The sequence below is a fragment of the Clostridium thailandense genome, assembly GCF_019207025.1.
Classification (GTDB): Bacteria; Bacillota; Clostridia; order Clostridiales; family Clostridiaceae; genus Clostridium_AM; species Clostridium_AM thailandense.
In genome coordinates this window covers 1-92125 of the sequence record NZ_JAEEGC010000052.1, presented here as the reverse complement: position 1 = coordinate 92125, position 92125 = coordinate 1, and the positions used below count along the sequence as shown (strand labels likewise).

The window sequence follows — 92125 nt, the reverse complement described above, 5'->3', positions numbered from 1 at the left end:
GACAGTGAAGGTGAGTTTTCCTCCTTCACTGTCCTATGTCAATTGTCCTCTGTCCTCTAAAAGATATTTAACTTGTGTTAACTGCTACCAATAAATATTTTTTATAAGTTAAGTGTCTGGGTGGTTATCTATAAAATTTAAAAAAACTCTTGATTTTTAAGTTCATTTAAGTTAAAATTTTCGTTGTGATAAGAACTTTAATAATAAAACAATTTAAAACGTTCACTTATATAAATCTGACAATATGGGTCAGATGTCTCTACCGAGCTACCCTAAATAGTTGTAGGCTATAAGTGCTGTGTGGCTACAGTTATACAATATCTGTTTTTTATGTAGACTTACCTTGAAAATTTCTATAATTTTAGTATTGAAAAATCAAATTTAAAATAATTGCAGTAAATATGATTGTTCGTAATGGTACGAATAATGCTTTTGCATTTAATAGATGAATGTAATTATAGAGTTTGGCTAACGAATTTTTCAAATGAAGACTTATTTAAGGAACTTTATGTCTACATAAAACATATAGTGTAAATAGCTTGCTAAAGGGAAAAATAATAAAAAGATCGGGGAGATGAACGTTATGTTTTATGATGTAATAATAGTAGGAGCAGGTCCAGCAGGAATTTTTACAGCTTTAGAATTAGTAAGACAAAAATGTGATAAAAAGATTTTAATAATTGAACAAGGAAGAAGTATAGATAAACGATATTGTCCAAAAGAAAAGACTAAAGAATGTGTTTCATGTAAGCCGTATTGCCACATTACAACAGGATTTTCAGGAGCGGGTGCATTCTCAGATGGTAAATTATCTTTGAGTTATGAAGTAGGCGGAGAATTACCTAATTTGATTGGAGGAAGCAAAGCTCAGGAGTATATTGATTATACAGATAAAATTTATCTTGAATTTGGAGCAGATACTAAAATAGAGGGAATAGAGAAGAATGAAGAGGTTAAAGAAATAAGAAGAAAGGCAATAGAAGCAGGACTTAAACTAGTAGATTGCCCTATAAGACATTTAGGAACGGAAAAAGCTCAGGAAATATATTTAAAAATACAAAATTATCTTTTAGATCATAATGTGGATATTAAATTTGATACAGTGGTGAAAGATTTAATTATAGATAATGAAGAGATAAAAGGCATAAAGACAGCAGATTCGAAGACTAAGAATAATGAGGAAATTATAAATAGTAATAAAGTAATTTTAGCTGCAGGAAGAAAAGGAGCAGACTGGCTTAAAGATATGTGCGTAAAGCATAATATTAATCACGCAGCGGGAACCGTAGATATTGGAGTAAGAGTTGAAATTAGAAACGAAGTTATGGAAAAGGTAAATAATGTTCTTTATGAGTCAAAACTTATAGGATATCCGGCACCTTTTAGGGATAAAGTTAGAACTTTTTGCCAGAATCCAGGAGGTTTTGTAAGTCAAGAAAACTATGATAACAATTTAGCAATAGTGAACGGACATTCATATAAAGAAAAGAAATCTAATAATACTAATTTAGCAATATTAAGTTCTCATAATTTTGCAGAGCCATTTAATCAACCGATAGAATATGGAAAGCAGGTTGCAGGATTAGTTAACATGCTTGGAAATGGAAAAATACTAGTTCAACGATATGGAGATATATTAGATGGAAAAAGGACATGGCAAAAAGAATTAGATCAGTCAAATGTAACTCCTACTCTACCAGATGCCATTGCAGGAGATATTACTTCTGCGATTCCATATAGACCAATGATGAATATTTTAAACTTTATTGACGCTATGAATACTGTGGTACCAGGATTTGCAAGTAGAGAAACATTATTATATGGACCAGAAATAAAGTTTTACAGCAACAAAATAAATATAGACCAAAGATTTGAGACAAATATAAAAGGAATTCACTGTCTAGGAGATTCAAGCGGATGGACAAGAGGATTAATGATGGCATCTGTTATGGGAGTGTTTATGGGACAGATTATTACTGAAGAAAAATGATTCTTTTAGAATACATGAATTTATAAAGGATGTAGTTATGAATGAATCTAAACCCAATGTTGAAAAATGTGAAAATTTAATTATTTCAATTACAAATAAATTACATGTTGATTATACTGATAATCCTTTTGATAAAAAAAATTTATTCCATTCGCAACTTCTATTTTAAAAAATGTAGAAGAAAAACATGTTTTAACTGGTGACTTATTCAATAATACAGCTTTAAGATATAAAGATTTAGTATAATGCTATACACAATAGTAACAAAAAATTAAAACCACCAATCAGTTAAATGACACTAATTGGTGGTTAAGTAAATTCTATTTGAATTCAATTCACCTTCTTTCTGTTTAAATTAGATGTAAGCTTGTCTTACTCTTGTATTTATTATAGCATGAGGTTTACCAAAAATCAATTAGAATATTGTGAATATTTTTAAAATAAAAAGTTAACATATTTTAAATGTCGAAAGATAATTATTGAAATAAAGTAAAAAAAGTATATAATAATAAGTATCAAAAGAAAATATTTATTAATTAATAAAAGATAGAGAATAATTATTTCCTTTTGATATAGATTTTAAAGTTATTTTAAATTCTCCAATAATATCCCCTTTGAAAGGTACAATTGATTTTGTACCTATTTTTTTTATCGAACTGTATTTAATTATTTAAGTAAAATTCAAGAAATTAATGTTAATTATATAGTATAATTATGTAAATATATAATACATGGAGGATAATGAGAATGGATCAACAAACAAAACAAGTAAATTTACAAGAAATATTTCTAAATGCAGCTAGAAAGGATAAAGTATCGGTCACAATACATTTAGCAAATGGGTTTCCGCTCAAAGGATATGTTAAAGGGTTTGACAATTTTACAGTAATACTAGATTCTGAAGGTAAGCAAATGGTGGTATATAAACATGCCATTTCTACGATTACAACTGCAAAACCACTAGTAGTTAGTAAACAGTAGAGAGTTATAATAATAATTGTATAAAAGTATTTACAATAATATTTTCTTTCTTTAAAGAATGTCATTACTAGATAAAGAAGCACAAATAAATTCATACTAAGTTTTTTACTTTCCTATACAATTTAATGCCCAATACTTTAAAGAGGTACAATCAATTTTGTATCTCCTTTTTTTATATATTATATAGAGATTTTAGAAGATATAGCTTATTAAAAATTACCTTTACAATCCTAAAGTTTTTTACCTAAAAGACGATATATAACTTAAACTGTTTATTTATGTAAAATGTTTAATGGGTAGTGAAATTTATGGAGAATATTACAGAACATTTAAAGAACATAAAGATTTTGGACAATAATGATATAATAAAGCTTAAAAATTATATAAGGAATAAATATCCAGACAATACAACTGTAAAAAATGCTCAAATACTTTCGGATACAATTCACAAGATTATATATGTTAAATTAGACGGTCTACCAGAAGATTTCAAATCACCAATTAAAATTGCTACTTTAAAGAACACCCTTGGAAATAGTAAAAGTTTAATTACTCTTTATGATATTTTTAGCACTTGCTTAGTTGATGAAAATTTAAGAAAAAATTTTAGAGATCAGCTAACAGGTTGGGTTAACTCGCATATAGAAGTCAATATTAAAGTAGAAGAACTTGATTCATATTTAGAGATCGATAATATTAAAAATAAAGAAGCAGCTGAAGTGTTAGAAGTTAAAAATAGTAATATTAATATAGTTAAAGGATGCCAAGAGAATATAAATGTTAGTATAATTAAAGCTGGTTTCCTTACTTGGTTAGGTAAGTTTAAACTTAGTAGGCATTTGGCAGTGACAGTTATATGTATATTTGCTATACCTTTATATGCATTAAATAGAAATTTTTACATTAATGTAGATAAAGCTAGTATTAAAGAAGAAAGTTATATTTTGCAAGTTGATAAAAGTACTTCAAATTCAATTAAATATACCAATGCTCATCTGCCTGAATATATGAGATATAAACCGGTGAATGAGAAAAAGTTAAAAATTTTTTTGGGCAATCATAAATCCCTTTTATCCAAGGAACCGTATTTTTCCACTATTATTTCTGTAGCAAAAGAATTTAATTTAAATCCTGTTGTGCTCTTTTCAATAACGGGACAAGAACAAAGCTTTGTACCTAGCGATAATGAAAATGCGTTTAAAATAGCCAATAACCCATTTAATGTATATCACAGTTGGAAAGAATATAACACCAACATCAGAGATTCTTCTAGTATAGCAGCTAGAACTGTAATTAATTTATCACAAGATATTTCCAAAGATGAAGACCCATTCTTATGTATAGGTAAAAAATATGCTGAGGACAAAAATTGGGGAGATGGTGTAAAATCCATATTTAAGGAACTAAATGATTGTGTAAATTAATATAGATATTAAAGGAAAGTGAAGAAACAAATGAGTATAAAAAGACTAGATTGTAGAAAGTGTATATACTTTTATGTAACATGGGATGTATCTTTTCCATATGGATGTAAGTTGTTCTCAGTGAAATCAAAACAGCTTCCATCTGTTATTGTTTATCAATCCATAGGTGCTGAGTGTGACAAATATGAAGAAAAACAGCAAAAGAAAGTATAAAAGTGGAGCTGTTACACTTATGCAATCTGTTCTACAGTAACCCGATCAAATCTATTTAAATAAACAAGTTCAGTATTTTGAAAATCTAAGAAATTTTTATAAACTCGTACCTCAAGACGGACTAACTTATCAATTACCATTGGTAAGTTGGTCGTAAAAAGTCTCTAAGATTTTCTAAGATACTTCGCTAAGAATGATAAAAAAGTTTTTATATGTGCTTTCGGATTTGGTAATATATGCCTGATAAGCATCCCAAATTGCATACATTATATTTAAAACCTTTCTAGCATTGCCTAGTAGATGTAAATCTCTAAGTTCAAATTTTAACTCTTCATAAAGTGAATTTTCGGCATTATATCCAACTGAGAGTGCAACTGTATCGGATAAAATTTCTCAATGAATTTTGTAAGTCAAATATATTTGACTATTGGAATTTTCTAACTTATACTATTGAAATAAATTAAAGAATGATTTATAATTTAGATGCACCCCCTGGGAGAGGGGGAGGAGGTGGAATATGAACGAAGAAAAAAGAAAGGCAATACAAGCTTTAAAAACCTCAAAAGGCCAAATAGAAGGTATAATAAAGATGATTGAGGAAGGAAGGTACTGTATTGATATATCCAATCAGATGGTAGCAGCTCAGTCATTATTGAAAAAAGCTAACTTGCTAATATTAAAGCAGCATCTTAATCATTGTGTAAAAGATGCTTTTCTTAGTGATAATGGTGATGAGAAAGTAGACGAGATAATAGGTTTACTCTCAAAATTATTAAAGGATTAATTAGAATTTAATTTTAAAATATAAATGAGTAGGTTATACTCTGTGACCAGGATAAATAAGAAGAAAGTGTCCACCTAGATTGCATTTCTAGGTGGATTTTTATTAGTTTAGACAGCATAAATGTAATCTAACGGGTAAAAGTCAATTTTCGATAAAGGATTTTCTATTATTATGACGAATAAAAATAGATAAGATTAATTATATTTATAATAGATTACTTGGAGGTGGATTACATGTTATCGCCAATAGTTGAAAATACAATATTTGATTCTTTAAATGCTTCACTACAATATATAGATATACTTTTTGATCACGATGTAACTATTTATATTACGGATACAGAAAGAATTTTGAAGATTCTTCATAGTGATAAAACAATTTTAAAATATGAAGAAGGAGATCTTATACCGAAAGTGGGTCCTCCAGCTGAAGTGTTAAAAACTGGAAAACCAGTAATAGATATTGTTCCTAAAGAAATGTTCGGAGTGCCTTTTAAGTCATATTCAATTCCAATTAAAGACGACAATAACAAGGTAATTGGCCTCTTATTAGCAGCGAAGAGTATTGAAAAGATGAATGAAGTATTAACTCTTTCTGAAAATGTGTCAACTTCTCTTAATCAAATATCTTTGGCAAGCAGCAATATTTCTCAAGAGATTAAAAAAATAGTTAATTTAAATTCAGACACTTCTATTGCAATGAATGAAGCTAATAAGAGCACTAAAGATACTAATGAAATCTTAAATTTCATTCAAAGTATTTCAAGTCAGACAAATCTTTTGGGATTAAATGCAGCGATTGAGGCTTCTAGAGCAGGAGATAATGGAAAAGGCTTTAGCGTAGTTGCGCAAGAAATAAGAAAATTGTCTAAATCAAGTAGTGAGTCAGTTAAAAAAATTGATTCTGTAATAAAAGAGATTAGTGGTTCTATGGAACTTGTTACGAACAGCATAAATAAATCAAATTCAAATTTTCAGATAGTAAGTAATGCAATATCGGAAATAACTTCATCTATTGAAGAACTAGATACAACCGCTGAAATATTAAAAGAACTAGCTAAAAAAATTTAGAATTTTAGATTTTAATTAGTAGACAAGTATGAATACTAGATATTGAGAGGAGTGATATTATATGTACGATTTTAATACAATTTTCAGCAGAAGAAACGTGGGGGCAGCTAAATGGGATTCTATAACTCAGGAAATGGGAGTTGCAGGTGAAGACATAATACCTCTTTCTGTTGCAGATATGGAGTTTAAGGTGGCGCCTGAAATTGTAACAGCCATCAAAAAAGTAGCTGACTTTGCGGCCTACGGCTATACTATTCCAACGGAAAGCTATTATGAAGCTGTTATAGGATGGATGGAGAGAAGACATAATTGGAAAATAAAAAAGGAGTGGATATCACTTTCAACAGGTGTAGTTCCTGCGTTTAATACTGCAATAAGAGCATTTACTCATCCAGGCGACAAGGTAATAATACAACAACCTGTTTATTATCCTTTTGGCAAAGCTATAACTAACAATGGTTGTCAAGTTGTTAATAATGCATTGATATATAAAGGCGGTAATTATACTATTGACTTTGATGATCTTGAAGAAAAGGTAAAAGATCCCCTTGTAAAGATTCTTTTATTCTGCAATCCACATAATCCTGTAGGAAGAGTTTGGACTGAAGAAGAGCTTAATAGGGTGGGGGAAATTTGTTTAAAAGCAGGTGTGCTCGTTATTTCTGATGAGATTCACTTTGATTTTGTGTTTAAGCCATATAAACACAAAGTTTTTGCAACATTATCACAGGAATTTCAAGACAATAGTTTAATTTTGACTGCTCCTTCAAAGACTTTTAACCTAGCAGGACTTCAGTGTTCAAATGTCATTATTCCAAATTCTAAACTAAAAGCTCAATTTGATAATGCTAATGAGAGAACAGGATTTTTCTCACTTAACCACTTTGCATATGCTGCCTGTGAAGCTGCATATAATGAAGGAGAGCTTTGGTTAGATGAGTTGTTAGAGTATCTTGAGGGAAACTTAAACTATCTAAAGAGTTTCATGGCAAAGGAATTGCCTCAAGTTAAAGTAATAGAAACAGAAGGTACGTATTTAGTTTGGCTTGACTGCAAGGCGCTTGGTCTTACTAATAGCGAACTTGAAAAGCTTATGAAAGAAAAGGCGAGGATCTTTTTAGATGAAGGCTATATTTTTGGAGCATCTGGTGCGGGATTTGAACGTGTCAATATTGCATGTCCAAGAGCTATGTTGGAAAAAGCTTTAAATAATATGAAGAACGCAATTAAGTCTATAATTTAAAGATAAATATAAATGCCGTTTTAAAACATCAATATATTAAGTTGAAAAGACTGTGGGAGTATTATATAAAGTAAACTTCCTACAGTCTTTATTTATTATTGAATATAGGTTAAATATTTGCTAGAAGACCAGCCTTGAATTCCATTTATACTGATTTTATACCAGCTTCCATCTGGAGTTTGATCAAGCTTTTGTGCATATTGGCCCTGTGAAAGGATTCCAATTATTTGTGCTGTAGAGTATGAATTGATTCTTATATTTAGTTGGTAAGCGCCAGTAACTGTTACATACTGATTAGATGGTATTGATCCAAGGGTATTTTCTCCAATCCAACCTGTTTGTCCATTATAGGCAACTTGATAACATCCATTTGAATAATTATTTAAATTCAGAATGGTTCCCTTTGGAATAGTATTTAAAATAGTATAATTTGTTCCAGAATTTGATCTCAAGTTTGCACAACTTGTTACATTGGAGACTTTAGCATATCCTCCAATCTTAAAATTAGGAGCAGATGATATAGTTGTTGTATCATCAACTATATTTATATATCGTGCAGGTATGTATCCACTGTTAATTGTGTTTATACTTATAAAGTATCTTTTAGTACCCTGAATACCGCCATAGGTTTGATCTGGTGTTGATTCGTAAGTAAAGGCACCATTTATACCATTTAGAGTTCCCCATTTATCGAAGATAACTACATGATTGCCTGGCTTGTCTAAGATATCCATATGTTGTAAGCTATTAAGATCAATTTTAGTAAAATAGTTGTTGAGTAAGGTAGTTGATGACTGTTTATAATCTACAATATTAAAAGCAGCTTGTACAAAGCCTGAACAATCCATTCCAGCAGTTCCGGGTATATATCCTAGTCCTGATTGAGAACTTACATTTCCTGTAAAAGCACCTTTGCTAACTGCGTCAAGGAAGCCTGTCCATGGGGTGTTGTAAGAGTTAGTATCAATTCCATCAATACCACCCCAGTCATAAGGTATGCCTGTAAACTGAGCAGTTGTTACGCCTTGAAACTGCTTTGGAAGAGTGACATTTAATGAATATTTAGAAGATATATTACTATTTTTATCAGAAGAGTATGTCCAAGTTAAATCCATCATGCTTACTGATCTTTTTTCAACCTGGCTTCTAGTGATTGGAGTTTGTACAGCTGCATTAGCTTTGTAGATAGGTATAGTTATTACTGAAGTTATTGCAATTAATGCAGCGAAAATTCCTGTCAAATTTTTTTTCATTTTTCCACCCCTTCAAAAATGTTTTGGATACGTTACACATTGTAATATAATGAAATTATAATAAGATAATCTTATATCAGCAATCATCAAAATGTGGAATAATATGTTATATTATTCCACATTCAGATTGGTCACAAACCCATATGTTTTTTGTAAATTAAAAACTTTTGTGTGTGCCTCTAATTCTGGCAACATATCCCGGAGTGTAAATCAACTTTCGGACGTGATGTCTAAAAATACAATTTATTTATTTTCATTTATTTCAAATTTTAAAATTTCTGGTCGATTATAATGGCCAACAGGATCCCAATCAAACTTTGACTGTATAATTTGATCCAGGTCAATTTCAGCTGTTAAAATACCTGCTTGATCAAATAATGGACCTGCTACATACTCTCCATAAGGGTCGATTATGCAGCTGCCCCCTCTGCACATAACTTCAGGTTGGCTTTCAAGATCCTTATAATATTTCAAATCAGTTGGGTACATTGATTTTTCAACATATTGATTGCTCATTATTACAAAACATCTTCCTTCAAAGGCAATATGCTTCAGTGTAGCTTGATATACTTCTCTTTGATCAGCAGTTGGTACTATATATAGATTTACACCTTTCATATATAACGCCATTCTTGCAAGGGGCATATAATTTTCCCAGCATATTAGTGAGCCCATCTTTCCATAAGGAGTATCCACTACAGTAATTGTTGAGCCGTCATCTTCACCCCATATAACTCTTTCAGCAGCGGTTGGTTTCAATTTTCTATGTCTTCCTAAGTATCCTTCGGGGCCAAAAAATAAATTGCAGCAGTGTAGTGAACCATCAAGGCCATAACCATTTTTCTCGGTAATTCCTATGGATAAATAGACACCTAACTCCTTAGTAAGTTCCGCTAATCTATCTACCTCTGGGCCGGGTACTGCAACTGAATTGTCATAATACCTTTGATAATCTTCTCTTCCTTCCTTAGTTCGGCTTCCTATTAACATACCGAAAGTAAGTCCTCTTGGATAACAAGGTATAAAACTTTCAGGAAAAACAATCAGTTTTGATCCGTTTGCTGCTGCTTTTCTTGTAAGTTCTATAGTTTTATCCATAGTTTTTTCTAAATCAAATAAAACTGGAGCATCTTGAATAACAGAAATTTTTAATTTTTTCTCCATTTTTTCTACATCCTTTCGTTTTTGTATAATTCATATTTCGATTGTATTATAGTATAATTGCAATATCAATGAATAAAAGTTCGATCTGTTATAGTACAAATTTCTAGGGAGGCGTGTTTAATTGCTTAAATATCAATTGATTAGTGAATATATTAAAAAGCAAATTTTAAACGGAAATTTATCTCCAAAAGAAAAACTACCTTCATTAAGAGAAATTTCCGAGAAATTCGAATGCAGCATCGGAACAGCTCTAACAGCTTATAATGAATTGGAAAAGGAACACATTGTATTCTCAAAAACTAAAAGTGGATATTATATTGTAGATAATACAATGTCGAGGAAAAATGATATTGAAAATACTTTGATTGATTTTTCTTCTGGAGTTCCGGACATGGATAGTCTTCCATATAAAGATTTTCAACATTGTTTAAATAACGCTATTCAAATATACAAGGAAACTCTTTTTTCTTATTGTGATCCAAAAGGATTGAATTCTTTGATAAAGGTGCTAGAGAATCAACTTAAAGAGTATCAAATATTCACAAAAGCTGAAAATATTATAATTACCACAGGTTCTCAACAGGCATTAAATTTATTGTCTATTATGCCTTTTCCTAATGGAAATGAAAATGTATTAATAGAGCAGCCCACATATTTTGGAATTATTAAATCGTTAAAATTGAATAACATTCCTGCTATTGGAATAGAGAGAGGATTGAATGGTATAGATTTAAACGAATTGGAAAAGTTGTTTAAGTATAGTAACATCAAGTTTTTTTATACTATACCAAGATTCCACAATCCAACAGGTAACTCCTATAGTAAAAGTGAAAGGGAAGCCATTGTGAAAATGGCAGAAAAATATAATGTTTATATTGTAGAAGATGATATAATGGCTGATTTGGATACGGACAAAAAATATGATCCAATGTACGCTTATGATATTTCTTCAAAAGTCATATATTTGAAGAGTTATTCAAAAATACTGATGCCCGGACTTAGAATAGCTGCTTTAGTTATGCCTAAAATTCTTATAAACACCTTTTTAGATTATAAAAAGTGGTCAGATATGAACAGTCCAATTTTGTCCCAAGGTGCTTTGGAGATTTATTTAAAAAGTGGAATGTTCGACAAGCACAGGAAAAACATAAGCAAACTATATATTGATAGAATGAGCTGCTTAAAGAATACTATTTCGTCATTTAAACATGCTAAAATAAAATGGAATGTCCCTAAGTCTGGATATTTTGCTTGTATTTATGTAGATAACAAGCTTAAATATGACAAGATAATAAGTACATTATCTAGTCAAAATATACAATTGTTAGACACAAGAACTTGTCTTTTAAGAGAATACAAAACTGATAACTATTTTAGAATTAGTATAAGCAAAACAAATGAAGAAAAGATTAAAAAAGGTATTCCTATAGTACTAGATACTATATATAAGTATTTAACTGATGATAATGAGAGCTTTGATATATATCCCCAAATATGAATTTAAGTCATTGGGATATATAGGGAAAATTTTGAGTTTACATACTAAATTATTAACATCCGTATCATAGGATACAGAAATCTAATATTTTCTGTGATATTATGATGATAGAAAATAAAGAAATAAAAGGAGATAATGATTATGAATGTTATAAATTTACAAAGACAACACAATGAAGTAATGGATTTAGCCAATTACATATTGAAGAATATAAAGAGCCGTACTATAGAACAAAATTTGAATGAAATGGTTAAAAGTATAAATATTATCGCTGGTAAACTCAAAATACATTTGCTAAATGAAGATAAATATCTGTATCCTAATCTTTTAAGCAGTTCAGATTTGGCATTAAATGCTTTTGGTAAAAAATATAGCGAAGAAATGAAGGAAGTTTCTAAAACATATGAAGACTATAAGTTTAAATATAATACAGCTAGTAAAATTAAACAGAATATTGAGAAATTTACTAAAGATACAGAAGTGATTTTTAGAGTTTTATCAAATAGAATAAATAGAGAAGAAAAGGAATTATATCCATTGCTAGATAGATAGAAGCATTTATAAACCCGTACCTTAGACATATAATTTATGAAGTGTGATATACATCACGGAATAAAAAAGTATACTGTGATAGACTGTATCTAATAACTAGGAAAAAAGTATTTTTTCTGAAGACTCAAGTTAAATAATTAACTAAGGACAAAATTGGTATTTAAGTCAAGCAATGTGATGAATATCACATTGTTATCTTAAAAATTGTGATATGTTTATCAAGTGATACAAATAAAAAATACATTTAATAAAAATAAATAGGAAATTGTATAAGGAGGTTTAAAATGGGATATAAGTTGAACAAGGAAAACTTTAATAATGTTTTAGACTTAATAAAGAAAGAGTATAAAATTTATGCTCCAGTATTATTAAAAGGAAAGGGCACTTTCTCTGATACGGATGCAGTAAGATACTCGCAGATTAACGATATAGAGGAAATAGTTTTTGATAAAAAATCTAATTTCTCACCAAAGGAGATTATACTTCCAATAACTCAAACATTATTTTATTTTACAGAGGATAGTGTAACGGAACCTAAAGTAGAAGATAAGAAGTCTTTAATATTCCTAAGAAGCTGTGATATACATGCTGTTAAGAGGTTAGATCAAATCTACCTAAATAATGGCCCAGAGGACCCATATTATAAGAAATTAAGAGAGAACGTTAAATTTGTGCTTATGGAATGTGGAAATAGTTTTGAAAATTGTTTCTGTGTAAGCATGGGAAGTAATAGAACAGAAGAATATGATTTATTCGTAAAAGTAAAAGATGGACAGGTTTTTGTTGAATGTAAGGATGAAGGTTTTAGACCATACTTTGAAGCTTGTAATGAGGCTGAAGTAAATCCTAAATTTATAGAAACTAATGATATAGAAGTGAAGGTCCCTGAAAATTTAGACGGAAGAGTATTTAACTGGAGTGGGTGGAAAGAGTACTCACAAAGATGTATAGCCTGTGGAAGATGTAACACTGTCTGTGGAACTTGTGCTTGCTTTACAATGCAGGATATATTCTATAAGGATAATAAGAATGTAGGGGAAAGAAGAAGAGTTTGGGCTTCTTGTCAAGTAGATGGATTTACGGATATGGCTGGTGGACATAGTTTCAGAAAAGATAAAGGCGAGAGAATGAGATTTAAGGTTATGCATAAGATTTATGACTTTAAAAAGAGATTTGGCTATCATATGTGCGTAGGCTGTGGAAGATGTGATGATGCTTGCCCAGAATATATATCGTTTTCAAACTGTGTAAATAAATTGAACAAAGCAATGGAAGAGGTGAAGTAAATGGAAAATATTTATTTGCCAAAGGCTAGTAAGATAATTAGTATTACTTCTCATACAGATATTGATTATACTTTTAGAATGGAGAATACTTCCGAAGTAAAACCTGGACAATTTTTTGAGGTTTCTATACCTAAATATGGAGAAGCTCCAATATCTGTTTGTGAAATAGGAGATGGATATATAGATTTAACTATCAGACGTGTAGGAGTAGTTACAGATGTTATTCATACCTTCTTTCCAGGAGACAAGCTTTTCATGAGAGGACCTTATGGAAATGGTTTTGATGTGGATATATACAAGGGAAAAGAGGTTATTGTGGCTGCAGGTGGTACGGGACTCGCTCCCGTTAAGGGAATTGTAGATTATTTTTCAGCTAATAGAAATGAAGTTAAGAACTTTAAACTTCTAGTTGGATTTAAGTCACCAGAGGATATATTATTTAAAGAAGATATTAAAGAGTGGAGCGAGAATTTAGATATTACATTGACAGTAGATAAAGCTGATGAAGGATATGATGGTAATGTTGGACTAATTACAAATTATGTTAAAGATTTGGCGATTGAAAATATAGAGGAAGCACAGGTAGTTGTTGTTGGGCCTCCAATAATGATGAAGTTTACTGTAGCTGAGTTCATCAAAAGAGGAATTAAGGAAGAAAACATTTGGGTTTCTTATGAAAGAAAAATGTGCTGCGGACTTGGTAAGTGTGGACACTGTAAGATGGATGACACTTATATTTGCCTAGAAGGTCCAGTATTCAATTATACTAAGGCTAAGACCTTAGTAGATTAAAGGGGGGAGAAGTATGTCTATAGATATAAATACAAAGGCTCTGAAAAAGAATGCATATAGAGTAACAAAGGAAAGAGGAAAAACTGCATTAAGGGTAAGAGTTCCAGGCGGTCATATGAAAGCAAAGTATTTTGAAATAATACAAAAAATTGCTGATGAATACGGTAATGGAACTGTTCATATAACTATTAGACAAGGGTTTGAGATACCTGGAATAGATATGAAAAATATTCCTAAGATAAATGAATTAATTCAACCTGTGATAGAAGGTTTAGAAATAAATCAAGTAGATGCAAATACAGGATATCCTGCATCAGGTACAAGAAATGTATCTGCTTGTATAGGAAATAATGTCTGCCCTTTTGCTAACTATAATACTGCCGCTTTTGCTAAAAAGATGGAAAAAGCAATTTTCCCTAATGATCGTCATGTAAAAATTGCTTTTACCGGATGTCCTAATGACTGTATAAAAGCTAGAATGCAGGACTTTGGAGTTATAGGAATGACTGAACCGCAATATGATAGCTACAGATGTATAGGGTGTCAAGCTTGTGTTAAGAACTGTAAAAAGAGAGCTACAGGAGCATTAACCTTTGAAAACTTTAAGATTGTAAGAGATCATGATAAATGTATTGGATGTGGAGAATGTGTAGGTAAATGCCCAACGGGAGCATGGACAAGAAGTGACGAAAAGTATTTTAAGCTAGTTATAATGGGAAGAACAGGAAAGCAGGACCCAAGGCTTGCTCAGGATTTTGCCAAATGGATAGATGAAGAAAGTATAATAAAAATTGTGTTAAACACTTATGATTTTATAGAAGAGTTTATTGATAAAGATGCGCCATTAGGTAAGGAGCATATAGGATATATTATAGATAGAACCGGATATCAGGAATATAAGAAATGGGCATTAAAAGATGTAAAATTAGGAGATAAAGTTGAAATAAAAGATAAAATTAATTGGTAATAGTGGTTTTACGGGCATTAGTGCCCGTTTTTTCACTAACCCTGATATTCTACTGTTAGACGAACCACTTTCGGGACAGGATAATGAATCCCAAAAAAAATTTATTGATATAATACAAAAATTTAAAACAGAAGAAATTTGTATTGTATTAGCATGTCACGAGATGAATTTGGTAAATAAATTGGCAGATGAAGTTGTAAAAATTGAAGATGGTAAGCTTATATACAATATACATAATAAAAACAATGATTATAAAAATATGTTAATACGTTTTAAAGTAACTGAAGAATTTGATGTTAATATAGTAAAAAAATTTAGTGGTTTATTGAATATAGTACAAAATGACCAATTGGTTAGCGTTTTAATAAGTAAACCTTATAGTGATATTGCTATATTTAAATTATTGCAAATGGGTTATAGTATTGTTTCAGTAAATGAAAATGAACTATAATTTAGAAAGGGTAAATTAATTATGAATACTTTTAAATCTAATTATTATTGTTTCAACTGTACAAAAACCTATGGTTCAATTATTTCCATTCTTAAAATGGATAGGCGCAGCATTTCCACCTGTATATCTGGTACTAGATAAAGTTGGCACAATAGATTATGTAAATGTAGAAAGCTTATCAGGGCCTAATTAACTACGGTAAGAAAATTTTAGATGTTCTTGCCACTAAAGAATTTGTAGAAAATATCGCTGCGCATACAGAACTTCCGTATACTAAAACGTTAAAAGTTTTAAAAGTAAACATACTTTTCGGTCCGGAATCTAAAGGAGTAAGCGAATGGAAAAGTATTCCTAGTGAAGAGTTTAATTTAGTTTTATCTCCTTGGGTAGGATTAAAAACTGCAAAGCTTTTAGAAAGTAAATATGGAACTCCATATTTGCACTATCCGGTTATGCCTATAGGAGCAAATGAAACTAGTAAATTTTTATTAAATGAACTAGGAATTTTACCTGGGGATCAATATATTACAGAAGATACGCCAGAAGAATATCAAGAATTAATAATAAATGAATTCAAGCATCTATCTAAAAACATTTCAGCCAAGGTTATCTTTGAAATTGATGGTGGCAAGATATCCCAAATGCTTAGAGAATATTATTATGATGGTCATAAACCGTTATTTCTAGGAAGCTCCTGGGATATAGGTATAGCAAATCAATTAAATGGATTTTGGTTAAACATAGCTTTACCAGTTATGCATAGATTAGTTTTAGATAGAAGCTATATTGGGTATAGTGGAGGCCTTAGATTAGCAGAAGACATATATGCAAACATTTTACAAGCATATAAATAACAGAATAAAAGAGTAAAGCAGCCAATTAAAAATCGTCTGCTTTAAGTTACATATAAAAGCATCGCTGAAAATAGACTTATACATAGAGATGTAATGGGCTATTTTCAGCTATTACTCCATGCTTTCTTTAAGAGTTTAACAGCAGGCTCGATTTTATCTAATGCTATTCCACCAAAGCCCAAAACAACAGTATTTTTTAAACGGTTTTCAGGATATTTCCAATACCTTGAAGTAGGATATACTTTTACACCTTCTGTATATGCTCTTTCGATTAGTTCCTTTTCTGGCATAGCGCCTTTTATTTGTACTAAAAGGTGAAGTCCTGCATTCATTCCATAAATATTAATCTTATCTCCAAATTCTTTTCTTAGCTTTTCAACTAATGTATCATGTTTTTTCTTTTGTATTCTGTTTGTTTTTCTAAGATAGCTTTCCCAATATCCTTCTTTCATAAAAAGCTCCAGGGTTTTTTGAATAATAAAAGGAACAGAGGATGGGTAGCCATCAAACATCTTAGTAAACTTATTTATCAATCCTTTAGGAAGAATCATATAGGATAAACGGAGTGTAGGGAATAAAAATTTTGAAAAACTTCCTATGTATATAACCCTATCACTACAAAGAGATTGGAGTGATAGTATTGGTTTTGTATTATACCTAAGATGACAGCTATAATCATCCTCAATAATTACTGAATCATTTTTAAGTGCCCATTCTATGAGTTCAAGCCTCCTCGATATAGGCATTATAATACCCAAAGGATATTGGTGAGATGGAGTAACATAAACAGCTTTAGCATTTGTAAGACTTAACTCTTTAACATTTAAGCCTGATAAATCTAGGGAAATAGGTTTTACATCAAACCCGTGATTCTCTAATGTAAGACGGGTTATGTGATGACCTGGCTCCTCCATTGCAACTGTACCTGTAGTATTCCTAATAAGTTGACAGATCATGCTTAAGTTATAGTGTACACCAGACCCAATAAAAATCTGTTCTGGTGAGCACTTTACACCACGGTAATATTGAAGATATTTTAATATTTCTTCTCTTAAAGAAGGTTCGCCAAAAGTTGGACTATAAATTGTTAGCTCATCAGTGAAGTCTTTCAAACACTTATTCGTAAGTTTTCGCCATTGTTCTATAGGAAGCTCAGAGGGATTTAGTTTTCCGTATTTAAAATCATATTGAATTAAGGTATCATGAATATCAGCTGATGAAGGTTTCTTGCTGGATATTTCTTTTGTGATATTAATAGAGGAAAAATCTAAATTTTCTACATAGTATCCATTGCGAGGCCTGCTAATTATGTATCCTTCTGAATATAGTTGATTGTAAGCTAGGTCTACTGTATTTCTGCTTATATTTAAATCATTGGATAGTTTTCGACTAGATGGAAGTTTAATGCCAGACTTTAAATCTCCACTTAAAATTTTTTCTCTAAATTGCTGATATAACTGAATATATAATGGAATATTAACTTTATCATTTAAAACAAACATAGTAGATTCACATCCTTTAATATGAACTGATACCAATTTTAAGAACTATTCCTATATTTAGAATATAGCCCATATACTAATAATTTAACGTACTATTTTGCCTTATGTCAAATAAATATTAAAATTTTTGCGCTCTGGCCTCATTACTTTTGTAGAATCTGGCACTTTTATATACATAAGAAATATTTTACAATGGAAATATGTTAAATTTTTAATTATTGATTAAGAGATTCACAGGCAACTGTAAAAAAAGTATAAAAGGTGGGAACAATAATTGGAAATCAAACAATTAAAATATTTTTTAGAGGTATGTAAACATAAAAGTTTTTCAAAGGCTGCTAAAGAGATTTATATCACTCAACAAGGTTTAAGTAAGGCAATTAGTAATTTAGAGGAAGAAATTCAATATCCTTTATTTCATAATACAACTAAGGGAATCAAAGTAACAAAATATGGAGAATATTTGAGAGAGAAATCTGAGCATATTGTTTATGAGTTTGATTCAATAATAGAAGAATTTAATAAAATGTCCCATACTAATGAAGGAACTTTAAAAGTATGTTTTTCCTTTGGAGTTTTTAATGCATTGTCACCAGAGGTTATTTCAGGTTTTCGTGAAACCTACCCTAATGTTGAATTAATTATAAAAACCTATCCTGATTCAATTTGTGAAGAAGTTGTTATGAATGAAAATGTAGACCTAGCTCTTTCTATTGGACCTGTTAATGAAAAAAATTTTTATTCTACTATTGTTAAAAAACAATGGCCTTGCATTCTAGTAAATGAGAAAAATCCGTTGTCGAAAAAGAAATCGGTGGATTTTAGGGATCTAAAAAACGAAAAATTAATTATTCTTAACGAAAAATTTCATTTTCATCATAATTTCATTAATAAATGCAGAGAGTCTGGGTTTGAACCAAATATATTTTTTACTACTTCAGAAGTTATTACTGTACACAAATTAAGCCATCTTAATGAAGGGACAGGAGTTAGTATAGACTTTATTGCTAACGATATTAAATATCCAAATGTATATCCAATTCCTTTTAAAGACCGTTCTTTTGTGTGGGAAGTTTGTTTAATAACCAAGAAAGGCCGATTTGAATCCAATTTAGTAGAGTTATTCAAAAATTATGTATTAAGTTGTTAAGATGTGAATCAAGATATGTCAATAGAAGTGGAGAAATAAAATATGTTGACGTTTTCACATAATTCGAGTATAATGAACTTATATTATAATAGATTTAAATATCAGGCATGTGACTGGTAATGCAGGCAGGACCTAGATAGACTAATATAACTTAGTCTATCTGGGTCTTTTTTTAATTACGGCCGAATTGAAAAATACTGTGACAACTAAATTAATGGGAGGAGAAAGTAAATGAACTATAAAGAATTAGCAGTAAAAATATTAAAAGCAGTAGGCGGAGATGAAAATGTTCAGCATTTAGAACACTGTTCTACAAGATTAAGAATGACACTTGTTGATGATAAAAAAGTAAAGATTAAAGAACTCCAAAACATTCCAGGAGTATTGGGTGTGAATCAAACTGCTCAATGTCAAGTAATAATTGGAAATTCTGTTGTAGAAGTTTACGATGAAATGAAAAAGCTTATTTCTAATAAAGGAAACAATAAAGAAGAAAATAAGAGTGAGAAAAAAGTTAGTGTAGTCCTTTTAGATTTTCTTATTAGTGTATTTCAACCGTTAATTCCTGCAATTGCTGGAGGTGGTGTTTTAAAATCAGTTCTAATGTTATTAAACTTACTTGGTATTCTAAAAAATAATACAGATGTTTATAAAATATTAAATTTTGCAGGGGATGCTCCTTTGTATTTCCTACCTATTTTGGTTGCAATTACTGTAGCTAACAAAATGAAAGTTAATCCTTTAGTTTCTGTAGCAGCTGTAGGAGCATTACTAACACCTAATCTAGCTGCTATGCTAGGTAGTAAAACAGGAGCAGTATTCTTTAATATACATGTACAAAATATAAATTACGCTTATCAGGTGTTTCCAGCAATATTATGTATACTACTTTATTCTCAGTTAGAAAAATTCTTTAATAAAATTAGTCCTAAAGTAATTCGTAGTTTTTTTGTTCCGATGATGTGCTTGCTGATAGTTGTTCCAACAACATTACTAATACTAGGACCTTTAGGCTTTAACTTTGGACAATATTTTGCTAAAGTAGTTATGTTTATTTTTGCTAAATTTGGTTGGGTAGCAGTAGCGCTTTTAGCTTCAGTGCTTCCATTTATGGTAACTACAGGTATGCATAAGGCAATGATACCTTATGTAATTACTGCACTAGGTCAAACAGGAAAAGAATTAATTTACAATGCTGCGTCATTAGCACACAATATATCTGAAGGTGGAGCATGTTTTGCAGTAGCTATCCGTACAAAAGATAAAACACTTAAAACTACTGCAACTTCAGCAGGTATTTCCGCAATGTTTGGTATTACAGAACCAGCATTATATGGTGTTACAATCTTACACAAACGTGTACTCTATGGAGTAATGATTGGTGCTTTTTCAGGAGGAGCATATTTAGGAATAAAAGCAGTCGAAGCATATGTGGCTGTAGGACCAGGAATAGCTAGTTTATCTATGTTTATTTCACAGACCATTCCTAAGAATATTATAAATGCAATAGTGGGATTGATAATTTCATTTATAGTATCATTTATAGCAGTAATGATTTTGTGGAGAGAGGCATCTTTAAGGCAAGTGGAAGAAGATAAAGAAGTTAAAGAACGATTCAATGCACCATTAGAAGGACAACTTATTAGTTTAACTGAAGTAAAGGACCAAGTGTTCTCTAGCAAAGTAATGGGTGATGGTATAGCTATAATTCCTTCTAAAGGTGAATTATATGCACCAGCAGATGGTGTAATTGAATTAGTTTATGAAACAAAGCACTGCTTAGCTATGAAATCTAAGAACGGTTCTGAAATTATGTTTCACATAGGAATAGATACAGTAAATTTAAAAGGTAAATACTTTGATCCAAAAGTTTCAGTAGGAAAAGAAGTAAAAAAAGGCGACTTATTAATGACTTTTGAGTTAGATAATATTATTAATGAAGGATTTGATCCAACTTCAATGATAATTATTACAAATCGTCCAGATGCCAAGATAGACGTTATAGATAACCAAAAAGTAAGCAAGAAAGATTATGTATTTGAGATAAATTAGATAGGAGTTGATATTTAAAATGTCTTTTAAAAAAGATTTTTTATGGGGGGGAGCTGTATCAGCCAATCAGGTTGAAGGAGCCTGGAATGTTGATGGAAAGGGTATATCAGTAGCAGATGTAGCTATTTACAAGCCAAATTTAAATGTAGAAGATTATGCTGGCCATAATAAGATAACTTCCCAAATTGTAAGAGAAGCGGTAGAGGATACTAGCACAAACTTTTATCCAAAACGAAGAGGTATTGATTTCTATAATTATTATAAAGAGGATATTGCATTATTTGCTGAAATGGGATTTAAGGCTCTTAGAATATCTATTGCTTGGACAAGAATTTTTCCTACAGGAGAGGAAAATGAGCCTAATTATGATGGAATCAAGTATTATGATAACATTTTTAAAGAGCTTAAAAAATATAATATTGAGCCAATAGTAACCCTTTCTCATTATGAAATGCCATTAAATTTGAGTCTTAAATATAATGGCTGGGTTGATAGGAAGTTAATAGACTATTTTGTTAGATTTTCAACTGTATGCTTTAAGTCCTTTGGGAAGTATGCTAAGTATTGGTTAACATTTAATGAAATTGACAGCGTAGGCAGACATCCGTTTATTACAGCTGGAATTATACCAGATCAATGCTCTGAAGGAAAGTTAAAGGATGCCGTCTATCAGGCACTACATCACCAATATGTAGCAGCAGCCTTAGCTACAAAAAAATGTCGTGAAATAATCAAAGATAGCAAGATGGGCTGTATGTTAACAAAGCTAACTACATATCCTAATACTTGCAATCCTGAGGATGTACTTCTTTCATTGAATAGCAACCTTGGTAACTATGCACATGCAGATATTCAAATTTTTGGTGAATATCCTAAACTATATAAAAACTACTTGAAAAATTTAGGAGTAGTGATTAATATGGAAGATAATGACGAAGTTATTTTGAAAGAAAATACTTCAGATTACCTTGCTTTTAGCTACTATATGTCGAGAACAGAATCTGCAGATATAACTAAGGAAAAATCTGCAGGAAACACTATAATGGGAGTAAAAAACCCTTATCTACCTTCTACAGAATGGGGTTGGCAGATAGACCCTATTGGTCTTCGTATATCTTTAATTGAATTATACGATAGATACTCTATTCCATTAATGATTGTAGAAAATGGAATGGGAGCAAAAGACGTTGTTTGTGAGGATGGAACTATTCATGATTATTACAGAATAGAGTATTTTAAACAGCATATTCTTGAAATGAAGAGAGCTGTAGACATGGGAGTTGACTTATTAGGTTATACTAGCTGGGCCCCTATTGATTGTATTAGTGTTTCTACATCACAAATGAGTAAGAGATATGGTTTTATCTATGTTGATCAAGATGATGATGGAAATGGTACTTTAAAGCGACTAAAGAAAGATTCATTCTTTTGGTATAAAAATGTTATTTCTACGAATGGAGAAGTTTTGGAATAGATAGATAAGGGGGAAATCGTATGAAGATAAAAAAGGTTCTTAATTCCAGTGTTATTTTAGCTATGGATGAGCAGGGGAAAGAGTTTGTCTGCTTTGGAAAAGGTATTGGATATAATAGAAAGATTGGAGACATTGTTGAGAAAAAAGCCGTGGACCAAATTTTCAGGCCTATTGAAAATAATCAAATAAAAGAATACTTAGAGTTATTGGAATCAATTCCCCCTATATATCTTGAAATAACTCAAAAAATTATTGCACAGGCTGAAAGAGAATTAGATTGCAAACTTAATGTAAACATCTATTTCACTTTAACGGATCATTTGCATTTTGCCGTAGAGAGAGCTAAAAAAAATATTAATATAACTAATCGTGTATACTGGGAAATAAAAAATTACTATCCAATTGAATTTAAAATTGGCATGTATACATTGGAGCTTTTAAATAAATCAGCAGATGTTACACTTCCAGACGAAGAGGCAGCTAATATTGCTTTTCATATAATAAACGCTCAATCGGAAGTTAACGATTCCAGTGATGGTATTAGATATGCAAAACTAATTGGTGAAATTGTCAATTTAGTAAGATACTCTATTGGTACAAACTTGGAGGAAAAAGGAGTTCACTATCAACGTTTTATTACACATGTAAAGTTTTTTGCTGAAAGATTTTTTAAGAATAAAATGCTAAAGGATGAAAACGATCAAATGTTTTACCAGATAGAAACTTTATATCCAGAGTCTATGAAAACTGCCTTTAAAATAAGCGAGTATTTAAAAAAGGTGTATAATGAAGTAATTCCAAAGGATGAATTGACTTATTTAGCTGTCCATATAAATAGATTACAGCGATATAGTGAATCAGATGAGTAATTTATTTAAAAACCCTATGGCCACTGGCATAGGGTTTTTGAATATTCTAATTAACTACTACATTGAAAAATAAGTTACTGTATGGTACCATTTTATATGAAAATTATGAAGATGAAAGGTAATTATTATGGTTTCTGAAAGAAAAAACATAAACTCTGTAGTAAAATCGCTAAAAATACTAGAATGCTTTTCTCGTGAGGTTAAAGAACTAAAGTTAACGGAAATATCAAAAATGTTAGAAATGCCAAAGAGTACAACTTCTAATCTAATATATACATTACTAGACATGGGATATATTGAGCAAAACAATGAAAATGGAAAGTTTAGTCTTGGAGCAAAGCTATTTATACTTGGAAAGGTCTTTGAACATCACCTAAATATGGTTGAAATAGCTAAACCTTATATGGAAACATTAAGAAATAAATTTAATGAAAGTGTACATTTGTCAATATCTTATAATAATGCAGGTATTTGCATCGAGAAAATTGAAGGCTTCAATGCTATAGGCATGAATTCTCAAGTAGGAAAGACGCTGCCATTGCATTGCACTGCTTCAGGAAAATTAATTTTATCAGGAATGTCAGAGGAAAAACTAGAAACAACTTTAAAGAATATAGATTTATTTAAACGAACAGAGGCCACAATTACTGATGTAGATATAATTCGTAGAGAAATAAATTTAATTAAGGAAAAGGGTTATAGCATTGCTGTTGAAGAAGGGGAAATTGGGCTCACTAGTATAGCTGCGCCAATATACAATTATAAAGGCGAACTTATTGCTTGCTTAAGCATAGCTGGGCCATCAGCAAGGATTGATGGTAATGTAAGAGATGAAATTGTCCAAGAATTATTAAAAATATCTAAAGAAGTGTCAGCAAAACTAGGTTATATGTAGAGAGTGAAAATTAATTTTAAAAAAATAATACACATATATAATTTAAATTACTACAGAAAAAAATGTAGTAATTTTTATTTTGGCAAAATTATATACTTATCTTAAAGTTTTGTAGGGCATCGTTATTAAGAGTTATAAACATAGTTCTAAAAAATATTATTTTCTGGTAGACAGAAGTGAAAAAAAAGAGTATATTTATCTTATAAAGAAATGATGTTTAATATAAAGAAATAAAATTTGAAGGAGGAATAAATAATGAAAATTGCAGTAATAGGAGCAGGTGCTATGGGGAGTTTATTTGGAGGCTTGCTTAGCGAAAATGGTAACGATATCACACTTGTTGATGTTTCTAAAGCGCATATTGAGGCTATTAATAGAGATGGACTTCTGCTCACAACGGCAACTGGCTCTAGATACATAAAAGTTGAAGCGAAATATGCAAAAAGCGTAAATGAAATTCCAGATCTTGTGATTATATTTACAAAAACTATTTATTCAGCAGATGCCATGGAGTCAGCTAAACATTTCATAGGAGATAATACATATGTAATGACATTGCAGAATGGACTTGGAAATGTAGAGTTAATTGAAAAATATGTTCCAAAAGAACGAATTATTGTAGGTATGACTAATTTTCCAAGTGACCTTGTGGGTCCAGGAAGAGTAAGTTCTATGGGAAATGGTATAGTAGTAGCTATGAGCGCAAATGGACAAGATCATCCGTTTTTAAGAACTGTTGAAAAAGAATTCAATAAAGCTGGTCTTAATTGTGAAATTTCTGCAGATGTGTTTGTTCATATTTGGGAGAAGGTAGCTTTTAATGCTGCGTTGAATACATTAACAGCAGTTACAAGGCTGCGAATAGGAGATATGTCTTCAACTAAGGAGGGACATTCTCTTGCTTTTGAAATTGCTACAGAAGTTATTTCGGTGGCTAATAAATCTGGAATTGATGCTAAATTAGAAGCTGTAATTAAAAACCTTGAAATGGCTTTTGCTGAACATGAAAGTCACATGCCTTCAATGATGCAAGATATGCTTGCCAAGAGACAAACAGAGGTAAATTTTATCAATGGTGCTGTAGTTAAACAAGCAGAGTCAGTAGGAATGGATGTACCAGTAACCCGAGTTATGTATTCTTTGATCAAACTTATTCAACAAAGATATTTTAGTCAAGTATTAGAATAATTTTATATTTTACTATGATTCATATTTGCTTAAACTTGTGGAAGTTTAGTTTTCTATAGAGATAAGCACGTCCAAAAGTAGACTTATATTGTGATATATGTTTTCAAGACTTGGCGCAATAAAAGCTATTAGTCAATCTAAATCTCAACAAAATCTAAGAATTATTTATAAACTCGTACCCCAGACGTATAAGTTATTCTAAGATTTTCTAAAATATTTTGATAAGATTGAGTAAAAAGTTTTTATATGTGACTTCAGCTTTGGAAACATATAACTGCGTATAAGTCTATTTTATGTTAAAGAAATGTTTCTTTATAATAAACAATAATTAACATAAAGAAATATTTTTTCGAAAATCTATTTACAAAATAATCTGATAAGTTTATAATTAATATAAGAAACGTTGTTTAATATAAAGAAACAAGGGGGGATAATTATGAACGAAAATTTAAGTAATGGGATTCCAAAAGGTAGGTGGCTGCATATAATTCCACCGGCAATGCTAGTGTACATAGTTGCATTTATGGATCGTACGAACATAGGGTTTGCTATAGCAGGAGGAATGGATAAAGCTCTAGGCATGACTGCTACTGCATCTGGTCTTGCGGCAGGAATTTTCTTTATTGGATATTTGACGCTTCAAGTTCCAGGGGCTCGAATGGCAGAACGAGGGAGTGCTAAAAAATTTATAGCGGCAACAATTGTTGCATGGGGAGCACTTGCAGTTCTTTCAGGTTTGGTACAAAATATGACGCAACTACTTATTATCCGTTTCCTGCTAGGTGTTGCAGAAGGAGGCGTTTGGCCAGCAATACTAACAATTCTAAGTCACTGGTTTCCAAATGAAGAGCGTGGTAGAGCAAATGCATTTTTTATTATGAATGTTCCAATTGCTTCAATAATTACTGGACCATTGTCAGGTTTCATTGTATCAACATATGGTTGGAGAAATGTATTTATAATAGAAGGAGCAATAGCAATAATATTATTATTTATTTGGTTCCCACTTATTAGTGATCGTCCTAGCGATGCCAAATGGATTAGCAAAGAAGAAAAGGATTACATTGAGTCTAAACTACATGAAGAACAAGAATCGTTAAAAGGAAAAGAAGTAGGAAAAGTATCCCTTGGCAAGCTTTTAACAAACGTAAATATGTGGAAGCTAATTATAATTTATATGTGTTTTTGTATTGGAACTTATGGATTTGCACTTTGGTTACCAACGCTCTTAAAAACACTAACTCATTCAGGAATGACTGGTGTAGGGTTACTGTCAGCTATTCCATATGTAGGTACAATTTTGGGATTATATGTTTTTGCACAACTTTCAGATAGAACCATGAATAGAAGGCTTTACACAGCTATACCTTTGATAGCATTTGGAATATGTTTAATGCTATCAGTAGTATTTAAGAATAATGTTTGGGTATCATTTGCATTTCTTATAGGTTGTGGTGTATTCTTTCAAGCTCCATCAAGTACATTTTGGACAATGCCACCATTATTATTTGAAAGTGATATGGCAGCAAGTTCTCGTGGGGTCATAAATGGATTAGGAAATTTAGGTGGATTTTTAGGACCATATTTAGTAGGATTCTTAACTACCTTATTTAACTCAGGAGTAGGTATTTATACTTTAGCAGGATTTATGGTAATAGGATTTTTGGTAACAATGACACTGCCAGAAAAAACTGCAGGAACTAATACAAAATCAAGCTTGTCCAAGAGTGAAGCTGCTGAATAAATATTATTGATGAGTTATATCATATTAATTCATAGAAATACTAGGACATGTAGCCATGAAGATAAGGTTTTTTAGGGTAAGTGTTATTATGTTGAAAACGTTTCGTATTGATAATGAGTGATAATTGATGAAGTGCTAGATGAAAACCTTTAAAGCATAAGAGTACAGTAATTAGTATTTTTAGACTACATAAAATTGTATTAACAAGCAATAACTGTATGACTGCAGTTATTGCTTCAAAATATAATAGCTTATATAAGCAGCGCTATATTATATGTTACAAAAAATATAAACTAAGAGGTGATATAATTGTATAAAATATTAGCAATAAATTTAGGTTCAACATCAACAAAAATGGCATATTATGAGGATGATGTTTGTATAAATCGTGTAACAGAAGACCATCCTACAGAGGATATTGTAAAATTTTCTGATATAATGGATCAGCACAAATATCGTAAAGAAATTGTAGAAAAGTTTCTTAAGGAGAATGGAATTGATAAAACTTCATTAGATGCTATTGTTAGCCGTGGTGGACATACAAAGTCTTTAGAAGGTGGAGTATATAAAGTTAACAGTGAAATGCTTCTTCAACAGGCAAGTGGAATGTATGGTCGCCATGCTTGTGATTTGGGAAGTAAAATAGCCTATGAAATGTGTAAGGAAAGTAAAGCTATTCCTTTAGTAGTGGATCCTCCTATTACTGATGAATTTGATCCTATAGCAAGATTATCTGGACATCCACTTATGCCTCGTAAGAGTAGCTTCCATGCTTTAAGTCATAAAGCTACAGCAAAAAGATATGCTCGTGAAAATGGACTTAAATATAATGAACTTAACTTAATTGTAGTCCATCTTGGAGGTGGAATTTCAGTAGCTGCTCATAAAAATGGCCTGATGGTTGATGGTGATAATGCCTTAGATGGAGATGGAACTTTTTCTACAAATCGTACAGGAGCACTTCCAGTGGGAGCATTAGCAAAGCTCTGCTACTCAGGTAAATACACTTATGATGAAGTGAAAAAAATGCTCAATGGAGAGGGCGGACTTGTAGCCTACCTTGGTACCAGCGATGTTAGAACCGTAGAAAAGATGGCGGAAACAGATGAAAAAGCTGCTTTGTGTCTTGATGCAATGATCTATCAAGTATGTAAGGAGATAGGTGCCATGACTACAGTACTTTGTGGTGATGTTAAAGCCATTCTGCTTACCGGAGGTATTGCAAATTCTAAGTATGTTGTGCAGAAAATAAAGGAGAGATGTAATTTTATCGCTCCAATTGTAGTGTTCCCAGGAGAAAATGAAATGGAATCCCTTGCCAGAGGTGCCTTTGAGTCTCTTCGTGGAGAGGAAACTATAAGAGAACTAACAGAGGATTGTATTTAAGGATTTTCATGATATAGAAAATAATAATTCAAAACATGATTCAGATATTGACAAACTGTTTTTTAAATAATAGAATATAAAATATTAACCACGATGATGAACAATGTTCAACAATGATGAACGATATGTAGAAGAAGGAGAGATATAAGTGTCTTACAGAGATTTAAGAGAGTTTCTAGAAGTGTTAGAAAAAGAAAATCAATTAATAAGAGTTAAAGATGAAGTTATGCCTGAACCAGATTTAAGTGCAATAGGAAGATCTGCTCCAGATATGGAAAACGGTCCAGCGGTTATTGTAGAAAAGGTAAAAGGTTATAAGAATAGTGTGGCATTAAACGTACATGGCTCGTGGCAAAACCATGCATTGATGCTAGGGTTACCAAAAGATACTCCAGTTAAGGACCAATTTTTTGAATTAGATAAAAAGTGGTCAGATTATCCAATTAAACCTGTATGGGTAGAGAATGCACCAGTTAAAGAAGTTAAGATTACCACTGATATTAATTTATTTGATGTACTTCCTCTTTTTAGAGTTAATAAGTATGATGGAGGTTTTTACATATCTAAAGCTTTAATAGTAAGTAAAGATCCAGAAGATCCAGATAATTTTGAAAAACAAAATGCTGGTACTTATAGAATACAGGTAAAGGGAAAAGATTTAGTTGGAATTCAACCACTACCTTTTCATGACATAGCAGTTCATTTGAGAAAAGCAGAAGAAAGAAATGAACCATTGCCAATAGCAATATGTCTTGGTAATGATCCAGTACTTAATTTTATGTCAAGTACACCAATTGAATATGTTCAATCAGAATACGATTTTGCAGGAGCCTTGAAAGGTGAGCCTATAGAACTTACAAAAAGCGAACAGGGAAACTTAGATATTCCAGCTAGAAGTGAGGTTATTCTTGAAGGTTATATAATGCCAAGAGAAAGAAGAATAGAAGGTCCTTTTGGAGAATTCCCAGGAAGTTATTCAGGAGCTAGACTTCAACCAGAAGTAAAAATACATACAATTACTCACAGAATAAATCCTATTTTTGAAAATTTATATCTAGGTATGCCTTGGACAGAAATAGACTATTTAATGGCTTTAAACACAAGTCTTCCTTTATTTAGACAACTAAAAAGAGATTTTCCAGAAGTAGTTGCTGTAAATGCTATGTATACTCATGGAATAGGTGTTATTATCTCAACTAAATCAAGATTTGGAGGATATGGTAAGTCAGTAGCAATGAGACTACTATCCACTCCTCATGGAATGCCTTATTCTAAAATAGTTATTGTAGTTGATGAATTTGTAGATCCATTTAATTTAGAACAAGTTATGTGGGCTTTAACTACAAGGGTAAGACCGGATAAGGATGTAGTTCTTATTCCAAATGCACCAGGCATGCCATTAGACCCTTCTTCAGAACCAGCTGGAATGCACACAAAACTTATTATAGATGCTACAACTCCAGTTGCACCAGACAAAGCTAGAGATACAGAGCTACTAGATGTTCCAGACAAAGTGGATTATTGGATGAATTATCTAAGAAATACAATGAGAAAAGAGGGAGATAAGTAATGATTTGCCCAAGATGCGATTCTAAAAATGTAGATTTATTGACAAAAGCTCCTGTTGATGATGCGTGGGAAGTGTATATATGTGAAACCTGCTGCTTTTCATGGAGATCAACTGAAAGCGATGATATAAAAGATCCAGAGAAATACGATAAAAGATTTAAAATAGATAGTAGTAAAATTTCTTCTCTTGATAAAATACCACCAATTCCTGAATTAATTAAGAAAAAAGACTAGAGCTATAATTAATGATACAAATAAATAAAAAGTTAAATAGAATAGAAATACAACTTGTAGCATTTGAGATGGGAAAAGATATATGTGTAATATTAACTGGAGGGAAAGCACACCTTGGTTCTGTAACAATAGGTACACAAGATTATTCAACTGAAACATTTCCAATTGGAACACATAAGGAATATGTAATTACAGAAATGCTAGGAGAAATATTAAAGAAAAGATATTCAGGGAATTTTGCAATATGTTGTGGTATACATTTAGATAATATTACAAAAGAAGAAATATCAGATGTTGCTAGTTTATCTTGTCAAATGGCAGAAGAACTGTGTTTGCAGCTAAAAAAGAAAAAATAAGTAACATAGAAAAAGATCTATTGCATATTTGAAAAATAAAAAAGATTTATGCAATAGGTCTTTTTCAATAATTGGTTTTAGGAGATGAAATAATGGAAATTGTAGTTGGAGTGACAGGTGCAACTGGAACCATCTATGCAGTAAGACTGCTGGAGGTTTTAAAAGAGAATAAAAATATAAACACTCATTTAATTATGAGTGAATGGGCAAAAAAGAATCTAGAAATAGAAACAGATTACTCCTTAGATTATTTAGAGAGTTTAGCAACTTACATATATGATCATAAGAATTTAGGTGCAAAAACTTCTAGTGGGTCATTTATCACAGATGGAATGGTAATTCTGCCTTGTAGTATGAAAACACTTAGTTCAATTGCCAATGGTTATGATGATAATTTGATTTCAAGAACTGCTGGTGTAATGATAAAAGAAGGAAGAAAATTAATATTGAGTCCAAGGGAAACTCCATTAAGTCCGATACATCTAGAAAACATGCTTAAATTATCAAGAATCGGAGTAAGAATGGTTCCACCAATGGCAGCTTTTTATAATAGTCCTCAAAGTGTAGAGGATATAATAAATCATCATGTAATGAAAATACTTGATCAATTTGGAATTATATATAATAAAGCAAAGAGATGGGATGGTTAACCATAGGATCAAAATCTGACTACTTTAATAGTTGTTGCAGTTAACTGTCGCAGATGTTAAGGTGGTTTTTATTTTAATAATTTCTAAAATAAAGTTCAAAGTTAACAGCTTTGTGAAGCCCTGTATTCTGACTATATAGAAGGGAGTGTTATAGAAATGCAAGAAAATATGGAACCTGATTCGATATTAGAAGCATTTAACAAATTGATACCATATTTAAAACACTTTTTTGAACCAAATTCGAATTTTGCGGTGACCAACAGGGAAAAATTTTTAAATTATGTTCAAAGTGAAAATATGAAAGTCCAAGTAAAGCCTGGAGATCCAATTAAAACTGAGGGCATTATTTATAAAGCTATACAAACAGGAAAAATTCAATCAGATGTAGTTCCAAAGGAAAGAAATGGATTTGCCTTTAAAGCTGTGGCAGTTCCTATTAAAGATAATCAAGGAAAGGTATCAGGGGTAATAACAGTAGGGAATAGTTTGGAAAAACAAGAGCAAATGCATAATTTATCTCTAAATTTATCTACAGCCCTTCAACAGATAACAGCAGCAGTTACGGATATCGCCAATATTGCTCAAAATATAGCAGAAATTAATGGGAAAATGCTTATTGATACACAAGAATATACTGAAGAAATAAAAAGGACGAAAGAAATTCTTCAAGTATTAAATAACATAAGCAGTAAAACAAATATTCTTGGTTTAAATGCAGCAATTGAAGCAGCAAGGGCTGGAGATGCTGGAAGAGGGTTTAAAATAGTAGCTGAAGAAATAAGAAAGTTATCCAACTTAAGCACTGAGTCTATTGGAAAAACTAAAGGAATTCTTGAACTAATAAAGGAGGTATTTGATGGTTTTTCTGTTGATATTGGTAAATCCAGTGAAATGACCCAAGAACAAGCAGCCACTCTTCAGGAAATAGCAGCGGCTTTAGAGAAGATTAATTCAACAGCTTCTGTACTTGAGGAAATAGCAGCAAAAGTTTAGAATATGTATGGGTGTAGACCTATGTTTAATTGCCTTATATGAATTAATTGGACAATTAAAGAAGATATAAATAAAATTAAAATCTAATCCTAGGGAGAAGTTAATATGGAAGAATATATTATAGCAGTTGACAAGTATAATAAAGAAATAGGGTCTATTAAAAAAATGGAAGCACATTATAAGGGCGTATTACATAGAGCTTTTTCAATATTTGTCTTTAATTCTAATAATGAATTATTGATACAAAAAAGGCATAAAACAAAATATCATTCTGGAGGATTGTGGACTAATACTTGTTGCAGTCACCCTCGATATAGTGAAAACTTGCAAGATGCTATTTATAGAAGATTAGAGGAAGAGATTTGTATCAAAAAATTTTGATGATAATGAGGGATTTAGTACTGAAAATAAAATTAATTTTAGTACTAAATCCTATTTTTATTTTCAATACTATAAACAAAGTTTTGGGTATCAAATGTTGTTCTTAGCTGGAGCCGCAGTAAGTTCGGTTCAGAATTTGACTCTCGCAGTAGCACCAGAGTTTTATACTATATCTATTCGTGGAACGGCAGTGGTATGGGGATTAGCTATTTCTCGTTTGGGGAGTGCAACAGCATCAATAATTATTTGTGTATTAATTCAGGCGAATTTTTCTATGACAACAGTTTTCGAACCATTCATAGTTCCAGCTATTATTGGATGTATATCAATTTTGCTCACTAAAAAGGAGTCAAATATGTCTAATATAGCTAAAGAAAGTCAACAACAGGCGTAATCAAATTTATATATAAAAAAAGGTAAAGTTATAAAACGTGGAGTAGAATAAATTAGGATACGTTTCTCTATATCACACAATAAGTATTATAAAGAAAAATTTTAAAAATCTATTTACAAAAGAATTAGAAAAGTCTATAATTATATATAAAGAAACGTTGTATACTATAAAGAAACGAGTATGCAATCAAAATGAATACTTTAACCAAGTATATCTTTTACTTTAATCACAAAGATGAAAGGAAGGAAGAATAAAATGATTAAATTAAAATTTTACGGACTAGGAGGACAAGGTATAGTAACAGCAGCAAAAATGCTGTCAGAAGCAGTATCCTTGAACGAAGGAAAATATGCTATTACAGTACCAGCATATGGACATGAAAGAAGAGGTGCGCCTGTTAATACCAGCATTATTGTAGATGATGAGCCAGTATTATTAAATTCATTTGTTTATGATCCTGATATCGTATTAGTGGCAGATAGTTCAATTATAGATAAAGGCATAGACATTTCAGAAGGAATACACGAAAATAGTGTTTTAGTATTAAATACTGAAGACGAAAACGTTTTAGAACGTTACAAGAAATATAACTTTAAAGAAGTATATTATGTAGATGGAACTAGAGTAGCAGTAGAAAACATAGGTATGGCAATTCCAAACGCTTCAATGCTTGGCGCATTGGCAGCAACAGGTTTAGCTAAAATTGAATCAATTGAAGATGCTATTAGAATAACATTTGGTAAAAAGGCGGGTGATAAAAATGCAAAAGCAGCAAGAGACTCTTACGAACAAATCAAAAAAATGTAGTGTATATGGACCAGTAGCTAATGTATATGCCGCTGCAAACACAGGAAGCTGGAGATTAGAAAGACCAAAAGTTGACTTTGAAGCCTGTGTTAAATGTGGAACTTGTGAAAAGTATTGTCCAGCAAATGTAATTGATGTAATAAAAGATAAAGTCGAGTGCATTGAAATCGATTTTAACTATTGCAAAGGCTGTGGAATTTGTGCAAATGAATGTCCTAAGAAATGCATTAGTATGGTACCGGAAAGGAGTGAAGGTTAATGGCTTATAAAATGCTAGATGGAAATGGAGCAGCAGTTGAAGCTATAAAGATGGCAAAAGTCAAAGTAGTATCAGCATATCCAATAACACCTCAAAGCACAATAGCAGAAAAGCTATCAGAAATAGTAGCATCAGGGGAATTGAAAGCAGAATATGTTCGTGTTGAATCAGAACATACAGCTTTATCAGTTGCAACAACAGCCCAGCTAACAGGAGTGAGAACAGCAACTGCTACAGCATCACAAGGATTAGCTTTAATGCATGAAGTAGTAGGAATGACATCAGGAGTAAGAGCTCCAATTGTAATGCCAGTTGTAAATAGAGGACTTGCAGCACCATGGACATTGTGGTGTGAACATGGAGATGCAATGGCAGAAAGAGACATGGGATGGCTACAATTCTATTGTCAAAATGTACAAGAAGTATATGACATTATGCTTATGGCATATAGAGTTGCAGAGGATGAAAAAGTATTAACACCAGCAATGGTATGTTTAGATGGTTTCTTCCTTTCACACTCAATGCAGAAAATAGATGTACCAAGTCAAGAAGAAGTAGATGAATTTGTAGGACCGTATGTGCCTAAAAATACATACTTAGATACATCAGATCCTATGTTTATATGTAACTTAACAGGATCTGATGATTATACAGAAATGAGATATCAACAAAAAGTAGCTATGGACAACTCCTTTGAAGTTATAGAAAAGGTACAAAAAGAATTTGAAGAAAAGTTTGGAAGAAAGTTAAGTATTGTAGAAGGATATAGAACAGAAGATGCAGATGTAGTTTTAGTAGCCTTAGGTTCAATGTGTGGTACTGCAAAATATGTAGTTAACAAATTAAGGGAACAAGGTAAAAAAGTAGGTTTGGTAAAAGTTGTAGTATTTAGACCATTCCCAGTAAAGTATTTAAAAGAAGTTTTAAAAGGAAAAGAAGTAATCGGAGTATTTGATAGAAGTGCTGGATTAGGTGGACAAGGTGGCCCGGTTTGGAGTGAAACTTGTGCAGCTATGAAAGCAGTAGATTGTGATATAAGACATTATGTAGGAGGACTTGGAGGAAGAGACGTTACAGCAGATAATATAGAAAAAATATTCAATGAACTTTTAGAAATAAAAAAAGGAAAGAGAAAAGATCATACACAGTGGATAGATGTAAAAGAAAATGCTATGGATATAAGGCAGGTGGAAAAAAATGCACGAAATTAAACATAATTCAAAAGGATTAATACCACATGGAGTAAGTGCTTGTGCAGGTTGTGGAATGGAATTAATTATAAGAAATGTTTTAGATGTATTAGGCGAAGATACAATAATTATAATACCACCAGGATGTTCAGCATTATTTTCAGGTTATGGAAATGAAACAGCAATAAAAATTCCAGGATATCAAGGAAACCTCGAAAATACTGCAGCAGGTGCAGCAGGAGTAAGAGCAGCGTTAAATGCAATGGGAAATACTCATACAACAGTTGTTGGTTTTGCTGGTGATGGTGGAACTGTAGATATAGGACTTCAAGCATTATCTGGTGTACTAGAAAGAGGAGATAAAGTACTTTATATATGCTATGATAATGAAGCTTATATGAATACAGGAATACAAGGCAGTAGTTCAACACCATTTTTAGCAAGTACAACAACTACACCAGCAGGAAAACCAACTGGAAGAAAAGATTTAATGCAAATAGCAATTGCACATGATATACCTTATGCTGCAACAGCTTCAATTCATAATTTAACAGATTTAAAGAAAAAAGTGCAGAAAGCAAAGGATACAGATGGTCCATCTTTATTGCATATACACACACCATGTCCTACAGGATGGAGATATAATCCTGCTAAAACAATAGAGCTAGCGAGAGCAGCTGTACAAACAGGATGTTGGGTTCTATTTGAATATGAAAATGGAAAGATAACAATAAATAGTAAGCCAAAAGAATTAAAGCCTGTAGAAGAATATATTAAACCTCAAGGAAGATTTAAAGGTTTAAGTGCAGAACAAAGAGAAGAATTGCAAAAATATACTACAGAACATTATGAAAAATATATTAAGAGATTAGAGAGTATGGTTTAATATCAAGTGATTGTTAGGTTTAGATTAAGTTTTCTCATAAAAATAACTTTCCCCAGATAAATATTAATAAGATAAGGAGTATTGTAAAAATGCAATAACTCCTTACTTTTATAATTATAACATTAATTAGAGGTGAAGAAATGATAAAGGATTTAAAGGACTTAATAGAGCAAGTAAAAAGTAGAGAAAAGAGAAAGATTGTTGTAGCAGCAGCAGAGGATTTAGATGTACTAGAAGTGGTTGAAGAGGTTAAAAAGCTTGAATTAGCAGAGTTTATTCTTGTAGGCGACGCAGAAAAAATAGAAAAAATAGCAGCAGATAATAATAAGAAGCTTTTGTGCGAAATAATACATGAACCTGATCATAAGAAAGCAGCAGAAAAGGCAGTTGAACTTGTGGTAAAGGGTGAAGCAGGAGCAATAATGAAGGGTTTGCTTCATACAGGTACTTTTTTAAAGGCAGTTTTAAACAAAGAAAAGGGATTAAATAGAGGAAAATTAGTAAGTCAAATATCTGTCTTTGACAAAGAATCTGGAGAAGGACTTCAGTTACTTACAGACTGTGCAATGGCTATACAACCTTCTTTAGATGAAAAAAAGCAGATTATAGAAAATGCTGTAGCTTTAGCATTAAAATTAGGGTATGATAAGCCAAAAGTTGCATTGATTTCAGCTCTTGAGGTAGTAAATCCAGCAATAAATGATACTTTGGAAGCGGCTATATTAAGCAAAATGGGAGATAGAGGTCAGATAAAAAATGCTATAATAGATGGACCTTTAGCGCTAGATAATGCAATATCCATAGAGTCAGCAAAGCATAAAGGTATAGAAGGTGTAGTAGCAGGACAAGCTGATATCTTAGTAGCACCTAATTTACAAGTAGGAAATGTATTAACAAAAGCACTTACTTATTATGCACATAAAGATGTAGCTGCAGCGGTAATAGGAGCAGGAGCACCTGTTATTATGACATCAAGAGCTGATTCAGTAAAAAATAAAGTGTTTTCAGTAGCACTTGCAAGTTATATATCATAATAGAATATTAAAAAAATAAAAAAATTAAGATTAGGCCATTGTATTACGTAATTTACAACACCATATATTGATTTACAAATAAAAGATTAATATGTGGTATAATTTTACATTATACAACAGGCCTATTTCAATTTCTTATCTTGAAAAAAGCACTTACCATATTAATACAGTTATCTATATTGCACCATTGTCCGCATTATGTTAATATCATATTTAGGCATTGTTGTTGAGAGATAATGAGAAGAGTTTTAAAATTTTATAGAATATTACATATGCAGAAAAGGGTGATTAACAATGGATAACGATAAATATCTTTTAAGTTCAGTTTATAATACATTAGAAGTAGTGGATTTACTAAGTAAGGGTGAAGAAATGAGTCTTGCGGAAATCAGCAAAGAGTTAAATATGGGAAAAGCAAGTATTTTTAGAATGCTTTATACTTTGGAGAAGAAAGGATTTGTTTATAAGACATCTGATGCTAAGTATAAACTTGGAATAAAATTTGCTCATTATGGCTCAATCGTATTGGAAAGACAAAATAAATATTCTACTGCTAAGCCTTTCTTGCAAAAGCTTAGAGATAAACATAACGAGACTACTCATTTAGCTATTCTTGATGAAGACTATAATATTATTTTTATGGATAAGGAATCCAGTAATTCTACTATCCAAATGACATCAAAAATAGGTGCTAAATTGCCAGCATATTGTACTGGAACGGGTAAGGTACTGTTAGCAAGTATTTTAGATGAAGAATTAGAAAAAAAAATACGAGAGTTTAAGTTTGAGAAAAAAACGGAGTGTACTATTACAGATTCAAATGAGTTAATTGAAGAATTAAGAAAGACAAGAGCACAGGGATATGGAGAAGATGTAGAAGAGTGCGAGATTGGCTTAGTATGTTATGCAGCTCCAATAAAAGATATTAACGGAAAAACAGTTGCAGCAATAAGCATTTCGGGACCAACAGCACGGATGAAGCAGAACAAAGAATCTTTAATATGTTCAATTAAAGAAATTTCTGAGGAATTATCAAAAACAATGGGGTATAGCATTTAAATACCTATATTAAAGAACACGTAAAATCTCTTAACATTTTTACTAAGAGATTTTATGTGTTTTTTAATATAAATAATAATTTGGAAAATTTTAATGAAAATTTCAATGTACAAAAGTTCGGCTACAGCTTCATATTTTTTTTAATAGTACTAAGAACTACGGGAATGCCTCTTTTAATTTTATTCTCATTTACTTTACTAATGCTTATTCTAAAGTAATGGTCATTTTTATATTCTTTTAGAAAGCAGGTATTGGTATTTAACAATTCTATACTATCATTTTGCAGTGAACTTATTACTTTATCATATTGAAGATTACCATCTACATATATACAGGAAAAATATCCGGATTTAGGAACATTCCATTTTATATTAGGATGCTGAAATGAAGATATAGTATTTTTTAAACATAACATTCTACTTCAATTCTGTAGTAGCACAGATGGGGATTTTATTTCTTGATATCTAAATTATACTATAATAACATTAAGTTGTAATTAAATAACTAAAAATGGAGATGATTATTGTGAAGATTGCATTAGCACAAATGGAAATTAGTGAAAATACAAATAAAAATTTAGAAAAAACTTTACATTTAATTGAAGTGGCAGCAAAAAACGGAGCGCAGCTTATTTGTTTTCCAGAATTACAATTGAGTCCATTCTTTCCACAATATGAAGGAGCGGATACATCAGATTATATATTGTCAATTAATAATGAGAAAGTAAAAAAAATTCAAGAAAAGTGCAAAGAGTTCAATATAATAGCAGTTCCTAATATATACTTAAAAGAAAATGAAAAACATTTTGATGCTTCTATATTAATTGACAATGTGTTAACACATAAAGCTATTAAGGACAAAAAGAATTTAAAACACTTATAACTTAGGAAGGAATACATAAAATGACAAAAGAACAAATTTTAGATAAAGTTCAATATAATGCAGAGGAGCTTTTTAGAAGTGGCACATTTTTCTGTAGTGAATCGGTGGTACAAACAGTTAACGATTTATTAGGACAACCATTTGATAAAAATGTTGTTAAATTAGCAAGTGGATTTCCTATAGGTATGGGAAAAGCCGGATGCTTATGTGGTGCAGTTTCAGGTGGACAAATGGCTCTTGGTATGGTATTCAGAGCAAGCTAAAATTTATACTAGATTAGCAGAGAAAATAGCTAAGAATACTGAGTCAAAGGTACCTTCTCCTCTTGATATTCAAGACCTAAGAAACTGGGGAAAACAATGTGCTGATTCTTTGCTTAAACAAGAGATATAGTTGACAAGGAGAAAATATTATGGAGTTTTCAAAGATTTCTAAGCTTCACCCCTGTCTAGGAGGAGAAGCTCATTTAAATTATGGGAGAATTCATCTTCCAGTAAGTCCTAGCTGCAATATACAATGTAGATTTTGCAAAAGGGATTGTAATGATAACGAGGAGAGACCTGGCGTTGTAAAGGGAATACTAAAGCCCAAAGATGCTGTAGATATAGTAAAAAAAGCTTTAGAATTTTGTGCTAAGATAACCGTAGTAGGTATTGCTGGACCAGGAGATACACTAGCTACTACAGATACCATTGAAACCTTTAAACTTATTGATAAAGCTTATAGAATTTTAATCCTTGTTGGAAGGTGTTAATGAAAATCTGGATTTGTACTCAGATTTCTAGTAATATTAAGAAAGAAAAATTATTTTATTTATAGACGACTGTAGGCTGTAGGGATCTATAAAGACGGGGAGAGATTAAGTTATGAATAAACCAGAACTTTTGGCACCAGCAGGGAACCTAGAAAAACTTAAAACAGCTATAAATTTTGGTGCTGATGCTGTATATCTTGGAGGCAGTAAATTAAATTTAAGAGCCTTTGCAGATAACTTTACTACTGAAGAATTAAAAGAAGGAATTGAATTTGCACATTCCAGAGGGAAAAAAGTTCATGTAACAGTAAATATATTCCCTCATAATGAGGATTTAATAGGATTAGAAGAGTATCTTATAGAACTTAAAAATATTGGTGCTGATGCAATATTGGTGGCAGATCCAGGCATTATTTTAGCAGCAAGAGAAGTAGTACCAGAGTTTGAAATACACCTAAGTACCCAGGCAAATTGTTTAAATTATAAGTCTGCTCTATTTTGGCATAAGATTGGTGTTAAAAGAGTGGTTATGGCAAGAGAATTGAGTCTTAAGGATTTTAAGGAGCTAAGAGAAAAGCTTCCTGAAACTTGTGACATAGAAGCTTTTGTTCATGGCTCAATGTGCATGGCATACTCTGGACGGTGTATGCTTTCAAATTATTTAACAGGTAGAGATGCTAATAGAGGGGCTTGTGCTCAACCTTGTAGATATAAATGTCATCTGGTAGAAGAAAAAGCACCAGGAGAATATCAGCAAATTACCGAAGATATAGATGGAAGCTATATTATGAATTCTAAGGACTTATGTATGATAGAACATATACCTAAGCTTATTCAAGCTGGTATAAACTCCTTCAAAATTGAAGGAAGAATGAAGAGTTCCTATTATGTTGCATCTGTAGTAAAAGCTTATAGAGAAGCAATTGATAAGTATATAGAAGATCCGGAGAATTATAAATTTAATTCTAAGTGGATGGAATATCTTGTAAAGCCTAGTCATAGAACATATACTACTGGTTTCTATTTTGATGAAGAAATAAAACAGCATTATGAAAGTTCGGCATATATTAGAAACTACGATATTGTAGGAATTGTAAGAAATTATGATAAGAGAACTCATATTGCAACCATAGAGCAAAGAAACAAAGTTTATAATGGAGATATTGTTGAAGTTTTAATTCCTAAGGGAGATAACAAAACTATAAAGCTTCAAGATATGAGAAAGACAAATGGTAAACCTATAGATAGTGCACCTTCCGCACAGATGATTTTTACAATTAAATGTGATGAGGTATTAAATCCTGATGATATGCTTATTAAAAGCAAGGTACAGTAATTAATTAAAGAAGGTATTAAAAATACAAATACGTATGTGTAAAGGACACTCTAAATCACTGCAGAAATTGTATAAATGGTAAAACAAGGCTTATAGAAAGAATGATCTCTGAATCTAATAGTTCTAGAATTATATTATGAGTTTGAATTAGTTTGAAATTTTTCACAGCAATATAGAGTATAGATGAGTTTTTGAGAGTTTAGCTTATCTATGCTCTTTTTATATTGCGTATTTTAAATTTTATTAATCTGTGATATAGTTTCAATAATTATTTCTTTCATTTTGTGCTATAATCTTTTATATAGATTTTTCCTGTATTACTTAAAAAAGTTCAATTTAGAGGTAAAAATAAATCTTTAAAGAATTATTTTTTTATTAATCAAATGAGGTGGAGAAAATGTTAGGATGGATAAAAAATAGACATAAATTGGTTCAGGATGATACTAAGCAAATCCTTGTACATAAGGATGTAGATGAAATTAAAAATTGCAGCGAACTGGGTCTTTTAAAACGCAATCAGCAATGTATAGTGAAAAGAATAAGCGAAAAAATACAAGAAACTGGATTTGTAACTGAAAATTTAATATCCTTAACACAAAATATCGTGCAAAATGTTGAAGTGCAAATGGAATCTATAGAAAAAGTTGTAGGTGAAGTAAATAATTATTCAGCCTTAGCAGAAGAAGTTTTTGCAGGCACAGAAAATTCAAAGCAGATAGCTGAAAGAACAATGGGAATAGCTAAAGAAGGAAGCAATGCAGTAGATAGATCTATTAAAGCAATGAATGATATTGAAATGTCCGTAGAAGATGCTAAAAAAGTAGTAAATGATTTGAGTTCAAAAGCAGCACATATAAATGAGATGCTTGTAATTATAAAAGATATAGCAGATAACACAAATTTATTATCACTTAATGCATCTATAGAGGCTGCAAGGGCTGGAGAAGCAGGCAGGGGTTTTGCAGTAGTTGCTCAGGAGGTAAAGGACTTAGCTCAAAGGAGTGCTGAATCTGCTGAACAAATCTCAAAGACTATCAATGAAATAAATGATAGCGTAGACAAAACCATAAATGCTATGAATAGAAGCATGGATAGGGTGTTAGAAGGAAACAATATTGCCAATAATACAAAGGAGGTATTTAATGACATAATAGGAGCAGTTAGCACTACCAGCGATGTTGCCGAAGAAATTAATGAAGCAGTCTCAAGGCAAACTGAAAGCCTTGAAGCTATTATAGCTTCAACGGAGGATATGAGTAAGACTTCGAGAAAAGTTATGGAGATGGTAGAAACTACATCATTAAATACTCAGTATACTAAAACTGCATTAAATATTCTCTCAGACGTTTCAGAAGATCTTAAAATTATATCTAGTGAACTTCTTGATAAGATTGAGAATGCAAGTGAAATTGAATCAGTAATTACAACATTTTTGATCGAAGCTCCTTTATGTTATGATCCTCAAATGGCTTTTGATGCACAAAGTGGTCAGATTTTGTATAATGTCCATGGTGGATTACTTCTCATTAGTTCGGTAGGAGAAATTGCTCCAGGTATTGCTAAAAGTTGGTATGTTGAAGAAGATAATTTGACCTGGGTATTTAATTTAAGGAAAGGCGCTAAATTTCATAATGGAAGGGAGATAACCTCTGAGGATGTGAAATATTCCTATGAAAGGTTATTAAGTCCTAAATTAAATTCTCCTAATGCCTGGCTTTTGGAGCAAGTTGAAGGTGCAAAGGAATATTCAAAAGGACAAGCAAAAGAGGTAAAAGGAATAAAGATACTTGATAGGTACAGAATTTCTATAAAATTAACAGGACCTTATAGTGGATTTTTACTTAATTTAGGTCAGTATATTTGTTCTATACTAGCAAAAGAAGATGTTGAAAAAGGACAACTTACAGGCTGTGGACCATACATTATAGAGAGTATAGAAAAGGATAAGTGTACATTAGCTGCATTTAAAGATTATTTTGGTGGCGCTGCTTATGTAGATAAAGTCATTGTAAAGTTTGATGGTGGACAAGCTTCTAGCAGCTTTGTTAACAAAGAGTGTGATTTTATAACAATAGATAATAATAGACAAATAGAAGAGCTCAAAAATAACAAAATTCAAAATATAGAATGTAAGAGTGTAATGGCAACTTATTATGCAGGTTTCAACTTGAATTCCAATTCGGTATTAGTTAGAGACAAAGAAATTAGGGCAGCTCTTAATGCAGCAGTAAATAGGAAAAAAATTATTGATGAGGTTTTAGGTGGACTTGGGGAAGAAGCAAAGGGACCTATGCCTCCAAACATGATTGATAATGGTTATTTATCAGGTTTCGGATATAATCCAAGATTAGCAAAAGAAATTTTAAATAGGAAAAATATATCCTCAGGAAACAATAAGCTTAGAATCTTAATTAGAGATGAAAGTAGTGAAACTACTTTTAACAAAATAACACAACTTATTATAAATGATTTAAAAGATATAGGAATTGAATGTATTTTAGAAAAAATAAGCTCAGATAAGTATTTAAACCCTGAATCAATTAGTAGAGGAGATTTGTTTTTAAGTAGGTGGATTTCAGACACTGGAGATATGGATAACTTTCTTCAACCAATGTTTAATCCAGCTAATGTTACTGATTTCACTGGATACAATAACAAAGTAGTAACAGAAATGATGAATAAGGCCAAGGAGGTAATAAATCCTCAAAAGAGAATTGAAATGTATAAAGATATACAGAAAAAAATAGTAGAAGATGCTCCATGGATATTTTTATATCATCCACAGGTGGGATGCGTTTCAAGGAAAGGAATAATAGGAGTAAGAGTTAGTCCTCTTGGAATAGTTAGATATGAAGATATAATTATGGAAAGTAATTAAATATATAAGCACGAAATATACTTAACTTATACTGTGCAAGAATTATCAGTAATGTTTGGAAGATACAAAAGCATTTTTAGAGGACAATGAAGGTAACTTTTCTTCCTTACGTCAGAGAACTAATTTATTTTTTATGCTTATTTTGATGATGCAAAACGTCGCATGATTAGGGAGAACTCCTGTAAAAGAAGAGAGCAGGAGTTTCTTTTAATTAAAGATTTTTCTTAGTGTAGCGGATAAAAAGCCTCCTTCAATGTACTTAATGATGATTCGGAAACCATAAGGCTGCTTACAGATATAATTATATAAAAGTATAAATATAATTTAAGGTAAGAATTTATTATCTGGAGGCCATTTTGAAAAAACGTAAAGCACTTTTTAAAGGAAGATTCAACCTTCGAGGCAATAAATATATAGTGAGCCAGTCCATTATTTAAGTAATGGAAGGTGGAAGAATATTGATAACTCCATGGTATAAGCTTCAGATGAAACTAGTAATAAGGTACTGGAGAATAAAGATAATGATTTTAAGATAAGAATAGCAAAAAATATAAAGAATAAAAGGCTTGTAGTTATAAGAAAGGATAAGTATGAAATATCCTGGGACATTAATAAGGAAGCTGCTTCTATGGCTGTGATTAAGGATTCAGCAGCACTACAAAATAAAAAAAGACAAGATAAAGTTATAGATATAAGAGCTCAAAATTTACAGAAATAGACTGTAAAAAATCTTTCCTCAGCAGTGGAATTTTCTAATGTGTATCCTAATATAGATTTGCAGTACAATATTGCATCAGAGCTGCTTAAAGAAAACTTTATAATTAAAAATAAAGTAAACAACCCAATTCTTACTTTTAACTTAGAAGTTAAAAATTTAATTACTGTAATTCAACAAGATAATTCTATAATATTTTATGATGATCAAAATACATCTGAAGTTATTTTCAAAATTGACTCGCCTAATATGTATGATTCTACTATGTCATCCAGTAAAAATATTAAAATGACTTTAACTCAGCAAAATAAAAATCATATCAGTTTTACCAATATAATTATCGGTGAATATATATCGTGAACAGAAATGTATGTAAAGAAAATAGCAGAGCCTTTGATTAAATTATGACTCTATTCATATGAAGCATCTTTATAAAACAAAACACCCGCAAGAACTGTCATCAATCTTAACATTCTTGCGGGTGTAAGAGCCTTTACCTTTTTTATTTTTATGGATTCCAGTACCTCTGCCAATTTCACTTGAGTCAAACTTTCTTCTGTTTAAGTTAAGCTTATTCATGTCAATCGTAAAGCTAATGTTCTCAGTTAATTTCTTTTTTGATTTTTTCATTTAAATCATCCTTTCAGCTATATTTACTATATATTATGACAGGTTGTATAAAAAATGCAATAGTTATCTATAAATTCTGATTTTTATTAAGATATCTACATAACTGTTGTTTATAAAGAAAATATTTTGGATTTGAGGGAAAAGTGAATTTTCATATATTAAGGCACAGATAATATATATGGTAGAATACTTACAAATCTCTTATAATAGTATTATGAAAAACCGAAAGATATTACTAGGAGGTAAAAACAATAGGTTAGGAGAGATAAAATATGAATATTGTAGATTATGTAGAGTCACAAATGGAGGACTTTAAAACTACCAAGTTCAATCTGGTAGATAGCTTGGTTCTATCTCAATTTGTCTATATTCATTTTGATAAAGTTTTACCGGGGATTGCAGATAACAGGGAACCTGTGAGAATTGGAGACTTGCTCAAAGCAGAGCATATCCCGCACATGCTTTATAATGTGAGAGATCCAAAAAGTAACCATAGACTTTTGATTGCTCTTGGAATGAGTCCAAGATTTCGAAATATTCGTATGTGCTGCTATTCAGATAGCTTAGATATAACTTTACAAAAGCAATTTGCGGCGGTGACCTACCTACTTGATGATAAAACAGCTTATGTTGCCTATCGAGGTACAGATGCTACTATTGTAGGCTGGAAAGAGGACTTCAATATGGCATTTATTTCTCCAGTACCTGCACAGCAGGAGGGAGTTTCTTATTTGAATGCTGTTGCTGAACGGTTTCCACATGCATTAATTGTGGGCGGACATTCTAAGGGAGGAAATATTGCGGTTTATTCTGCCATGGAGTGTCATCAGGCTGTTCAAGATCGTATTGTGGGCATTTACAGTCATGACGGTCCTGGTTTTAGAGATGAAATATTTACGAGGGAAAAGTATGTAAGCATTAAAACAAGGATACAAAAAACTTTGCCTCAATCCTCTTTAGTAGGAATGCTTTTGCAGCATCAGGAAGATTATATTGTGGTAGAAAGCAACAAGTTCGGAATTATGCAACATGACCCTTTTTCATGGGTGGTTAATAAAGGTGACTTTCAATATACACAAAGTATTACTGGAGGTGCAGAACATATCAATAATGTCATTAATCAGTGGCTCTCATCTTTAGAAGATGAAAAACGAGAGTTATTCGTAACAACACTCTATAGCGTATTTAAATCCATGGGGGTTGTGAATTTCAGTGATTTGACTGAGGATTGGCGTAAAAAAGTAGTTATAGCCATGGAAACTGTAAAGGGTATTGACGTAGAAACCAAGCGCTTTGTTTTTGATACAATAATATCACTTTTGTCATTGTATGTGAAAAATTTACGTTTCTCTTTATTTAATGTTGATGAATGATAAAGAGAGAATAGTATTAAGAAAAATCTTCATCCACTTGAGAAGTCAAGGATACTGTGATATATTATGGTAAGTATATAATACAGCAAAATATAGCTCCTGTATCAAGGTATTTATATTATAATTGTGCTATATAAAAATTAAGAAAGAAGAGTAATACTTATGGATGGAACAAGACGAAAAGATGTAAAAATTGGAGCAAGAGTCCTAGTTGTTCAAAAACAAGATCAGCGCTCTGGAAAGTTAACTGAGGGTATAGTAAAAAGGCTCCTTACAAACTCAGAAGTTCATCATCGTGGTATCAAAGTTATGCTAGAGGATGGAATTGTTGGAAGAGTTCAAGAAATAAAATGAGAAAAATTGATGAATTTTTGTTCTTTGGTGATTTACGATATTTATTTGAAGCAGAGTTAACAATTAATGAATTATGTTAACTGAAGTAAAAAGTAAACCCCTTCGCAACTTTTTTCTATTAAAAGATGATTGTACTTAATTCCCATATGTTCAAGCTTACCTTTTAAAAACAAGCTGCAGAGATATGGAATTAAAGTAGAAGTTATGGATAGGGCATTAAAATCAAAAAGTGACGGTGCTATTTTTTCTAGCTCCTCTTTTTGCTTTTTTGTTACACCTTTATTAAGCCAATCTGAAATACTCATGTTTTTATTGAGATCAGGCATCTCTATAATTCCTATGCTTTTACAGCAATTTTTAAAAGTATTATATACAGCTTTAGAATAATCTTTGCTGCGATTACTATTATTGGGGAAGATTGTAAGATTAGCTCTTTTTATTTGTTCATTATATTTTTTACTTAAACTGTTAAAGCTTCTAAGACCGCCAAAATTTGTAGTTGCAATGAAACCCATGTCCATTAGGGAATCATCGGATTTCTCATCTTCCACATAAATAATAGTTTCATTATTTTTTATACCCATTATTACAGATGGGAGCGCATAAAGCACTGGTTCAATGTTTTTATCTTTATAGTAGCATCGAAAGCGTCTTTTTAGGATTCCATTTTGAAACCACTCACTGCTTTCAACCTTGTAAAGTACAATGCCATCCTCATTTCTATAATAATGCCAAGTTGTATTCTTATTTTTTACCATGGTAATTCATTCTCCAAGTAGCTTTAATTTAGCTTACAACTAATATATATACAAATATCAAAAAATCAGGAAGAAAAAGATTGTTAACAAGTTGTAAACGTTACGGCATTACAACTTTTATAAAATAGCCAGAGTGGTAATTTTTGTTCTTGGAAATTTGCATTCTCTATTATAAAATATATATTTTTGTTTTTATGTAATAATTATATTTTATTAAGGCGAAGGTTTTATTTTCAAGGGGTTGGGGAGTTACAAGTGGTGTAAGTTAGTGGTAATTCAATGTGAATTTATGTAAAGCATAAAGGAATATTTTCTAAACGAGAGAGAAGAGGAATTAGGGGATTTAGCTTCAAATTTGATGCTGAACTTTATACATAGAAGAATTAGCTCCAAAATTTTATAATCAGGGAGTTTATGATTCTTATTTTCGTTGTATATAAATAATAAAAATTAGATCAAACATTAATCATATAATGTAGTTGAAAATTCAACTATTATATGCTATTATAAAAATAATAAAGTTGAACTTTCAACTAAATTTATAGGAGGTGAAGTCCTATTAAAGCTTTAGATAGCCATATATTAAGAGAGATAGGAACTTTGTCACGGTGTATTCATTCTATGAGCGACATTAAATTTAAAGAGATAAATCTGCAAAAAGGTCAGTTTATATTCCTAACAAGGATATGTGAAAATCAAGGAATTAATCAAATTGATTTATCAAATCTTTTAAAAGTAGATAAGACTACCACAACAAAAGCTACACAGAAACTTATTGAAGCAGGGTATATAGATAAAAAAAGAGACCATATTGATAAAAGAATTTGGAGGCTTTATCCCAAGGAAAAGGCACTAAAGGTATACTCCTTTATTATTGAAGAAGAAAATAGAAATATCGAGATCTGCTTTAATAATTTCAGTGCTGAGGAAAAAGAATTAGTTAATAAATTAGTTAAGAAAATGAGAGAAAATATTGAAAATGATTGGAAAGAAACAAAAAATTTTTAAGGGGGTAGTGTGATGAGAAAAGCGTCTATTGAAGATACAAAAGAAATTATGGAGATTATAAAGGAAACTATTGCAGAAATGAGAACCTACAATAATACTCAATGGGATGAAAGTTATCCTCAGGAAAAAGATTTTATAAATGATATCAAAAGAGAGGAATTATATGTCACAGAAAGGGATGGAAAAATAGTTGGTTTTGTATGCATTAATAAAGTGGAACCAGATGAGTATGATGAATTAAATTGGTCATTGAAAGAAGTTTGTATGGTTGTTCACAGAATGGCTGTTAATCCAAACTACAGAAGAAGTGGCATTGGTACTGAATTAATGAAATTTGCAGATGAATTAGCTTTAGCTAATAATATAAAATATTTAAAAACAGATACTTATTCCATAAATACTAAAATGAATGCATTGTTTAAAAAGTGTGGTTATGACCTAGTTGGTGAAATGAGATTTTTAAGTAGGGAAAAACCATTCTACTGTTATGAAAAAATATTAAATAATGATAAATAGAGCATAGTTCAATTAGGAAGAGTCAGCCTTACCAATAGATAAGTCTACTTCCAGTCCCGCTTATAGGTGCGACATACCCTTCATTTTTATTTTATAATTTAAAATGAAAGTTATCATAGGAATTGTTTTCCTATGATAACTTTTTTATTTTTAATGACTACATGAAAAATAAAATATTTATTGACCGAATCGGTTTATAGTATTATAATTGCATTAACCGATTCGGTTGATAAAGTTAAAGAGGTGAGATTTTTGGAGAAATTTTTTAGTTTACCTGTAGAGAAACAAAACGTGATTATAGATGCTGCTCTTAGAACTTTTGGGACTAATGGCTATAAAAAGGCCTCTATAAGCGATATTGCTGTAGCTGCAGGAATTTCAAAGGCAATGGTTTTTCACTACTTTGGCACAAAAAAAGCATTATACCTTTATCTAATTAATCTGTGCGGCAACATCATGATGAATGAGGTTAACGAAAAGTTTGATAATAGCATTACAGATTTTTTTGACAGAATAAAAATGTCATCAGATATTGAAATTTCCGTAATGAAAAGACATGCTGCAATACCTTCCTTTTTGGCAAATGTGTATTTTGAAAATGATGAAGAGGTAAAAGCGGATATACAAAATATTTTTGATAGTGGAGATGATTTTAGAAATAAAATAGCTTTTGAGGGTGTGGATACATCAAAGTTTAAAGAGGGGGTGGACCTAAAGCTCCTTATGAAAATGCTTATGTGGATGGCGGAGGGGTATACAAAACAAATGTCAAATAAAACGGAAATTAATTTTGATGCCATGATGAAAGAATTTAATGAATGCATGGATATGCTTAGAAACAACTTTTATAAGGAAGAATATTTGTAGGTTGTATAGGTAATGAATTATTAAGTATATGTAACGCAACTTCTAATAAGCAAGTAATGATAAGATTACTAAGTATTCTAGGTGAGAGGAGAATAGCTATGAATTCATATTTATTAAGCTTTAAGGACATTGATAAATCACAACTTCCTGTAGTAGGAGGCAAAGGTGCGAACTTAGGAGAACTTTCAAGAATTCAGGGAATACAGGTTCCAGATGGTTTTTGTGTCACTACTGAAGCTTATAAGAAGGTAATAGAGGATAACAAGGAGTTTAACAGGCTGGTAGAAGAATTATCTCAGGTGAAGATAGACGATAGAGAAAGAATAGGTAAAATCAGTAGAGAAATTCGCAGCGTGATCGAAGGAATCACTATTCCAAAGGATATAGATGAAGGAATAACTGAATTTATTAAAAAGTTTGGTGAAGAAAATGCCTATGCAGTTCGTTCAAGTGCCACTGCTGAGGATTTGCCTTTAGCTTCCTTTGCAGGACAGCAGGACACTTATTTAAATATAATAGGAAAAAGCGATATTCTTCACCATGTAAGCAAGTGCTGGGCATCACTTTTTACAGACAGAGCAGTAATATACCGTATGCAGAATAACTTTGACCACTGCAAGGTATATCTTTCTGTGGTTATCCAAAAGATGGTTTTCCCAGTGGCTTCAGGAATAATGTTTACGGCAGATCCTATAAATGGAAATAGGAAGGTTGTCTCTATAGATGCAAGCTTTGGTCTTGGAGAAGCACTAGTGTCAGGACTTGTAAATGCAGATATCTATAAAGTAAAGGAAGGTAAGATTATAGATAAAAAGGTACCTACTAAGAAACTAGCTATTTATGGTTTGAAACAAGGTGGAACCGAGCAGAGGAGAATTGAGGCTAATAAACAGAATTCTCAAACTCTCACTGACCAGCAGATTTTACAGCTTGAACAAATAGGCAGAAAAATCGAGAAGTACTTTGGACGTCCACAGGATATAGAATGGTGTATTTGCGAAGATAAGATATATATTGTTCAAAGTCGTCCTATTACTACTTTATATCCTGTACCTGAAGTGAAGGATAATAAGATTCATGTATTCTTATCCTTTGGTCATCGCCAGATGATGACTGAGGCAATGTCTCCCTTAAGCATGACTTTTTTTGAGATTTTAATGAAGCAGATGGTAGATACGCAAATGTATGAGGCTGGTGGAAGATTGTATATAGATTCATCAAATGAATTAAGATCACCTATTATGAGAAAGTCTTTTGTTAAAGGACTTGCAGCGATAGATGTTCTTATACAGAATTCATTTTACAATGTTTTAAAACGAGAAGATATTATGAAAAATCTTTATAAATCAAGGAAAACAATGGTTCCTGTCAAGCTTGCTGCTAGGTGGCTTGCTAAGACTATAGAATGCTATAGGAAAAATGATCCTGCCATTGCAGAATTCTATATGGATCGCAGCAGATCAATGATGTCAGAATTAGAGCAGCAGGCACAGAAGATTTCAGGTATGGAGCTTTTTAATTTTATTGATAAAAGCATGATTCGGATAAAAGACAATATGATGGACACTTATGGAGTTGTTTTTGCCGGAGCATATGCTTCCAGTTGGCTTAATAAGAATTTGGGGAAGTGGCTCGGAGAAAAAAATCCAGCAGATACTCTTGCTCAATCGGTATCCAATAATGTTACCTCAGAAATGGGGCTTGAACTTTTGGATGTATCAGATGTAGTAAGAAAGTATCCAGAAGTAATTAAATATCTGGAGAATCCTAAGGATGACAGCTTTTTTGAGGATCTTATAAAACTTCCGGGGGGAGTTGAAGTAAGTGAGGTAATAAGAGAATTCTTGAAGAAATATGGCATGCGCTGCTCTGCAGAAATAGATATAAGCAGGACTAGATGGAATGAAAAACCAACAATATTAGTTCCACTAATTCTAGGTAATATAAAGGTTTATCCTCCTAATGCTCACGAAGCTAAATTCCAGCAGGGACTTAAAGAAGCTAAACAAAAGGAGCGGGATATCTTAAGAAAACTTGAAAAGCTGCCAGGAGGTAGAGGAAAGGCTAAAAAGGCAAAGAAGGGCATAAGTGTTCTACGTAATTATGCTGGTTACCATGAGTTCAATAAATATACTTTAGTATGGTATGAATGGATTGTGAAACAGGTTATTGTGAAAGAAGCAGAAGAACTAGCTAATCAAGGGCTCATAAAAGAAAAAGAGGATATCTACTATCTTAAATATGAAGAATTGAGAGAGGTTATTAAAACAAATAAGTTGGATTATAGCATCATACAAAAAAGAAAAGAAGACTATGAGATATACGAGAAGCTCACACCTCCTCGAGTAATTACCTCTGATGGAGAAATTATATCCAGTAAATACGACACAAGCAAGATCCCTGAAGGTGCTTTGGCAGGGGTAGCTGTATCAGCAGGTGACATTGAGGGAAGGGCAAGAGTAATACTCAGAATAGAGGATGCTAACATCGAGGAAGGTGATATACTGGTTACTACTTTCACTGATCCTAGCTGGACACCAGTATTTGTATCTATAAAGGGACTTGTAACGGAGGTTGGGGGAATGATGACCCACGGAGCAGTTGTAGCGCGAGAATACGGACTTCCGGCAGTAGCAAGTGTAGAGAATGCTACAAAGCTTATAAAGGACGGACAGAGAATTAGAGTAAACGGAACAGAGGGATATGTAGAAATACTTGAGTAGAGACAGAAGATACTCCTACAAAGTAGTTTAACTTACTTTGAAAGATAAGAAAAATCCTTGAAAGTTATAAAAAAGGTTTATACTAGCAAAGCTACAAAAGTGGAAGCTTTAAAAGAAGTTAATATTCATATTAAAGCAGGTGAAATCTATAGAATTATTGGATATAGCGGAGCTGGAAAAAGTACTTTGATTGTTGTATAAACTTACTTGAAAAGCCTACTTCTGGAGAAGTAATAGTAAATAACAAGAACTTAACTAAGTTAGCTGCAAAGGAACTTAGAAAAAGTAGAGAAAAAATTGGAATCAAACATATAAAAGCCTCTAAGATTTTCTAAAATACTTCGCTAAGAATGGTAAAAAAGTTTTTATATGTGCTTTCAGATTTGGTAACATCTACCTGCGTATAAGTTTACTTTCTGGTATGGGTATCTATATATATGTTTTGAAAATACTGCTATTTGTAATAGATATGAAAGTATAAATGACTTAGACGGTGTAATACAACTCTTTAATGGAATAAATGCTTTAAGGCAACACGTAACTAGCGATGTTAGAATACATGGAATCATAACAGATGCAGGAAATGTATAGAGTTATTTCAATATTTATAAGGTTGCATTTTGCGTTTCAATGGAATTATAGCATACTTTCCATATATAAAATAAAGTTCAAAAATATTAATAATTCTTAATATTTTTTGAGGTAAAAGATTAATATTTCTATTTTATACTAACCTCATATTGACATGGGGGGAAGTATAAAATGGAAATCGTAAATTTTATAAAACAATATATAAAGAATCCTAAAACAGTAGGTGCTGTAGCACCAAGTTCAGAAAAATTAGCAGATAGAATGGTTGAAGACATTAATTTTTTAAACGCGACCTGTATTATTGAATATGGGCCAGGGACAGGTATCTTTACTGAAAAAATATTAAATAAAAAGAAAGATAGCACTATATTTATAGCTATAGAATGTAATTTAGACTTTTATAAAATTTTAAAGGATAAGTTTAAAGATGAGACAAATTTCATACTTATAAATGACTCAGCAGAAAATATAAAAGAATATTTAGATAAATATAATATTGATAAGGTCGACTATATAATATCAGGTCTTCCCTTTGCAAGTCTACCTGATACCATGAGCCAAACAATATTGTCAGTTACAAAAGAAATACTAAAAGCCAAAGGTGAATTTATAACATTTCAATATACTTTATTTAAAATGAATCTTTTTAGAAAATATTTTGATAAAATTAAAAGGAAGAAAGTACTTTTAAATTTGCCGCCAGCTTATATTTTGAGGTGTAAAAATGTAAAATTTATTAATTATTTTAATAAGGACAATTGGTCCTAGAAAAGGTAGGTTTGTATGAATACAAACATTTTAGTTGTAGATGATGATAAAAGTATTAGAAATTTAATCAAGGTTTATCTTGAGAATGAGGGATATAACATTATGGAAGCTTCTAATGGAGCTGAAGCTTTAGTTATGATTAATGAAAATAATTTTGATTTAGTTATTTTAGATATTATGATGCCAATATTAGATGGCATAAGTGCTTGTATAAAAATTAGAGAAAGTTATACTATGCCTATAATATTTTTGTCAGCAAAAGATGAGGAAATTGATAAGATAAAAGGATTAACGGTAGGTGCTGATGATTATGTTGCTAAACCTTTTGGTTCTATGGAGCTTATAGCTAGAGTGAAGGCTCAACTTAGAAGATATAAAAAGTTCAATGCAGAACCTCAAAACAGCAGCATACTTACCATTGAAGATTTAACCATTAATTTTGATACTCATGAAGTTATAGTAAATGGTGACAAAGTTAAACTTACACCAAAGGAATTTGATATATTAGAATGTTTAGCTAAAAACAGAGGTATGGTGTTTTCGGTTGAGAAATTATATGAAATTATTTGGAAAGAAAAATTTGCAGTATCAGATACTTCTATTGTAGTTCATATAACAAATCTCAGACAGAAAATTGAAGAAGATCCTAAGAATCCCAAGTATGTGAAGACAGTTTGGGGGGTCGGATATAAAATATGAAGAAAATAATAATGAATAAGGTAGGAATCAAATTACTAATCTTGATTCCTATTGACATGATACTTACTTTTTTTTCTTTTGTGTTTTTGGTAAATATATTAAAAAAAATAGTTGGTGCGGATAATATAAACACTGACATTATAGTTAAATATGGATCTTTCTTAGCAATTGCAGGTTTTATCTTAGCATTGATAATTTTTACAATTATTTTTTTAATTGCAATTAATGGAAGAATTAAATATTTAAAATATATTAGCAAAAGCGTTACTAATATAAAAACCCAGAAATATCTAAAGCCTATAGATATAAAAGGCAGCGATGAAATTGCTCAATTAGCTAAGGATATAAATACCATGTCTGAACGGCTTAAAGAAAATTATGAAAAAGAAAAAAAGCAGGAAGAAGCTAAAAATGAATTAATTGTTGCTGTTTCCCATGATTTAAAGACTCCGTTAACATCTATAATTGGATATTTAGAACTTCTTAATAATGGCAAGGAAGTTTTACAAAAAGATCAGCAGGAGTTTTTAGAAATAGCTTATAAAAAAAGTACAGATTTAAAAAAATTAATTGAAGAGCTTTTTGAGTATACAAAGCTTTCAAATAACTATATTAAATTAGATAAGGTTCCATTTAATATAGCTGTTTTAGTAAATCAGATAGTAGGAGAGCATATTTTATTTCTATCTGAAAAGAATATATCAGTTAAAATTGAATGCGCTAAAAATGAGCTGATGTGTGAAATTGATATGCAAAAATTTATTAGAGTTATTGAAAACTTAGTAAAAAATGCAGAAAAATATAGTTATAGAAACTCGACTTTTATAATTAGAATGTGGGAAGAGGATATGAATATTAAACTTTCTTTTATTAATGAAAGTGACAATATTAGTAAAGGTGATTTGACAAAAATATTTGATGAAATGTATAGAATAGATAAATCGAGAAATGCTGAAATAGAAGGTTCTGGACTGGGACTTCCTATTGCAAAGAAAATAATAGAACTTCATAATGGAAGAATTTGGGCGGAATGTAAGAGCAGTATAATTAGTTTTAATATTGAATTGCCTAAGAAAAAATCTTAATAAATCTTAATGTTTTTCTCCACTTTTATTTAATAAATAATATTTATAATAAATTTCATAGTTAGAAAAGCTATGAAATTTTAAGTATAAAAATAGAGGTGGAATAATGAATAAGTTATTTAAAAGTATGATCTTTTTATGTTGGATAGCAATCCTAGGTGTATTTTTAAAATATCAATTGTATATTGATGGAGCAAGCAAAATCACTAGTTTTTTACAAGCATATCCTAAGTACAGTACGTTATTATTTTTAACAATTGCTTCATTTAGAATTTTTACTCTAATCCCTTGTACCGTTTTTATTATAAGTGCAGGAATATTATTTAATCCAGTAGAAGCATTTATTTTAGTTACCATAGCAAATTTATTAAGTGAGATTTTCTTGTTTTTATTTGTTAAGGCAACAATTGGTATGGGGTACCAAGAAAAGATAATTAATAAATATCCAAAAATATACTCATTAATTCAAGATAATAATGTTAAAATCCTAGCTTTAGGAGTTTCTTCTCCTATAGTACCATCAGATGTAGTATGTTTCTTTTCTGTGTTAACTGGGATGTCTTTTATCAAGTATGTTGTAACTATATTTATAGCCGATACTCCAGTTATTCTTTTATATACTTTTTTAGGGATAAGCATGAAGTATTCTCTGTATGTATTTATCATTACATTAATTATTATAATTTCAATGAGTTATGTGAATTACATAAAGTGGAATAGTCAAGCTGATTTATAAAATGTAAACATGTAAATAAAATAAGTTCACATCAACTTGTTTTTTAACAAACAAATTGATGTGAAATCAGCAAGATTATAAAAAATGGGGAAATATCAAGCTGACTATGATATTAAATATATTCTTTAACTGAAGGCTCATATAAAAAAATTTTGTAGTGCTGAAGTTTGGTAACATACCCAGAGTGTAAGTCACCTTTCGGTGGGGGAGTCTATAAAGATTCCCGAGGAATTTCTGATTTATTTGCTTAAATACTCATGTATAGCTTTAGCTGCATTCTTACCTGCACCCATAGCAAGTATTACTGTAGCTGCTCCTGTTACAGCATCGCCGCCAGCGTATACGGCATCTTTTGAAGTTTTTCCACTTTCTTCTTCTGCTACTATACATTTATGTTTGTTGATTTCTAAGCCTTTTGTAGTAGAAGAAATTAATGGATTTGGTGATGTCCCAAGAGACATTATTACAGTGTCTACATCTAGTATAAACTCAGAACCTTCAACTACTACAGGTCTTCTTCTTCCTGATGCATCTGGTTCTCCAAGTTCCATTTTTATACACTTCATTCCTTTAACCCATCCATTTTCATCACCAATGATTTCTGTTGGGTTTGTAAGAATATCAAGTATTACCCCTTCTTCTTTTGCATGATGTACTTCTTCTACTCTTGCTGGAAGTTCTGCCTCTGATCTTCTATACACTATGTGAACTTCAGCTCCAAGTCTTAAGGCAGTTCTAGCAGCATCCATAGCAACATTTCCTCCGCCTACTACAGCTACCTTGCTGCCTACTTTTATAGGAGTATCATACTCTTCTTTAAAGGCTTTCATTAAATTATTTCTTGTTAAAAATTCATTTGCTGAGAATACACCATTTAAATTTTCACCAGGTATTCCCATAAACTTAGGAAGTCCTGCACCAGAACCTATAAATACAGCATCAAAACCCTCTTCTTCCAAGAGAGAATCTATAGTAATAGTTCTGCCAACTATAACGTTAGTTTCTATTTTAACACCTAATTTTTTAACATTTTCTACTTCGTGTTTAACAACAGTTTCCTTTGGAAGTCTGAATTCTGGAATTCCGTAAACCAAAACTCCACCTGCTTCATGTAATGCTTCAAATATTGTTACATCATAGCCTTGCTTTGCTAAATCTCCAGCACAAGTAAGTCCGGCTGGTCCACTTCCTATAACAGCTACTTTTTTACCATTGCTAGGACTTTTATCAGATAAATCTATGTTATTTTCTCTTGACCAGTCTGCTACAAATCTTTCAAGCTTACCTATAGCTACTGCTTCTCCTTTTATTCCAAGTACACATTTTCCTTCACATTGGCTTTCCTGTGGACATACTCTTCCACAAACTGCTGGAAGTGCACTGGATTTTGCTATAATCTTTGCTGCCTCTTCAAAATTTCCTTCTTTAACTTTTTCAATAAACTCTGGTATATTTATACTTACAGGGCAGTCGCCTACACACATAGGTTTTTTACAATCTAAACATCTAGCTGATTCTAGTACAGCTTCATCTTTGCTATATCCTAAACAAACCTCTTCAAAGTTTTTAGCTCTTACTTTTGGATCTTGTTCTTTTACTGGTATTCTTTTCATTCTATCCATTATTTATCTCCCCCCATACAGCTGCAAGTATGACCGTCCTTCTTTTGCTCAGCCACAAGTTTTCGACCTTCTTCGCTTTTGTAAAGAGTCTGTCTCCTCATAGCTTCATCAAAGTCTACTAAGTGTCCATCAAATTCTGGGCCATCAACACAGGCAAATTTAGTTTCGTTACCTACACTAACTCTACATGCTCCACACATTCCTGTTGCATCTACCATTAAGGTATTTAAACTTACTATAGTTTTTAGATTATATTCTTTTGTAAGCTTGCATACAAATTTCATCATAATCATAGGGCCTATAGCTATTACAACATCATATTTGTTTCCAGCATCAATAAGTTCTTTTAATTGATTTGTTACTAATCCCTTAAATCCAGCGGAACCATCATCTGTACAAGGATATACAGTAGCTCCTAATTCCCTCATCTCATCAATGAGAAGTAAATAATCCTTTGTCTTTCCGCCAACAATAACATTTACATCTACGCCGTTTTGTCTTAACCATTTTACCTGTGGATATACTGGAGCAGCTCCAACACCACCTGCCACAAACATTATTTTCTTTTTTCTTAACTCTTCTAAGTCTTCATGGATGAATTCTGAAGGCTGACCTAAAGGACCTGCAAAGTCAGCAAGATATTCACCTGCATTTAATGCTATCATTTTATTTGTAGAACATCCTATAGCTTGAATTACTATAGTAACAGTTCCTTTTTTTACATCATAATCACAAATTGTAAGAGGTACTCTTTCACCCTTATCATCTATTTTTACTATTACAAACTGTCCTGGTTTTGCTGATTTAGCAACTCTTGGTGCTTCTATATCCAAAAGTACTATATTTGGTGCTAATTCTCTTTTTTCAACTATCTTATACATTTGTTTCCTCCTCGATTGAACTTAAATTTATTCAAAATTTTATAAAGCAAGAATTATGCCAATTATAGATACCTGCGGCCGACACTTAACTTATACTCCGGCATATATTGCCAAACTTCAGCACGATAAAAACTTTTAGTCATTCTAAAGCTCAGCATTTTTAAAATCTAAGAATCTCTGATAAACTCGTACCTCAAACATATCAGAGCCTCTAAGATTTTCTAAAATGCTTCACTAAGAATGACAAAAAAGTTTTTATATGTGCCTTCAGTTTTGTCAACATATGCCTGCGTATAAGTTAAGTGTCTGGCGTTGATATCTATATGAAATTGTTTTTTTTAAATATGTTTATAAAACAAAATCTCAAAAATGATACAAAGATTTGTCTCATCTTTGAGATTTTATATTGTTTTTTGCAAATTGATACGAAATTAGAATTCTACTTTTTCACCAGTGAAAGTACATTTAAATAATTCCTTCATTTCTTCATCTGTTATAGGTCTTGGATTTGACCCAGTACATGCATCTAGTACAGCATTATGAGCTATAAAGTCCAGATTCGAATTAAAGTCTTCTTCTGTTACTCCATATTCTTTAAGTGTTAAAGGAATATCCATCTTCTTATTCATATCTTGTATCATAGCTATCAATGAATCTATTAATTCATCTTCAGTGCTTCCAGCTAGTTCTAAAGTTTTAGCGATAGCAGCATATCTGTCTGAACAAGCTTTTTTGTTAAATTGAATTACATATGGTAAGAAAATCGCATTAGCACATCCGTGTGGAATATGGAATACTGCACCAGTTTTGTGTGCCATACTGTGAGTTATTCCTAGTAATGCATTTGAAAATGCCATTCCTGCTAAACATTGAGCTATGTGCATTTCGTCTCTAGCTTCTTTATCGCCTTCATAGGACTTTAATAAGCTTTCTTTTATCATAACGATTGCTTGCATTGCAAGAGGATCTGAGAAATATGATCTTAGGCCTGCAACATAAGCTTCTATTGCGTGAGTTAAAGCGTCCATACCAGTGTGAGCTGTTAGTTTTGCTGGCATTGTTTGAGCAAGAGCTGGATCGATTATAGCTATATCTGGTGTTAAGTTAAAATCAGCTAAAGGATATTTGATTTTAGCTTTATAGTCAGTTATTACTGAAAAAGCAGTAACTTCTGTAGCTGTTCCGCTTGTAGATGGTATAGCAACGAATCTAGCTTTTTGTCTTAGTTCTGGTATTCCAAATGGAATTACAGCTTTTTCAAAAGTGAACTCTGGGTATTCGTAGAATATCCACATAGCTTTAGCAGCATCTATTGGTGATCCTCCGCCTATTGATACTATCCAGTCTGGTTCAAATTCTCTCATTGTTTGTGCGCCTGCCATAACTGTTTCAACAGATGGATCTGGTTCTACACCTTCTATTAATTTTATTTCCATACCTGCTTCTTTTAAATATTCTTCAACTTTGTCAAGGAAGCCAAATCTTTTCATTGAGCCTCCACCAACTACGATTATAGCTTTTTTACCTTTTAATGTTTTTAGTGTTTCTAAAGAGTTTTCTCCAAAATAAATATCTCTTGGTAGTGTGAATCTTGACATGTTATATTCCTCCTAATAATTACGTTTTATTTTACATATATATATAATTAAGCAAAAGACATGCCAATAAAGAAAACACCACTTTTCATGTTTTTTAACAATTAAGTCTCAATATTGATACAAAAAACGTCTCAATTTGAGAAAAGAAGTTATATTTTTAACAAATTGAGAGGAATAAATTGTTAAAAATATTGAGCTTAAATTCTGTATTATATTTTGTTATTATTTATATCATTAAAATCTTATATCTATACCATATTTTTTAATTCTTCTGTATATAGTCGCTCTACTAATATTTAAAATGTTTGCAGCTTTTAAAATATCTCCGTTACATTTTTCTAGAGCAGCTGTAATATTTTCTTTTTCTAATTGTTCTATAGTTAAAATTTTATTTGTATTAGTCTTCTCTTGAGGATTAAATGATGTTTTGTCTTTAACAATATAATCATATAATAGATCTTCGGTTATGTTATTACTTTCACATAAATAATAGGAACGATCAACTACATTTCTTAATTCTCTTACGTTTCCAGGCCACTCATATCTTCTGATAATATCTAAATATTTATCAGTTAAATATTTAAAAGTATCAGGAGATTTTAGGTTTAATCTTTGAACAAAGTGATTTGCTAAAGTTTCAATGTCTATTGGTCTATCTTTTAAAGGTATAGTTTTTATATTCATTACATTTAGTCTATAATATAAATCTTCTCTAAAGTTTTTTTTGTGTATTTCTTCAACTAAATTTCTGTTAGTTGCAGCTATTACTCTTACATTTAAAGTTTTTTCATAGGTTCCGCCTAATCTGGTTATTTTATTATTATCTAAAACTCTTAAAAGCTTGGATTGCATATCGAGTGGCATTTCACCTATTTCATCTAAAAATATGGTTCCACCATTAGCTAATTCAAACTTACCAGGATGGCCATCCTTAGTTGCTCCGGTAAAAGCACCTTTTTCATAACCAAAAAGTTCACTCTCTATAAGTTCCTTTGGAAGGGAAGCACAATTAACTGCTACAAAGGGGCCGCCGCTTCTGTTACTGTAGTTATGAATTGACTGTGCGAAAAGCTCTTTTCCGGTTCCACTTGGGCCTTCTATTAATATGTTGCAACTAGTTAAAGCTGCTTTTTTTCCAAGTTCTATGGTTCTTTTCATAGATTCGTCCTTAGTTATAATGTCTTCAAATCTATAAGAGGCTGTAAAGCCTGCCATAGTATTTACGATTTTATGCACAGATCCTTCATCTTTAAAGGTTATTACTGTTCCATTTAGTTCACCGCTGATAACTAAAGGAAAGGCGTTCATACTGCATTTTAACCTTCTGTTTTTAATATAGAAATTGCAATCCATATTATAGTAGCTTTTTTCCGTGTTCAGTTTATTTTCAATTATATCCATATTTTTTAAAACTGAATTTATATTCAAAGCCAGTATGTCAGAAATAGGGATTTGAAGTATTTTAGCAGCAGCATTATTAGCCCTGGCTATTTTAAAGTTTTTATCTAAAATTAACATGCCATCTGACATAGAATCAAAAATTACATTTAATAGTTTATTAGAATTTATAAGAGCAAATTGTTTTTCTATAGAATAAGCTCCTGAAACAACTATGCCTGTAGTATGAGAACTTGCCTTTGAATAGCTTCCGGACATATTTATGCAGCCGATAATTTCACCAGCATCATTATGAATAGGCGCAGCAGAACAAGTTAAACAATGATTATTTACATTATAGTGCTCTGCACCTATCATTTGAAGAGGACTATCTAAATACAAGGACGTTCCTATAGCATTTGAACCTATAGATTCTTCACTCCATAATGCACCTAATACAAGATTTAATTCTTTAGATTTTGGCCATTCGGAATCCCCTATAATTTTTATTATGCAGCCTTCTTTATCTGTAAGTACTATTACAAATCCAGAGCCTTCTACTATGTTATATAATCTTTCCATAATAGGCTCTGCTACAGCTATTAATTCTTTATTTTGCTTTAATTTTACATATAATTCTTCTTTTGAGATTTTCATAATAGAATCTGTTAAAGGATCTACGTCTATATTTTTACATCTTATCCATGATTCCTTAATATCTTTCATAAGGTTATCATTTATTTTATTATTATTTATAAAACTATACCAATATTGCTTTATATTTTGAATATCTTTTTCCACAAAATCACCTCGAAAATCTAGTAGGAAAGTTTTTACATAAACTTTAATATTTTATACAATGAAGATATATAGAATTCCTATTTATCTATTATGTAGTATTTCTAAGTAATTTTCAATAAGTTAAGACTACCTTAAAGTTAACTTTATTGTTATAATCTAATCAAATAGCCAATTAGAAAATATTATAGAGGGAGGTAGGCTTTATGAATAAAAACTTAATGGAACTTCAAAGTATACTTAGAGATAGTAATATATTAATAAGCTTTTCAGGATGGTTCTCACAAGGAATAATTGAAGAATTAGGAGATGCTATCAAGAAACATATGCAGGCGGAAAAAAGTACTAAAAGTAATATAGGTAAGGTTTTTGGAATATTTATTGAACAAACTCAAAATATAAGAAACTATACTGTAAAGAAAGAAAACTCATGCAACTATGAAAGCATTGCTAACTCTGGAATTGTAACAATAGGCAAAATAGGCACAGAATATTTTATATGCTCAGGCAATCTTGTTGAGGAAGAAGATGTGTTGAAGCTTAAAGAAAAGTTAGAATTATTAAAAAACCTAAACAATGATGGATTGAAGAAGCTTTATAAGGATGAAATAAGAAAAGAGCCTCAAGAAGGAAGTGTGAGTGCTGGAATAGGGCTTATTGATATAGCACGTAAATCCAGTAAGCCCATAGAGTATTCTTTGAAGCCAATTGATGATAAATTTTATTTTTTTCAACTAAGTGTTGTAGTATAAGGAGGGTAATATAATGGATAGATTACTTATTGAAGAAACAAAAGCAACACCTTATATTGATTTTAATCCAGATGGAAACTCTCTGAAGATCAAAGGACAATCATATCCAGAGAATGCCTTCAAGTTTTATGAACCTGTTTTGAAATGGATAGATGAATATATTGAAGAGGCAAAGGGTGAAATTACCATAGAAATAAACTTTGAAATGCCCTATATAAATTCTAGTAGTTCTAAATGCATTCTAATGCTTTTAGACAAGCTTGAAAATGCTTTTCAAGAAGGAAAGGATATAGTGATTAATTGGTATTATGATGAAGAAAATGAAAGCAGCCTAGAGTGTGCAGAGGAATTTAAAGAGGATATTTCATTACCATTTAACATAATAAAATCATAGGGGGCAATAAAATGCTTGGTTTTAATAAGAAATTAAGCGAAAAAAATGTAGAGTATGATAAAACTATTATAGATAATAGTACAATTAATGTAATAGTATTAGCCAGCTTAACTATTGTTGTATCTGTATTTCTAATGGGAGGGATAGGCTACTATATAGCTAAATCTGCAGTTGTGCAAAAGCTTAAGTCTAAAGATTTAATATATATAGCCCAGTCCATAACTTCAAAGATAGATGCGCGAATTAGTAGAGCAAAAGAAACATCAATTATTTTATCAAGAGATCCTGTTATCATAAAGTGGCTAGAAGGTAGAGAAAAAGATGAAAATTTAGGAAAGTACTCAAAACAGAAAATAATGGATTTGGCTAAAGAGTATGATTATAGCAATTCTTTTATAGTTAGTTCTTTAACTAATAATTATTATACAGAGAGTGGACAGCTTGCTGATACCTTATCGCGTAATAATTCTTATGATCTTTGGTTTTTTAAAACAATAGAGTCTAAAAAAGATGTAAATATAGTAATTGATTATAATAAGGAACGTAAAGATACTTTTGTTTTTATAAATGTGCTTATTGGTGATATCAATAAACCTCTTGGTGTAACTGGAATTGGGTTAAGCTTAAAAGACATTTCTGAAGAATTTAAAAGTTATAAATTTGGACAGCATAGTAATTTATGGCTTGTAGACAGTAAAGGTAATATATATTTATCAGATAATATAGATCAAATTGGAAAAAATGTATCAGAGTTTACTACTAATTTTGCAACTAAGGAAATAGTGGACAGTAATATTTTAAAGCAGGACATATTTGAGTATAAAAATTCAAAAGGGGAAATAGAGGATGTTATATGTGAACCGATAAAATCTACAGAGTGGAAGCTTGTGTTTCAAATGCCAAGAGCTGAGAGTATATCTGTATTAGATTCTGTAAAGATTAACACAATAACTGCTTGTATTATAACTCTTGTACTTATTATATTTATATTTTTTTTAATATCAAGAAAAATTGCAGATCCTTATAAAAGAGCTCTAGTTTTAACTAGACAGTTAGAAGAAAAAGTTAATGAGAGAACCAGAGAATTAAAGGAAAAAAATACGAAAATTATGGATAGTATTCAATATGCTAAATTTATTCAAAAATCTATACTTCCTCCTTTGGAAGAGCTTGATTCTGTTTTAACAGGTCATTTTATAATTTGGAAACCTAAAGACATTGTAGGTGGAGATTTCTATTTTTTTAAAAGACTTAGCCACGGTTATATTTTAGCTATTGGAGATTGCACTGGACATGGAGTACCGGGAGCACTTATGACAATGACAGCTAATTCTGTATTAAGTAATATTGTCGAAAGCATTTGTAATAATGATCCTGCAAGAATTCTTAAGGAAATGAATTTGCGCCTTAAGCAGGCTCTGCATGGAAGAGATGTTGAAAATTCAATCGATGATGGTTTAGATGCAGGGGTTATATATGTTTCAAATGAAAGAAATTTGATTTATGCGGGTGCTAAAATATCTCTTTATAAAAAAAATAATGAGGGACTTGAATGTTTTAAAGGCGATAGAAAAGGTGTAGGTTATAAAAATACAAGTAATGATTATGAATTTACTAATTATAAAATTGATTTAAAAGATGACGAAACATTTTATATAACAACAGATGGATATACAGATCAAGGTGGAGGAGAGAAAAGTTTGCCTTTTGGCAAAAAAAGATTAAAAGAAGTAATATTAAAATATTCAGAAAAACCTTTAGATGAACAATTAGATTTGTTTCAACAGGAACTTCAACTTTATATGAAAGATGAGGAACAAAGAGATGATATAACTGTTGTGGCCTTTAAAGCTTAGTTTTAAATTAACTTTAAGAAAGGAGTTGAGGATGTGGCTGTTTACGAAGCACGAAATGATCTATTTGGAGATGAATTGAATATTCTCGAGGAAGTCATGGATGATTTGGAAAATGAACGGTACTTTGAAAATGAACTTTTTAATAAGTATAAAAGCTTAGCTGAGAATTATAAAAAACTTCTAAAGCTTACTCGTAAATCAATTAAAATTAGTGATTCTCAGTGGAAAGAGTTAAAGAGAAGAGAATATGAAATTAGAAATCTACTTGATAATTTTAATCAAGGATTTCTTACTTTTGGAAAGGATTTGCTGGTAAATAAAGAATACAGTTCTGAATGTATTAGGTTATTTGAAGATAAAATTTCAAACAAGAATATTATTGAACTTTTATGTAATGAAAATAAAGAACAAAAAGAACTGTTTAGTTCCGTTTTAAAGGAGTTTTTTAATGAGAAGGATATATGTTCTGAATTAGAATGTCTGAAGAAGCTTCCAAACATGTTGAAGATTAAAGGTAAGTATATTAACGTTAGTTATAAAGCTATTAATATTGAAGAATCGAGTGAAGATAGTAGTATAATGTTAATTCTTACAGATATTACAGAAAAAAAAAGAACGGAAGATCAGATTTTATATCTTAGTTATCATGATAAACTTACCACCCTTTTTAATAGAACGTATATTGATAATATAATACCTCAACTGCAGAGTGAATCTAGTATGCCATTAAGTGTTATAATGGCTGATATGAATGGATTAAAACTCACTAATGATGTATTTGGTCATGAAAATGGAGATAAATTGTTGGTGAATGCAGCAAAAGCTTTTATGAAATCCTGCAGGAAAACTGATATAGTTGCTAGATGGGGTGGTGATGAGTTCTTAATTATTTTGCCTAATACAGACGATGAACGATCTAAAGAAATTTGTAAAAAGATAAAAATAATATGTACAACTTTTGAGCCTAATCCTATTAAATTAAGTATTTCTCTTGGGAGTGCTACAATGGAAAGTCCAACAACCAGTTTATCGGAACTTTTTAATATAGCTGAAAATGAAATGTATAGAAATAAACTTGTAGAAAGCAAAGATGTCAGAAGAAAAATTATATTAGGCCTTGAAAAAACTCTTTATGAAAAATGTTTTGAGGATTATGGTCATAACGAGAGAGTTAAAGATATGGCCTTAAATTTTGCAAAGTTATTAAATATTAAAAATGATTCCAGAGAAATTTTAAATTTGAGTCTTTTTGCATCTTTACACGATATTGGAAAGGTATCTATACCTAAGGAAATACTGGGTAAAAAGATTTCCTTAACTCAAGCTGAGCTGGATATTGTAAAAAGATATACAGAGATAGGATTTAGAATGGCACAGTCTATAGAAGAACCTGTTCTTGCTCAATGTATTTTATGCCTTAGGGAAAGATGGGATGGAAAAGGATATCCTTATGGTTTAAAAGCTAAAAATATACCTCTTAATTCAAGAATAGTATCTATTCTTGAATCCTATGACATTATGACACATAATAGACCATATAAGGATGCTATATGTAAAGAAGAAGCTTTAGAAGAACTAAAGAGATGCAGTGGTGAGCAGTTTGACCCTGATTTAGTAAAAATATTCGTGGAAAATTACCAAAGTTTTTTATAGAATGATGAGATATAGACACTCACAGCCGTGGGTGTCTATATCTGTTTACAATTTGGCAATAACTTTGTTTATAATAGTATATGTATAGAAAAAGGGGGATGGAAATGGGTAAGACTATACTTGTTATTGAAGATGAGGAAGATATACGGGATATACTATCCTATTATATAAAAAAGGAAGGCTTCAGCGTAAAGGAAGCTGAAAATGGTAAAGGTGGCATTGATATAATTAAGAAAGAAGAGATAGACCTTATAATTTTAGATTTAATGCTGCCAGATATAAGTGGTTATGATGTTTGTAAAGAGATATCTAAAGATTATAGAATTCCTATTATTATGCTTACAGCTAAAAATGATATAGTGGATAAGATACTTGGACTTGAATTAGGGGCAGATGATTATGTTACTAAGCCTTTTGATGTAAGGGAGATTATTGCTAGAATAAAAGTGTGCCTTAGAAGAATAGAGAGTTTAACAGAAGAAAAAAGTGAAGAAGTTATACAGCTTTCTAATAACATAAGAATTTATGAAAAAAGAATGGAAGTTTTTAAAGGGGATGAGCTTATAAAGTTTAAACCTAAGGAATATGAACTTCTTATAACTTTAGCTAAAAACACAAAGATTGTTCTATCTAGAGATAAGCTTCTTCAAAAGGTTTGGGGATATGATTTTGAAGGTGACAGCAGAACGGTGGATGTACATATTCAGAGGATTAGAAAAAAGTTAGATTCAAACGATGGACAATCTGTAATAGAGACTGTATTTGGGGTAGGCTATAAAATGCTGTAAGCTAGGAGAAAGGAAAAATGAGATATTCAATAAGATATAAGTTTGCAATAGGTTTGTTTTTTATTTTTTGTGTAAGTTTTAATGTTATGACTTTTGTTATGAATAAAATAGTTGTGGAAAATAACAAAAAGATTATAAGTGATGAACTTTTAAACTCTCAAAGAGATTTGAATATATATTTTAGGCAGTTTCTATTGATAAACAAGATAGAATTTAATGAAAAAGATTTTGAAAAGCAGGCAGAAAAGATAGCTGGTGGAATAGCTGAAAAGATTAATAATAGAGTAATTTTGTATAAAAATGATGGTAATTTACTTTTTGACACTGATTATAGCGATGGATATATATATTCTAGTGAAAATGAGCCTTTAAAGGATAACCATGAAGATTTAAAACTTTCTACTAGAGATAAGTCATCATACAAAATAGTAAAACTAGATAAAAGGTATGTGGTTATTTTTTCTCAGCCTCTATATACAGATAATAAAGTATTTGGGATTTTAAGATATGTTAAAGACTATACTGAATTATTTGAAGCAGGAAACAGCTTATTAATGAAACTAAAAGTATTTATGTTCTCTGTATTTTTAATGATATTTGTTTTTGCTATACTTCTTGCAACTCAAATTACTATCCCAATTATAAAATTAGGCAAACTTACAAAGGAAATAAGCAGCGGTAATTTTGATATTAATTTAAAAGTAAAATCCAGAGATGAAGTAGGACAACTGGGAAAAAGCTTTAGTAAAATGAAGGATAAAATAAAAGAGCAAATATGGACGATTGAAAAGGACAGAGATGATTTAATAAAGCTTGAAGGGCACAAAAAAGCTTTCTTTGATAATGTAACCCACGAAATGAAAACACCTTTGACCATAATATCAGGCTATTCACAAATGATCTTAGATGAAGTGAGTGAAGATGAAGAAATTTTAATAAAGGCTGCATCAAAAATAAAAAGGGAATCAGAGCACTTGCATAGTATGGTAACAGATCTTTTAGACATGTCTAAAATAGAAACCAGAGTAGATATTGATTTTTCGGAGAAACTTGATATGAAAGAGGTTATAGAAGCAGTTTGTGATGATATGATCGTTAAGGCTAAAAGATATGAAATTAGCATTGAAAAAAACCTTCAGGATAATATTATTATCTTTGCAAGTAAGGATGAAATACGTAGAATGCTTATAAATGTAATAGATAATTCAATAAAATACGGCAAGGTGAAATCTCTAATAAGGCTGACAGCTTATAGAGAAAATTCTAATTGTATACTAATTGTAGAAGATCAAGGTAAAGGGATAGCTGAAGAAAACTTAAATAGAATATTTGAGCCCTTCTATAGAGTAGATAAAGCCTACTCTAAGGAAAGAGGAGGGAGTGGCCTTGGGCTTGCTATAGTTAAATCCATATTAGATAAATATAAAGGCAAAATAAATATACAAAGTAAAGTAAATGAAGGTACAAAAGTTTGTATAAAAATCCCACTATTTTTACAACTTGGCAACAACTTGGATAATTAATGGAGATAATTGAGCTTTATTATTTCATCATAAACTAAAAATGGAGGGAATAAATAATGAATGAAAAGAACAAATTTTTAGTACTAAAAATTTCAATTCCACTAGTTATTATAGGAGGATGTATTGGTATTAATAGGTTTTTTAATGCAAAGGCAGAGGGGTTTTCAAAAAGTCCTGTAGTTGTATGTGAGGATAGTTCATCGCTATCTCAAACTGACAATAAACCTTTAGAAATAGTGAGCAAAAAATCTTACGGTAATGTGGTTGGAGTGTCAGAAAACCTTGGATTTATAGGAGAGGATGAAGCTATAGTTGGAATTGGACTTGGAAGTGATGAATTTCATAAAAAGTATGTAAAGGAAATTACTAAAGTAAGTGATGAGGAATTTAAAGCACAAAATGATATTTATGGAAGCCTGTATAAGTTGAAACTTTCTACTTTAGAAAAAAAACCGTTGAATATAGAAACAAAGAATAAACTTTCAGATATACTACCTAGTGTTTGTAAATTAAACTATGCTAAAGGTAATAGTCTATATATATATGACTTAAAAAATGATTCAAGCTCTGCAGCTTATAGAACAATCAAAGACAAAGCCGTGGGGTCGGAGGAAACAGCAAACTGGTCTCAGGATGGAAATTGTTTGATCAGCTATACCGATAACGGAGACTTAAGAGTGTATAATATTAAGAAAAATTCCACAAAGGAGGTCAAAGTAAAAAGAGAGGATTTGTCGATTAGTATAATTCCAAGCTTCTATAGTGAGGATGGAGAGAATATTTATTTTATAGGAGTGAGATATCAAAGACAGGGATTATTTAAAGTAAATAGCAGCAGCGGGAAAATAGATGTGGTATTTGTGCTACCCTATCGTGATACACAAGGAAACGACAATAGCACTTATAGTGATATTTTTTCGGGAAAATACGATCTATTAGAAGGTGGAAAAAAAGTTCTTTTCAAGGGTATGTTAGAAGGAAAAGATGGGTCTTATATATATGATACTGATAGTAAGAAGTTCTATAATGTTGTTTCACATACCGTTAAATCAAAGGAAGGTCCATATGGTTCACCAATGTGGATTTCGCCAGATAAGACAAAGGTAGTGTATATAAATTTAGTCCTTGAGAATAAGAAAGAACAGTGGAATTTGTATGCTGCTAAAATTAATGGGAATAGCTTTACAAGTAGAATATGCCTGGCTAGTAATATTGATCTAGCTGGATCTTTTGATGATTGTATTCAATGGAGCAGTGATAGTAAGAAGATATTGTTTTTTAATGGAAAAAAATCGTTAGATAAAAATAGATTTGTACTACGAGATAATAATGAAGTTAATGTTATTACTTTTAAATAAATTAAAAACCTCGAAGGAATTCGGGGTTTTTAATTTATAATCAATATTCTATAATTATAGATGAGAAGGAACACGAATTGTTTCAGAGACAGTGTCTATTATAACTCAAATATGGTCCATAATCTTAGAAACTATATAAGTAGAAGTTAAGCTGTTAACAGTAAATACTTTTAAAATATTTAATAAGGGAGGTGGAACATGAAGCATGCAACTGTAATAAATATTCAAAAATATTCTGTTCATGATGGTCCGGGCATACGAACTACAGTATTTTTTAAAGGATGTCCCTTAAAATGCTGGTGGTGCCACAATCCGGAAAGTCAGAACCCTGGGCATGAAATTATGTTTTTTGAAGAAAGATGTACAAATTGTGGGGTCTGTATAAAGAGGTGTCCACAAAAAGCTGTTGAAGTTCAGGAGAAATATCCAAAGACGGATGAGAGTAAATGCACCTTGTGTGGAAAATGTACAGATTTTTGCCCTAATAGTGCTAAGGAATATGTAGGAAAAGATATAACAGCACAAGAGCTTATGAAGGAAATTATAAAGGATGAGGTATTTTATGATGAATCTGGTGGAGGTGTTACCTTTTCAGGTGGAGAACCACTAGTTCATATAGATTTTTTAAATGAAATACTAAAACTTTGTAGGGAGAGAGGAATACATACAACACTAGATACTAGTGGTTTTGTGAAGTGGGAAAAGCTAGAGGAAATAGCAGATAAAATAGACTTATTTTTGTATGATATAAAACTTATGAATAACGAAAGGCATCTTAAATATACAGGGGTAGAAAATGTTAATATATTAAGAAATCTGAAAAAACTTTCAGATAAGGGATGTAATATTTATATAAGAATGCCTATAATATCAGGTATTAATGATGATGATGAGAATATAAATGAAGCTATAAAGTTTGTATCCAGTCTAAATATACTGCAGGTGAACTTGCTGCCTTATCATAAAATGGGGATGGATAAATACAGAAGATTAAAAATGCAATACAACTTAACTGGAATGGAAAAACCATCTAATGAGAGAATGGAAGAAATAAAAGGTAAATTTAAGAATTCTGGAATTAAAATTGAGATAGGGGGCTAATTAATTATGATTACTGAAAGGGTAAAAAAATTAAGGGAGCAAAGTGTAAATGCAGTTCCACGTATTTCTATGGAAAGAGCTTTAATTGAAGATGAAGTTTATAAAAAATATGAAGGAACAGTATCAGTTCCTGTATTAAGAGCATTAGTCTTAAAAGAATTAATGTCTAAGAAAAAGTTGTGTATTAATGATGGGGAGCTAATAGTTGGAGAAAGAGGAGAAGAACCTGCAGCAACACCTACCTATCCAGAACTGTGCTGTCATACTCTTGAAGACTTTGACATAATGGATAGGCGCGAAAGAATATTTTTTAAGGTTAGTGGAAGCGATAAAAAACTTCAAGAAGAAATTATAATCCCATATTGGGAAAAGAGATCAATGAGGCATAAAATTTTAGAAAAAATGACTAACGAATGGAAGGAATGTTATGCAGCAGGAATATTTACAGAATTTATGGAACAGAGAGGTCCGGGACATACAAGTGGAGATGATAAGATATTTAAAAAAGGTTTTTTAGATTTTAAAAAAGATATTGAAAAAGCTATCGAAAATCTCGATTTCTTTGAAGATGACGAGGCGCTTGACAAGAAGAATCAACTGGAAGCTATGAGTATAGCTTGTGATGCAGTAATGATTTTAAGCAAACGCTACTCGGTATATGCTAAGGAATTAGCGGCAAAGGAAGAGGATTCAGATAGAAAAGCAGAACTTCTTGAAATAGCTGATATATGTAGTTACATTCCAGCAAATGCTCCAAGAAATTTTAGAGAAGCGCTTCAGTCTTATTGGTTCGTTCATTTATGTGTTATTTCTGAATTAAATCCATGGGATGCCTATAATCCTGGAAGATTAGATCAACATTTATATCCTTTTTATAAAAAAGAAATAGAAGAAGGAAGCCTTACAAGAGAAATGGCTGAAGAAATGTTGCAGTGCTTCTGGGTTAAGTTTAATAATCAGCCAGCACCACCTAAGGTTGGTGTAACCTTAAAGGAAAGTGGAACCTATACAGATTTTGCAAACATAAATGTGGGTGGATTAAAAATAGACGGTTCAAATGGAGTTAACGAAGTAAGCTACCTTTTGCTTGATGTAATAGATGAAATGCAGTTATTACAGCCAAGCTCTAATGTACAAATAAGTAAAAAAAGTCCACAAAAGTTTGTGAAAAGAGCCTGTGAAATATCAAGAAAAGGCTGGGGACAACCATCTATGTTTAATGCAGATTCAGTCGTACAGGAATTAGTAAGGGCAGGAAAATCCATAGAAGATGCTAGATGTGGTGGAACTAGCGGATGCGTTGAGACTGGTGCTTTTGGTAAGGAAGCATATATTCTAACAGGGTATTTCAACTTGCCCAAAATATTAGAGATAACGCTAAATAATGGTATTGACATAATGACAGGTAAAAAGATAGGTATAGAGACAGGAAATCCAGTGGAATTTAAAAGCTACGACGAACTGTTTGAAGCTTATAAAAAACAGCTTAAACACTTTGTAGATATAAAGATAAAGGGAAATAGAGTAATTGAAAGATTATATGCAACTAATATGCCGGTACCATTTCTTTCAGTGGTGACCAATGATTGTATTTCTAAAGGAAAGGATTATAATGGAGGTGGAGCCAGATATAATACTAGTTATATTCAAGGTGTTGGTATAGGAACAATTACTGATAGTTTAAGTGCTATAAAATATCAAGTTTTTGATAAAAATAATATAACAATAGAAGAACTTTTGCAGGCGTTAAAGAATAACTTTGAAGGTAATGAGGATATATTAAACTTAGTTAAGAACAAAACGCCTAAGTATGGCAACGACGATGATTATGCAGATTCTATAATGAGAGAAATATTTGATGCCTACTATAATGAGGTTAATGGAAGAAAGAATGGTAGAGAAGGAGTTTATAGAATAGATATGCTTCCAACTACCTGTCATGTTTATTTTGGTGCTGTTATGGGAGCAAGTGCAAATGGAAGAAAAGCTCATCTTCCAGTTTCAGAAGGTATTTCACCAGAGAAAGGTGCAGATTTAAATGGTCCAACAGCAGTAGTTAAATCAGCAGCTAAAATGGATCATTTGAGAACAGGTGGAACATTATTAAATCAAAAATTTACACCTTCAGTTGTTCAAGGAGAGAAAGGCCTGAATAACATGGCAAGTTTAGTAAGAGCATATTTTACAATGGATGGCCATCATATTCAGTTTAATGTTGTAGATAAAAAGGTTCTTTTAGAAGCACAAAAAAATCCGGATGAGTATAAGGATTTAATAGTCCGTGTTGCTGGATACAGTGATTACTTTAATAATCTTGATAAAGTATTACAGGATGAAATAATAGAAAGAACAGAGCAGTCCTTTGGAGAGACTGGTTGTTGTTAGGGAGGTATATTTATGGAAAAAGTTATAGGATTTATAGGTTGTGGTAATATGGCACAGGCTATGATAGGAGGAATAACCAAAGCAGAGCTTGTTCCAGAAAGCAATATAATGGCATCAGATTTAAATGAAACAGGTTTAAAGCATGTTGCTGAAGATTACGGAATAAAGGTGACTACTGACAATAATGAGGTTGCTAAAAATGCGGATATATTGATTTTATCAGTAAAACCTAATTTATATGAGGCTGTTATTGACGGTATAAAAAATTCTATAAAAGAAAATGTGGTAGTTGTAACGATTGCTGCAGGAAAATCAATTGCAAGTACTGAAACATCCTTTGGAAAAAAACTTAAAGTAGTAAGAGTAATGCCTAATACACCAGCGCTTGTTGGAGAAGGAATGTCTGCAGTATGTCCAAATGAGATGGTAGCAGAAGAAGAAAAAGAAGAGATTATGGAGATATTTGAAAGCTTTGGAAAGGCTGAAATAGTAAATGAAAAACTAATGGATGCTGTGACCTCTGTTAGTGGTTCATCACCAGCTTATGTATACATGTTTATTGAGGCTATGGCAGATGCTGCGGTATTAGATGGCATGCCAAGGAGTCAGGCTTATAAATTTGCAGCACAGGCAGTACTTGGTGCTGCAAAGATGGTATTAGCAACAGGAATGCACCCAGGAGAACTTAAGGATATGGTGTGTTCTCCAGGAGGAACGACTATAGAAGCAGTGGCAACTCTTGAAGAAAAGGGTCTAAGAAGTACAGTTATTTCGGCTATGAGAAGTTGTACTAGAAAATCTATTGAAATGTCTAAATAAAATTTTATTTGTTAGCAGAAGAATTCTGAGTGATGAGTTCTTCTGCTTATTTTTTTGCATAAATTCTAGAATTCAATAAGAGAAAGTCTATGGAAATTCAAATCATATTATATGTCACAGTAAGGATAACAACGAAGTTTTTAATGACATACTTGTATTTGTGAAAAAATTATAATATAGAAAGTATTTTTATGAAAAGTCAAATATAGAGCTAAAGGATTCAAAAGAGAAGAATAAGTTTTTTTCAGTATTTTTTATAGATTTAAATGAATTTAAAAAGGTTAATGATAATTTTGGTCATGACTTTGGTGATTTTTTGCTTTGTGAAGTGGGTAAAAGAATTAAAGAGTGTGTGAGAGAATGTGATGTAGTTGCAAGGATAGGAGGAGACGAATTTACCTTAATTATTAGCGATATTAGTAGTTATGAAAATGCACTTGAGTTAGAAAAAAATATTCATAAAGCTTTGGGTAGGCCGATAATGAGAGAGGATACATGTGTTTCTTTGTATGCAAGTATTGGCATAAGTATGTTTCCAGAAGATGGTGATAACGAGGATAGTCTCATTAATAAAGCAGATAGTAGAATGTACATGATAAAAAATAAAGTAAATATAAGGATTAATTGATTATGCAAATCATTAAGATAATAATGAACTGCATAAAATGAATATAGATAGTTCTAATATAACTAAAATAAGGGATGAAGCAGTCAATGAAATTGTTGCATATGATGATTGAATTTATTTTTCAAACATGAGAAAGCAAAAATTAAGCTAATAAAAAATGGGGATATCACACTATGAAAATGTTACAGAAAGTTGACTTACAAAGGTAGATGTTTATTAGTTTCGAAGCCTAGAAACATCTACCTTTGTATAAGTTAACTTTAAGTCGTGCTTTTCTAATAGTGAGATAGCCCCCATTTATCTTACATAACTCTTCTTGCGGTTAAATAATCACTTCTATTCAATGGGGAAATTTTAATAAAATCTCCCGTATGTGGAGCATGCATATAAGCACCAAAGCCTATATAGATACCTACATGATGAGGATCTATTTTTGTACCGAAGAAAATTAAATCACCAGGTTTTAAATTGCCTATTGGAACTTCAGTGCCATCAGTTATCTGATCATATGTAGTTCGTCCAATATGTACACCAAAGTGATTATATACATATTGAGTGAAACCAGAACAATCAAAACCAGGTGCTGGAGAGGTACCTCCCCATACGTAAGGAGTTCCTAAAAAAGTAGAGGCATAAGCTATAAGATTATCAGCAGTTAAAGAAGTATTTCCAGTAGAATAATTTGTTTTGATGTTTGCTATATATTTAAGTGCATCAGCTATTGCGGCTGGATCATCAGATGATCCGTAGCCTGCTGCCTGAAGTAAGAGTAGCTTTTGATCCTCTTTATTTTTATTTAGCAAAGCCAATTCTTTTTCATTATCTTCTCTTAATGAAGCTAGAGTTTTGCTTTTATTAACTAAATAATCTTTTTTATCACTTATCTCATCTTTTTTGGATTTGTATTTGTCAATAATATTATTATCTAAGGTTATTACTCTTCTAACCTTATCTGAGTTTGAAAGCAATTCATCCATATTTTTAGATTCAAATAGTACATTTAAATAGCCCTCAAGGCCATTTATGTACATGGATCGGACTCTATTACCAAATAAACCTTTCTCTTTATCAAGGTTATTTTCAACGTTCTTTAACTCTTTCTCTGTATCATTGATACCATTTTCTGTATCCAATATTTGCTTATTATTATCATCAATTTTTTTCATAACAGTTTCAATACTACTATCTAATTTTTCAATGTTTATCTGTATGCTCTCAATATTACTTTGGTTTACATTACTGGGATTGTCCAGTGATGGTTCAGCATAAACGGTATTGGTAATCAGAGCTGATGTAATTAAAGCAAAAGAAAGCTTTTTAAATAATGTATTCAATTATATCACTCCTAAAACACATACATTAGTTTAAACATTGTATATTATATCACTAAGATTAAAGAAGATGATGAACAAGTTGTGAATAAAGGGTTAATAAGCTAAAAAAGTGACTTATACAGTATATGGACATCCACGACCGGCACTTAACTTATACAACAGTGTATAATAAAAGTTTATAAATACAATTGTAAAATTATTACATAAGTTTATGAATTATAGGGCTGAAATCTCTGATATGGAACTTAATTCGTTGACAACATAAGGGAAAATATAATATTATAAACGGTGGATAAGAAAAACTTATTATAAAGTTAGGCTTTTTCTAAATTGGAGCATAAAAAAATACTTTGTTATATTTAAGGAGGATTTTATGCAATTTAATTTAATAAAAGAAATTTTAACTGGTTCAATAACCGGGTATATAACAAATGCCATAGCGATTAAAATGATATTTAGAGAGTATGGAATAGGAAAGTTAAAGCTTGGGGGAGTAATAGTAAAAACTAGGGAGGAATTTATTAATAACATAAGTTCTTTGATAGAAAGAGAGATAATAAATCCCCAAACTTTAAGTGACGAGTTGTCAAAGGAATCCTTTAAGAATAGTATCGGAAATTTAACTTATGATTTACTGAATACGGTTATTTATAAAAATGCTTCTGATTTGAAACTGGGAAATTTTGACGGATTTGATTCTACAATAGATAAAACAGAAGTTTATATGAAGCAGTGTGTGGAAGAACAGTTTCCAATAGTTTTCGATAATATTTGTAAAGGTATTTATTTGAAGGACATATTTAATGAGAAACAAGTACAGAGTATAAGTGAGCAAATATTTGACAGTGTTTTGTATTTATTTAATAGTAGTGATTTTGTAGAAAAGACTATAAAAGATTTTTACGAAGAAAACGGAAAAATAAATTTTGGAGAGTTTTTTGAAAATAAGCTTTTAGATGTTATATGTGATAATGTTAAAGCTAGCATGAAAGATTTTCACGTGAAACTAAAAAATAATTATGATGAGGATATAAATAGTGTTTTTGAAAATACTATTGAAGCCTTGGAAATAAACAAAATTTTAACTCTATTGGAAGAAAGAATTTCACAGAAGAAAATTGTAGATTTTATAGGTGATAATGCTAGCCTAAGATTATCAAGTAATTTGATATTGAAAATTAAGGAATTTACTGAAACTGATGATGGAAAGAAGTTAATAGATGACTTTAGCGGAGAACTATATAATTTGTTAAAAAATATTGATAAGCCTATCTTTGAGATTTTTTCTGATAATTTAAAAAGTAATGCTGAGAGCTTTTTAAAGGACAAATTACAATATGCAGTAAAAGAAATGATACTATGGATAGAAAAGAATAAGGAAGATATAGATCTGCTAATAGAAGGAGCGATAGACGATACTATAAGTTCTATAGACGATGGAATGAAAAAAAACATCTTAGATTTGGTCAAAGATAAATTTTTAAATGATGTATCTAAAAAATTTGATATAGTAGCTAAGATTACTGAATATTTGGAACAAAATACTGATATAGATTACATTAGTAAAGATATAACACTCTCAATAGTTAACTATTTAAAAGAAGAAAAAATATCTGATATAATTTATAAATTAGAAAAAAACGAAATATTTACAGTGGAGAGTCTTAAAAGTGCTATAAATTATAGTATTTCTAGTTATATAAGCTATATACCAGAGGATTATTTTTGTAGTTTTTTGGATAGAAAGATTGAAGATATTTTTAATATAGACTTAGTGAGTGTATTTAAAAATTATATTAAAGAACCAATAATATATTCATTAAAACATAGCTATATATACACGGAAAAAGTCACAGAAATATTTATAGAAATAGTCACAAGAAACATAAAAAATATTAGTAATTTAGATTTAAATGATATTATAAGTGAAAAAGATTTGTCTTCAAATTGTGATACAATAAAAAAATTTATAGTAGAAAAACTACAAGATAATAAAATCAATTTTAAGGATGTAGTTTCTGCTGAGATAAAAAAATCATTAGATTCATTTAATTTATATAATGGTTTAAATAGTGAAATAAGAGATGTTTTGTTAGACAAATACATAGAACAAATATCAAATAAAGCATCAAGCCTTTTGAAAAGTAGTGAAGAGTTAGAGGTAAAGAAACTTTGTGATATAATAAATGGAGTGGACAAGGTTGGAGATGGGATAACAAATTTCATACTTTCAACGATAAAGAAAAATTTACATGGCATATTGCAGGGAAATATAAAAAAAGCTGTTTCAAGTAACTTACGAACTTTAAAGGATGAAGAACTCCAGACTATGGTCGAAGGTTTTATGGGCAAAGAAATGAAACCAATTACCGTATTAGGGGCATTTCTTGGTGCTATAGCTGGAATAGGTATGTATTTCTTTGATAACTCTGTTACACAATACAATTATTTAACAGCTGCATTTATAAGTGTATTAGTATACGCCTTTGTTGGTTGGCTTACAAACGTTCAAGCCTTAGAGATGCTTTTTAAACCTTATTATGAGAAGAGGGTGTTTGGAATTAAAATTCCATTTACTCCAGGGGTCATAGTAAGTAGAAAGCCTAAGTTCGCAAAATCTATGAGTGCTTTTGTAGATGAGGAGCTTTTAAAGAAAAATAGTTTGGAAGCATTGTTCAGCAAGAGCGTAGATAGTATTTGCAATTCAATGAAAAACACAATTGCAAAAGATGATTATAAAATAATATCAGATTTTCTAAAGAAGCACTTAGGAATGATTGAGAATAAAAGCTTTAGTTATCTTGAAAAATTAGCATATAGGAATAAAGATATTATGTCTAAATCTTTGTATGAGAAAGCAGAACATCTTAATCTTAAGGATATTAATTTTTCAAAAATTAAGAAGAGAAGTGAAGAAGAGATATTATTAAAAATTAAAAGCTCAAATAGGTCAATATATGATGTATTGAATAGTGGTTTAAAATGTAATAATGAATTTTCTAGAGTAATGCCAGATAACTTTAAGATATTATTAAAAGATAGCATGAATGATAGAGTTCAAAAAGAAATAAGAAATGTAATAACATTTATTGGAGAAAAAGATAGAAGGACTGAATTCTTATTGAGGTTTTCCAACAAGTACGAAGCTGTGATGGATAATTCAGTTAGAGAAATAGTTAATTATGAAGACGCTTTAAAATGGCAAAAAGTTATGAGTAATATTATGGAAGGTAAAATTACTTCCGAGAAAACTAGATCTAATATCTTGAAATTCATAGAAAATAAAATTGTTAAAGAAACTTCTGATAATAAAAAATTAGGAGAAGTGTTTGGTGGATTTTTTACAAAAATAATAGAAAACAATTTTGACAATATATTAAACAGAGTAGTTAAAGCAATTTTAAGAGAGATGACAAATAATCAACAAGCCATTTCGGAAGTTGCTATTAGTACTACGAAGGAAAGTTTGAATTTCTTTGAATTAATGGGATATAATATGCTTGGTGGAGATGATGTAGTAGCATCTATTGTTGATAAACTAATAAATGATAAATTTCCTGCTTTTATTGAGAAGAAAAGAGGGGAATTTAAACAGGTAGTAGAAGAATTTATAAATAATAAGATTTTTGATAGTACTGTTGAAAATTTAAATCTAACTTTTCAATATGAAGAAATTTGGAATATTATTGATCAATTTATTAATGATAAGGAAAATTTAGAAAAGTTAAATAGCAGAGTAACAAAAGTAAGTAATAGTTTATTTGATTGGTTAACAGATATTAAATTAAGAGAATATCTTAGCATTTTATCCATAGATCAATTTGAAGGTTTATTATCTATATTAGAAGATGAGATGAATTTTACATTAGAAAAACTTAAGATAAGTACTGTTAAAAATGAAGAAGTTCTAGTAAAAGATTATACAAAGTTTATTTTTAAAGTTTTTGAAGAGAAAATTTTATCTAATAAAATTAGTATGTTTACAGAAGGAATAAATGAAGAAGATATTAATGGTTTATCAGATAAATTAAACAAACTAATTTATAATAGTAAATCTATTAAGAATGGTACCACTAGATTAGTACAGTGTTTAGAAGATGAGTTGAAACAAAAAGAATTAAGAGATTTGCTAGATTTATATGAGTTTGAGGAAGCTATAAAATCTATATTAGGAAAAGTATTGGAAGACGAAGAGATAAATGAAAATTTTAGAAATATAATATGTGGTATGATAAATGACATAGCAGATAGTAACTTAAGTTTTATAGATAGTTCTACCAAAGAAGCTGTTTCGAATTTAGTTATTACCTCAATTTTAGATTCAGCATCAAGAAATTTTTCAAACGTAATTAGTATTATTGATTTTAGAAAAATTACAGAAGCTCAAATTAATTCTATGGATCCAAAAGAAATTGAAGAATTGTTTAATTCCTTTGCTAAAAAATACTTTAGTAAGTTAAAACTGTATGGATTAGGTGGAGCTGTATTTGGAATTCACTGGATTATTGGTGTTATTACTGTTATATTATATGTTGGCCATGAAATAAGAGATAATATAGATAAATAGAAAGATGATGAACTGCTGCAAAGATTTATTATAATTAAGTTGTTAAAAAAATGATTTACTTTGTAAGAAAATTTTTAAAGTGTAATAGCATTTATATAAGAATGAACGACTGAAACTTAATTTACATGTCTGAGACATGTAAATTAAGTTTCTGTTCTTTACTGCTATATATTTGCTATTGCGCTTTTCAATTTGTAGAAATTTTTATTGTTTTCACAGCAGAATGTAATTACATAGTTTAATATACTGTATTAAATATTAAATTATATTTTTAAATACGATAAAACAAACTTGACAATAGAGTTTATAATGTGATATTATTTTTTTATGGTACTTTATTACTATATTTTAGGAGGTATATTATGATAATAACAACAACACCACAAATAGAAGGAAAGAAGATAGTAGAATATAAAGGAGTAGTATTTGGAGAAGTTATTTCAGGTGTAAACTTTATTAAGGATTTTATGGCTGGAATAAGAGACTTTGTAGGCGGACGATCACAAACATATGAAGAGGAACTTATTAATGCCAGAAATAATGCCATGGAGGAAATGAGAAAAAGAGCCGAGGCAATGGGAGCTGATGCAGTAGTAGGGGTTGATGTGGATTATGAGGTTCTAGGACAAGGCGGAGGAATGCTTATGGTAACAGTATCAGGAACAGCTGTAGTAACTGAATAATAAAAGGTGTTAGAAAGGGCTGGTGTACTATATATAGAAAACCACGGCCGACATTTAACTTATACTCCGGGATATATTGACATTCTTCCGGCACAATAAATACTTTTGATAAGTCTAAAGCTTAGTATTTAAGCAGAGAACCCAAATCTTCGATTTTGTGTGAATCGCTTACTCATCTGACGTAAGGAAGAGGAGTTTCATTAATCTCTAAGAACCATTGATAAACTCGTACCTCAAACATATCAATAGCTCTAAGACTTTCTAAAATATTTCGCTAAGACTTATAACAAAAGTATTTAATGTGCCTTCCAGAATGTCAATATATCCCTGCGTATAAGTTAAGTGTCTGGTATGAATATCTATATAGCGCAGCAGCCCTTTGGATTAATAAGTTTCCTGAATGCAATTTGTAAATATATAGTAAAATATGTTTTTATTAGTTTATTAGTGATATACTATTATATGTGCTATAGGTTTAGTATTGAATAACATACTAAGCCTATTATGATTACATAAAAATACTTAAAGGAGGAATCTTTAAATGAAAGACCCTAGAATAGTAACACTTGCCAAAAACTTAATTAATTACTCTTGTGGTATTAAAAGTGGCGAAAAGGTTCTAATAGAAACAATAGGTACGCCAAATCCTTTAACACTTGAATTAATTAATCAAACCTATTTAGCGGGAGGAATCCCATTTGTAACAAATAAGCTACCAGAGGTTGACAGGACACTATATATGAATTGTACTGAAGAACAATTGGAATTAATGGCTAAATATGAAGCGGCTAGAATGGCAGATATGGATGCTTATATAGGACTAAGAGCTCCTAGCAATTTAACTGAGACTTCAGATGTCCCTGGAGAGAATATGTCTCTTGTAATGAAAAAGTTTTGGCAGCCTGTCCATGGCGAAATAAGAGTTCCTAAGACTAAATGGGTAGTTTTAAGATATCCAACAGCAGCTATGGCTCAATCGGCAGAAAGCAGCACTGAAGCTTTTGAAGATTTTTATTTTAATGTTTGTAACTTAGATTATGAAAAAATGTCGAAGGCTATGGACTCATTAGTAGAACTTATGAATAAAACGGATAGAGTTTATATAAAAGGAGAGGGAACAGATTTAACCTTCTCTATAAAAGGATTGAATGCTATAAAATGTGATGGAAAGTTAAACGTTCCAGATGGAGAAGTTTACTCTGCACCGGTTAAAGATTCAGTAAATGGATATATTACATATAATACACCAGCTGTGTATAATGGATTTACTTATGAAAATATAAGCTTAGAATTTAAAGATGGAAAAATAATAAATGCAACAGCTAATGATACCGAAAGAATAAATAAAGTGTTTGATACTGATGAAGGTTCAAGATATGTAGGGGAATTTGCAATAGGAGTTAATCCATATATATTAAAGCCAATGAAAGAAACTTTATTTGATGAAAAAATAGCAGGTTCAATTCATTTTACACCAGGAGCATCCTATGATGATTGCTTTAATGGAAACAAATCTTCAGTTCATTGGGATTTAGTATACATACAAAGACCTGAATATGGTGGCGGTGAGATTTATTTTGATGATGTATTAATAAGAAAAGACGGTCAGTTTGTAATTGATGAACTAAAAGGATTAAATCCTGAGAATTTAAAGTAAGTTTACTTTCTGGTGTGGTTATCTATAAGCAAGAAACATATTAACTTAAAGAAAATGAAAGAAAAAGTGGCTTATATTAACAGTTTACTCCTAATTAATATATCTAAGAAATATTTTAAGCTAAATGATGCCTTGATTAATAATTGTAATGATGATAAAATATGGTTATTATAAAATTTAAAAGCAATATTAAATACTGCTTTTAAGGGGGCGTTAAAATGGATGACAATATAAAATTTGAACTAAAAGAGCAGGACGGAGTTCAGATAGTAAAGAATGTAGATAAAGAGAAAGCTAAAAAAGGTAAATGGGCGGGTTTAGGTATAGCTGGTGCACTAGTAGCTAAGTTTTTTGTAAAGCTTAAGTTCTTGCTTGTATTTCTTAAATTAGGTAAGTTAGCATCAACTTTTGGATCTATGTTGGTTATGATTTGGATATATGCTAAGCTTCATGGTTGGGTCTTTGGAGTAGGTTTTGTATTGTTATTGTTTATGCATGAAATGGGCCATTATTTTGCAGCAAAAAGAGTTAAACTACCTGTTTCTACACCAATATTTATACCTTTTGTGGGAGCGCTTATTTCAATGAAGGAAGAACCAGCAGATGCATCTATAGAAGCTTTTGTGGCTATAGGAGGGCCTGTCTTAGGAAGTATAAGCGCCTTAATGTGTTTAGTAATTTATTATGTAACAGGTAAAAGTGTATTTATAGCACTAGCATATACTGGCTTTATACTTAATTTGTTTAATCTTATACCTGTGCATCCATTAGATGGTGGACGTGTTGTTACAGCTATATCACCTATGCTTTGGATTATTGGTATACCATTAATGGCCTTTGCAGCATTAATACATTTCAATCCCATAATAATAATGATTTTAGTTTTAAGCGTAATACAATTATATAAATATTATAAGGATTCGAATAAAAAATACTATGAGGTTGAAAGATCCACAAGGATCATATATGCTGTAACTTACTTTGGACTTATAGCTATATTAGGGGCATGCAGCGGATACATTTACCATGTTATTCCTAATGTAGCAAGATAGGTAGAAACACTAAAACCTTAATGTAGATGAATACGGCCGACACTTAACTTATGCGACCGGATATATTGACATTTTTCCAGCACAATAAATACTTTTGATAAGTCTAAAGCTTATATTTAGGAACTAAAGCAATAGACTCATTAATAATAGGTGCTATATGTTTTATAGGATTAATTATATTTAAATCTCCATATGCACTGCTCATATCTATAATAGTGGGAATAACTAATATGATACCTTACTTTGGGTCATTTATAGGTATGATTCCACCTTTTATAATAAACCTTTTTTATGACCCGAAGAGAGCTGTTTGGGTAGTAATATTTCTAGTGTTACTTCAACAATTTGATGCTTGTTTTTTGGAGCCTAAGCTTGTAGGTGATAAAGTTGGATTAAGTCCATTTTTAATCATTTTAGGTATAACTGTAGGAGGAAGTTTATTTGGAGTATGGGGAATGATTTTAGCATCTCCTATCATGGCAGTATAAAAATATATATTGGTTCATGGTTTGAAAGTAAGGCAAGGAATTTGAAAGAAAAAATATTAAATTATAGAGATTTTGTTAGGAAGGAGAAAACTTTTGGAATTACATGTGTTTTTGAAGAATGAAAAAGAACCAGTTGTTTATAAAGGAGATAGAATAGATGTTTTGGATTTTGAAATGACTGGAGTTAAATACAAGCAGATAAGATATTTTAAAAAAGGGTTTAGTAAAAGTGAACTTATAGAAGAAAAAATTATAAATAAAATAGTTGAAAGATAATTGATTATTTTTCAACTATTTTTGTTATGTTGAGTAAAATTGTTTGATTTAAAAGAAAATATATGCTGTAAAAAGTTGAATGTTATAAAAATATATAATATGATTAAAATGCAATAAAAAATGTATTTATGGAGTGTGTTATTTATAATGATTATAGATGCTCATACACATATAGATCAATATAAAGAAAAAGATTTAGAACAAGCTATAGAAGAAATAAATCAAAATAAAATATTAACTATAGCTAATTCTACAGATGTTCAATCATATTTGAAAAATAAAGAAACAGCTTTGAAGAGCCCTTATGTAGTTCCAACCTTTGGAATACATCCATGGAAAGCTAAGGGACGCAATAAGGACTTGGAAAGGCTTATTCCTTACATAGAGGAGACACCAATGATAGGGGAAATAGGACTGGACTTTTTTTGGGTAGAGGACAAGACAAGCTTTGAAGACCAATTGAATGTATTTGAGTTCTTTTTAAGTAAAGCTGCAAAATTAGATAAAGTAGTAAATATCCATACTAAAGGTGCTGAGGATGAAGTTTTAAAACTTCTAGATAAATATTCCTTAAATAGAGTGATAATTCATTGGTATTCAGGGCCTAAAGATACTTTACTCAAGTTGATAAATAAGGGATATTATTTTACAATAAGTACAGAACTCTTTTATTCCAACATAATAAAAGAAATAGCAAATAGTATACCTCGAGATAAAATTCTTGTAGAGACTGACGGACCAGAAGCAGAGGAATGGTTAAGTGGAAATATAGGAATGCCTATATTGATAAAAAAGGTTGTGGAAGAGCTAGCTAAAATTAAAGGAATCAATATTAGCTGCTTTGAAGAACAACTTGAATATAATTTTAAAAACTTAGTCGGAAAAGAACTTTGGGAAATGATATCGACAAAAACAATATGATTTCAACTGAGCTTAAGGACTTAGTTGAAATGCAATTAGGATGTGCAATAAAATGAAGAGTTATAAAAAATCAATTAATAGATTTATATCTATTATTTTTCAGTTTGTATTAATATTTTCATGGCAGTTAGCCGTAGATAAAGGTGGTATACCTAAGTATATACTTCCTTCTCCAAGTGATATAGTTAGCACACTTTTTAGAATTATGCCGGATTTAAAACCTCACATTTATGCGACTCTATATGAAGCAGTTATAGGATTTTTGTTTTCGATAATTTTAGCAATAGTATTAGCAGTACTTATGGACAGCATAAAATTAATAAAAAGCTGTATTTATCCTATACTTGTAATTTCTCAAACTATACCGACTATAGCCTTAGCACCAATCTTTATAATATGGTTTGGTTTTGGGGTGCTTCCTAAAGTTATAGTAGTCATAATGGTATGTTTTTTTCCTATTGTCATAAGTTTAGTTGATGGATTAGAGGAAGCTGATAACGATATGTTGAGTTTGATGGATATAATGGGAGCTTCCAGAATACAAAAATTTATTTTTGTTAAGTTTCCAGGTTGTTTAGGTTCTTTTTTCTCGGGTCTTAGAATAGCAGCAACATATAGTATAATGGGAGCAGTAATTGGCGAGTGGCTTGGAGGAGATAAAGGTCTTGGTATATTTATGGTAAGGGCTAAGAATGCCTATGCTCTTGATAAAATATTTGCTGCCATAATTGTAATAATAATATTAAGCATGGCTTTATTCGTATTTATGTATATGCTCCAATATATATTTATGCCGTGGCAGAGAAAAATAAGAGAAAGATAGCAGATATACCGTTATGATTTGACATAATTATACATAGAATGATATACTTTAGGTGTTAATTATTTTTAAATAATAAATTGGGGGAGGCAATGTTATTGTCTGAGAGGAAGTTAAAGCTTCGACCCTTACAACCTGAATTGGGTAATGCCAACGGAGGGAAAATAGTTTGATTTTATTGTGCTATTTTAACCCTTTTCGAATTTAGAGAAGGGTTTAATTTTATGCTATTTAGATGTTTCAATTAATAATTAGTTAAATAAATCTAAGGAGGTAACATTTTAATATGAAAGGAAAAAGAATTTTTGCAATCTTAGCTTCTTGTATAATAACTGCTTCTGTTTTTGCAGGATGCGGAGCAACAGGTAAGAAGGCAGAAACTAGCACAGCGGATAAGAATGAGTTAACAAAGGTCAAGGTAATACTTGATTGGACCCCAAATACTAATCATACTGGTTTATATGTAGCTAAGGATAAAGGATACTATAAAGAAGAAGGATTAGATGTAGAAATAATCCAGCCTTCTGAAGGAGCGGTAGGAAATTTAATAGCAGCTGGCAAAGGTGACTTTGGTGTAAGCTATCAGGAAGACTTGACTTATGCGAGAACATCAGATAATCCACTGCCTATAAAAGCTATAGCAGCTATAATTCAGCACAATACTTCTGGGTTTGCAGCACCAAAGAGTAAAAATATAAAAACTGTAAAGGATTTTGAAGGAAAGACTTACGGAGGATGGGGATCGCCATCGGAGAAAGCTGTACTTCAAGCAATAATGCAAAAAGAAGGTGCTGATTTCAATAAACTTAAAATAGTTGATATGGGTAGTCAAGACTTTTTTGCAGCAACTAAGAGTAATGTGGATTTTGCTTGGATATATGAAGGATGGACTGGCATAGATGCGAAACTTAAAAACATACCTTTAGATTATATTGAAGTAAGAAAATTAAATCCAGATTTGGATTACTATACTCCTATTTTAATATCAAATGAGAATACTTTGAAGAATAAACCTGAGTTGGTTAAAAAGTTTATGAAAGCTACCACAAAGGGATATGAATATGCTATGAGCAATCCAGAAGATGCAGCAGGTATACTTGTTAAAAATGCACCAGAAATAGATAAAAATCTTGCTGTTGAAAGCCAAAAGTATTTGAAAAACAAATATAAAGAAGATGCTTCAAGATGGGGAGAAATGAAAGCAACAGTTTGGAACAATTATACAAAGTTCCTTTTGGATAAGAAATTGATAAATAAGAATATGAAGGCAGAAGATGCATTCACAAATGAATTCCTTCCAACTAAATAGTTTAAAGGAGATAGGTTATTTTGGATAATAATAGTGACTGTAAAAAAAAGCTTATATTGAAAAATGTGTCAAGATCCTTCGAAAAAGATTACATACTTAAAGATATAAGTTTAGAGGTAAATGAAGGTGAGTTTGTAAGTCTTCTTGGGCCAAGTGGTAGTGGCAAAAGTACTATATTAAATATAATATCAGGAATATTAAAACCAGACAACGGAGAAGTTACAGTTGAAGGAGAAATAAGCTATATGCATCAAAAGGATTTACTCCTACCGTGGAAAAAAATAATAGATAACGTAGCTTTACCACTTTATATTAAAGGTAGAAGCAGAAAAGAAGGAAGAAAGAAAGTTATAGATTATTTTGACGCCTATGGATTAAAGGGGTATGAATATAAATATCCTTTTCAGTTATCAGGTGGAATGAGACAAAGAGCAGCATTTTTAAGAACTTATATGACTTCTAGCAATATAATGCTTTTAGATGAGCCTTTTGGAGCTTTAGACGCCATTACACGAAGCAAGATGCAAACATGGCTTTTGGATGTAATTAAAGACCTAAATAGTACAATATTGCTTATAACTCACGATATAGAAGAAGCGATTTATCTCTCAAATAAAATATATATATTGTCCGATAAACCTGCTTATATAAAGGAAAAAATATGTGTGGATCTACCTCAAAATAGAACAAAGGATTTAATAACTTCAGATAAGTTTATAGATATAAAAAAGCAGATACTAAATTTAATGTAAAAAGTCTTTGGCTCTTATGACAAAAGTGTAAGAGTCAAGGATTTTTTTCTGTATAAAAATATATAGACGTTATGTAGATGTGCAAACCGTATAATAAGATCAAACAAACTGAAGAGAAAAGAGATATGGAAAAATTATGATAATGTGTACCTAATTTTAGTGAAGGTAGAGATAAAGAAAAAATTGCAAGAAATGCTATATATAAATATATTATAAGGAGTGAATGCTGTGAAGCCATTAATATGGATTATAGATGAAGAGTGGTCAGACTATGTAATTGAAGAAGAAATATTAAAGAATAGCTTTCCAAATTGCATAATAAAACATTCTGGAGATGATTATGAAAAAGACCTTGAGGATTTTGGTAAGGATGCAGATGCTATATTATGTCAGGTATATATTGACATGTCAAAAAAAACTATAGAAAAACTTAATAAATGTAAGATCATTGCAATCTATGGTGGAGGATATGATAGGGTAGATGTGGAAGCTGCTAAAGAAAAGGGTATTAAGGTTACATCTGTTCCAGGATATTGTGTAGAAGATATTTCGGACTATGTAATTGCTGCAATATTTTTCCTAAATAAGAATTTGTACTTTTATATTGAAAATTCAAATAAAGGACTGTGGGGATATCAAGCTTCTAAAAAAATAGGTAAAAGAATTAACTCCTCTACACTTTTTATTATTGGATTTGGAAGAATTGGCAGAAGTATAGCTGAAAAAGCAAAGGCTATAAAAATGAATGTTATGGTATATGATCCTTATGTTAAGGAGGAGGTGCTTAAGGAATATGATGTGAAACAGGTAGACTTGGAAACAGGATTAGGAAATGCTGATTATATAAGCATTAATACAATATATTGTGATGAAACAAAAGCATTAATCTCGAAAAAAGAGTTTAAAATTATGAAAAATACGGCATACATAATAAATGCTTCAAGAGGAAAAGTTATCAATGAAAGAGATATGGTAGAAGCAGTGAAAAATAGAACCATAGCAGGGGCAGTACTTGATGTTATAGAAAATGAGCCTCCTTGCGGAAATGAAGAGATTTTTAACTGTGAGAATATTTTTGTAACACCCCATGTATCATATCTATCTATAGAATCGCTTGAAGAATTAAAAAAGAGAGCCTCAGGTAATGTAGTAAAAATATTAAATGGAGAGGAAACTAGTGACATAGTTCAAATTTAAAGTTATATGAGAAAACTAGATGATAAGGCTTAAAGCATAAAAGTATAAACAGGGCAGTTGCACTATATAAATACCTATACCAGAAAGTAGACTTATACGCAGGAGTGTAAGTCTACTTTCGGCCGTGGAGGGAACATCCATAGATTTGTGTAAATCAAATCTATGGATGTTCTTTTTATGTATGTATAGCTGGTAATTATGGGAACAATAACTATAAAATATTTTTATGAGGAGAGATATTTATGAATTCATTAGAAATACCTCATATT

General features: G+C 30.9%; 82 protein-coding genes, 5 pseudogenes and 2 riboswitches. Of the genes and pseudogenes, 76 read left to right on the top strand and 11 right to left on the bottom strand.

What is annotated here, in order from left to right:
- The first annotated feature begins 206 nt into the window (after window positions 1–206).
- Window positions 207–310: riboswitch (purine riboswitch) on the top strand.
- Window positions 311–583: 273 nt separating this feature from the next.
- The 7 genes from I6U48_RS12395 to I6U48_RS12365 all read left to right on the top strand — a co-directional run bounded on the left by I6U48_RS12395 (window position 584) and on the right by I6U48_RS12365 (window position 7705).
- A complete protein-coding gene (locus I6U48_RS12395; RefSeq protein ID WP_218320775.1) occupies window positions 584–1990 on the top strand; it encodes an NAD(P)/FAD-dependent oxidoreductase in 1407 nt (468 codons plus the stop codon).
- A gap of 747 nt (window positions 1991–2737) precedes the next feature.
- On the top strand, window positions 2738–2971 hold the full coding sequence (hfq, locus tag I6U48_RS12390) for an RNA chaperone Hfq (RefSeq protein WP_218320774.1): 234 nt from the start codon (window positions 2738–2740) through the stop codon (window positions 2969–2971).
- Between the two features lie 308 nt (window positions 2972–3279).
- Window positions 3280–4395: a glucosaminidase domain-containing protein gene (locus I6U48_RS12385; RefSeq protein WP_218320773.1), complete on the top strand. Its 1116-nt coding sequence runs from the start codon at window positions 3280–3282 to the stop codon at window positions 4393–4395.
- Window positions 4396–4425: 30 nt separating this feature from the next.
- The gene (locus tag I6U48_RS12380) at window positions 4426–4608 is read left to right on the top strand and encodes a uracil-DNA glycosylase (protein WP_218320772.1); all 183 of its coding nucleotides are present in this window, start codon (window positions 4426–4428) and stop codon (window positions 4606–4608) included.
- Window positions 4609–5125: 517 nt separating this feature from the next.
- Complete coding sequence (locus I6U48_RS12375) at window positions 5126–5392, top strand: metal-sensing transcriptional repressor (protein WP_218320771.1); 267 nt, start codon at window positions 5126–5128, stop codon at window positions 5390–5392.
- 233 nt (window positions 5393–5625) lie between these two features.
- Window positions 5626–6462: a methyl-accepting chemotaxis protein gene (locus tag I6U48_RS30095; protein WP_218320770.1), complete on the top strand. Its 837-nt coding sequence runs from the start codon at window positions 5626–5628 to the stop codon at window positions 6460–6462.
- Window positions 6463–6523: 61 nt separating this feature from the next.
- On the top strand, window positions 6524–7705 hold the full coding sequence (locus I6U48_RS12365; RefSeq protein ID WP_218320769.1) for a MalY/PatB family protein: 1182 nt from the start codon (window positions 6524–6526) through the stop codon (window positions 7703–7705).
- Between the two features lie 95 nt (window positions 7706–7800).
- Here the strand turns inward: I6U48_RS12365 and I6U48_RS12360 are convergent, their stop codons facing one another.
- On the bottom strand, window positions 7801–8958 hold the full coding sequence (locus I6U48_RS12360) for an SH3 domain-containing protein (protein WP_218320768.1): 1158 nt from the start codon (window positions 8956–8958) through the stop codon (window positions 7801–7803).
- 243 nt (window positions 8959–9201) lie between these two features.
- Window positions 9202–10122, bottom strand: coding sequence for a carbon-nitrogen hydrolase family protein (locus I6U48_RS12355; protein WP_218320767.1), 921 nt, complete (start codon window positions 10120–10122; stop codon window positions 9202–9204).
- A 121-nt stretch (window positions 10123–10243) separates the two neighbouring features.
- On the opposite strand from I6U48_RS12355, the gene I6U48_RS12350 reads away from it, so the two are divergent.
- From I6U48_RS12350 to I6U48_RS12320, 7 genes and pseudogenes are all read left to right on the top strand, one after another.
- Window positions 10244–11620, top strand: coding sequence for an aminotransferase-like domain-containing protein (locus I6U48_RS12350; protein WP_218320766.1), 1377 nt, complete (start codon window positions 10244–10246; stop codon window positions 11618–11620).
- Between the two features lie 141 nt (window positions 11621–11761).
- Window positions 11762–12172: a hemerythrin domain-containing protein gene (locus I6U48_RS12345; RefSeq protein WP_218320765.1), complete on the top strand. Its 411-nt coding sequence runs from the start codon at window positions 11762–11764 to the stop codon at window positions 12170–12172.
- A 284-nt stretch (window positions 12173–12456) separates the two neighbouring features.
- Window positions 12457–13458, top strand: coding sequence for an anaerobic sulfite reductase subunit AsrA (gene asrA / locus I6U48_RS12340; protein WP_218320764.1), 1002 nt, complete (start codon window positions 12457–12459; stop codon window positions 13456–13458).
- The gene (gene asrB / locus I6U48_RS12335) at window positions 13459–14250 is read left to right on the top strand and encodes an anaerobic sulfite reductase subunit AsrB (RefSeq protein WP_218320763.1); all 792 of its coding nucleotides are present in this window, start codon (window positions 13459–13461) and stop codon (window positions 14248–14250) included. It abuts the gene before it with no gap.
- Window positions 14251–14269: 19 nt separating this feature from the next.
- On the top strand, window positions 14270–15217 hold the full coding sequence (asrC, locus tag I6U48_RS12330; protein WP_218320781.1) for a sulfite reductase subunit C: 948 nt from the start codon (window positions 14270–14272) through the stop codon (window positions 15215–15217).
- 163 nt (window positions 15218–15380) lie between these two features.
- Window positions 15381–15668, top strand: coding sequence for a hypothetical protein (locus tag I6U48_RS12325; RefSeq protein ID WP_218320762.1), 288 nt, complete (start codon window positions 15381–15383; stop codon window positions 15666–15668).
- A gap of 290 nt (window positions 15669–15958) precedes the next feature.
- Window positions 15959–16522 (top strand): annotated as a pseudogene (locus tag I6U48_RS12320) (nitrogenase component 1); the annotation flags it as partial.
- Window positions 16523–16626: 104 nt separating this feature from the next.
- Here the strand turns inward: I6U48_RS12320 and pdxR are convergent.
- Window positions 16627–18024, bottom strand: a complete 1398-nt coding sequence (pdxR, locus tag I6U48_RS12315) for a MocR-like pyridoxine biosynthesis transcription factor PdxR (protein ID WP_218320761.1) — start codon at window positions 18022–18024, stop codon at window positions 16627–16629.
- Window positions 18025–18298: 274 nt separating this feature from the next.
- Here pdxR and I6U48_RS12310 point away from each other — a divergent pair, with 274 nt between their 5' ends.
- The 21 genes from I6U48_RS12310 to I6U48_RS12210 all read left to right on the top strand — a co-directional run bounded on the left by I6U48_RS12310 (window position 18299) and on the right by I6U48_RS12210 (window position 38594).
- Entirely contained in the window at window positions 18299–19174 is an 876-nt protein-coding gene (locus I6U48_RS12310; protein ID WP_218320760.1) for a LysR family transcriptional regulator, read from the top strand.
- A gap of 231 nt (window positions 19175–19405) precedes the next feature.
- The gene (locus tag I6U48_RS12305) at window positions 19406–21226 is read left to right on the top strand and encodes a beta-glucoside-specific PTS transporter subunit IIABC (RefSeq protein ID WP_218320759.1); all 1821 of its coding nucleotides are present in this window, start codon (window positions 19406–19408) and stop codon (window positions 21224–21226) included.
- Window positions 21227–21245: 19 nt separating this feature from the next.
- The gene (locus I6U48_RS12300; protein ID WP_218320758.1) at window positions 21246–22700 is read left to right on the top strand and encodes a glycoside hydrolase family 1 protein; all 1455 of its coding nucleotides are present in this window, start codon (window positions 21246–21248) and stop codon (window positions 22698–22700) included.
- 20 nt (window positions 22701–22720) lie between these two features.
- Window positions 22721–23569 (top strand): PRD domain-containing protein, encoded by an 849-nt coding sequence (locus tag I6U48_RS12295; RefSeq protein WP_218320757.1) that lies wholly within the window; start codon window positions 22721–22723, stop codon window positions 23567–23569.
- Between the two features lie 127 nt (window positions 23570–23696).
- Window positions 23697–24464 (top strand): IclR family transcriptional regulator, encoded by a 768-nt coding sequence (locus I6U48_RS12290; protein WP_218320756.1) that lies wholly within the window; start codon window positions 23697–23699, stop codon window positions 24462–24464.
- A 255-nt stretch (window positions 24465–24719) separates the two neighbouring features.
- On the top strand, window positions 24720–25652 hold the full coding sequence (locus I6U48_RS12285) for a ketopantoate reductase family protein (RefSeq protein ID WP_218320755.1): 933 nt from the start codon (window positions 24720–24722) through the stop codon (window positions 25650–25652).
- A 436-nt stretch (window positions 25653–26088) separates the two neighbouring features.
- Window positions 26089–27396 carry an MFS transporter gene (locus I6U48_RS12280; protein ID WP_218320754.1) on the top strand — a complete coding sequence of 436 codons (1308 nt, stop codon included), beginning with the start codon at window positions 26089–26091 and terminating at the stop codon, window positions 27394–27396.
- A gap of 309 nt (window positions 27397–27705) precedes the next feature.
- Window positions 27706–28782: a butyrate kinase gene (gene buk / locus I6U48_RS12275; protein ID WP_218320753.1), complete on the top strand. Its 1077-nt coding sequence runs from the start codon at window positions 27706–27708 to the stop codon at window positions 28780–28782.
- A 148-nt stretch (window positions 28783–28930) separates the two neighbouring features.
- Window positions 28931–30352 carry a non-oxidative hydroxyarylic acid decarboxylases subunit C gene (locus tag I6U48_RS12270; protein ID WP_218320752.1) on the top strand — a complete coding sequence of 474 codons (1422 nt, stop codon included), beginning with the start codon at window positions 28931–28933 and terminating at the stop codon, window positions 30350–30352.
- Complete coding sequence (locus I6U48_RS12265) at window positions 30352–30585, top strand: non-oxidative hydroxyarylic acid decarboxylases subunit D (protein ID WP_218320751.1); 234 nt, start codon at window positions 30352–30354, stop codon at window positions 30583–30585. Before I6U48_RS12270 ends, I6U48_RS12265 begins: the two co-directional genes overlap by 1 nt.
- Before the next feature lie 11 nt (window positions 30586–30596).
- A complete protein-coding gene (gene lpdD / locus I6U48_RS12260; protein WP_218320750.1) occupies window positions 30597–30941 on the top strand; it encodes a prenylated flavin chaperone LpdD in 345 nt (114 codons plus the stop codon).
- Window positions 30942–31033: 92 nt separating this feature from the next.
- Window positions 31034–31591, top strand: a complete 558-nt coding sequence (locus I6U48_RS12255; RefSeq protein ID WP_218320749.1) for a UbiX family flavin prenyltransferase — start codon at window positions 31034–31036, stop codon at window positions 31589–31591.
- Between the two features lie 156 nt (window positions 31592–31747).
- The gene (locus I6U48_RS30090) at window positions 31748–32584 is read left to right on the top strand and encodes a methyl-accepting chemotaxis protein (RefSeq protein ID WP_218320748.1); all 837 of its coding nucleotides are present in this window, start codon (window positions 31748–31750) and stop codon (window positions 32582–32584) included.
- Between the two features lie 105 nt (window positions 32585–32689).
- Window positions 32690–32965, top strand: a complete 276-nt coding sequence (locus I6U48_RS12245) for an NUDIX hydrolase (protein WP_218320747.1) — start codon at window positions 32690–32692, stop codon at window positions 32963–32965.
- A gap of 94 nt (window positions 32966–33059) precedes the next feature.
- Window positions 33060–33359 (top strand): MFS transporter, encoded by a 300-nt coding sequence (locus tag I6U48_RS12240; protein ID WP_218320746.1) that lies wholly within the window; start codon window positions 33060–33062, stop codon window positions 33357–33359.
- A gap of 255 nt (window positions 33360–33614) precedes the next feature.
- Window positions 33615–34166 (top strand): 2-oxoacid:acceptor oxidoreductase family protein, encoded by a 552-nt coding sequence (locus tag I6U48_RS12235; RefSeq protein WP_218320745.1) that lies wholly within the window; start codon window positions 33615–33617, stop codon window positions 34164–34166.
- Window positions 34120–34425 (top strand): 4Fe-4S binding protein, encoded by a 306-nt coding sequence (locus I6U48_RS12230; protein ID WP_218320744.1) that lies wholly within the window; start codon window positions 34120–34122, stop codon window positions 34423–34425. Before I6U48_RS12235 ends, I6U48_RS12230 begins: the two co-directional genes overlap by 47 nt.
- A complete protein-coding gene (locus I6U48_RS12225; RefSeq protein WP_218320743.1) occupies window positions 34425–35636 on the top strand; it encodes a transketolase C-terminal domain-containing protein in 1212 nt (403 codons plus the stop codon). The genes I6U48_RS12230 and I6U48_RS12225 overlap by 1 nt, the downstream gene beginning before the upstream one ends.
- The gene (locus tag I6U48_RS12220) at window positions 35623–36501 is read left to right on the top strand and encodes a thiamine pyrophosphate-dependent enzyme (RefSeq protein WP_218320742.1); all 879 of its coding nucleotides are present in this window, start codon (window positions 35623–35625) and stop codon (window positions 36499–36501) included. Before I6U48_RS12225 ends, I6U48_RS12220 begins: the two co-directional genes overlap by 14 nt.
- A gap of 140 nt (window positions 36502–36641) precedes the next feature.
- The gene (locus I6U48_RS12215) at window positions 36642–37535 is read left to right on the top strand and encodes a bifunctional enoyl-CoA hydratase/phosphate acetyltransferase (protein WP_218320741.1); all 894 of its coding nucleotides are present in this window, start codon (window positions 36642–36644) and stop codon (window positions 37533–37535) included.
- Window positions 37536–37829: 294 nt separating this feature from the next.
- Entirely contained in the window at window positions 37830–38594 is a 765-nt protein-coding gene (locus tag I6U48_RS12210; RefSeq protein WP_218320740.1) for an IclR family transcriptional regulator, read from the top strand.
- 121 nt (window positions 38595–38715) lie between these two features.
- On the opposite strand, the gene I6U48_RS12205 is transcribed toward I6U48_RS12210, so the two are convergent.
- On the bottom strand, window positions 38716–39009 hold the full coding sequence (locus tag I6U48_RS12205) for a hypothetical protein (RefSeq protein WP_218320739.1): 294 nt from the start codon (window positions 39007–39009) through the stop codon (window positions 38716–38718).
- Window positions 39010–39119: 110 nt separating this feature from the next.
- On the opposite strand from I6U48_RS12205, the gene I6U48_RS12200 reads away from it, so the two are divergent.
- From I6U48_RS12200 to I6U48_RS12170, 7 genes and pseudogenes are all read left to right on the top strand, one after another.
- Window positions 39120–39476 carry a carbon-nitrogen hydrolase family protein gene (locus tag I6U48_RS12200; protein WP_218320738.1) on the top strand — a complete coding sequence of 119 codons (357 nt, stop codon included), beginning with the start codon at window positions 39120–39122 and terminating at the stop codon, window positions 39474–39476.
- A gap of 20 nt (window positions 39477–39496) precedes the next feature.
- Window positions 39497–39739 carry a C-GCAxxG-C-C family protein gene (locus I6U48_RS12195; RefSeq protein ID WP_376774550.1) on the top strand — a complete coding sequence of 81 codons (243 nt, stop codon included), beginning with the start codon at window positions 39497–39499 and terminating at the stop codon, window positions 39737–39739.
- Window positions 39714–39869, top strand: coding sequence for a hypothetical protein (locus tag I6U48_RS12190; RefSeq protein WP_218320737.1), 156 nt, complete (start codon window positions 39714–39716; stop codon window positions 39867–39869). Before I6U48_RS12195 ends, I6U48_RS12190 begins: the two co-directional genes overlap by 26 nt.
- 19 nt (window positions 39870–39888) lie before the next feature.
- Window positions 39889–40212, top strand: a pseudogene (locus I6U48_RS12185) (radical SAM protein); the annotation flags it as partial.
- 130 nt (window positions 40213–40342) lie between these two features.
- A complete protein-coding gene (locus I6U48_RS12180; protein WP_218320736.1) occupies window positions 40343–41566 on the top strand; it encodes a peptidase U32 family protein in 1224 nt (407 codons plus the stop codon).
- A gap of 397 nt (window positions 41567–41963) precedes the next feature.
- Window positions 41964–44444 carry an ABC transporter substrate-binding protein gene (locus I6U48_RS12175; RefSeq protein ID WP_218320735.1) on the top strand — a complete coding sequence of 827 codons (2481 nt, stop codon included), beginning with the start codon at window positions 41964–41966 and terminating at the stop codon, window positions 44442–44444.
- 757 nt (window positions 44445–45201) lie between these two features.
- Window positions 45202–45519: a hypothetical protein gene (locus tag I6U48_RS12170; protein WP_218320734.1), complete on the top strand. Its 318-nt coding sequence runs from the start codon at window positions 45202–45204 to the stop codon at window positions 45517–45519.
- A gap of 69 nt (window positions 45520–45588) precedes the next feature.
- Here I6U48_RS12170 and I6U48_RS12165 read toward each other — a convergent pair whose 3' ends face one another.
- Window positions 45589–45789: a hypothetical protein gene (locus I6U48_RS12165; RefSeq protein ID WP_218320733.1), complete on the bottom strand. Its 201-nt coding sequence runs from the start codon at window positions 45787–45789 to the stop codon at window positions 45589–45591.
- Window positions 45790–46061: 272 nt separating this feature from the next.
- Here I6U48_RS12165 and I6U48_RS12160 point away from each other — a divergent pair, with 272 nt between their 5' ends.
- Together I6U48_RS12160 and I6U48_RS12155 are read left to right on the top strand one after the other, a co-directional pair.
- The gene (locus I6U48_RS12160) at window positions 46062–47162 is read left to right on the top strand and encodes a DUF2974 domain-containing protein (protein ID WP_218320732.1); all 1101 of its coding nucleotides are present in this window, start codon (window positions 46062–46064) and stop codon (window positions 47160–47162) included.
- A gap of 162 nt (window positions 47163–47324) precedes the next feature.
- On the top strand, window positions 47325–47516 hold the full coding sequence (locus I6U48_RS12155) for a YwbE family protein (RefSeq protein WP_218320731.1): 192 nt from the start codon (window positions 47325–47327) through the stop codon (window positions 47514–47516).
- A gap of 71 nt (window positions 47517–47587) precedes the next feature.
- Here the strand turns inward: I6U48_RS12155 and I6U48_RS12150 are convergent, their stop codons facing one another.
- Entirely contained in the window at window positions 47588–48274 is a 687-nt protein-coding gene (locus I6U48_RS12150) for a hypothetical protein (RefSeq protein ID WP_218320730.1), read from the bottom strand.
- A 298-nt stretch (window positions 48275–48572) separates the two neighbouring features.
- On the opposite strand from I6U48_RS12150, the pseudogene I6U48_RS12145 reads away from it, so the two are divergent.
- The 10 genes and pseudogenes from I6U48_RS12145 (at window position 48573) to I6U48_RS12100 (ending at window position 57267) form a co-directional block, all read left to right on the top strand.
- Window positions 48573–48714, top strand: a pseudogene (locus I6U48_RS12145) (DUF2164 family protein).
- Window positions 48715–48895: 181 nt separating this feature from the next.
- Entirely contained in the window at window positions 48896–49282 is a 387-nt protein-coding gene (locus I6U48_RS12140) for a MarR family winged helix-turn-helix transcriptional regulator (RefSeq protein WP_218320729.1), read from the top strand.
- Between the two features lie 12 nt (window positions 49283–49294).
- Window positions 49295–49798 (top strand): GNAT family N-acetyltransferase, encoded by a 504-nt coding sequence (locus I6U48_RS12135; RefSeq protein ID WP_246615311.1) that lies wholly within the window; start codon window positions 49295–49297, stop codon window positions 49796–49798.
- Window positions 49799–50050: 252 nt separating this feature from the next.
- Window positions 50051–50665, top strand: a complete 615-nt coding sequence (locus I6U48_RS12130) for a TetR/AcrR family transcriptional regulator (protein WP_218320727.1) — start codon at window positions 50051–50053, stop codon at window positions 50663–50665.
- Between the two features lie 98 nt (window positions 50666–50763).
- Window positions 50764–53388 (top strand): phosphoenolpyruvate synthase, encoded by a 2625-nt coding sequence (gene ppsA, locus I6U48_RS12125; protein ID WP_218320726.1) that lies wholly within the window; start codon window positions 50764–50766, stop codon window positions 53386–53388.
- Window positions 53389–53445: 57 nt separating this feature from the next.
- Window positions 53446–53589, top strand: coding sequence for an ATP-binding cassette domain-containing protein (locus tag I6U48_RS29655; RefSeq protein ID WP_246615310.1), 144 nt, complete (start codon window positions 53446–53448; stop codon window positions 53587–53589).
- Window positions 53590–54150: 561 nt separating this feature from the next.
- Window positions 54151–54747 carry a class I SAM-dependent methyltransferase gene (locus I6U48_RS12115; protein ID WP_218320725.1) on the top strand — a complete coding sequence of 199 codons (597 nt, stop codon included), beginning with the start codon at window positions 54151–54153 and terminating at the stop codon, window positions 54745–54747.
- Window positions 54748–54762: 15 nt separating this feature from the next.
- Window positions 54763–55446, top strand: coding sequence for a response regulator (locus I6U48_RS12110; RefSeq protein WP_218320724.1), 684 nt, complete (start codon window positions 54763–54765; stop codon window positions 55444–55446).
- On the top strand, window positions 55443–56531 hold the full coding sequence (locus I6U48_RS12105) for a HAMP domain-containing sensor histidine kinase (RefSeq protein ID WP_218320723.1): 1089 nt from the start codon (window positions 55443–55445) through the stop codon (window positions 56529–56531). Before I6U48_RS12110 ends, I6U48_RS12105 begins: the two co-directional genes overlap by 4 nt.
- 106 nt (window positions 56532–56637) lie before the next feature.
- Entirely contained in the window at window positions 56638–57267 is a 630-nt protein-coding gene (locus I6U48_RS12100; RefSeq protein ID WP_218320722.1) for a TVP38/TMEM64 family protein, read from the top strand.
- A 239-nt stretch (window positions 57268–57506) separates the two neighbouring features.
- Here the strand turns inward: I6U48_RS12100 and gltA are convergent, their stop codons facing one another.
- The 4 genes from gltA to I6U48_RS12080 form a co-directional block, all read right to left on the bottom strand.
- Window positions 57507–58889: an NADPH-dependent glutamate synthase gene (gene gltA, locus I6U48_RS12095; RefSeq protein WP_218320721.1), complete on the bottom strand. Its 1383-nt coding sequence runs from the start codon at window positions 58887–58889 to the stop codon at window positions 57507–57509.
- Window positions 58889–59770, bottom strand: coding sequence for a sulfide/dihydroorotate dehydrogenase-like FAD/NAD-binding protein (locus I6U48_RS12090; RefSeq protein WP_218320720.1), 882 nt, complete (start codon window positions 59768–59770; stop codon window positions 58889–58891). The genes gltA and I6U48_RS12090 overlap by 1 nt, the downstream gene beginning before the upstream one ends.
- A gap of 431 nt (window positions 59771–60201) precedes the next feature.
- Window positions 60202–61368, bottom strand: coding sequence for an iron-containing alcohol dehydrogenase (locus I6U48_RS12085; RefSeq protein WP_218320719.1), 1167 nt, complete (start codon window positions 61366–61368; stop codon window positions 60202–60204).
- Between the two features lie 234 nt (window positions 61369–61602).
- Window positions 61603–63546, bottom strand: coding sequence for a sigma-54-dependent Fis family transcriptional regulator (locus I6U48_RS12080; RefSeq protein ID WP_312890988.1), 1944 nt, complete (start codon window positions 63544–63546; stop codon window positions 61603–61605).
- Between the two features lie 203 nt (window positions 63547–63749).
- Here I6U48_RS12080 and I6U48_RS12075 point away from each other — a divergent pair, with 203 nt between their 5' ends.
- From I6U48_RS12075 to I6U48_RS12025, 11 genes and pseudogenes are all read left to right on the top strand, one after another.
- Window positions 63750–64295: a SiaB family protein kinase gene (locus I6U48_RS12075; RefSeq protein ID WP_218320718.1), complete on the top strand. Its 546-nt coding sequence runs from the start codon at window positions 63750–63752 to the stop codon at window positions 64293–64295.
- Between the two features lie 13 nt (window positions 64296–64308).
- The gene (locus tag I6U48_RS12070; protein WP_218320717.1) at window positions 64309–64689 is read left to right on the top strand and encodes a DUF1987 domain-containing protein; all 381 of its coding nucleotides are present in this window, start codon (window positions 64309–64311) and stop codon (window positions 64687–64689) included.
- A gap of 11 nt (window positions 64690–64700) precedes the next feature.
- The gene (locus I6U48_RS12065; protein ID WP_218320716.1) at window positions 64701–66545 is read left to right on the top strand and encodes a SpoIIE family protein phosphatase; all 1845 of its coding nucleotides are present in this window, start codon (window positions 64701–64703) and stop codon (window positions 66543–66545) included.
- A 33-nt stretch (window positions 66546–66578) separates the two neighbouring features.
- On the top strand, window positions 66579–68198 hold the full coding sequence (locus I6U48_RS12060; protein ID WP_312890987.1) for a sensor domain-containing diguanylate cyclase/phosphohydrolase: 1620 nt from the start codon (window positions 66579–66581) through the stop codon (window positions 68196–68198).
- A gap of 104 nt (window positions 68199–68302) precedes the next feature.
- Entirely contained in the window at window positions 68303–68986 is a 684-nt protein-coding gene (locus I6U48_RS12055) for a response regulator transcription factor (protein WP_218320715.1), read from the top strand.
- A 17-nt stretch (window positions 68987–69003) separates the two neighbouring features.
- On the top strand, window positions 69004–70509 hold the full coding sequence (locus I6U48_RS12050) for a sensor histidine kinase (RefSeq protein WP_218320714.1): 1506 nt from the start codon (window positions 69004–69006) through the stop codon (window positions 70507–70509).
- Window positions 70510–70565: 56 nt separating this feature from the next.
- A complete protein-coding gene (locus I6U48_RS12045; RefSeq protein ID WP_218320713.1) occupies window positions 70566–71867 on the top strand; it encodes a TolB family protein in 1302 nt (433 codons plus the stop codon).
- Between the two features lie 198 nt (window positions 71868–72065).
- Window positions 72066–72968, top strand: a complete 903-nt coding sequence (locus tag I6U48_RS12040; protein ID WP_218320712.1) for a trans-4-hydroxy-L-proline dehydratase activase — start codon at window positions 72066–72068, stop codon at window positions 72966–72968.
- Between the two features lie 6 nt (window positions 72969–72974).
- Window positions 72975–75353 carry a trans-4-hydroxy-L-proline dehydratase gene (hypD, locus tag I6U48_RS12035; RefSeq protein ID WP_218320711.1) on the top strand — a complete coding sequence of 793 codons (2379 nt, stop codon included), beginning with the start codon at window positions 72975–72977 and terminating at the stop codon, window positions 75351–75353.
- A 12-nt stretch (window positions 75354–75365) separates the two neighbouring features.
- A complete protein-coding gene (gene proC / locus I6U48_RS12030) occupies window positions 75366–76172 on the top strand; it encodes a pyrroline-5-carboxylate reductase (protein WP_218320710.1) in 807 nt (268 codons plus the stop codon).
- A 190-nt stretch (window positions 76173–76362) separates the two neighbouring features.
- A pseudogene (locus tag I6U48_RS12025) lies at window positions 76363–76800 on the top strand (diguanylate cyclase domain-containing protein); the annotation flags it as partial.
- Between the two features lie 302 nt (window positions 76801–77102).
- On the opposite strand, the gene I6U48_RS12020 reads toward I6U48_RS12025, so the two are convergent.
- A complete protein-coding gene (locus tag I6U48_RS12020) occupies window positions 77103–78134 on the bottom strand; it encodes a C40 family peptidase (RefSeq protein WP_218320709.1) in 1032 nt (343 codons plus the stop codon).
- A gap of 373 nt (window positions 78135–78507) precedes the next feature.
- Here I6U48_RS12020 and I6U48_RS12015 point away from each other — a divergent pair, with 373 nt between their 5' ends.
- The 11 genes and pseudogenes from I6U48_RS12015 to I6U48_RS11965 all read left to right on the top strand — a co-directional run bounded on the left by I6U48_RS12015 (window position 78508) and on the right by I6U48_RS11965 (window position 91856).
- Entirely contained in the window at window positions 78508–82701 is a 4194-nt protein-coding gene (locus I6U48_RS12015; RefSeq protein ID WP_218320708.1) for a DUF445 family protein, read from the top strand.
- Window positions 82702–83063: 362 nt separating this feature from the next.
- The gene (locus tag I6U48_RS12010) at window positions 83064–83384 is read left to right on the top strand and encodes a putative heavy metal-binding protein (protein ID WP_218320707.1); all 321 of its coding nucleotides are present in this window, start codon (window positions 83064–83066) and stop codon (window positions 83382–83384) included.
- A 541-nt stretch (window positions 83385–83925) separates the two neighbouring features.
- Complete coding sequence (locus I6U48_RS12005) at window positions 83926–85041, top strand: aminopeptidase (protein WP_218320706.1); 1116 nt, start codon at window positions 83926–83928, stop codon at window positions 85039–85041.
- A 218-nt stretch (window positions 85042–85259) separates the two neighbouring features.
- Window positions 85260–86093: a site-2 protease family protein gene (locus tag I6U48_RS12000; protein ID WP_218320705.1), complete on the top strand. Its 834-nt coding sequence runs from the start codon at window positions 85260–85262 to the stop codon at window positions 86091–86093.
- Between the two features lie 110 nt (window positions 86094–86203).
- A pseudogene (locus I6U48_RS11995) lies at window positions 86204–86703 on the top strand (AI-2E family transporter); the annotation flags it as partial.
- Complete coding sequence (locus I6U48_RS11990; RefSeq protein WP_218320704.1) at window positions 86675–86857, top strand: hypothetical protein; 183 nt, start codon at window positions 86675–86677, stop codon at window positions 86855–86857. The pseudogene I6U48_RS11995 and the gene I6U48_RS11990, both read left to right, overlap by 29 nt.
- Window positions 86858–87004: 147 nt before the next feature.
- Window positions 87005–87778, top strand: coding sequence for a TatD family hydrolase (locus I6U48_RS11985; protein ID WP_218320703.1), 774 nt, complete (start codon window positions 87005–87007; stop codon window positions 87776–87778).
- Window positions 87779–87830: 52 nt separating this feature from the next.
- Window positions 87831–88601: an ABC transporter permease gene (locus tag I6U48_RS11980; RefSeq protein ID WP_218320702.1), complete on the top strand. Its 771-nt coding sequence runs from the start codon at window positions 87831–87833 to the stop codon at window positions 88599–88601.
- A 69-nt stretch (window positions 88602–88670) separates the two neighbouring features.
- Window positions 88671–88777, top strand: a riboswitch (TPP riboswitch).
- A gap of 107 nt (window positions 88778–88884) precedes the next feature.
- A complete protein-coding gene (locus I6U48_RS11975; protein ID WP_218320701.1) occupies window positions 88885–89907 on the top strand; it encodes an ABC transporter substrate-binding protein in 1023 nt (340 codons plus the stop codon).
- Window positions 89908–89927: 20 nt separating this feature from the next.
- Complete coding sequence (locus I6U48_RS11970; RefSeq protein ID WP_218320700.1) at window positions 89928–90659, top strand: ABC transporter ATP-binding protein; 732 nt, start codon at window positions 89928–89930, stop codon at window positions 90657–90659.
- Window positions 90660–90887: 228 nt separating this feature from the next.
- Complete coding sequence (locus tag I6U48_RS11965; protein ID WP_218320699.1) at window positions 90888–91856, top strand: C-terminal binding protein; 969 nt, start codon at window positions 90888–90890, stop codon at window positions 91854–91856.
- Window positions 91857–92125 lie beyond the last annotated feature (269 nt).

Excerpts from the sequence above, each read along its gene's own strand:
- I6U48_RS12395 (WP_218320775.1), top strand. The coding sequence starts at position 584 with ATGTTTTATGATGTAATAATAGTAGGAGCAGGTCCAGCAGGAATTTTT.
- hfq (WP_218320774.1), top strand. The coding sequence starts at position 2,738 with ATGGATCAACAAACAAAACAAGTAAATTTACAAGAAATATTTCTAAAT.
- I6U48_RS12385 (WP_218320773.1), top strand. The coding sequence starts at position 3,280 with ATGGAGAATATTACAGAACATTTAAAGAACATAAAGATTTTGGACAAT.
- I6U48_RS12380 (WP_218320772.1), top strand. The coding sequence starts at position 4,426 with ATGAGTATAAAAAGACTAGATTGTAGAAAGTGTATATACTTTTATGTA.
- I6U48_RS12375 (WP_218320771.1), top strand. The coding sequence starts at position 5,126 with ATGAACGAAGAAAAAAGAAAGGCAATACAAGCTTTAAAAACCTCAAAA.
- I6U48_RS30095 (WP_218320770.1), top strand. The coding sequence starts at position 5,626 with ATGTTATCGCCAATAGTTGAAAATACAATATTTGATTCTTTAAATGCT.
- I6U48_RS12365 (WP_218320769.1), top strand. The coding sequence starts at position 6,524 with ATGTACGATTTTAATACAATTTTCAGCAGAAGAAACGTGGGGGCAGCT.
- I6U48_RS12360 (WP_218320768.1), bottom strand. The coding sequence starts at position 8,958 with ATGAAAAAAAATTTGACAGGAATTTTCGCTGCATTAATTGCAATAACT.
- I6U48_RS12355 (WP_218320767.1), bottom strand. The coding sequence starts at position 10,122 with ATGGAGAAAAAATTAAAAATTTCTGTTATTCAAGATGCTCCAGTTTTA.
- I6U48_RS12345 (WP_218320765.1), top strand. The coding sequence starts at position 11,762 with ATGAATGTTATAAATTTACAAAGACAACACAATGAAGTAATGGATTTA.
- asrA (WP_218320764.1), top strand. The coding sequence starts at position 12,457 with ATGGGATATAAGTTGAACAAGGAAAACTTTAATAATGTTTTAGACTTA.
- asrB (WP_218320763.1), top strand. The coding sequence starts at position 13,459 with ATGGAAAATATTTATTTGCCAAAGGCTAGTAAGATAATTAGTATTACT.
- I6U48_RS12325 (WP_218320762.1), top strand. The coding sequence starts at position 15,381 with ATGAATTTGGTAAATAAATTGGCAGATGAAGTTGTAAAAATTGAAGAT.
- pdxR (WP_218320761.1), bottom strand. The coding sequence starts at position 18,024 with ATGTTTGTTTTAAATGATAAAGTTAATATTCCATTATATATTCAGTTA.
- I6U48_RS12305 (WP_218320759.1), top strand. The coding sequence starts at position 19,406 with ATGAACTATAAAGAATTAGCAGTAAAAATATTAAAAGCAGTAGGCGGA.
- I6U48_RS12300 (WP_218320758.1), top strand. The coding sequence starts at position 21,246 with ATGTCTTTTAAAAAAGATTTTTTATGGGGGGGAGCTGTATCAGCCAAT.
- I6U48_RS12295 (WP_218320757.1), top strand. The coding sequence starts at position 22,721 with ATGAAGATAAAAAAGGTTCTTAATTCCAGTGTTATTTTAGCTATGGAT.
- I6U48_RS12290 (WP_218320756.1), top strand. The coding sequence starts at position 23,697 with ATGGTTTCTGAAAGAAAAAACATAAACTCTGTAGTAAAATCGCTAAAA.
- I6U48_RS12285 (WP_218320755.1), top strand. The coding sequence starts at position 24,720 with ATGAAAATTGCAGTAATAGGAGCAGGTGCTATGGGGAGTTTATTTGGA.
- I6U48_RS12280 (WP_218320754.1), top strand. The coding sequence starts at position 26,089 with ATGAACGAAAATTTAAGTAATGGGATTCCAAAAGGTAGGTGGCTGCAT.
- I6U48_RS12265 (WP_218320751.1), top strand. The coding sequence starts at position 30,352 with ATGATTTGCCCAAGATGCGATTCTAAAAATGTAGATTTATTGACAAAA.
- lpdD (WP_218320750.1), top strand. The coding sequence starts at position 30,597 with ATGATACAAATAAATAAAAAGTTAAATAGAATAGAAATACAACTTGTA.
- I6U48_RS12255 (WP_218320749.1), top strand. The coding sequence starts at position 31,034 with ATGGAAATTGTAGTTGGAGTGACAGGTGCAACTGGAACCATCTATGCA.
- I6U48_RS30090 (WP_218320748.1), top strand. The coding sequence starts at position 31,748 with ATGCAAGAAAATATGGAACCTGATTCGATATTAGAAGCATTTAACAAA.
- I6U48_RS12245 (WP_218320747.1), top strand. The coding sequence starts at position 32,690 with ATGGAAGAATATATTATAGCAGTTGACAAGTATAATAAAGAAATAGGG.
- I6U48_RS12240 (WP_218320746.1), top strand. The coding sequence starts at position 33,060 with ATGTTGTTCTTAGCTGGAGCCGCAGTAAGTTCGGTTCAGAATTTGACT.
- I6U48_RS12235 (WP_218320745.1), top strand. The coding sequence starts at position 33,615 with ATGATTAAATTAAAATTTTACGGACTAGGAGGACAAGGTATAGTAACA.
- I6U48_RS12230 (WP_218320744.1), top strand. The coding sequence starts at position 34,120 with ATGCAAAAGCAGCAAGAGACTCTTACGAACAAATCAAAAAAATGTAGT.
- I6U48_RS12225 (WP_218320743.1), top strand. The coding sequence starts at position 34,425 with ATGGCTTATAAAATGCTAGATGGAAATGGAGCAGCAGTTGAAGCTATA.
- I6U48_RS12220 (WP_218320742.1), top strand. The coding sequence starts at position 35,623 with ATGCACGAAATTAAACATAATTCAAAAGGATTAATACCACATGGAGTA.
- I6U48_RS12215 (WP_218320741.1), top strand. The coding sequence starts at position 36,642 with ATGATAAAGGATTTAAAGGACTTAATAGAGCAAGTAAAAAGTAGAGAA.
- I6U48_RS12210 (WP_218320740.1), top strand. The coding sequence starts at position 37,830 with ATGGATAACGATAAATATCTTTTAAGTTCAGTTTATAATACATTAGAA.
- I6U48_RS12205 (WP_218320739.1), bottom strand. The coding sequence starts at position 39,009 with ATGTTATGTTTAAAAAATACTATATCTTCATTTCAGCATCCTAATATA.
- I6U48_RS12195 (WP_376774550.1), top strand. The coding sequence starts at position 39,497 with ATGACAAAAGAACAAATTTTAGATAAAGTTCAATATAATGCAGAGGAG.
- I6U48_RS12180 (WP_218320736.1), top strand. The coding sequence starts at position 40,343 with ATGAATAAACCAGAACTTTTGGCACCAGCAGGGAACCTAGAAAAACTT.
- I6U48_RS12175 (WP_218320735.1), top strand. The coding sequence starts at position 41,964 with ATGTTAGGATGGATAAAAAATAGACATAAATTGGTTCAGGATGATACT.
- I6U48_RS12165 (WP_218320733.1), bottom strand. The coding sequence starts at position 45,789 with ATGAAAAAATCAAAAAAGAAATTAACTGAGAACATTAGCTTTACGATT.
- I6U48_RS12160 (WP_218320732.1), top strand. The coding sequence starts at position 46,062 with ATGAATATTGTAGATTATGTAGAGTCACAAATGGAGGACTTTAAAACT.
- I6U48_RS12155 (WP_218320731.1), top strand. The coding sequence starts at position 47,325 with ATGGATGGAACAAGACGAAAAGATGTAAAAATTGGAGCAAGAGTCCTA.
- I6U48_RS12150 (WP_218320730.1), bottom strand. The coding sequence starts at position 48,274 with ATGGTAAAAAATAAGAATACAACTTGGCATTATTATAGAAATGAGGAT.
- I6U48_RS12140 (WP_218320729.1), top strand. The coding sequence starts at position 48,896 with ATGAGCGACATTAAATTTAAAGAGATAAATCTGCAAAAAGGTCAGTTT.
- I6U48_RS12135 (WP_246615311.1), top strand. The coding sequence starts at position 49,295 with ATGAGAAAAGCGTCTATTGAAGATACAAAAGAAATTATGGAGATTATA.
- ppsA (WP_218320726.1), top strand. The coding sequence starts at position 50,764 with ATGAATTCATATTTATTAAGCTTTAAGGACATTGATAAATCACAACTT.
- I6U48_RS12115 (WP_218320725.1), top strand. The coding sequence starts at position 54,151 with ATGGAAATCGTAAATTTTATAAAACAATATATAAAGAATCCTAAAACA.
- I6U48_RS12110 (WP_218320724.1), top strand. The coding sequence starts at position 54,763 with ATGAATACAAACATTTTAGTTGTAGATGATGATAAAAGTATTAGAAAT.
- I6U48_RS12105 (WP_218320723.1), top strand. The coding sequence starts at position 55,443 with ATGAAGAAAATAATAATGAATAAGGTAGGAATCAAATTACTAATCTTG.
- I6U48_RS12100 (WP_218320722.1), top strand. The coding sequence starts at position 56,638 with ATGAATAAGTTATTTAAAAGTATGATCTTTTTATGTTGGATAGCAATC.
- gltA (WP_218320721.1), bottom strand. The coding sequence starts at position 58,889 with ATGGATAGAATGAAAAGAATACCAGTAAAAGAACAAGATCCAAAAGTA.
- I6U48_RS12090 (WP_218320720.1), bottom strand. The coding sequence starts at position 59,770 with ATGTATAAGATAGTTGAAAAAAGAGAATTAGCACCAAATATAGTACTT.
- I6U48_RS12085 (WP_218320719.1), bottom strand. The coding sequence starts at position 61,368 with ATGTCAAGATTCACACTACCAAGAGATATTTATTTTGGAGAAAACTCT.
- I6U48_RS12075 (WP_218320718.1), top strand. The coding sequence starts at position 63,750 with ATGAATAAAAACTTAATGGAACTTCAAAGTATACTTAGAGATAGTAAT.
- I6U48_RS12070 (WP_218320717.1), top strand. The coding sequence starts at position 64,309 with ATGGATAGATTACTTATTGAAGAAACAAAAGCAACACCTTATATTGAT.
- I6U48_RS12065 (WP_218320716.1), top strand. The coding sequence starts at position 64,701 with ATGCTTGGTTTTAATAAGAAATTAAGCGAAAAAAATGTAGAGTATGAT.
- I6U48_RS12055 (WP_218320715.1), top strand. The coding sequence starts at position 68,303 with ATGGGTAAGACTATACTTGTTATTGAAGATGAGGAAGATATACGGGAT.
- I6U48_RS12050 (WP_218320714.1), top strand. The coding sequence starts at position 69,004 with ATGAGATATTCAATAAGATATAAGTTTGCAATAGGTTTGTTTTTTATT.
- I6U48_RS12045 (WP_218320713.1), top strand. The coding sequence starts at position 70,566 with ATGAATGAAAAGAACAAATTTTTAGTACTAAAAATTTCAATTCCACTA.
- I6U48_RS12040 (WP_218320712.1), top strand. The coding sequence starts at position 72,066 with ATGAAGCATGCAACTGTAATAAATATTCAAAAATATTCTGTTCATGAT.
- hypD (WP_218320711.1), top strand. The coding sequence starts at position 72,975 with ATGATTACTGAAAGGGTAAAAAAATTAAGGGAGCAAAGTGTAAATGCA.
- proC (WP_218320710.1), top strand. The coding sequence starts at position 75,366 with ATGGAAAAAGTTATAGGATTTATAGGTTGTGGTAATATGGCACAGGCT.
- I6U48_RS12015 (WP_218320708.1), top strand. The coding sequence starts at position 78,508 with ATGCAATTTAATTTAATAAAAGAAATTTTAACTGGTTCAATAACCGGG.
- I6U48_RS12010 (WP_218320707.1), top strand. The coding sequence starts at position 83,064 with ATGATAATAACAACAACACCACAAATAGAAGGAAAGAAGATAGTAGAA.
- I6U48_RS12005 (WP_218320706.1), top strand. The coding sequence starts at position 83,926 with ATGAAAGACCCTAGAATAGTAACACTTGCCAAAAACTTAATTAATTAC.
- I6U48_RS12000 (WP_218320705.1), top strand. The coding sequence starts at position 85,260 with ATGGATGACAATATAAAATTTGAACTAAAAGAGCAGGACGGAGTTCAG.
- I6U48_RS11985 (WP_218320703.1), top strand. The coding sequence starts at position 87,005 with ATGATTATAGATGCTCATACACATATAGATCAATATAAAGAAAAAGAT.
- I6U48_RS11980 (WP_218320702.1), top strand. The coding sequence starts at position 87,831 with ATGAAGAGTTATAAAAAATCAATTAATAGATTTATATCTATTATTTTT.
- I6U48_RS11975 (WP_218320701.1), top strand. The coding sequence starts at position 88,885 with ATGAAAGGAAAAAGAATTTTTGCAATCTTAGCTTCTTGTATAATAACT.